This is a genomic window from Citrobacter sp. JGM124 (genome assembly GCF_018257795.1).
Taxonomy (GTDB): domain Bacteria; phylum Pseudomonadota; class Gammaproteobacteria; order Enterobacterales; family Enterobacteriaceae; genus JGM124.
On the sequence record NZ_JAERJD010000007.1, the window covers coordinates 115,344 to 230,686 of the forward strand.

The 115,343-nt window shown below is 48.6% G+C and carries 98 protein-coding genes, 3 pseudogenes and 1 other annotated feature (2 of these 102 cut by a window edge); of the genes and pseudogenes, 47 read left to right on the forward strand and 54 right to left on the reverse strand.

Annotated features, from left to right (window positions below):
• The 7 genes from JK154_RS11285 to tssK form a co-directional block, all read right to left on the reverse strand.
• On the reverse strand, positions 1-349 hold the 5' portion of the coding sequence (locus JK154_RS11285; protein WP_211992636.1) for a DUF3828 domain-containing protein. Its footprint begins 122 nt before the window's first position; only the first 349 of its 471 coding nucleotides appear in the window; it begins with the start codon at positions 347-349; its stop codon lies off the left edge, out of view.
• Between the two features lie 66 nt (positions 350-415).
• Positions 416-952, reverse strand: coding sequence for a DUF3828 domain-containing protein (locus JK154_RS11290; RefSeq protein ID WP_249215886.1), 537 nt, complete (start codon positions 950-952; stop codon positions 416-418).
• Positions 953-958: 6 nt separating this feature from the next.
• Positions 959-3,316, reverse strand: a complete 2,358-nt coding sequence (gene vgrG, locus JK154_RS11295; RefSeq protein WP_211992637.1) for a type VI secretion system Vgr family protein — start codon at positions 3,314-3,316, stop codon at positions 959-961.
• Positions 3,313-3,639, reverse strand: a complete 327-nt coding sequence (locus JK154_RS11300) for a hypothetical protein (protein ID WP_211992638.1) — start codon at positions 3,637-3,639, stop codon at positions 3,313-3,315. The genes vgrG and JK154_RS11300 overlap by 4 nt, the downstream gene beginning before the upstream one ends.
• A gap of 306 nt (positions 3,640-3,945) precedes the next feature.
• Complete coding sequence (locus JK154_RS11305) at positions 3,946-5,616, reverse strand: OmpA family protein (protein ID WP_211992639.1); 1,671 nt, start codon at positions 5,614-5,616, stop codon at positions 3,946-3,948.
• Entirely contained in the window at positions 5,616-6,305 is a 690-nt protein-coding gene (tssL, locus tag JK154_RS11310) for a type VI secretion system protein TssL, short form (protein WP_211992640.1), read from the reverse strand. Before tssL ends, JK154_RS11305 begins: the two co-directional genes overlap by 1 nt.
• Positions 6,302-7,651, reverse strand: a complete 1,350-nt coding sequence (tssK, locus tag JK154_RS11315) for a type VI secretion system baseplate subunit TssK (protein ID WP_211992641.1) — start codon at positions 7,649-7,651, stop codon at positions 6,302-6,304. Before tssK ends, tssL begins: the two co-directional genes overlap by 4 nt.
• 1,399 nt (positions 7,652-9,050) lie before the next feature.
• Between tssK and JK154_RS11320 the strand changes: the two genes are divergently transcribed.
• Together JK154_RS11320 and JK154_RS11325 are read left to right on the forward strand one after the other, a co-directional pair.
• Positions 9,051-9,965: an SPFH domain-containing protein gene (locus JK154_RS11320; RefSeq protein ID WP_211992642.1), complete on the forward strand. Its 915-nt coding sequence runs from the start codon at positions 9,051-9,053 to the stop codon at positions 9,963-9,965.
• Complete coding sequence (locus JK154_RS11325) at positions 9,962-10,408, forward strand: NfeD family protein (protein WP_211992643.1); 447 nt, start codon at positions 9,962-9,964, stop codon at positions 10,406-10,408. The genes JK154_RS11320 and JK154_RS11325 overlap by 4 nt, the downstream gene beginning before the upstream one ends.
• Here the strand turns inward: JK154_RS11325 and cueR are convergent.
• Complete coding sequence (gene cueR, locus JK154_RS11330) at positions 10,405-10,812, reverse strand: Cu(I)-responsive transcriptional regulator (protein ID WP_211992644.1); 408 nt, start codon at positions 10,810-10,812, stop codon at positions 10,405-10,407. The two genes, JK154_RS11325 and cueR, sit on opposite strands and share 4 nt — an antisense overlap.
• Before the next feature lie 201 nt (positions 10,813-11,013).
• Between cueR and copA the strand changes: the two genes are divergently transcribed.
• From copA to ybaK, 3 genes are all read left to right on the forward strand, one after another.
• Positions 11,014-13,524 (forward strand): copper-exporting P-type ATPase CopA, encoded by a 2,511-nt coding sequence (gene copA / locus JK154_RS11335; RefSeq protein WP_211992645.1) that lies wholly within the window; start codon positions 11,014-11,016, stop codon positions 13,522-13,524.
• A gap of 118 nt (positions 13,525-13,642) precedes the next feature.
• The gene (locus tag JK154_RS11340) at positions 13,643-14,449 is read left to right on the forward strand and encodes a TraB/GumN family protein (RefSeq protein WP_211992646.1); all 807 of its coding nucleotides are present in this window, start codon (positions 13,643-13,645) and stop codon (positions 14,447-14,449) included.
• Positions 14,450-14,508: 59 nt separating this feature from the next.
• A complete protein-coding gene (ybaK, locus tag JK154_RS11345; RefSeq protein ID WP_211992647.1) occupies positions 14,509-14,988 on the forward strand; it encodes a Cys-tRNA(Pro)/Cys-tRNA(Cys) deacylase YbaK in 480 nt (159 codons plus the stop codon).
• A 4-nt stretch (positions 14,989-14,992) separates the two neighbouring features.
• Here the strand turns inward: ybaK and ushA are convergent, their stop codons facing one another.
• Positions 14,993-16,645 carry a bifunctional UDP-sugar hydrolase/5'-nucleotidase UshA gene (ushA, locus tag JK154_RS11350; RefSeq protein WP_211992648.1) on the reverse strand — a complete coding sequence of 551 codons (1,653 nt, stop codon included), beginning with the start codon at positions 16,643-16,645 and terminating at the stop codon, positions 14,993-14,995.
• Between the two features lie 318 nt (positions 16,646-16,963).
• On the opposite strand from ushA, the gene JK154_RS11355 reads away from it, so the two are divergent.
• Both JK154_RS11355 and ybaL read left to right on the forward strand, forming a co-directional pair.
• Entirely contained in the window at positions 16,964-18,178 is a 1,215-nt protein-coding gene (locus JK154_RS11355; protein ID WP_211992649.1) for an MFS transporter, read from the forward strand.
• Positions 18,179-18,395: 217 nt separating this feature from the next.
• Positions 18,396-20,075 (forward strand): YbaL family putative K(+) efflux transporter, encoded by a 1,680-nt coding sequence (gene ybaL, locus JK154_RS11360; RefSeq protein WP_211992650.1) that lies wholly within the window; start codon positions 18,396-18,398, stop codon positions 20,073-20,075.
• 69 nt (positions 20,076-20,144) lie between these two features.
• Here the strand turns inward: ybaL and JK154_RS11365 are convergent, their stop codons facing one another.
• From JK154_RS11365 to JK154_RS11390, 6 genes are all read right to left on the reverse strand, one after another.
• On the reverse strand, positions 20,145-21,446 hold the full coding sequence (locus tag JK154_RS11365) for an inosine/guanosine kinase (RefSeq protein WP_211992651.1): 1,302 nt from the start codon (positions 21,444-21,446) through the stop codon (positions 20,145-20,147).
• A 63-nt stretch (positions 21,447-21,509) separates the two neighbouring features.
• Positions 21,510-22,472, reverse strand: a complete 963-nt coding sequence (gene hemH / locus JK154_RS11370) for a ferrochelatase (protein WP_211992652.1) — start codon at positions 22,470-22,472, stop codon at positions 21,510-21,512.
• Positions 22,473-22,605: 133 nt separating this feature from the next.
• Complete coding sequence (gene adk, locus JK154_RS11375; protein ID WP_211992653.1) at positions 22,606-23,250, reverse strand: adenylate kinase; 645 nt, start codon at positions 23,248-23,250, stop codon at positions 22,606-22,608.
• A gap of 315 nt (positions 23,251-23,565) precedes the next feature.
• A complete protein-coding gene (gene htpG / locus JK154_RS11380; protein ID WP_211992654.1) occupies positions 23,566-25,440 on the reverse strand; it encodes a molecular chaperone HtpG in 1,875 nt (624 codons plus the stop codon).
• A gap of 189 nt (positions 25,441-25,629) precedes the next feature.
• Positions 25,630-26,235 carry a recombination mediator RecR gene (gene recR, locus JK154_RS11385; protein ID WP_211992655.1) on the reverse strand — a complete coding sequence of 202 codons (606 nt, stop codon included), beginning with the start codon at positions 26,233-26,235 and terminating at the stop codon, positions 25,630-25,632.
• Positions 26,236-26,361: 126 nt separating this feature from the next.
• Complete coding sequence (locus tag JK154_RS11390) at positions 26,362-27,786, reverse strand: MFS transporter (protein ID WP_211992656.1); 1,425 nt, start codon at positions 27,784-27,786, stop codon at positions 26,362-26,364.
• A gap of 111 nt (positions 27,787-27,897) precedes the next feature.
• Between JK154_RS11390 and JK154_RS11395 the strand changes: the two genes are divergently transcribed.
• Complete coding sequence (locus JK154_RS11395) at positions 27,898-28,797, forward strand: helix-turn-helix transcriptional regulator (RefSeq protein WP_211992657.1); 900 nt, start codon at positions 27,898-27,900, stop codon at positions 28,795-28,797.
• A gap of 127 nt (positions 28,798-28,924) precedes the next feature.
• On the opposite strand, the gene JK154_RS11400 is transcribed toward JK154_RS11395, so the two are convergent.
• From JK154_RS11400 to apt, 3 genes are all read right to left on the reverse strand, one after another.
• Positions 28,925-29,254 (reverse strand): YbaB/EbfC family nucleoid-associated protein, encoded by a 330-nt coding sequence (locus tag JK154_RS11400; protein WP_211992658.1) that lies wholly within the window; start codon positions 29,252-29,254, stop codon positions 28,925-28,927.
• A gap of 87 nt (positions 29,255-29,341) precedes the next feature.
• Complete coding sequence (gene dnaX / locus JK154_RS11405; RefSeq protein WP_211992659.1) at positions 29,342-31,294, reverse strand: DNA polymerase III subunit gamma/tau; 1,953 nt, start codon at positions 31,292-31,294, stop codon at positions 29,342-29,344.
• Positions 29,948-30,012, reverse strand: a sequence feature (DnaX frameshifting element). (Overlaps the previous gene by 65 nt.)
• A 108-nt stretch (positions 31,295-31,402) precedes the next feature.
• A complete protein-coding gene (gene apt / locus JK154_RS11410; RefSeq protein ID WP_211992660.1) occupies positions 31,403-31,954 on the reverse strand; it encodes an adenine phosphoribosyltransferase in 552 nt (183 codons plus the stop codon).
• Between the two features lie 289 nt (positions 31,955-32,243).
• On the opposite strand from apt, the gene JK154_RS11415 reads away from it, so the two are divergent.
• Together JK154_RS11415 and rsmS are read left to right on the forward strand one after the other, a co-directional pair.
• Positions 32,244-32,780, forward strand: a complete 537-nt coding sequence (locus JK154_RS11415; protein ID WP_211992661.1) for a primosomal replication protein — start codon at positions 32,244-32,246, stop codon at positions 32,778-32,780.
• 22 nt (positions 32,781-32,802) lie between these two features.
• Positions 32,803-32,949: a pleiotropic regulatory protein RsmS gene (gene rsmS / locus JK154_RS11420; RefSeq protein WP_211992662.1), complete on the forward strand. Its 147-nt coding sequence runs from the start codon at positions 32,803-32,805 to the stop codon at positions 32,947-32,949.
• A gap of 20 nt (positions 32,950-32,969) precedes the next feature.
• On the opposite strand, the gene acrR is transcribed toward rsmS, so the two are convergent.
• Positions 32,970-33,626, reverse strand: a complete 657-nt coding sequence (gene acrR, locus JK154_RS11425; RefSeq protein WP_211992663.1) for a multidrug efflux transporter transcriptional repressor AcrR — start codon at positions 33,624-33,626, stop codon at positions 32,970-32,972.
• 145 nt (positions 33,627-33,771) lie between these two features.
• Here acrR and JK154_RS11430 point away from each other — a divergent pair, with 145 nt between their 5' ends.
• The 5 genes from JK154_RS11430 to JK154_RS11450 all read left to right on the forward strand — a co-directional run bounded on the left by JK154_RS11430 (position 33,772) and on the right by JK154_RS11450 (position 40,076).
• Entirely contained in the window at positions 33,772-34,929 is a 1,158-nt protein-coding gene (locus JK154_RS11430) for an efflux RND transporter periplasmic adaptor subunit (protein ID WP_211992664.1), read from the forward strand.
• A 64-nt stretch (positions 34,930-34,993) separates the two neighbouring features.
• The gene (acrB, locus tag JK154_RS11435; protein WP_211992665.1) at positions 34,994-38,140 is read left to right on the forward strand and encodes a multidrug efflux RND transporter permease subunit AcrB; all 3,147 of its coding nucleotides are present in this window, start codon (positions 34,994-34,996) and stop codon (positions 38,138-38,140) included.
• Between the two features lie 512 nt (positions 38,141-38,652).
• The gene (tomB, locus tag JK154_RS11440; protein ID WP_211992666.1) at positions 38,653-39,030 is read left to right on the forward strand and encodes an Hha toxicity modulator TomB; all 378 of its coding nucleotides are present in this window, start codon (positions 38,653-38,655) and stop codon (positions 39,028-39,030) included.
• A 29-nt stretch (positions 39,031-39,059) separates the two neighbouring features.
• The gene (locus JK154_RS11445; RefSeq protein ID WP_211992667.1) at positions 39,060-39,278 is read left to right on the forward strand and encodes an HHA domain-containing protein; all 219 of its coding nucleotides are present in this window, start codon (positions 39,060-39,062) and stop codon (positions 39,276-39,278) included.
• A 321-nt stretch (positions 39,279-39,599) separates the two neighbouring features.
• Positions 39,600-40,076 (forward strand): YlaC family protein, encoded by a 477-nt coding sequence (locus JK154_RS11450; RefSeq protein WP_211992668.1) that lies wholly within the window; start codon positions 39,600-39,602, stop codon positions 40,074-40,076.
• A gap of 3 nt (positions 40,077-40,079) precedes the next feature.
• Here the strand turns inward: JK154_RS11450 and ykgO are convergent, their stop codons facing one another.
• Both ykgO and JK154_RS11460 read right to left on the reverse strand, forming a co-directional pair.
• Entirely contained in the window at positions 40,080-40,220 is a 141-nt protein-coding gene (gene ykgO / locus JK154_RS11455; RefSeq protein WP_211992669.1) for a type B 50S ribosomal protein L36, read from the reverse strand.
• Between the two features lie 3 nt (positions 40,221-40,223).
• Positions 40,224-40,484 (reverse strand): type B 50S ribosomal protein L31, encoded by a 261-nt coding sequence (locus tag JK154_RS11460; protein WP_211992670.1) that lies wholly within the window; start codon positions 40,482-40,484, stop codon positions 40,224-40,226.
• Between the two features lie 587 nt (positions 40,485-41,071).
• On the opposite strand from JK154_RS11460, the gene JK154_RS11465 reads away from it, so the two are divergent.
• From JK154_RS11465 to JK154_RS11490, 6 genes are all read left to right on the forward strand, one after another.
• Entirely contained in the window at positions 41,072-42,112 is a 1,041-nt protein-coding gene (locus JK154_RS11465) for an isopenicillin N synthase family oxygenase (RefSeq protein ID WP_211992671.1), read from the forward strand.
• Between the two features lie 17 nt (positions 42,113-42,129).
• Positions 42,130-42,936: a MetQ/NlpA family ABC transporter substrate-binding protein gene (locus tag JK154_RS11470; protein ID WP_211992790.1), complete on the forward strand. Its 807-nt coding sequence runs from the start codon at positions 42,130-42,132 to the stop codon at positions 42,934-42,936.
• Positions 42,933-43,721, forward strand: a complete 789-nt coding sequence (locus JK154_RS11475) for an ATP-binding cassette domain-containing protein (RefSeq protein WP_211992672.1) — start codon at positions 42,933-42,935, stop codon at positions 43,719-43,721. Before JK154_RS11470 ends, JK154_RS11475 begins: the two co-directional genes overlap by 4 nt.
• Entirely contained in the window at positions 43,718-44,377 is a 660-nt protein-coding gene (locus tag JK154_RS11480; RefSeq protein ID WP_211992791.1) for a methionine ABC transporter permease, read from the forward strand. Before JK154_RS11475 ends, JK154_RS11480 begins: the two co-directional genes overlap by 4 nt.
• A gap of 243 nt (positions 44,378-44,620) precedes the next feature.
• Positions 44,621-45,871 (forward strand): MFS transporter, encoded by a 1,251-nt coding sequence (locus tag JK154_RS11485; RefSeq protein WP_211992673.1) that lies wholly within the window; start codon positions 44,621-44,623, stop codon positions 45,869-45,871.
• 5 nt (positions 45,872-45,876) lie between these two features.
• Positions 45,877-47,319: a glycoside hydrolase family 32 protein gene (locus JK154_RS11490; protein ID WP_211992674.1), complete on the forward strand. Its 1,443-nt coding sequence runs from the start codon at positions 45,877-45,879 to the stop codon at positions 47,317-47,319.
• Here the strand turns inward: JK154_RS11490 and JK154_RS11495 are convergent.
• Both JK154_RS11495 and JK154_RS11500 read right to left on the reverse strand, forming a co-directional pair.
• Entirely contained in the window at positions 47,314-48,309 is a 996-nt protein-coding gene (locus JK154_RS11495; RefSeq protein WP_211992675.1) for a LacI family DNA-binding transcriptional regulator, read from the reverse strand. The two genes, JK154_RS11490 and JK154_RS11495, sit on opposite strands and share 6 nt — an antisense overlap.
• Before the next feature lie 129 nt (positions 48,310-48,438).
• Entirely contained in the window at positions 48,439-49,518 is a 1,080-nt protein-coding gene (locus JK154_RS11500) for an oxidoreductase (protein ID WP_211992676.1), read from the reverse strand.
• A gap of 171 nt (positions 49,519-49,689) precedes the next feature.
• Between JK154_RS11500 and JK154_RS11505 the strand changes: the two genes are divergently transcribed.
• The 4 genes from JK154_RS11505 (at position 49,690) to JK154_RS11520 (ending at position 54,589) form a co-directional block, all read left to right on the forward strand.
• The gene (locus JK154_RS11505) at positions 49,690-51,195 is read left to right on the forward strand and encodes a sugar ABC transporter ATP-binding protein (RefSeq protein ID WP_211992677.1); all 1,506 of its coding nucleotides are present in this window, start codon (positions 49,690-49,692) and stop codon (positions 51,193-51,195) included.
• Positions 51,192-52,190 (forward strand): ABC transporter permease, encoded by a 999-nt coding sequence (locus tag JK154_RS11510; RefSeq protein ID WP_349291105.1) that lies wholly within the window; start codon positions 51,192-51,194, stop codon positions 52,188-52,190. The genes JK154_RS11505 and JK154_RS11510 overlap by 4 nt, the downstream gene beginning before the upstream one ends.
• Before the next feature lie 12 nt (positions 52,191-52,202).
• Positions 52,203-53,267 carry a sugar ABC transporter substrate-binding protein gene (locus JK154_RS11515; RefSeq protein ID WP_211992678.1) on the forward strand — a complete coding sequence of 355 codons (1,065 nt, stop codon included), beginning with the start codon at positions 52,203-52,205 and terminating at the stop codon, positions 53,265-53,267.
• Positions 53,268-53,350: 83 nt separating this feature from the next.
• Entirely contained in the window at positions 53,351-54,589 is a 1,239-nt protein-coding gene (locus JK154_RS11520; protein ID WP_211992679.1) for an LVIVD repeat-containing protein, read from the forward strand.
• 36 nt (positions 54,590-54,625) lie between these two features.
• On the opposite strand, the gene mtnK is transcribed toward JK154_RS11520, so the two are convergent.
• Positions 54,626-55,825 carry an S-methyl-5-thioribose kinase gene (gene mtnK, locus JK154_RS11525; RefSeq protein WP_211992680.1) on the reverse strand — a complete coding sequence of 400 codons (1,200 nt, stop codon included), beginning with the start codon at positions 55,823-55,825 and terminating at the stop codon, positions 54,626-54,628.
• Positions 55,826-55,931: 106 nt separating this feature from the next.
• Between mtnK and mtnA the strand changes: the two genes are divergently transcribed.
• Positions 55,932-56,954 (forward strand): S-methyl-5-thioribose-1-phosphate isomerase, encoded by a 1,023-nt coding sequence (gene mtnA, locus JK154_RS11530; protein ID WP_211992681.1) that lies wholly within the window; start codon positions 55,932-55,934, stop codon positions 56,952-56,954.
• Positions 56,955-57,279: 325 nt separating this feature from the next.
• Here mtnA and JK154_RS11535 read toward each other — a convergent pair whose 3' ends face one another.
• Together JK154_RS11535 and mtnC are read right to left on the reverse strand one after the other, a co-directional pair.
• A complete protein-coding gene (locus JK154_RS11535) occupies positions 57,280-57,822 on the reverse strand; it encodes an acireductone dioxygenase (RefSeq protein WP_211992682.1) in 543 nt (180 codons plus the stop codon).
• The gene (gene mtnC / locus JK154_RS11540; protein WP_211992683.1) at positions 57,819-58,502 is read right to left on the reverse strand and encodes an acireductone synthase; all 684 of its coding nucleotides are present in this window, start codon (positions 58,500-58,502) and stop codon (positions 57,819-57,821) included. The genes JK154_RS11535 and mtnC overlap by 4 nt, the downstream gene beginning before the upstream one ends.
• A 310-nt stretch (positions 58,503-58,812) precedes the next feature.
• On the opposite strand from mtnC, the gene JK154_RS11545 reads away from it, so the two are divergent.
• Positions 58,813-59,973, forward strand: a complete 1,161-nt coding sequence (locus tag JK154_RS11545) for a pyridoxal phosphate-dependent aminotransferase (protein ID WP_211992684.1) — start codon at positions 58,813-58,815, stop codon at positions 59,971-59,973.
• 31 nt (positions 59,974-60,004) lie between these two features.
• On the opposite strand, the gene JK154_RS11550 is transcribed toward JK154_RS11545, so the two are convergent.
• From JK154_RS11550 to upp, 3 genes are all read right to left on the reverse strand, one after another.
• Positions 60,005-60,706: a DnaA inactivator Hda gene (locus tag JK154_RS11550; protein ID WP_211992793.1), complete on the reverse strand. Its 702-nt coding sequence runs from the start codon at positions 60,704-60,706 to the stop codon at positions 60,005-60,007.
• A gap of 230 nt (positions 60,707-60,936) precedes the next feature.
• Complete coding sequence (gene uraA / locus JK154_RS11555; protein ID WP_211992685.1) at positions 60,937-62,223, reverse strand: uracil permease; 1,287 nt, start codon at positions 62,221-62,223, stop codon at positions 60,937-60,939.
• Positions 62,224-62,307: 84 nt separating this feature from the next.
• The gene (gene upp / locus JK154_RS11560; protein ID WP_211992686.1) at positions 62,308-62,934 is read right to left on the reverse strand and encodes a uracil phosphoribosyltransferase; all 627 of its coding nucleotides are present in this window, start codon (positions 62,932-62,934) and stop codon (positions 62,308-62,310) included.
• Between the two features lie 222 nt (positions 62,935-63,156).
• Between upp and purM the strand changes: the two genes are divergently transcribed.
• The 4 genes from purM (at position 63,157) to ppx (ending at position 68,690) form a co-directional block, all read left to right on the forward strand.
• The gene (gene purM / locus JK154_RS11565) at positions 63,157-64,194 is read left to right on the forward strand and encodes a phosphoribosylformylglycinamidine cyclo-ligase (RefSeq protein WP_211992687.1); all 1,038 of its coding nucleotides are present in this window, start codon (positions 63,157-63,159) and stop codon (positions 64,192-64,194) included.
• Positions 64,194-64,832: a phosphoribosylglycinamide formyltransferase gene (gene purN, locus JK154_RS11570; protein WP_211992688.1), complete on the forward strand. Its 639-nt coding sequence runs from the start codon at positions 64,194-64,196 to the stop codon at positions 64,830-64,832. Before purM ends, purN begins: the two co-directional genes overlap by 1 nt.
• Positions 64,833-65,084: 252 nt before the next feature.
• Positions 65,085-67,145, forward strand: a complete 2,061-nt coding sequence (gene ppk1, locus JK154_RS11575; protein WP_211992689.1) for a polyphosphate kinase 1 — start codon at positions 65,085-65,087, stop codon at positions 67,143-67,145.
• A 6-nt stretch (positions 67,146-67,151) separates the two neighbouring features.
• Positions 67,152-68,690 carry an exopolyphosphatase gene (gene ppx / locus JK154_RS11580; RefSeq protein WP_211992690.1) on the forward strand — a complete coding sequence of 513 codons (1,539 nt, stop codon included), beginning with the start codon at positions 67,152-67,154 and terminating at the stop codon, positions 68,688-68,690.
• 48 nt (positions 68,691-68,738) lie between these two features.
• Here ppx and JK154_RS11585 read toward each other — a convergent pair whose 3' ends face one another.
• Positions 68,739-70,994, reverse strand: a complete 2,256-nt coding sequence (locus JK154_RS11585; protein ID WP_211992691.1) for an EAL domain-containing protein — start codon at positions 70,992-70,994, stop codon at positions 68,739-68,741.
• Between the two features lie 314 nt (positions 70,995-71,308).
• Here JK154_RS11585 and JK154_RS11590 point away from each other — a divergent pair, with 314 nt between their 5' ends.
• Both JK154_RS11590 and JK154_RS11595 read left to right on the forward strand, forming a co-directional pair.
• Positions 71,309-71,509, forward strand: coding sequence for a YfgG family protein (locus JK154_RS11590; protein WP_211992692.1), 201 nt, complete (start codon positions 71,309-71,311; stop codon positions 71,507-71,509).
• Between the two features lie 388 nt (positions 71,510-71,897).
• On the forward strand, positions 71,898-72,758 hold the full coding sequence (locus tag JK154_RS11595) for a ChaN family lipoprotein (protein ID WP_211992693.1): 861 nt from the start codon (positions 71,898-71,900) through the stop codon (positions 72,756-72,758).
• A 149-nt stretch (positions 72,759-72,907) separates the two neighbouring features.
• On the opposite strand, the gene JK154_RS11600 is transcribed toward JK154_RS11595, so the two are convergent.
• Positions 72,908-73,585, reverse strand: a complete 678-nt coding sequence (locus tag JK154_RS11600) for an SDR family oxidoreductase (RefSeq protein WP_211992694.1) — start codon at positions 73,583-73,585, stop codon at positions 72,908-72,910.
• A gap of 306 nt (positions 73,586-73,891) precedes the next feature.
• Between JK154_RS11600 and JK154_RS11605 the strand changes: the two genes are divergently transcribed.
• The 3 genes from JK154_RS11605 (at position 73,892) to JK154_RS11615 (ending at position 76,521) form a co-directional block, all read left to right on the forward strand.
• Positions 73,892-75,055 carry an MFS transporter gene (locus JK154_RS11605; protein ID WP_211992695.1) on the forward strand — a complete coding sequence of 388 codons (1,164 nt, stop codon included), beginning with the start codon at positions 73,892-73,894 and terminating at the stop codon, positions 75,053-75,055.
• 170 nt (positions 75,056-75,225) lie between these two features.
• Positions 75,226-76,101, forward strand: coding sequence for a LysR family transcriptional regulator (locus JK154_RS11610; RefSeq protein ID WP_211992696.1), 876 nt, complete (start codon positions 75,226-75,228; stop codon positions 76,099-76,101).
• A gap of 141 nt (positions 76,102-76,242) precedes the next feature.
• Positions 76,243-76,521 (forward strand): antibiotic biosynthesis monooxygenase, encoded by a 279-nt coding sequence (locus JK154_RS11615; RefSeq protein ID WP_211992697.1) that lies wholly within the window; start codon positions 76,243-76,245, stop codon positions 76,519-76,521.
• Positions 76,522-76,697: 176 nt separating this feature from the next.
• On the opposite strand, the pseudogene JK154_RS17735 reads toward JK154_RS11615, so the two are convergent.
• Positions 76,698-77,076: pseudogene (locus tag JK154_RS17735) on the reverse strand (IS3 family transposase); the annotation flags it as partial.
• Between the two features lie 102 nt (positions 77,077-77,178).
• Here JK154_RS17735 and JK154_RS17740 point away from each other — a divergent pair.
• The 4 genes from JK154_RS17740 (at position 77,179) to JK154_RS11635 (ending at position 80,084) form a co-directional block, all read left to right on the forward strand.
• Positions 77,179-77,358, forward strand: coding sequence for a hypothetical protein (locus JK154_RS17740; RefSeq protein WP_249215887.1), 180 nt, complete (start codon positions 77,179-77,181; stop codon positions 77,356-77,358).
• The gene (locus JK154_RS11625) at positions 77,306-78,052 is read left to right on the forward strand and encodes an MBL fold metallo-hydrolase (RefSeq protein WP_349291106.1); all 747 of its coding nucleotides are present in this window, start codon (positions 77,306-77,308) and stop codon (positions 78,050-78,052) included. The genes JK154_RS17740 and JK154_RS11625 overlap by 53 nt, the downstream gene beginning before the upstream one ends.
• A gap of 128 nt (positions 78,053-78,180) precedes the next feature.
• Positions 78,181-79,002, forward strand: coding sequence for a helix-turn-helix transcriptional regulator (locus JK154_RS11630; RefSeq protein WP_211992698.1), 822 nt, complete (start codon positions 78,181-78,183; stop codon positions 79,000-79,002).
• 86 nt (positions 79,003-79,088) lie between these two features.
• Entirely contained in the window at positions 79,089-80,084 is a 996-nt protein-coding gene (locus tag JK154_RS11635) for an aldo/keto reductase (RefSeq protein ID WP_211992699.1), read from the forward strand.
• Positions 80,085-80,322: 238 nt separating this feature from the next.
• On the opposite strand, the gene JK154_RS11640 is transcribed toward JK154_RS11635, so the two are convergent.
• Both JK154_RS11640 and JK154_RS11645 read right to left on the reverse strand, forming a co-directional pair.
• A complete protein-coding gene (locus JK154_RS11640; RefSeq protein ID WP_211992700.1) occupies positions 80,323-80,469 on the reverse strand; it encodes a hypothetical protein in 147 nt (48 codons plus the stop codon).
• A 16-nt stretch (positions 80,470-80,485) separates the two neighbouring features.
• The gene (locus JK154_RS11645; RefSeq protein WP_211992701.1) at positions 80,486-81,067 is read right to left on the reverse strand and encodes a sugar O-acetyltransferase; all 582 of its coding nucleotides are present in this window, start codon (positions 81,065-81,067) and stop codon (positions 80,486-80,488) included.
• 187 nt (positions 81,068-81,254) lie between these two features.
• Between JK154_RS11645 and JK154_RS11650 the strand changes: the two genes are divergently transcribed.
• Positions 81,255-81,830, forward strand: a complete 576-nt coding sequence (locus JK154_RS11650; RefSeq protein ID WP_211992702.1) for a TetR family transcriptional regulator — start codon at positions 81,255-81,257, stop codon at positions 81,828-81,830.
• A gap of 670 nt (positions 81,831-82,500) precedes the next feature.
• The gene (locus tag JK154_RS11655) at positions 82,501-83,484 is read left to right on the forward strand and encodes an MDR family oxidoreductase (RefSeq protein WP_211992703.1); all 984 of its coding nucleotides are present in this window, start codon (positions 82,501-82,503) and stop codon (positions 83,482-83,484) included.
• 63 nt (positions 83,485-83,547) lie between these two features.
• Here JK154_RS11655 and JK154_RS11660 read toward each other — a convergent pair whose 3' ends face one another.
• The 4 genes and pseudogenes from JK154_RS11660 to guaB form a co-directional block, all read right to left on the reverse strand.
• Positions 83,548-84,204, reverse strand: coding sequence for a TetR/AcrR family transcriptional regulator (locus JK154_RS11660; protein WP_211992704.1), 657 nt, complete (start codon positions 84,202-84,204; stop codon positions 83,548-83,550).
• Positions 84,205-84,435: 231 nt separating this feature from the next.
• Positions 84,436-84,616, reverse strand: a pseudogene (locus JK154_RS17745) (integrase); the annotation flags it as partial.
• 236 nt (positions 84,617-84,852) lie between these two features.
• Positions 84,853-86,430: a glutamine-hydrolyzing GMP synthase gene (gene guaA / locus JK154_RS11665; RefSeq protein ID WP_211992705.1), complete on the reverse strand. Its 1,578-nt coding sequence runs from the start codon at positions 86,428-86,430 to the stop codon at positions 84,853-84,855.
• Between the two features lie 67 nt (positions 86,431-86,497).
• Complete coding sequence (guaB, locus tag JK154_RS11670) at positions 86,498-87,964, reverse strand: IMP dehydrogenase (protein ID WP_211992706.1); 1,467 nt, start codon at positions 87,962-87,964, stop codon at positions 86,498-86,500.
• 169 nt (positions 87,965-88,133) lie between these two features.
• Between guaB and xseA the strand changes: the two genes are divergently transcribed.
• Together xseA and JK154_RS11680 are read left to right on the forward strand one after the other, a co-directional pair.
• Positions 88,134-89,507, forward strand: a complete 1,374-nt coding sequence (xseA, locus tag JK154_RS11675) for an exodeoxyribonuclease VII large subunit (protein ID WP_211992707.1) — start codon at positions 88,134-88,136, stop codon at positions 89,505-89,507.
• A 333-nt stretch (positions 89,508-89,840) separates the two neighbouring features.
• Positions 89,841-90,668 (forward strand): hypothetical protein, encoded by an 828-nt coding sequence (locus JK154_RS11680; RefSeq protein ID WP_211992708.1) that lies wholly within the window; start codon positions 89,841-89,843, stop codon positions 90,666-90,668.
• Positions 90,669-90,787: 119 nt separating this feature from the next.
• On the opposite strand, the gene JK154_RS11685 is transcribed toward JK154_RS11680, so the two are convergent.
• Complete coding sequence (locus JK154_RS11685; RefSeq protein ID WP_211992709.1) at positions 90,788-91,009, reverse strand: zinc ribbon domain-containing protein; 222 nt, start codon at positions 91,007-91,009, stop codon at positions 90,788-90,790.
• A 314-nt stretch (positions 91,010-91,323) separates the two neighbouring features.
• Between JK154_RS11685 and JK154_RS11690 the strand changes: the two genes are divergently transcribed.
• Positions 91,324-92,526: an aspartyl protease family protein gene (locus JK154_RS11690; protein ID WP_211992710.1), complete on the forward strand. Its 1,203-nt coding sequence runs from the start codon at positions 91,324-91,326 to the stop codon at positions 92,524-92,526.
• A 257-nt stretch (positions 92,527-92,783) separates the two neighbouring features.
• Positions 92,784-93,943, forward strand: a pseudogene (locus JK154_RS11695) (IS3 family transposase).
• An 82-nt stretch (positions 93,944-94,025) separates the two neighbouring features.
• Here JK154_RS11695 and der read toward each other — a convergent pair.
• The 10 genes from der to JK154_RS11745 form a co-directional block, all read right to left on the reverse strand.
• Positions 94,026-95,516: a ribosome biogenesis GTPase Der gene (der, locus tag JK154_RS11700; RefSeq protein ID WP_211992711.1), complete on the reverse strand. Its 1,491-nt coding sequence runs from the start codon at positions 95,514-95,516 to the stop codon at positions 94,026-94,028.
• Positions 95,517-95,636: 120 nt separating this feature from the next.
• On the reverse strand, positions 95,637-96,818 hold the full coding sequence (gene bamB / locus JK154_RS11705) for an outer membrane protein assembly factor BamB (RefSeq protein ID WP_211992712.1): 1,182 nt from the start codon (positions 96,816-96,818) through the stop codon (positions 95,637-95,639).
• A gap of 10 nt (positions 96,819-96,828) precedes the next feature.
• Complete coding sequence (locus JK154_RS11710) at positions 96,829-97,449, reverse strand: YfgM family protein (RefSeq protein ID WP_211992713.1); 621 nt, start codon at positions 97,447-97,449, stop codon at positions 96,829-96,831.
• Positions 97,450-97,484: 35 nt separating this feature from the next.
• Entirely contained in the window at positions 97,485-98,759 is a 1,275-nt protein-coding gene (gene hisS / locus JK154_RS11715; protein WP_211992714.1) for a histidine--tRNA ligase, read from the reverse strand.
• 114 nt (positions 98,760-98,873) lie between these two features.
• Entirely contained in the window at positions 98,874-99,995 is a 1,122-nt protein-coding gene (ispG, locus tag JK154_RS11720; protein ID WP_211992715.1) for a flavodoxin-dependent (E)-4-hydroxy-3-methylbut-2-enyl-diphosphate synthase, read from the reverse strand.
• Between the two features lie 38 nt (positions 99,996-100,033).
• The gene (gene rodZ, locus JK154_RS11725; RefSeq protein WP_211992716.1) at positions 100,034-101,035 is read right to left on the reverse strand and encodes a cytoskeleton protein RodZ; all 1,002 of its coding nucleotides are present in this window, start codon (positions 101,033-101,035) and stop codon (positions 100,034-100,036) included.
• 426 nt (positions 101,036-101,461) lie between these two features.
• A complete protein-coding gene (locus tag JK154_RS11730; RefSeq protein ID WP_211992717.1) occupies positions 101,462-102,625 on the reverse strand; it encodes a bifunctional tRNA (adenosine(37)-C2)-methyltransferase TrmG/ribosomal RNA large subunit methyltransferase RlmN in 1,164 nt (387 codons plus the stop codon).
• A gap of 172 nt (positions 102,626-102,797) precedes the next feature.
• Positions 102,798-103,229 carry a nucleoside-diphosphate kinase gene (gene ndk, locus JK154_RS11735; RefSeq protein ID WP_211992718.1) on the reverse strand — a complete coding sequence of 144 codons (432 nt, stop codon included), beginning with the start codon at positions 103,227-103,229 and terminating at the stop codon, positions 102,798-102,800.
• A gap of 299 nt (positions 103,230-103,528) precedes the next feature.
• The gene (gene pbpC, locus JK154_RS11740) at positions 103,529-105,838 is read right to left on the reverse strand and encodes a peptidoglycan glycosyltransferase PbpC (RefSeq protein WP_211992719.1); all 2,310 of its coding nucleotides are present in this window, start codon (positions 105,836-105,838) and stop codon (positions 103,529-103,531) included.
• A 12-nt stretch (positions 105,839-105,850) separates the two neighbouring features.
• Complete coding sequence (locus JK154_RS11745; RefSeq protein ID WP_211992720.1) at positions 105,851-110,821, reverse strand: alpha-2-macroglobulin; 4,971 nt, start codon at positions 110,819-110,821, stop codon at positions 105,851-105,853.
• Positions 110,822-111,169: 348 nt separating this feature from the next.
• Here JK154_RS11745 and sseA point away from each other — a divergent pair, with 348 nt between their 5' ends.
• Positions 111,170-112,018: a 3-mercaptopyruvate sulfurtransferase gene (gene sseA / locus JK154_RS11750; RefSeq protein ID WP_211992721.1), complete on the forward strand. Its 849-nt coding sequence runs from the start codon at positions 111,170-111,172 to the stop codon at positions 112,016-112,018.
• Positions 112,019-112,096: 78 nt separating this feature from the next.
• Here the strand turns inward: sseA and sseB are convergent, their stop codons facing one another.
• The 5 genes from sseB to hscA all read right to left on the reverse strand — a co-directional run.
• Complete coding sequence (gene sseB / locus JK154_RS11755) at positions 112,097-112,873, reverse strand: enhanced serine sensitivity protein SseB (RefSeq protein WP_211992722.1); 777 nt, start codon at positions 112,871-112,873, stop codon at positions 112,097-112,099.
• A 66-nt stretch (positions 112,874-112,939) separates the two neighbouring features.
• On the reverse strand, positions 112,940-114,223 hold the full coding sequence (pepB, locus tag JK154_RS11760) for an aminopeptidase PepB (protein WP_211992723.1): 1,284 nt from the start codon (positions 114,221-114,223) through the stop codon (positions 112,940-112,942).
• Positions 114,224-114,387: 164 nt separating this feature from the next.
• Positions 114,388-114,588 carry a Fe-S cluster assembly protein IscX gene (iscX, locus tag JK154_RS11765; protein WP_211992724.1) on the reverse strand — a complete coding sequence of 67 codons (201 nt, stop codon included), beginning with the start codon at positions 114,586-114,588 and terminating at the stop codon, positions 114,388-114,390.
• An 11-nt stretch (positions 114,589-114,599) separates the two neighbouring features.
• Entirely contained in the window at positions 114,600-114,935 is a 336-nt protein-coding gene (fdx, locus tag JK154_RS11770) for an ISC system 2Fe-2S type ferredoxin (protein WP_211992725.1), read from the reverse strand.
• 1 nt (position 114,936) lies between these two features.
• Positions 114,937-115,343 carry the 3' portion of a Fe-S protein assembly chaperone HscA gene (gene hscA / locus JK154_RS11775; RefSeq protein WP_211992726.1) on the reverse strand. Its footprint extends 1,444 nt past the window's final position, so the window shows 407 of its 1,851 coding nt (coding positions 1,445-1,851); its start codon lies beyond the right edge, outside the window; it ends in the stop codon at positions 114,937-114,939.

Below are 115,343 nucleotides of genomic sequence, written 5' to 3' on the forward strand. Positions count from 1 at the left end.
TACCATACCCTAATGTTAGCTTCACCTGTGCGACTTTATCGTTCTCTGAAACAGTACTTACATTAATGCTGTCTTTCCATTCTTCACATATATCCTGAGCATCGACAAAATAATCAGCACCCGATTCATCATTATCCCGCAGACTTCTGAGATGTTCAGTTGTATATTCAAAAATAGCTTTCTGGGTTAATTTATCAGCTGATTCCATGTCAGGCATTTCAGACGCGACAAGGTAATCATGATAAAATTTTGCAACAATCCCTCCTGGGGTTGAACTGTTATTCGCTGAAGCCGAGGCTATATTGGTTACGCAGAATAAGCAGCAAGCAAAAATAATCTTCTTCAACATAAAAATTCCCCTTGGATATATTTTCATGAGCAGTTGGTGCGGGAATTTTAGAAAATTATCACACTCTTATTGTTCCGTTACGCTGATAATTTTCCATTTCCCATCAATTATTTTTAGCATAACCTTAATTTTAACTTTAGGCTCAGAGCCCGCCCCTAAAATAACGTTGACTGAAGAGTTATTCTCTTTCTGAGAAACATCAAAGGTGCTTATATTTGCTTTCCATGAAGGGTAAATATCTTGTGATTTTGTAAAGTAATCAACATCAGTATCAACCCAAACACCACACCAGTTACAAATATAACGCCCTTTAAACTGCTTGCACTCGCGCTTTTGTGAACATTTTTCATCGAATTCTTCTGCCGACACTGAATCATAATTACACATCATTGAGTCATTAATGCTTTTCATTAATTCATCAGAAACATATTGGCTGAGAAGTCGACTGTTGTCCGATGATTCTTCTTTCAAATATGACTTATAAAAATTGTACACGATGCTTTCTGGGCTTGTTTGCCCGGATGCCAGTGTAAAATTTGATAAACAAAGCCAAAATGCAAAAAAAAATACATTACGCATATGAGGAATTAATGGATTCATCATCAGCCCTTAGTCGTTAAAAGACTTACTGCTGATTTTATTTTCCTGAGTGATATCCGTCAGGCTGAAGTTTGGTGTTTCATTGGGGAGATTTGCGCCTGCGCCAGGCACCTGATATTCAGACGTTTTCATAATGAACTCACCCTCAGACCCATGCTCGATGCCATTCTTACTCAGTCTCAGGTAAGATCCGCCCCCATTTAGCGTCAGGGTTTCCGGGGTGCTGATAATGATTTCATCCTCACTGCTGGTCACTGTCAGCTGCTTTTCAGAAAACAGATCCATGGTATTGTGCTGGGCCTGGATCTCAATGTCACCCTGGTTGGCGACCAGTTTCGCCCCTTCTTTATGCACAAACAGACCGAGGGCTTTTTCTACCGTCACGGACAGATTGTTCATCGCACCGATATCAAGATGCTGTCCTGCATTGATCATGGTATTGCCGGTGCTACTGAGCTGAAGGTGTTCACCTGAGGTCAGTGCCACCCCCTGCGGCGCACTTCCCAGCAGGACTGCAGACTGGAGGTCTTTGATTTTGTCGGCCACGAGACGAATCTGGGTATTGATGTCACAGACCAGCGCTCCGGCAGCTTCAGCGGCGCTGTTCAGCGCCTGCATCTGACTGTTGGCCTGGTTAATCTGGTTAATGGCAGGGGCCATTTCCAGCACCGGGCCCTGGGCTTTGGGCTGAGTATCTGCCGTCAGGAACAGGCCTTTTGCGGCCCGTACTGCGCCATGCTCGTCGGTACGCAGTTCAAAACCGGCGCCACGTTTTTCACGCTGACTATTGACCAGGTGTCCCATATTCAGCTGCGTTTTGCCATATTCCGTCGCGAGTTTGATATGTTCTTCCTGCCGCTTATCCTCCATCCGCAACTTATTGTTTGCCGGCGTACGCCACAGGTTCCGGGTATGGTTGTCACGGGTGACAAGATCCGGATGTTCTGAGTCATGCAGAGCATAGGCGATATATGGCCTGTCGGGATCGCCGTTGTCAAAAACAATGGCCACTTCCGTCCCGTCGATAAGCGGGGAATGGAACCCGTAGGTATCACCGGCATAGGGTTTAGCCAGCCGCAGCCATAAAAAAGCATAACCCTGTTCAGGCCTGTTACGATCGAAATCCAGTTTCACACGGTAACGCCCTTCCGGGTCGAGCCAGGAATAGGTGTCACCTTGCTGTGTGCTCTCTACCCGGGCCGGGAGTGATCCGGATATCACCGGGCGATTGAGCAATGCCGGGCGATAACAGACCGTTTCGCTATAAGGAATGCCCTCAAATGCCAGAGTAAAACTACTTTTGCGTGAGCCGCTGGTGCGCACCCTGGTAATGACGATACCTTGTTTCACCACATCGGGTAACATGCCGTCAGTTTCCAGAACCTGCCCCGGGGCCAGATAGGGGCTGGAGGAATACCCGCTGACGTGATATTGCGTGTTCAAAATGCGCTCATGGCGCAGGCGGGCGAAGTATGCCCCGGTCTCTGTACTTTCAGTATCCCCCTCGGTCAGGAAGGGTTCTGCGTAATGATAGATTTCCCCGGTGGTGATCCCTTCCTGGCTGGAAATGCTTTCCGAACTGTCCTGAGGGGTCAGGGCTTCACGGTAGTTGTAGTCCCGGGTGGCTACACTTGCACTCACGACATGGTAGCCAGCCTGAATACCCCAGATGCTCTCCTGCCCACTGTCACTCATCCCCGCCTGGTGGCGTAATGGCAGGGTAATACCAAATTCATACTGCTGCTGGCTGTCCTGGAAAATTACCACGTCCTGTTCAAGCCGGCTGTCCATTTCATAACGCCAGTAAATGCCCACTTCCGCCAGCAGGCGCTGAATAAACTCAAGGTCAGTCTCTCGCCACTGGGTGATAAGCTCCCGGGATGGATATTCCCGGGAAAGCCGGAACTCAAAATCAGGTCCTTCCAGACCATGTTTACGCAATACCTGTTCGACGACGTCAGTAACCGACTGATTAAGGTAGATCTCGCTTCCTTTCGTATAGGCCAGAAGGGCGATACGCGGCGCGATCGTCAGCGCATAGTGGGTATCATCATTCGAGGTGGACATGCGGCGAAACGACGTCACTACACCAAATACCGTGCGGACTGGCAGCGCCGGTGTCCCGTCGAACATCGGGGTTTGAAAAGTGAATGATGCTGGTTTCAGCAGTAACTTATCGCAGGCAATATCCTGAGAGGAGCAGGTTACCGCCACGTCATATCGCCATGGCTGGCTAAGTGACTCCTCCGCGTTATAACGCAGAACATCCAGAAAATCGCTGCATTCATGCACATCAACCCGGTAGCGTGACTGGCCTGACAGCTGTTGCACCACATCGGTTGCTTTGTTGATCAGTGAACGACTCATAACCACTCTCCCTCTGCCTGACCATTATATGCCAGCACAATGCCCTGTTTTTCATTCCGGGTACGTTGCCGAAATGATGGCCTTTGTTTTGCCATCATATGGCCGAACCACGGTTGCGCCATAACCGGCAGGCGCTGCGGGTTAAGTAAACTATCCACGTTGTGCTCGCCAATACCTTCGCCCTGCTCCAGTAATGTTAATCGCCAGTGTTCCAATGGGGTTTCTGTATAAACACGGGGCTGACGCAAAGAGGTAACACCCGCCAGTAACCTGGCACTATAGGGGTTACGTCGTCGTAGCAGGACTGCTGAATGATGTTCCATGTCGTTCCCTCTCGTTCAGGCACTCTGCCGCCCCAGGCCGTCAACTGATGCCCATAAGGTTCATGCCGATAAATTGTGAAACTGCTCTGCAAAGCATACGCATGGCAAGCGCGGTGCCGAGCAAAATAAAAAGCAGACAGAAACGTCTGTCCGTCAGAGGCTTACACCGTGGTACGTTCATTCCGTATGTCGGAAGGAATGGTGTTACCGTCTTTGTAAGTCCAGATGATTTTTAGTGGCACAGTGCGATCCGGGTCTGGCCCACCATCGCCTTTCAGCCACAGATAAACGGGGGGACCGTGTCATTTATTGGGCTGAAACGTCATGCAACCCCTGTGACGTGTGTTTCTCGTCTGGCAGATGGCAGGCGTCAGCCTGCGGTACCAGACTGATCTCGACGCGGCGGTTGTGCGCCCGACCATCAGGCATGTCGTTTGATGCAATCGGTCTGCTGTCACCGTAACCCTGCACGGCAAAACAGCTTTCTGGTACGTCCCCGGTGTCACGCATCCAGTTACGGACGGCCTCAGCCCTTTGCAAAGACAGTGTCTGATTGAGCTGTTCGCTGCCGGTATTGTCCGTGTGGCCGCTGACCACAATCAGCCAGCCAGGTTTGGCTTTGATCCCCACCAGCGCGTTGATGAGTATTTTGGTTGACCCGTCTTTAAGTGCCGATTTGCCGGAATCAAACAGCGACATGCTGTCGAGACGTACAATTTTCGGTGCGGGTTTCAATTCAGGGGCGGGTTGAGGTGTCCAGGTATCGATAGCCTGCTGCAAAGTGAGCCACAGACGTTGCCCCGGGTAATAGCCCAGACTGTAACGCAAAGGCTCTCCCTGACGTTGCCAGCGTTCAAGCAGGAGCGCATCCTGTTTCAGGGCGGCCAGTGATTCTGCCTTAGGACGGTAATGGCTCATCGGGATCGCGTTCCAGCGCTGTAAATCGGTACTCACCTGACGGATAAGATCACGATTATTAAGTGCGGAAATGCCCAACGCGGTCAGGACACACAGCCACATCAGTAGGATCAGGCGACGGGTACGGGCGCCCCCCTGAACAGTCGATGCAAAAGGTGCCAGTAGCGGCAGAACAGCGTCCGGAAACAAGCTTGCCGGAACGGAATTCCTGAGCTGGCGGGGAAACTGTAAACAAGTGCGGGAATATAACCAATGAGCCCAGACTGATTGTGTTTCAGGAGGGACAGTACCAAGACGCATTGCCACAGAGAATGTTCGCGCAGGGGGGATTAACCGGTCAGGTTTATCCAGCTCCTCAATCAGGGTATGACGGATAAAGGAAAATGCCTGACTGATTGCTGGCAGTACCACGATATTGTCACCCACCTGCTGCCAGTCAATGAAAGCCTGAGGTGGGTCATTAACCGGGCAGACAATCGGCTTGTCACCCTGAACGATTACCCAGGGTGTTTCAGGCCCGGAAAACTCGGCACTCACCACCACTGGTAATGTGAAAGCCGTCATGGATTTTATCTGTTTACTTTGCTGACGAAGTGTTTTCAGCGTGGATCGCAGAACAGCCTCATCCTGATGCAGGTCTGGCAGGCAGCGGTACATGACCGAAAGCTGACCAATCTGTCGTGGGAACTGTATCTGTATACTGCGGACAATATCGGTTAGCTGGCTGACATCATCGGCCCGCAGCCACCACCCCTGGGCTGTTTTACGCAGAAGACGCCCCTGAAAAAGAAGATCCAGCTTGTCACCACACACCAGTACCACGGGCCCCTGGGTATCAAGTAACGGCAGACCAGCCGTGGAGAGGGGGGCATCGGATACAGGTTCCTCACGACGGCTGTGTTTAAAAACATACCAGCCTGCCAGAAGAAGCAGCAGCAGCAGAGTGGTCAGGCCTTTAAACACGTTTCCTGCTGGGATGAAATACCAGAGCAACCACAGTAACGTGGCAACGGCGGCTAAGGTGTGTAGGGATAACGGAATAATCACTGATCTACGCATTAGCCATGCAGCTCCGGTATTTGCGCTGACAACAGTGCCTGGAGCCACAGATGGCCCCCCCACCAGATAACACCAGTAAGAATGACAGCGAGGATTATCCAGAACCAGAGAGAACGCATCAGACTCCAGCGATGTTTCCCCATCCGGTGCACAACCAGAGACAAGCCTGCTTCTGGTGGAGAAACTCGCTCAGAAAGGGCTTTGACTATATCATCCCGCTGGGACTGGCTGACCGCTTTCAGGCTGTATACGCCCTTAAAGCCCAGGGCAATCACACGCTGATAGCACGTCAAAACAGCCGGGTTCGGTGAAGACTGACGCAGGACTTCGGCAATGCGATCCCATAGCGCTTCACCTGCCCTAAGTGAACCAAAAAATCGGGCCTGAAGTGGGGCTTTGCGCCAGGCCATCTGACCTTCGTCCACTCTCAGTTCTTCTCCTTCGTCGCTTTTCTCTGACTTACGGTTCATCACCGCCTCGTCCAGCAAAGCACATTGTGCGTAGGAAATATGCCCGATACTGGCCTCGTCATAACCGGCACGCGCCAGCGCTTCTTGTACGTTTTCAACCTGTTTAACGCACTTGTCATAAAGCGCAGTACCATTAAGTGTGACGGCACCTTTCTTTAGCATGGTGACGGTGAGCCAGGTCTCCGTCATCAACTGGTCAATATCAATATCCTGTTTCATGAGCGTAATACCGCAAACAGTTCAAGTTCCAGCGCGCCAAGTAACTCAGGCACATAGAACATACACACGCCCTGCTCCTGCATTTCATGCGCAGCGGGGCTTTCCATATCAAGCGCGAAGTACTGATTTTCCATACGAACTGGTAAAGCAGCCGGGACCCTGCTCACTGGGATCAACGGGATCCCTTTGAGAGCAACACCATAGATCTCACTGATATCATCAGGTGAACCTGCCTGGCAAAGTGCCGGAAACTTATCAGCGATCTGCCAGGCGGGAATATCTGAGCGCACAGAGAGATAGAGATCTGCTTCTTCACGCAGACGAATATCATGAAGGTTTGCCTTCCAGGTCTGCCTGTCCGGGCGAGACATTTCCAGAGCAATAACCCGGGATGGCAGACTTGCCTCCAGTAAACTCGTGATCAGATCAAACAACGGAGGAAACGCATTGGCTGGTTCAGCGTGATCATAATCCGGTATGGCATCCACATCATGGTCAAGGGAAAAAGTCAGCATGCTTCCTGCCAGGCGTGCGAGTTCAGCCCATACCTGTTCAGGCGGACGCGAAGGAAAACGTTCATATTCCATCAGCACCCGGGCATGAGAATTCAACGCATTCAGCAGCCAGAAAAGGGATACATCGGCAACGGCAAAATCGGCAAGTCTTTCGTTGCTTTCCCGACGCATGGTCATCAGACGCTGGCGTCGGGAACGTAACTGACGATTGAGTAACACCAGACGTTCGTGAAGAACCGGGCTTGCCGCAAATGACGCAACCGGAGGAATAAAAGAGGGATCCAGCCGCCACACATTATGCCCATCCCGGATTAGCCTTGCGACCGGGCAGATTTTCCAGGAATCATTGCTTTCATGAGCAAACCGGATGGTGAAATTGAATCGGGCAACAGCCACAGGTTCTGATTCAGGGCCAAAAATATCCTGCAATGTCACCCATTCTTCGCGATAGCGAAGCGGCCGGTCAGCGGTGACACCTTCCTGTTCAACGTTGATTACTCCTGGCTGCATATGGGGCAAGGCGATGACAACGGTTACCGCATCAAAACCAGCCAGCTGGCTGGTATCTAACTCACGTGGAGCCGGAGGCAGATCGCTCCTGTGCGCATCAATCAACGAACCATCTTCCAGCCACAGGCGTAGCTGCGTAATCTGGATCAGGCCAGACGAAAGAAGACTGTCATTAAATTCAATCTTTTCCACCCCCCAGGGGAATGCTGATGCCAGTGCTGATGCACCGGCGCAGCGAAAAGACTCCCATTCTGCCTGCTGCTGGAACAGCTGAGGGGACAGTAAAGCCCCCTCGTTCCACAGTGGACGATAAATTTTCATACCTGCCCTGCCTTATACCTTATGCATCTGAGATACCAAGGATAGATTGACGTCCATACCCTCGACCTTGAAGTGAGAGGGTTCATTTTGTCGATGTGTGAGACATATACGCCGCCAGCCGACGGTGTTTTTCAACTGTTGCACCTGCAGTCGGATTATGGGATTCGTTATTGACTGACATAAGCATAATTTTTATTTATTACATCAATTAATTCAGTTAGTTATAATAGAAATCAAAAAAAACAGTGCATGGATTTCGTTGCAAAGTTCATCGTTCAATGCGGGATTATTCAAGTTTTTTCTGGGACGTGGTATTTCACTCATTACTGCCGTTTGAGTGATATGGAAACATCTCAAGCTCTGCTCGTTACCTGCCACAGAAAAAGGGATGCAGCCGCCCCAGCAGGATGGTCGAGTTTTCCCTGACATCCTCTTTTTAGTGGTTCTCAGACACGCTACCGCCCTTCGCTGTTTCCCATTAAGGGGACCAAAGCGCATATGGCCGGGCGGGCAGATTGTGGTTTTCTTTGCTGAATGTCCTGCACAGAAACCTGCTCATATTGCTGTGCAGGAATCATGTCACCACACCGGATCAAGCCCACCCACTAATCAGGAAAGAGGGGCTATCCGGCAGAGTAGCGTTTAAATCACGGAGTAAACGGTGCGCGATAAGCATGGGTTTCAGCAGTGGTCTCTGCCGTGAGACCTGTTCCGGGATAAATCCTTCATGCACTGGAATACCTGGCTGGCGTGGTCTTCGCTACCGTCACCGGCAAGGTTTTTTAGCGTTCAGAGGGAAGTCCGGGGAATATTCGCAAAGCACGGTGTCAACGTTATCTTTATTCACGTTTTCACGCTCTGACAATGCCACAGACACTTGGTTGTGACTGCCCATCACCCGTTATTTAAGGGGGAGTTAGTTCGCTTGCCAGGGCCACCGTATACAGGCCTGGCTTTAGCTGAATGTATGCCTTTGACGTTTTGTTCTGTAAACGACCAGCTATATCAAACATCCCTCTGTTTCTCGCCGAGCATATCCTTCGCATTGCCGTTCTTCACATGCAGGGGTGAGACAATAATCGACATAACGTTTTATTTACAGTTTTTCAGACTAAAATAAGAAAAGCCTTAAGTTCTTTACTCTATATTCTCGTGATGCGTCGCAAAACTGACAGTGGCAGGGTTCGTTGCTTTGACAAAAAAGAAAGATATTTACGGCAATAAAGTGGAATAACACCGTTTTTAAAAAACAGGTTTGTGTCTTCAGATGGCGTCAGGCATAGCATCAATATTTGACCGAATTCAGTCACGGACTCTTTTCGCTGGTATCTGTCCTCCTGCTAAGGGATGATGGTCTCACCATCAAGGCATACACTGAATAAAACAATGGGAGGTTTTTATGTTAGCCGTGATACCTGTTTTCATCTTTGTCGCACTAATCATCGTCTTTGCCGGGGTAAAAATTGTTCCCCAGGGATTTCAATGGACGGTGGAACGCTTTGGCCGTTATACCAAAACGCTGATGCCAGGTTTAAATCTGGTAGTACCGTTTATGGACAGAATTGGCCGTAAAATTAATATGATGGAGCAGGTGCTCGACATCCCATCCCAGGAAGTTATCTCTAAAGATAACGCCAATGTTGCCATTGATGCGGTCTGTTTTATTCAGGTTATCGATGCGCCCCGGGCTGCCTACGAGGTAAGCAATCTGGAGCTGGCCATCATCAACCTCACCATGACGAATATCCGAACCGTACTGGGCTCCATGGAGCTGGATGAAATGCTCTCCCAGCGTGACAATATCAACACCCGTTTGCTGCATATTGTGGATGAAGCGACCAATCCCTGGGGGATTAAAATCACCCGTATCGAGATTCGTGATGTTCGCCCACCGGCAGAGCTGATTGATGCTATGAATGCCCAAATGAAAGCCGAAAGGACTAAACGCGCCTATATTCTGGAAGCAGAAGGGATTCGTCAGGCTGAAATTGTCAAAGCTGAGGGTGAAAAACAGTCAAAAATACTGAAAGCGGAAGGTGAACGTCAGTCTGCTTTTTTAGAAGCAGAAGCACGGGAACGTAGTGCCGAAGCAGAAGCCCGAGCCACACAAATGGTCTCTGAAGCGATTGCCAAAGGGGATATTCAGGCCATTAACTACTTTGTTGCCCAGAAATATACGGATGCCTTACAGAACATTGGCGCAGCAAATAACAGTAAAGTCGTCATGATGCCGCTGGATGCCACCAGCATTATGGGTTCTATTGCCGGTATCAGTGAGTTACTGGGGCAAAATAATACAGAGCGTAAAAAATGATTGCCCACCTTCTTGCCCATCCACATGTCTTCTGGCTGGTGTTAGGAGGACTGTTGCTCGTTGCTGAAATGCTGGGCACGGCGGGCTACCTGTTATGGAGTGGTCTCGCCGCCGTGGTTACTGGCCTGTTAAGTTGGGTACTTCCCCTGGGCTGGGAACTCCAGGGGGTATGCTTTGCTATTCTGACGCTAGTGGCTGTTTTTCTCTGGTGGCGCTGTCTTAATTCACGCAAAAAACCACCCCTGGGTGAGATCCTCAATCAGCGTGGTCAGCAACTCGTTGGTCGTCGGCTATGCCTGGATTCAGCGTTAGTGAATGGCCGTGGTAATGTGCGTATCGGCGACAGTAGCTGGCCTGTAGTGGCAGAAAGCGACCTGCCCGCTGGCAGCGAGATCATCGTCGTGGCCGTTGACGGTATTTTGTTAAAAATACGCTCAGTTTAGGGCGTTTGTTGGTGCTGACAGCCCGATAAGTTATCGATTATGGGGCAGTCTGCGCCTTCATCACCCGGGCAGGCTTCTGCCAGGGCCAATAATTGCTGGTGCATTTCTTGTAATGCCTGAATATGCAGCGCTATCTCGCCCACTTTTTTCAGTGTCCGGGCTTTAACATCGGCACTATGGCGGGAAGGGTTGTGGAACAGGTGCAGTAATTCCTGGCACTCTTCAAGGCTAAAGCCAATTTGTCGGGCTTTGCGTAAAAAAGTTAGCTCTTCAAGCTGTTTTTGATGGTAAGTACGGTAACCATTATCGGCCCGATATGCAGGGGTCACGAGTCCTTTCTGCTCATAAAAACGAATTGCTTTACTGGTCAGCCCGGTTTTTTTTGCCACATCGCTAATATTCATGTTTCCCCTTGACCTTACCCTTACTGGAAGGTTTAACCTTCACCATATAAAGTCGATACCTTAAATAGTTCAGGTTGCAACACGTGGGATATGACGGTTCTCAGCGAAAAACGCCACATCCTATAACTTCATCTATCATGGGTATAGCTGAACTTTAAATCAGGGTCAATCATACCCTTATTTTCCAACAGGAGACTGAATATGTCACAGATAATTGATCTCAATCTTGATGGTTTAACCTGCGGTCATTGTATTCAACGTGTTAAAGAGAGCCTTGAGAAACGTGGTGACGTTGAGCAGGCTGAGGTGACAAAAACCCATGCCCGAGTTACCGGCACGGCAACACCAGAGTCGCTTATTGAAACGGTAAAAGAAGCGGGATACGGCGCCGAGGTGGCTAGCCACCCAAAGGCTGATCCGCTGACAGAATCGTCAACTCCGTCGGAAGCACTGACAGCGGGTAGCTCTATTCTTCCGACACACAACAGTGAAAATGAAGATGATAGCCAGCAATTATTGATTGGTGGTATGAGCTGTGCCAGCTGTGTCTCCCGGGTACAAAATGCCTTGCAAAAAGTACCCGGAGTCAGCCAGGCACGGGTCAATCTGGCCGAGCGTAGTGCCCTGGTTATGGGCACTGCCAGCCCGGATTCCTTGGTGCAGGCGGTAGCCAGTGCTGGTTATAGCGCAGAGGTTATCGAGGATGACCAGGAACGACGTGAGCGTCAGCAAGAAACTGCCGACGCGGCCGTGAAGCGTTTCCGCTGGCAGGCCATCGTTGCACTGCTGGTAGGGATTCCGGTGATGGTATGGGGCATGATGGGCGACAATATGATGCTCTCAGACGGCAACCGCAACATTTGGCTCACGATTGGCGTCCTGACCCTGGCAGTCATGGTCTTTGCCGGGGGACATTTTTATCGTAGCGCATGGCGTAGCCTGATGAACGGTGCAGCCACCATGGATACCTTGGTCGCCCTGGGAACTGCCGCTGCCTGGCTCTATTCCATTACGGTCAATATCTGGCCTCAGTACTTTCCGATGGAAGCACGACACCTCTACTACGAGGCCAGTGCGATGATTATCGGTTTAATCAATCTCGGCCATATGCTGGAACAGCGCGCACGCCAGCGATCATCAAAAGCACTGGAACGCTTACTCGATCTGACACCGCCTAGTGCCAGGGTCGTCAGTGATGAAGGTGAAAAAACGATCCCTCTTGCGGAGGTGACGGCTGGCATGATCCTGCGCTTAACCACCGGTGATCGTGTCCCTGTTGATGGCAAAATAACCCAGGGTGAAGGCTGGTTTGATGAAGCGATGCTGACCGGGGAGCCGATCCCATTACAGAAAGCATCAGGTGATGCTATTCATGCCGGGACAGTAGTACAAGACGGTTCGGTGCTGTTTGAAGCCACGGCCATCGGTAGCCATACCACACTGTCTCGTATTATTCGTATGGTGCGCCAGGCGCAAAGTAGTAAACCGGAAATAGGCCAGCTGGCGGATAAAATTTCGGCCGTATTTGTGCCAGTGGTCGTGCTTATTGCCCTCTTAAGTGCTGCTGTATGGTACTTTTTTGGCCCGGCACCGCAAATTGTTTATACCCTGGTGGTCGCCACCACGGTGTTGATCATCGCCTGTCCTTGTGCCCTGGGTTTGGCAACCCCGATGTCGATTATCTCTGGGGTGGGCCGCGCGGCTGAATTCGGGGTTCTGGTGCGGGATGCGGATGCCTTACAACGGGCGAGCACACTGGACACTATCGTATTCGATAAAACAGGCACCCTCACCGAGGGTAAGCCCCAAGTCGTGGCGGTAAAAACAGCAACGGATGTGGATGAAGCCCACGTTTTAGCACTGGCAGCAGCACTTGAACAAGGCTCCAGTCATCCTTTAGCCCGGGCGATTATCGAAAAAGCGGCATCCGTACACTTGCCAGATGTCACCGGATTTCGCACCCTCAGGGGCTCAGGCGTGAGCGGCACTATTCAGGGTCAGCAGCTGTTGCTGGGTAATAAAGCCTTGTTAACAGAACAAGGTGTTGATACCGACACCTTTGATGCCACTATTGAAGAGTACGGGCATCAGGGAGTCACCCCGGTTCTGCTGGCAATAGACGGAAAGATTGCAGCATTGTTTGCTATCCGTGACCCCCTGCGTAGTGACAGTGTCAGTGCCTTGCAGCGCCTGCACCGCAATGGTTATCGTCTGGTGATGTTAACCGGCGACAATACCATTACCGCCAATGCGATTGCTAAAGAGGCTGGAATCGATGAAGTGATTGCAGGGGTGTTGCCTGAAGGCAAGGCTGAGGCGATTAAAGCCCTGCAAGGCAAAGGGCACCAGGTTGCCATGGTCGGAGACGGGATTAATGATGCCCCTGCGCTGGCACAGGCCGATGTGGGTATGGCCATGGGCGGTGGCAGTGATGTAGCGATTGAAACCGCCGCTATCACCTTAATGCGTCATAGCTTGACAGGCGTTGCTGATGCACTGGCAGTATCGAAAGCAACCCTGGGCAATATGAAACAAAACCTACTCGGGGCATTTGTTTATAACGCATTGGGGATCCCCATTGCCGCCGGGGTACTGTATCCCTGGACTGGTACACTACTCAATCCGGTGGTCGCGGGAGCCGCAATGGCACTCTCTTCCATTACTGTCGTCAGTAATGCCAACCGATTACTGCGTTTTAAACCTAAAGCGTAACACTATAGTGCCTGGCGAGGCTTTCCCCGCCAGGCCTCATCGCTCGCTTCCTGAGGGGAGATATTTGCACCATCTCATGTGCAATAGTAGCATGGCTTTTTTGCCAGGAAATCGCGACATGGGTTTATTTCAGCGTCTTAGCTCAATTTTTTCTCGCCTGACCGCAACCGCTTATCCCTGGCCTGCGATTGATATTAGCCTGCCGGGGCGGCAGCATTTACATTTGGTCGGTAGTATCCATATGGGAACCCAGGGTATGGCTCCCTTACCTGCTCGATTGCTAAAAAAGCTGCGAACGGCTGATGCATTGATTATCGAGGCTGATATTAGCAGTAATAGCTCCCCCTTCAGTGGGCTCGCACCTGAAGATGATCTCGCTACTCGCCTCAGTACTGAACGCTACCAACAGGTTCTGGCCCTCTGCACAGAATTCTCCATCCCCTTGTCAATGGTTGATCATGCCCCACAATGGCAAGTTGCTTTAATTCTGCAAGCCCACCAGGCACAAAAACTGGGGTTACGTGCCAATTATGGTATTGACTACCAGTTAATTGAGGCCGCGCGTCAGTACGATATCGAAATACAAGAACTGGAAGGCACAAAAAATCAGGTCGAGCTATTAACAACACTGCCGAACGGCGGCAGTACTCTGCTTGACGATACACTGACCCACTGGCACACGAATGCCCGTATGTTACAAGTTATGATCAGTTGGTGGCTGTCAACCACTCCCCCTCACGAAGAGACCAGCCTCCCTGATACCTTCAGTGGCGAGTTGCACCGTGTTCTGATCGCGCAACGAAATCAACAATGGTGTACCTTTTTACAACGGCTACCACCAGGACATTATGTGGTCGCCGTCGGGGCACTGCATCTGTTTGGTGAGGGAAACGTGCCCTCACTACTGAAAGCCCGGCAGCCTTAAACTGGCATGCTCTGCATCAGAGCGATATTGATAGATGATTAGAAATAAAGAAGGAAACCATGACACCAGCAGTAAAACTCCTTGAAAAGAACGGTATTCCCTTCACCCTGCATGCTTATGAGCACGATCCCCAGGAAACCAATTTTGGTGATGAAGTCGTACGCAAACTGGGGCTGAACGCTGAGCAGGTGTATAAAACCCTGCTGGTCGCCGTTAATGGGGACATGAAGAATCTCGCGGTTGCGGTAACACCGGTCGCCGGGCTACTGGACTTAAAAAAAGTAGCTAAAGCATTAGGCACAAAAAAGGTCGAGATGGCAGACCCAATGATTGCCCAGCGTGTGACAGGCTACCTGATCGGGGGGATCAGCCCGTTAGGGCAGAAGAAACGCCTGCCAACGGTGGTGGATGCCTCTGCACAAGCGTTCGCCAGCATCTTTATTTCCGGGGGAAAGCGTGGGTTAGATATAGAAATGGCAGCGAGCGACTTGACCACACTGCTTAATGCACAGTTCGCCGACATCGCTCGCCACGACTAAGGCATTATTGCCAGCTGACCTCACCTTTTGGCTGGTACTGTTCACTGTCCAGTGGTGAGTTTTCCTCGATATACTGTTTCAGCACTTCGGCATCAACAAAACCGGTGTTTACATATCCCGGTTTTCCGTCAATCACCGGGTACCCGTCACCGCCAGTAGCATTAAAATTCAGGGTTGCCATACGGTAGGTTTTTGTCGGATCAACGGGTTGCCCCTTAATTTTTAAATCCTGCAGTTTGCCATCCTTAGAGACAAAACTGACATTTGAGAATTGGGGGTATGCACCCGAGTCAGGCGTTTTCTGTGAGACTGCCGTCAAGTAATCCACCACCTCTTTGCCATTCATATCCACATAGACGACGGTATTGCCGAACGGCTGTACTTTCAGCACATCTTTATAAGTAATATCACCCGGTTCAATTGAGTCACGCACCCCGCCCCCACTCATTACCCCAAAATCAGCCTGAGTCCGTGCCATTTGAGCGGCCAGTAACAGGCGTCCCATATTGGTTTGCACAAAACGGACTTTACTGCGGTCACCTTCAAAATGACCAGTACTACTCCCCACCTTCCCCTTCAACGCGGCCTCGCCCTTATCCTGGAACGGCGTCAGCAGTGCCAGCATATGGCCATCCTCCGGGATCTCGGTGGTATAAAGTACAGGCTCACTTTTACCTTCTGGGGTGGTTATCTTATGCTTTAGATTAACTGGCATCAGCTGGTAGTTAACCAGCGTCATCTCCCCATTACGAAATTCATAATCAGCGCGCCCAACATATTTGCCCCACTCATGGGCCTGAACAATCCATGTGCCATTCTGGCGATCTGGCGTGCAGGGGGTGCCCGGCACATAGTCAGCCTGTTTTTGGTTTACAGCCCCCATACACACCGGGTTTTGCGAATGGCCCCCCACAATCATGGTCAAAGCCCCTTCTGGCAGACTGCGGGCCATTTCCACATCACCCGGAGCGTTAGAGCCGTGATGCCCATTGTCGTAATGCCCCATATGGGTTGCGGCAATAATCACATCCGGTTTTTCGGTTTTGTTAAGCACGTTAATTAACTTGCCGGCTTCCTCTGCAGGGGAACGAAACTCTATATCAGTGAAAAATGCCGGGTTACCAATTTTGGCCGTGTCATCGGTTGTCAGGCCAATAACCGCAATTTTAACGCCTTGTTGGTCAAATAAAGCATAAGGTTGAAACAAACGTTCGCCGGTACTTTTCTGGTAAATATTGGCAGACAATAGCGGGAAACCAGCCCATTTTTCCTGCTGGCGCAGTACGCTCATAGGCTTATCAAACTCATGATTGCCAATCGCCATCGCATCGTAGCCAATCATTTTCATACCACGGAAGTCAGGTTCAGCATCTTGCAAGTCAGATTCTGGCACCCCGGTGTTAATATCACCACCAGACAGCAGTAAGACAGTCCCGCCCTTTTCAGCAACTTCTTTACGCACGCTGTCTACTAAGGTTTTCTGCGCTGCCAGTCCATATTCCCCGTTGTCATTTTTCCAGAAACGACCGTGGTGATCGTTAGTATGAAGAATGGTGATATTGTAGGTTTTATCTTTTTCCCATGCTAACGCCTGAATACTGGTTAAGCCAAGCGCCGCCAGGAGCGCAATCGTTACTTTTTTCTTTAATAATGACATCGAAACATCTCCAGAGAAATATTGCCCTAATAAGCATTAGTCGCAAAAATATTAGCTCACGTACTATATCGTGATAGATTACTTTCAGTCGCAAAAAATGAGTAGAAAGGAGGGGCAAGGCATGTTTTATGAAGAATGTTCACATTGTGGCGTTATTTTATATCGGGGATATTTGCATATAACTTGCTGAAAGTTATATGTATAGAATATGTGGTTTTATTTAAATAAGGTTAGACAGGCATCAGGGGAAAGCCGCGAGTGATAAATCCTCTCTGCCACTTAATTACGTATAAAAACAATCAATATTGACAGGTCATAATGGCAAACTCTGACGACGTATATCCGGGAATACCGCCGGAGAAAAAAAGATCGCGCACCGCCTTTGGAATTCTAGGGGCGATAAGCTTCTCTCATTTACTGAACGATATGATTCAGTCCCTGATTCTGGCTATTTACCCGCTACTTCAGTCTGAGTTTTCACTCTCTTTTATGCAGATAGGCCTTATTACTCTGACCTTTCAGCTCAGTTCCTCATTATTTCAACCACTGGTCGGGCACTACACGGATAAACACCCCATGCCCTGGTCGCTGCCCGTTGGGATGTGTTTCACCCTCAGCGGGCTAATTCTGCTGGCACTGGCCGGAAACTTTACGTCGGTATTGCTGGCAGCTGCCTTAGTAGGAACCGGTTCCTCCATCTTTCATCCTGAATCATCGAGGGTGGCACGCATGGCATCCGGGGGTCGTCATGGCCTGGCACAATCTATTTTTCAAGTGGGTGGGAATTTTGGTAGCTCGTTGGGGCCACTACTGGCAGCGCTGGTTATTGCCCCTTACGGACAGGGAAATGTGGCCTGGTTTGGCCTGGCGGCGCTACTGGCTATCGTGGTACTGCTACAAATCAGTCGCTGGTATGCCGCCCAGCACCGGATCGCAAAAAGCCGCCCGCCAGTAAAGGTTGTCAGTCCTTTACCCCGGAATAAAATCATCCTGGCCATCTCTGTTTTGCTGTTGCTGATCTTTTCTAAATATTTTTATATGGCGAGTATTAGCAGTTACTATACTTTCTATTTAATCGATAAATTCAACGTGTCGATACAGAATGCTCAAATTCATCTGTTTGTGTTTTTATTCGCCGTTGCGGCGGGCACCATGATTGGGGGCCCGGTAGGGGATAAAATCGGGCGCAAATACGTGATTTGGGGATCAATTTTAGGGGTCGCCCCCTTTACTCTGTTATTACCTTACGCATCTCTCTACTGGACCGGGGTATTAACTGTCATTATCGGCTTTATTCTGGCTTCCGCATTTTCTGCCATTCTGGTGTATGCCCAGGAGTTATTACCTGGCCGTATCGGCATGGTTTCTGGACTCTTTTTTGGTTTTGCTTTTGGTATGGGCGGGTTAGGTGCGGCCATTTTAGGGGTCGTTGCTGACCATACCAGTATTGAATTAGTCTATAAAATCTGTGCATTTCTGCCATTATTAGGGATTGCGACTATATTCCTGCCTGATATCCGCCATAAAACCTGAATTTATCGGGCCAAAGTCATGCTTTGGCCATGCATTCACCCCATACAAACCGTAATTCTTCTGGTCATAACTAGGCTAAATGTCAGTCAGAGCGTTTTTTTTCTCGAAAAGTGTTTTTTATTTAAATTTGTAAAATTTTTAATAAACGTTTAGGTGTAAATTGTCATAAACTAACCGTAAGAATTTTGGATCATCGGCTAAACCAAGAGGAGACGGAATGCATCACGCCACACCGCTTATCACCACCATTGTTGGTGGACTTGTGCTTGCTTTTTTATTAGGAATGCTTGCTAACAAATTCCGAATCTCTCCGCTGGTCGGTTATCTATTAGCCGGTGTGCTGGCAGGCCCGTTTACACCTGGATTTGTTGCTGACACCAAGCTGGCACCTGAACTGGCAGAATTGGGCGTTATTCTGCTGATGTTCGGTGTCGGGTTGCATTTCTCTCTCAAAGATTTAATGGCAGTAAAGGCCATTGCTATTCCCGGCGCCATTGCACAGATCGCCGTTGCAACCTTGCTGGGAATAGCGCTCTCCGCGATGATGGGATGGTCTTTAATGACCGGTATCGTATTTGGTCTCTGTCTGTCTACCGCCAGTACTGTCGTACTGCTCAGGGCACTTGAAGAACGGCAATTGATAGAAAGCCAGCGAGGACAGATAGCGATTGGCTGGTTGATTGTTGAAGATCTGGTAATGGTTCTGACCCTGGTACTTTTACCGGCCATCGCCGGAATGCTGGAACAGGGTGACGTTGGTTTTGCCACGCTGGGTCTTGATATGGCCATCACTATTGGTAAGGTCGCCGCATTTATCGCCCTGATGATGCTGGTAGGCCGCCGTCTGGTGCCCTGGATTCTGGCTCGCAGTGCCGCGACAGGTTCACGAGAGCTGTTCACACTGTCTGTGCTGGCAATGGCACTAGGTATTGCCTTTGGTGCGGTTGAACTGTTCGATGTGTCCTTTGCCTTGGGCGCATTCTTTGCGGGTATGGTACTTAACGAATCGGAATTGAGCCACCGTGCAGCCCATGACACCTTGCCCCTGCGTGATGCTTTTGCCGTCCTGTTCTTTGTCTCCGTGGGGATGTTGTTTGACCCGTTAATCCTGATTGAAGAGCCGCTGGCCGTGCTGGGTACCTTAGCGATCATTATCTTTGGTAAATCCCTTGCTGCATTCATTTTGGTGCGAATGTTTGGTCACTCCCAGCGTACCGCCCTGACCATTGCCACCAGCCTGGCACAAATCGGTGAATTCGCCTTTATTCTTGCTGGACTGGGCATGATGCTGGGCCTGTTGCCACAAACAGGCCAAAACTTGGTTCTGGCAGGGGCTATTCTCTCTATCATGCTGAATCCGATTCTGTTTGCTATCCTGGAGCGTTACCTGGATAAAACAGCAACCCTGGATGAGCAGACCTTTGAAGAGGCAATTGAAGACGAAATACAGGTCCCCGTGGATATTTGCAACCATGCGGTACTGGTAGGTTTTGGGCGTGTTGGTCGCCTGCTGGGTGAGAAGTTAATTGCCCAGGGCACACCACTGGTAGTGATTGAGATGTCCCGCAATCGGGTTGATGAACTGCGCGAGCGCGGCATTAACGCCGTGCTGGGGAATGCGGCCAGCGAGGAGATAATGAACCTGGCACATCTGGATTGCGCTCGCTGGATGTTGCTGACCATTCCAAATGGTTACGAAGCGGGGGAGATAGTCACCTGCGCACGTGAAAAATGCCCGGATATCGAAATTATCGCCCGTGCCCATTATGATGATGAAGTGGACTATATTACCGAGCGAGGGGCCAACCATGTGGTTATGGGCGAACGTGAGATAGCCAATACCATGCTGAGTATGCTGCCCCTGCCAACGCATCAAGAACAAGCCCTGACGTCATAGTCAGAGGTTCTTGCCGTGATAAATCCATGTCCCCAAACCGGGGGACATGGATAACCACAGCGTCACACTTTAGCGATCCCAGTAAGACTCTTCCAGGCTGTCTTCTCGTTCTGGTAACCCACGAGTAAGCCGGGGAGCGTGTTGGTTCAGCACTTGAAAGCTGACACGGTTCGCATACTTACACACTTGAGCCAGTGAAGAGTAAGTGAGCCAGGTATGCTGATGTTTACTGGAATTGGGTACATTACTGCGATGGTAATTATTCGCCGTAATATCATGCAACAGCGCGGCTAATGCGCCATCCCCTGCCCCATTGGTGTTCATGATTTTTTCCGGGCCGCCCATGTAAGGCGCAATATGCGAGTAGATCCTCAATGACTGCTGGCAATCTTTCAGCCGCATGGCGCGGCTAAACTCGTACTGATTAAACTCCGCGATCTTCCCCGGTAACAATGGGTGCTGGGTGATACGTTTAGCACTTTCTTCCGTGTACCCAGCCATATAGAGCCCTACGGGGCCCGCCGTACAGAGCACTAAATCAACCCAGTCCAGCGCTTTATCCGCCGCCAGTAAGGGATCACTTTCACCGGTAAGGGCTTCGCCCTCTTCTTCGTTCATCGCCAGGATTGAGATATTTTCGCGCAGAAAGGTCTGCCACCATTCAGGATTTTCAGCAATGACATATTTCGTGCCGAGCGTCAGCACGACTGGAACATCATATTTTTTTGCCAGGCTGATAGCACGCATCGTCGCTTCTGCCATAGGCTCACCGGGTTTACAACGGACCAGATAAGAGGTCAGAACCAGGGCTGAAGCACCCGCGATCATCTCTTCAGGAATGCTCTCAGCCCGTAACTTATTCATATGCCCCGGACTGATGGCGAAGGTGCGTTCCCCTTGTTCACTGATTAGTGTAAAACAGCGACCAATTGCGCCTTCGACACCTTGAAGATAGTTCAGATCAGTACGGCTGGAGGTGTTACAAAGATAGCGATAGGCGTAACTGCCAATTTCAATATTGCTGCACATTACCCCCAATAATACAGAACGGTCATCTGCCAGTACTGAGTAGTTATGCAAGGTATTACCAATAGTTCCCCCCGCAAACTGATGGGTAATCAAATTATTACGGGTCAGCTCCTGGTATAAAAGATCCGCAGTATCATCTTCAATCACCAATGAATGACCAAGGCTAAGTCCATAACGTTGAATAAAATCATCGTCAACTTTAGCTTCAATATCCACCAGTGTCTGGTCGATACCCACCACCCAGGAAGAGCTATTCTCAGCTTCTGATACTTGTTTCAGTAATGGGTCACGAGCATTGACCGGGAAGTAGTGTTTGGATTTGCGTTTGCCTGGGAATTTCATGATGTTGTTTCAAGCTGACCAATAAGACGGAGAATGGTAGCATTCTCCGTCCCAGGATCCTATTTAGCGGTAACGTTCTGTCAGCGTTATCATCATTTTTATATGTTCCGGGGCATCGTTTAAGGCTGGAATGTACTCATATTTCTCACCACCGGCTTCGATAAAGACATCACGATTCTCTACCATCATCTCTTCGAGGGTTTCCAGACAGTCGGATGAAAAACCTGGGCACATGACCTGGATATGCTTAACCCCTTTTTCTGCCAGCATTTTTAGCGTTTCATCGGTATAAGGCATCAACCATGGTTCACGGCCAAAACGGGACTGATAACTCATCATCAGTTTTTCTGGTGGCAACCCGAGATAATTGAGTAAAGCGTGAGTCGTATCACGACAGCGCTGAGGGTAATCATCCCCTTCATCAGCAAATCGCTGAGGTATGCCGTGGTAGGAGAGTAGCAGAATATCCGGCTCTCCCTGTTCAGCAAACGCACGTTTAACCGTGCTGGCCAGCGCTTCGATATAACTGGGCTCCGTGGCATAGTCCCGAATCAAGGAAATAGCAGGAAGGTTACGAGACTTCGCAAATACCGTGCCCAGGGCATCCCAAACTGCCGCGACTGTCGAACAGGAATATTGTGGATAAAGTGGCAACACAATGATGTGATTTACCTGATGTGCCATTAATTCGTCGACCGCACTCTGCAGGGACGGCTCCCCATAGCTCATGCCTAAAGCAACAGGCGTGTCCGGGAGTTGCTCTGCGAGGGCTTTCTTCTGGCGCTGACTGTAGACCAACAGGGGAGACCCCTCGTCCATCCAAATGGATTTATAGAGCTTTGCTACCCGCCCGGAACGCAGGGGCAGAATAACGCCCCGCAATAACGGCCACCAGATAATACGGGGAACATCCACCACGCGACGGTCACTGAGAAATTGACGTAAATAACGTCTGACTGCCGCTGTGGTTGGCGCGCTGGGCGTGCCGAGATTGGCCAGTAAGATGCCTATTTTTTCCTGACTCATTACCATCCCTCAATTGATCAACAGCTTCTGATTGTAACCTAAATAGTCGGTTAGCCGAGGACTTACTGCCAACGATAAAATTCAGACAAAAAAATACCAGAGTTTCCCCTGGTATGTTTTCATCTCGTTATGATTAACCGAGAATTTTTTCCAGTTCAGTGCGAACAGCATCAACGGATTGCGTACCGTCAATTTTCGCGTACTGAGTATGACCCGCCTGGGCTTCTTGCTGATAGTAGCCAATCAATGGGGCCGTCAGTTGATGATACTCAACCAGACGCTTACGCACAGTCTCTTCCTGATCATCTTTACGTGTACTCAGCTCTTCGCCGGTCACGTCATCAAGGCCATCAACTTGTGGTGGATTGTGTTTCACATGGTAGACACGGCCTGAAGGCGCGTGCACGCGGCGGCCAACGATACGGTCAACAATAAGGTCATCCGGCACATCAAATTCGAGAACGAAATCAACGTTAATGCCCGCTTCTTTCATTGCATCCGCCTGCGGAATGGTACGTGGAAAACCATCCAGCAAGAAACCGTTACGGCAATCTTCCTGCGCAATGCGTTCTTTTACCAGAGCAATAACCAGTTCATCCGTTACCAGTTTGCCCGCATCCATGATGCTTTTGGCAATATTACCCAGTTCTGAACCAGATTTGACCGCGGCACGTAACATATCACCGGTAGAAATTTGCGGAATACCGTATTTCCCCATAATGAACTGAGCCTGAGTCCCCTTACCTGCACCCGGCGCGCCGAGCAGAATAATACGCATTGCGTAATTCTCCATACGTTTAAATATTTGTACCCATCACGTTTCAAATGCCCGGACAAATACCGTTACCTGAGCACGGTGAATTCACGGTTGCCTATGCATATCGTTGATGTTTGCTATCAATCCGGGAGCAATTTGAATGATTCAGGGTAAAGATAAAATTAGGAGCGAAAACCATACCACTAAAGGCGGTATAATCACAACAAAGGGAGCACCAGAGAGCCAGTTTAAGTGCGTGAATGCAGGTTAAATAGTAATGTTCTGGCGAAATATTCCTCCCCCTGGCGGAGGAGGAATAAAAAGTACTGTCAGGAATTAAGATACCAGCAGCTGGTTCATTCGACGAATAAACTGGTTAGGATCTTCCAGCTGTCCTCGTTCAGCCAGCAGGGCTTGATCCAGTAGCAGCTCTACCCACTGGCTAAATGCCGCGTCATCTTGGGTATCTGCAGTACGTTTCACTAATGGATGATCCGGATTCAGTTCAAAGATATATTTCACTTCCGGTACGTCCTGGCCCGCTGCTGCAAACAGTTTCGCCATCTGGGTACTCATGTCATCACTGTCAGTGGTCACAATCGCCGGCGTATCCGTCAACCGATGTGTTAAACGTACCTCTTTGACACGTTCACCCAGCAGAGTTTTCACACGGGAGACGAAAGGCTCCAGGGCTTTTTCTGCCTCTTTATCTTGCTCAGTTTCCTCGTCCGCCAGTTTTTCCAGCGATGCGTCGGTTTTACTGACTGACTGGAATGATTTACCGTCAAACTCAGTCAAATAGCTCATCATCCATTCGTCGATACGATCGGAAAGCAGCAGTACCTCAATACCTTTTTTACGTAACAGCTCCAAATGCGGGCTGCTCTTCGCGGCAGCATAGCTGTCTGCGGTGATGTAATAGATCTTCTCCTGCCCTTCTTTCATGCGTGCCACGTACTCTTCCAGTGATACAGTCTGTTCTGAAGAGTCAGTATGCGTGGTAGCAAAACGCAGTAGTTTAGCAATAGCTTGCTGGTTGCCGTTATCTTCCGCAGGGCCTTCTTTCAGTACCAGACCAAAGTTTTTCCAGAAGGTCTGGTACTTTTCATTATCCTCTTTTGCCAGTTTTTCCAGCATCTGTAACACACGTTTGGTTAACGCACTGCGCAGATTTTGTGTCACGCGACTGTCTTGTAAAATTTCACGTGAGACGTTAAGAGGCAGATCATTGGAGTCCACTAAGCCACGAACGAAACGCAGGTAATTAGGCATGAACTGCTCTGCGTCATCCATGATAAACACACGCTGTACATACAGTTTCAAGCCGTGTTTATGATCGCGGTTCCACATATCCCATGGCGCATGGGAGGGGATATACAGCAGGCTGGTATACTCCTGCTTCCCTTCGACACGGTTATGGCTCCAAATCAGTGGATCAGTAAAATCATGGGAAATATGCTTGTAAAATTCGTTGTACTCTTCGTCACTGACTTCTGACTTACTGCGTGTCCACAAAGCTTGCGCTTTGTTGATTTTTTCCCAGCTAATCACAGTTTCGCCATCATTCTCTTCCTGGTGTTCAATTTCTACCGGCAGAGCAATATGGTCGGAATATTTGCTGATGACAGACCGCAGACGCCAGTCATCAAGGAATTCATCTTCACCTTCGCGCAGGTGTAAGGTAATTTCGGTACCACGGTCCGCTTTAGTGATATCAGCAATGGTATAGTCACCCTCACCAGCAGACTCCCAGAATACCCCTTCATCCGCACTCGCACCGGCAGCACGGGTACGTACAGTGACTTTGTCGGCCACAATAAAGGCCGAGTAGAAGCCGACCCCGAACTGACCAATCAGCTGGCTGTCTTTAGCCTGATCGGAGCCGATAGATTCAAGGAAGGATTTGGTTCCTGATTTAGCGATGGTCCCCAGATTATCAATCACTTCATCACGGGTCATACCAATGCCGTTATCTGCAATCGTCAGAGTACGCTTATCTTTATCAAATGATACGCGTACATGTAACTCACCATCACCTTCGTACAGTGCGGTGTCTGACAGCGCACGAAAACGTAATTTATCGGCAGCATCGGAAGCGTTGGAGATCAGTTCACGCAGGAAAATCTCTTTATTTGAATAGAGAGAGTGGATCATCAGGTGCAGAAGCTGTTTTACTTCAGACTGAAAGCCGCGAGTCTCTTGTCCTTTCATGGTCATTGATACCTCAACAAATCGAATGGGGGTTGCACAAACGTTGAGGAAGATATGGTAACGATTTGTGCCATTTCAACCGTTGGCGAACAAAAAACCCTAATATTTCAGTCAGGCAGCAGATTAACGGCGTATTTTCCGGTGACAGGAAGTCAATCTGCGCCAAGAGGCGGGTTGCCGGTGAAAAAACTAAAACTGAATTTTATGACGCCCCAGCAAGGAATGAGAAAGGGTCGTCCCATCCACCATTTCAAGTTCCCCCCCCACCGGTACACCATGAGCAATGCGACTCGCCTCAACACCATGGTGCGCACAAAGTTCGGCAATATAGTGAGCGGTGGCCTCCCCTTCAACGGTGGGATTCGTTGCTAAAATAATTTCTTTAATTGTCTCACTGGCTAAACGCGCTTCCAGCCTGTCCAGGCCGATATCATTCGGCCCAATGCCATCAAGGGGGGAAAGGTGCCCCATCAGCACAAAATAGCGTCCAGAGAATTGACCAGTCTGCTCAATGGCATGAATATCCGCGGGGCTTTCTACCACACAAATCTGGCCATTTTCCTGACGACGAGGATTTGAACAAATGGCGCAGACTTCTTGCTCGGTAAAAGTACGACAGTCGGCACAGTGACCAATTTCTGACATGGCGCGGGTTAAAGCCTGTGCCAGGCGCATGCCCCCACTGCGATCACGTTGTAGCAGGGTAAAAGCCATACGCTGGGCAGATTTGGGCCCGACACCAGGCAGGCAACGTAACGATTCCATCAGAGCTGTAAGTAACGGGCTGGTTTGCATGGTTCAACTATCGTAAAACAAAGTGGCCCCTAGCGTATCATCTGCGTGATTACGATAGCAAAAGATTAACCCGCTTGATGTTCTTAGAGGACAACGGGGGGACTACCGTTGCCCTCACCATTCTGCCTACCTTAGCTGTGTTGTCATCCCTGACAGTGTCTGGCGACGGATCAGGGCAATCCCCCCTAGCATCAGCATCAAGAACACTTCCACTCCAAGGAAACCTACCATTGCCAGAGGATAGTTACCGCCGTTGTTATGCTGGAAATGCAAAAATAATGCCCCCAGTACTGCCGGCCCCAGCCCCACAGTCGCCTGCTGTAAGGTGCTCAGAATCGCACTGGCGGCTCCCGCATCATTGGCATTGATGTCACGCATCCCAACCCGATAAAAACTATTCACTATTAGTGCCTGCCCATAACCGATCAGCAACGTTCCAGGGGCAATGGCCAGCGCCCCCGCTTGTTCGCCAAGAGAGTAGAGCGTGATCATCAGTACGAGCAGCCCTGCAATCTGCACGCCAATTCCCGACAGCAAGATAGCACCCAGAGAATGGCGAGCAATCAGCCTTGGGGCAAACCAGGCGGACAGAAAATAGGATACCCCCAGGGCAATAAAGCTATTTCCGGACTGCCAGGGTGCCATGCCCATTCCAGACTGGAGAGTCAGTGCCATACAGAACATAAAGGCCGACCAGCAAGAGAAGAACAATAAAGCAATCCATAACCCAAAGCGAATACTGGCCAGTTTCAGCAATCTGGGGGGTAACAGGGGCTGGAGCCCGCGCTGTTGCTGGCGCAAGGCACCCAGACGCATCAAATAACCGAGTGGTAATATCGCGACCAACATTCCCTGAAGCAGACCAGGCCAGTGTAACTCAGGCCCTAAAGCGAGGGGAAACAGCAAACAGCAAAGCAGTGCAGCCAACAGAACAGTGCCTTGCCAGTCAATGCGCGAGGGGATATCACTGCGCGTTTCCGGAATACAGGACCGGCTAAATAATAAAATCAGCAGGCAGATCGGCACATTAATGAAGAAGGCATTACGCCAGCCTAACCCCCCAATATCGGCTGAAACCAGCCAGCCGCCGCCCATTTGACCAATGATAAAAGCAATCCCTCCAATCCCCCCATACAGGCTAATAGCCCGGGCATGTGCCGTACCTTTCAACGTCACATGTAATGTTGCGAGGATCTGCGGCACGATTAGGGCAGCTCCTGAACCTTGTAATATGCGGGCCGCCAGCAGTTCATTAACTGAACCGGAAATACCACACAGGAATGAAGCAATACCAAAAATAGCGACCCCCCATAACATGATGTAGCGACGCCCGTAGTTGTCCCCAAGTTTGCTGCCCACGGCCAGGCTGACAGCAAACGCCACACCATACAGTGCGACGATCAGTTCCAGTTGAGTCGCCGTGGTTCCCAGTGACTGAGTGATTGAGTCAAGAGCAACATTGGTTATCGAAGTATCGATCAGCGGTAACATTTGCCCCGTCAATAACAGAAAAAGGCCAGCACGGCCCGGTGATACAGGCGAGTGGGTCATAAAAAACTCCATTGCATAGTTCAGGATACCCACGTAGCATCCCCGATCACTTAACCGGGTACCAGTTCTTGGTTATACTGGTATTGTGACTGCTATCTTAGGAAATTTGCGATGAATATCACTCAATCAGAGCCCCATGGCAGGATGCTGGATGACAGTCGGCAATTATTAGCTTCTTTTCTTCGTACCCGCCGTGAGAGTCTTGATCCAGAACGCCTTGGATTGCCACGCAGTGGTCGGCGCCGGACTCCGGGGTTACGCCGGGAAGAGGTCGCCCAGCTGGCTGATATTGGCGTGACCTGGTATACCTGGCTTGAGCAAGGACGTGAAGTTAACCCATCAGCCAATGCCATGACGGCAATTGCCACCGCCCTGCAATGCTCCCCGGCGGAAGCACGTTACCTGTTTATTCTGGCAGGACTGCCGCCGTCAGACTCGCCAGAGGGAGCCTATTGTGAAGGCCTGAGTATTGCCTCACGTCGGACACTGGATGCTTTGATGCCCAATCCTGCCAGTATTCAGAAGCCCAATTTCGACATTCTCGGTTATAACCGCCATTTTTGTCATATGCTGGGCGTCGATTTAGATAAGGTACCGGTCGAGGAACGTAACTGTATTTATCAGTACCTGACCAATGAAACCTGGCGGAGCCGAATTGAGCACAATGAATCCCTGCTGCCTCGATTTGTCGGCTTATTTCGTGCCGGGATCACTGAGCACCGTGATGATCCCCGCTGGGAAACGTTGCTGGCGCAATTCTTTAGCGCTTCTTCTGAATTTAAAGCCTTATGGGATAAACGTTACGAAATACGCAGCATTGAAAATCATATAAAACAGTACGTTCACCCGCAAATTGGCAGTTTTGGTATGCAGCAAGTCAACTGGTTTTCTGCGCCACGTAACGGTTCACGCCTGCTGGTCTACTTCCCGATAGACGACGCGGGTGAACGTGCACTACAGTTCTTTACCGAGCAGGAAAGGGCTCACCCTACCCCACTGATAACAGGCTAACCACTAAGCAAACAGACCTGTTTCTCAAGTACTGTCTCTGTCAGGGGACACGATAAAAAAGAGAAAGCGGAAACATCGTTTCCGCTTTCAGGTAATTCGCTAAAGACAGAATGTCTTCTGGCAAGAATCAGAATGGCATTTTAAAGCCTGGTGGTAATTGCATACCACTGGAAACACCCGCCATTCTTTCTTTTTGTGCTTCACCGATACGACGGGCAGCATCATTAAATGCGGCAGCGACCAGGTCTTCTACCATCTCTTTGTCATCTTCCATCAGGCTTGGATCAATTTCCACGCGACGGCAGTTATGAGCACCATTAATGGTGACTTTAACCAGCCCGGCACCTGATTCTCCGGTGACTTCCATTTTGGCGATCTCTTCTTGAGCTTCAGCCATTTTTTCCTGCATCTGCTGGGCCTGCTTCATCAGGTTACCCAGACCGCCTTTTCCAAACATAATAATCTCTCTTTCGTCGGGCCATTGTTCGCATCATGCGAGTGTGGCTATCAGGGGTTTACACAATGCCGCCAGCAAAGCGACACATTAAACAGGGCGAATACTATCCTCATCCAGTACGGCATCAAAGAATCTTTTTATTATTTGAATATTATGGTCACTATTCAAAGAATCACGAGCCTGTTCCAGTTTCTCTTCATAGATAACCTGACGCCATTCCAGTGGGGTACGCTGCGTCATATCATCATCTTCAACAATCGTTAATTCAATGGACTCCCCCTGAAGCTGGGAAAGTGCTTCGGTGAGCACTTTATGGGCTCCAGGAGAATTCAAATGCCGCAGAGCAGGACGCAAATGTAAGCAAATCTGTGCCTCATTTTGCTCTTTCCAGGCATTTAACGTCAGTTGCTGTACCAGTTTTGGTAATTGTAGCTTATCAATTTCCGCCGACCAACTGTCACGTTGCGTCGCTTCCCATGCTAGCTTTTGCGCCAGTTCTGGGGTTTTTTCATGCTCAAGCGCTTTTTTTAGTGCTTTTGGGGTCGCCACTGGGCTGGTGACCTCTTCACTGACCACTTGTGATATCCAGCGATAAGCTTCTGGTTTTACCTCTGCTGCCGGGGCAGTAACGGTGGAAGCTGATGAGGCCTGGATACGATCAGCCACTGATGCCAGTCTTTCGGCCGCGGAAAGTTTCACCGGCCGCGCTACATTTTGCGCCGCCGGCTCACTCTTTTTTGGTTTATCGGCCCCTTGCTGCCGCTGCAGTTGATTACGTGCCTGCAATATCTGACTGGTACTGTTCGGTAATGGTGGTGCTTCGCGAGCCGGTGCCATTTGTGCCTGTTGTGATGCCACAGCCCCTGGCTGGCTTGTCATGGCTGACACTGGCGGAACCACTGGGCTGATCATCGAAGATGGCAGTGGATCGACTTCAGGCTCAGGTAATGGTTTCTGTGGGTGGAAAGCAAGAGCGCGTAATAGCGTCATTTCAACACCCATACGACGATCAGGTGCCCAGGCCAGCTCTTTGCGACCAATCAGCAGGGTCTGATAATAGAGTTGCAGATCCGTTGGTGGAATGGAGCGAGCCAGTTCACGCATTCGTGCTTCAATCGCGACCATGTCGTTGCCCAGTGCCGCAGGTGACAGCTGAATCATGGCAAGTCGGTGCAACAGAGAGGACATCTCTACCAGTAAACTTTCCCATTCAACACCGCGTGAAGCGGCATCATTGAGCAGTGACATCACCCGCTGGCCATCAGCCTGAACGACGGCTTCAATCAGACCAAGCGCCTGGCTGTCATCCAGAGTTCCAAGCATGGAACTGACCGCTGCGGCAGTCACCTCCCCATCACCGCTGGCGATGGCTTGATCTGTCAAGCTTAATGCATCGCGCAAGCTGCCGTCGGCTGCACGGGCCAGGAGCTGGATAGCACGGGTATCATGAGCGATATTTTCTTTATCGAGAATATATTCCAGTTGCTGACCAATTTGATCAACATCCAGTGCTTTAAGGTGAAATTGCAGACAGCGGGACAGTATTGTCACGGGCAGTTTCTGCGGATCTGTGGTCGCCAGCAAAAATTTCACATGCGCAGGTGGCTCTTCCAGCGTTTTTAGCAACGCATTAAAGCTGTGGCGCGAAAGCATGTGAACTTCATCAATCAGATAGACTTTAAAACGCCCCCTGGCGGGTGCGTACTGCACATTGTCCAGTAGGTCACGCGTATCTTCAACTTTTGTGCGTGATGCGGCATCTATCTCTATCAGGTCAACAAATCGCCCTTGTTCTATTTCGCGGCAATTATCACAGACCCCGCATGGGGTTGCCGTGATCCCTGTTTCACAGTTCAGACCTTTTGCAAGTAAGCGGGCAATCGAGGTTTTTCCAACCCCACGGGTACCGGAAAAAAGGTAGGCATGATGAATTCGGCCCAGCGTCAAACCATTCGCTAATGCGGTCAGGACATGTTGCTGGCCAACAACATCAGCAAAAGTTTGTGGGCGCCATTTACGGGCTAAGACCTGGTAGCTCATCTGGGATTCGGCTCTGATTCGCGGGAAAAGTGAGTCAAAAGAGCCATGCTATCACAAGCCTTACCCGATGGGCGAGCAAGGCTTGTCACTCTTTAACGGGATAAAAACTCAGTGGCCCGGGAATGGCACCAGGCTAAAGATTTTAAGGCCCATGTTCTCAAGGCGCTGCTCGCCCCCAAGATCAAAGAGATTAATCACAAAAGCGGCGTCAGTGACATCCCCACCCAAACGGCGAATCAGTTTGACGGTGGCTTCAATCGTACCGCCGGTTGCCAGCAAATCATCAACGACCAGCACCTTGTCGCCAGCTTGAATGGCATCACTATGGATTTCCAGCGTATCAGTGCCATATTCAAGCTCATAGCTTTCACTCAGTGTTGGACGTGGTAGTTTTTTAGGCTTGCGCACTGGAACAAATCCTACTCCGAGTCCCAGTGCCACGGGGGCACCAAACAGGAAGCCACGTGCTTCCGTACCCACAACTTTGGTGATACCAGCGTCTTTAAATTGTGAAACTAACAATTCAATACTGAGGGCGTAAGCTTTCGGATCTTCCAGTAAGCTGGTAACGTCACGGAACAAGATCCCGGGTTTAGGGTAATCCTGGACGCTTTTGATACTGTTTTTGAGATACTCAAGCTGCTGCAAGGTCGCGGTCATCGGTTTATGCCTGCTAAAAACATGATACTAATCAGGGTGCGTTTTCAGTTCACTGATTGAAACTGGTGGTAATTAAACCATCGCACCCGTGCCCAAAAACGCTCGAATTTACTTCCTGGCGGCAATAATTGCAACTTTGTTGGTAAGGCTAATTATTTTTACGCCTCCGCCATACACGTAAAAAAGTGCCAAAGAGACCAAACTTGGGTTAATTATAAAGCTAAACGCGCCCAAAATGCGTTTAATATTCCATTGAATATGATCGAAAATATCCTAGAGAGGTTGATGGGTGTATTCCACTTCACTGTTACAGATGTTGCGTACCCGTATTGAAGAACTTGCACAGGCCATTGAACCCGTGGCTGCACTGCGGGCCTCCCAGGCTCGCTTTGACAGAAAGTTATTCGCAACCCGTGGCACACAATTAAAAGATTATCTGCTGGAGGTTCAGGATAATATGAATCAGCTTCAGCACAGTGTTGAACAGTCAAGAACAGAGCTCGTTGCATTTCTGGCTGAAAAACTGGTCGAACAGCTAGCGGCACTGCAACGGGAGCTGGCAACCACGGACCTGCGTAAACGTGAGCGTCAGCAACCGGAAGCAGAGAATTTCTATCAGCAACTGGCTACCACTCAAGGCTATGAACGCCGCCTACAGGCGATGATTAATGACAGGGAAAGCCAGCACTCACAACAAACAACCCTCGCCGGACAGCAAAAATTACAGCGAGAAATCCTCGCTCTTGAAGGTCGATTACAACGTTGCCGTCAGGCACTGGCACGCATTGAACGCGCAATTGAACGTCAGGAACGGGGCCTGGTATAACGCACTTATATAAGGAAGAAGAATGTCACTGGACAATGCACCTGATGAAGTCAAACTGGCAGTGGATTTAATTATGCTGCTGGAACAACATGCAATCTCAACCGAGACCGTGCTAAAAGCCTTAGAGATAGTTCGACAGGATTTTTTACAAAAACAGGCGCAGGAATAACCCCCCTGGCCATTGCCCCGTTACTGTGGCGGCGGAGTTTTCACTGGTCGGCATAGCGTGGTGCTACACTGGAACGTTTCCAATAAAATATCAATATAATCAGGTGCATTTCCATAGAGGTCAAAGCTGTCTGGCGCAATTAGCCAGTTTTCAATTAAGCCTGTAATATAGCTACGTAACGTAATCACGGCATAAGAAAGGTTCAGCTGCGTGGGGAACGAGCCCGCATCAATGCAGCGTTGTAAACTTGCTTCAATACGCTCATTGCCTTCCATATAAAGCGTACGACGCGCCTGTCGTAACACGCTGAGTTCACCAACAAATTCGCACTTATGGAAAATAATTTCCGTCATCAGGCGTCGGCGCTCTTCTGAAACCGTTGCCTGTAGGATATAAATGAGTAACTCTCTGAGAACAGTGTGTGGATCATCCGGGTATTTTGCCTGATACTCAAGTTCAAGATCACCGATACTGGATTCTGTAAGTTTCCATATTTCGTTGAATAACTCTGATTTATTTTTGAAATGCCAATAAATTGCACCACGCGTGACACCCGCTGCATAGGCGATGTCAGCCAGTGAGGTTGCAGAGACACCGTGCTGAGAAAACAGAATTATCGCTACGTCAAGAATATGCTGACGAGTTTCAAGTGCTTGTGCTTTAGTTTTTCGTGCCATATGTCGGTGAATATGCGAGCGTCAGATTTACATACATTTGTGAATGTATGTACCATAGTATGACGTGAAGATAAATATATGTAGTGGGATTGTGGGCATTTGCTCCATTGAATTAACGTTGAATTCGGACACTTGAGGTTTACATATGAACAAAAACAGAGGGTTTACGCCTCTGGCGGCCGTTCTGATGCTTTCAGGCAGCTTAGTGCTTACAGGATGTAACGAGAAAGAAAACCAACAAAGTGCGCCGCCTGCACCTAATGTGGGTGTGGTGACTTTGAAAAGCGAACCTTTGCAAATAACCAATGAACTTCCCGGGCGTACCAGCGCTTATCGTATTGCGGAAGTGCGCCCACAGGTGAGCGGTATCATTCTTAAACGTAATTTCACCGAAGGTAGCGATGTCCAGGCTGGTGTTTCACTTTACCAGATCGATCCCGCCCCTTATCAGGCTGCTTACAATAGCGCCAATGGTGATCTGGTTAAAGCACAAGCCAATGCCAACATCATGCAGCTTACCGTCAAGCGCTATCAGAAATTACTGGGTACTCAATACATTAGTCAGCAGGATTACGATCAAGCTGTTGCTAATGCCCAGCAAGCTAATGCCGCCGTTGTAGCAGCCAAAGCAGCTCTTGAAAGTGCCCGTATCAACCTGGCTTACACAAAAATGACCTCCCCGATTAGTGGCCGTACAGGCATCTCTTCTGTAACTGAGGGGGCTCTGGTCACCAGTGGTCAGGCTAATGCGTTAGTAACGGTTCAGCAAATCGACCCTATTTACGTCGATGTCACTCAGTCCAGTGGGGAGTTTCTGCGTTTAAAGCAAGAACTGGCTGACGGCAAACTGAAGCAGGAAAATGGCCGGGCTAAAGTTAAGCTTGTGACTAATGATGGTACGGCTTACAAACAGGAAGGGACACTGGAATTCTCCGAAGTTACGGTTGATCAGTCCACAGGGTCTATTACCCTGCGTGCGGTATTCCCTAACCCGGACAAATCTCTACTGCCAGGTATGTTTGTACGTGCTGAACTGGAAGAAGGTGTCAATCCAACGGCTATTTTGGTTCCGCAACAGGGTGTTACCCGTACTCCACGCGGTGATGCGTCTGCGATGATTGTGGATAAAGAAAATAAAGTCGAGGTTCGTCAACTGACCACCGGGGCTGCAATTGGTAACAAATGGCTCGTCACTTCAGGGTTACAGGATGGCGATCGTGTCATTATTAGTGGCCTGCAGAAAGTAAAACCGGGTATTCAAGTTGATGCACAAGAAGTGACTGACAGCAATGAAGGTAAATAGCAGCCCCCGACCGGTGAGTAGTCTGGATAGTAGAAGTCTTAACTTAAACAGGAGCCGTTAAGGCATGGCTAAGTTTTTTATCGATCGCCCTATTTTTGCCTGGGTTATCGCCATAATTATGATGCTGGCTGGGTTGCTTGCGATTATGAAGCTTCCCGTCGCGCAATATCCAACCATTGCGCCCCCAGCAGTAACAATTTCGGCAACCTATCCCGGTGCGGATGCAAAAACGGTGCAGGATTCAGTCACACAGGTTATAGAGCAGAATATGAATGGCCTTGATGGCCTGATGTATATGTCCTCTGCCAGTGACTCTTCGGGCACCGTACAAATTACGTTAACCTTTAACGCAGATACCGATGCGGATATCGCACAGGTTCAAGTTCAGAATAAACTCCAGCTTGCCATGCCATTACTTCCTCAAGAAGTTCAGCAGCAGGGTGTGAGTGTCGAAAAGTCGTCCAGTAGCTTTTTAATGGTTCTTGGTATGATCAATACCGACGGCACCATGGCTCAGGAGGATATTTCTGATTACCTCAGCGCAACGGTTAAAGACCCTATTAGCCGTACTAGCGGTGTCGGTGATGTACAGCTGTTTGGTTCGCAGTACGCCATGCGTATCTGGCTTAACCCCCATGAGCTGAACACCTACAATCTGACCCCTCTTGATGTGGTGACTGCTCTTAAAGCGCAGAACGCCCAGGTCGCTGCGGGTCAGCTGGGTGGCACACCACCAGTCAAAGGTCAGGAACTTAACTCTTCGATTATCGCCCAGACGCGTCTGACATCAGCGGATGAATTCAGCAAAATTCTGCTGAAGGTTAACACTGATGGATCCCGTGTATTACTGCGAGATGTGGCGAAAGTTGAACTCGGTGCAGAAAGCTATGACGTAATAGCACGTTATAATGGTAAACCTGCATCAGGTTTAGGTATCAAGCTGGCAACGGGTGCCAACGCACTCGATACAGCCAAAGCGGTGCGCGATACAATAACCAAACTGGAACCTTTCTTCCCTTCCGGGCTAGAAGTGGTTTATCCCTATGATACAACCCCGTTCATTAAGATCTCTATTAATGAAGTGGTAAAAACACTGCTGGAAGCCATTTTACTGGTATTCCTGGTCATGTATCTGTTCTTGCAGAACTTCCGTGCAACACTGATTCCAACCATTGCAGTACCCGTGGTTATCCTCGGGACGTTTGCCATCCTTGCTATCTTTGGCTATACGATAAACACCCTCACGATGTTTGCATTGGTGCTGGCAATAGGTTTGCTGGTGGATGATGCCATCGTCGTCGTTGAAAACGTCGAGCGTGTGATGGCTGAAGAGGGGCTATCGCCCAAAGAAGCTGCCTATAAATCCATGGGACAGATTCAGGGCGCTCTGGTTGGTATCGCCTTGGTTCTGTCTGCGGTATTTATCCCAATGGCTTTCTTCGGTGGGTCTACTGGGGCTATCTATCGTCAGTTCTCGATAACTATCGTTTCCGCCATGGTCCTTTCGGTACTGGTCGCAATGATCCTGACCCCTGCACTCTGTGCAACGATGCTGAAACCTATTCAGCCGGGTCATGAGCATAAGAAAGGCTTCTTCGGCTGGTTTAACAATATGTTCGAGAAGAGCACACATCATTATACCGACAGTGTTGGCAGAATTTTGCGCGGCACAGGTCGTTATTTAGTGCTGTATGTGATTCTGGTTGCCGGCATGGCATTGATGTTCATTCGCTTGCCCAGCTCTTTCTTACCTGATGAAGATCAGGGTGTACTGTTGTCTATGGTACAGCTTCCTGCTGGTGCGACTCAGGAGCGAACCCAGAAAGTGCTGAATGAGGTGAACAACTACTATCTGACCAAAGAGAAAGACAATGTTAACTCAGTATTTACCGTTAACGGATTCGGCTTCTCTGGTCGTGGTCAGAACGTAGGCCTGGCATTTATCTCACTGAAAAACTGGGATGAGCGTCCTGGCGCCCAGAACAAAGTTCCGGCTATTGCGGCAAGAGCGAATGCGGCACTGTCGAAAATCAGGGATGCCATGGTCTTCGCCTTTAACCTGCCAGCGATTGTTGAGCTCGGTACGGCAACGGGCTTTGACTTTGAGCTAATTGATCAGGCTAACCTTGGCCATGAGCAATTAACCCAGGCACGTAATCAGTTGCTTGGCATGGCGGCTCAACACCCGGATATGTTAGTGGGTGTGCGTCCAAATGGTCTGGAAGATACGCCACAGTTCAAAATTGAAGTGGATCAGGAAAAAGCGCAAGCACTGGGCCTGTCTATTAGTGACATTAATACCACACTGAGTTCAGCCTGGGGCGGAAGTTATGTGAATGACTTTATCGACCGTGGCCGTGTGAAACGTGTTTATGTCATGGCTGATGCGCCTTACCGTATGTTGCCATCTGATATTGGTAAATGGTACGTACGCAGTTCATCGGGTCAGATGGTGCCATTCTCAGAATTTACTACTTCTCGCTGGGAATACGGTTCACCTCGACTGGAGCGTTATAACGGTCTGCCATCCATGGAAATTTTGGGCCAGGCTGCACCAGGTAAGAGTACAGGTGAAGCCATGTTGATGATGGAGGAGCTTTCTGCCAAGTTGCCAGCTGGTATCGGTTACGACTGGACGGGCATGTCGTATCAGGAACGTCTGTCGGGTAACCAGGCACCTGCCCTGTATGCCATTTCACTCATCGTCGTCTTCTTGTGTCTGGCTGCGTTGTATGAAAGCTGGTCAATACCCTTCTCCGTTATGCTGGTTGTTCCGCTCGGGGTATTTGGCGCCTTACTGGCGACCATGCTGCGTGGCCTGACCAATGACGTATACTTCCAGGTGGGTCTCCTTACAACCATTGGCCTGTCGGCGAAGAATGCGATACTTATCGTTGAATTCGCTAAAGACCTGATGGAAAAAGAAGGCAAAGGACTGGTGGAAGCAACGCTTGAAGCCGTTCGTATGCGTCTGCGTCCGATTCTGATGACATCACTGGCATTTATCCTCGGGATTATGCCGCTGGTGCTCAGTAACGGGGCAGGTAGTGGTGCACAGAACGCAGTAGGTACAGGGGTCATGGGGGGTATGGTTACTGCAACCGTCCTCGCCATCTTCTTTGTGCCGGTGTTCTTTGTGGTCGTTCGTCGTCGCTTTAGCCGTAAAAGCGAAGATATTGAACACGCGCATCCCGTTGAACATAAAAAGTAACTAACGACAAGGCCGTGGGTGTTATTCCACGGCCTTAACCTGTCTGTTATGAATAATGTTAATCTTATTCAGCTCTGGGATTAACGCTCTTAATATTTATCGCCAAGCCCAGCCTGTAATCAATTCTGTACATCCTTTAGGTAATAAAAAGTTATTACCCGATATTATTCAGAACATTCTCAATTATGTACCCGCCTTCTAATGATCAATTAATAATCAGCATGAAAAGCAACCAGCCCCGTGAGGCCGTCTTATCGGTAGCAGAAGTAGATGAAGCCGTTGATGATTCTTTGTAAATTTGAGTTAAAGTTAATATCAAAGAGTTAATTAAGGGGGTTGTTTTTTGTGCAATTGCCATTAGTTTTATTTTCTTTCTCTATTTCATGAAATTTTATCGTTATTGATTTATAATGTAGCTGCATGTAATAATCACGACCACAGTTCTTAACCTGTTTAGGTTTGTCACTCCAACGCATTACGTTTATTGTTGTTGTCGATAAAGGAGCTGTTATATGGATGAGTATTCACCAAAGCGACATGATATTGCACAATTGAAGTTCCTGTGCGAGAGTCTGCGGCATGACTGCTTGCTTAACCTCGACAGTAGCTACCATGGCTGGGTTAATGACCCAACATCGGTGATTCATCTGCAGTTAAATGAATTGATTGAACACATTGCTGCCTTCGTACTCAATTATAAAATTAAGTACATCGATGATAGCAAGCTTATTGAACTCGTTGATGAATATCTTGATGACAGCTTTATGCTGTTTAGTAACTACGGTATAAACGAAAAAAATCTTCAAAAATGGCAAGGTACAGGGCACCTTTTGTTCCAGCGTCTCATTAATATGGATCACGACGTGTCTGTAAATACTTCATTAGAATAAAATATTAATAAAATACTTAAGGCTAGTTTATGACAGAAAAAACTTTAACCAAAACTGATTATTTGATGCGCTTACGGCGGTGCCAAACAATTGACACGTTAGAACGTGTGATTGAAAAAAATAAATATGAATTATCTGATAATGAACTTACTGTGTTTTATTCCGCAGCTGACCATCGCCTTGCTGAACTGACGATGAATAAGCTTTACGATAAGATTCCCGCATCCGTATGGAAATTTGTTCGCTAGGTTTTCGTTTTTTGGTACGTTTACAGCACTCTATTTTTCTGCACCTCCATCCCACTGTCAGGCTATCAGGCCTAAAAAACTGGCTGTTTTTCCAAAAAACAACCTGTCAGAATGCGTTATCCGTGGCCTGGATTCAGGTCTGTGCCACAAGAGCGTGGAATGGCATTCGCTGTTAATATGCCTTAGTTTTACTTTGGCTAACGGTATCAACTGTTATGGTTTTTTTTAGCCTTTCTGTTACTTTTTTGTCAGACGCGAGATTCTTAAAATAGTGTTGTCGTATGTCTAACTTGAACAGATCTGAACATTAAAAGGCTTACCATGAATGAGATCCAACGCCTGCTGACCGATACCATCGAAGAATTAAACGTTACTGAAAAGCGTGATAACAGACCACGCTTTAGTATCAGTTTTATTCGTAAGCACCCAGGATTATTTATCGGTATGTATGTTGGGTTATTTGCAACGCTGTGGGTTATGCTGGCATCAGAAACGCTGGCTGGCTCTGCCTGGCTACTGATAGTCCTGTTTGCTATCCTCAACTTGTTTTTCTTTTTCGATGTACACCCGCGCTATCGTTACAGCGATATTGATGTACTCGATTTCCGAGTTTGCTATAACGGTGAGTGGTATAACACTCGTAATGTGCCCACTACACTGATTGAAAAGATCCTGCATTCCCCTCAGGTCAATGAAGAACAAAAATCATTACTGAATACTATGCTGAGCCGGAAAGGGGAACTGTCATTTTATGATGTATTCTCACTGACCAAACAGCAATCCATTGCTGCTCGCTGATCATCAACGCCGTTTTTTACGCCCCTGAACGGCCTTGAAGCGTGGGTTAGATTTACAGATCACATAAAGCCGCCCCTTACGTCTGACTATCTGACAATCGGGGTGGCGGTTTTTTGCACTCCGTAGCGAATTTAATACCTGCATGGTTTACCCCTTTTTATTTGAGAAAAAATTTCCAAAACGTTGCTGGAACCGTGCTGGCCCGCCTTCATTGACATAAACTTTCTGTTTACCGGTATAGTAAGGATGAGAAGCCGATGACACTTCAATCGTGACATAGGGATAACTCACGCCTTCAATTTCAATGACTCTGTCGGTTTTGATGGTCGAACCGATTTTAAAATACTCATTAACACTGGTGTCATGAAATACCACGGTCCGATAATCAGGATGAATGCCCTGCTGCATAACGCCTCTGAATGTTATGTTATAAAGTAACATTAATTTAAAGCCACTCAGTTAGAAAAGCAAGCTTGTTAGCATCAGCGGGATATGATTATTCGCAGTAGGAAAAGGCACTATTCGGCTCTTCAGCCCGTCACAGGATGACAGACTCACAGAAAAATACGCCCACCACCAAATAACGGGGATGATCGGCTCAATTAACTCGCGGTAATATTATTAATATAGTTAATTGATTTCTAATAAAAAAGTATTTTGTATTCCCTACTCCCCCACATCAATATGATGCATGCCCACTCCGCTACAGCTCTTTTTCTTATTTAAGCAAAAGCTTAGAACCCTCCAGGTGCATAGCTTAGAAGATAACAATATTGGTCGAACTTATACGGTTACGGCAAAGTAAATTCATCGCATTTATTCATAAATTAGAACCTATTCCTACAGATGCTGTTGTCGCCATACGTTTGGACTCAAGCAGCACACAGCCCTCTGATAGGCAGGTTATTCGCGGGGTATAACTATGAACCAACCTTGTTGCTGTACCGACGTAAATCCAACTGACTCAACTAATTTATTTATACTTGGAGTTCACCATGAGCAACAATCCAGACCTGGCGCTACCCATTCTTGACCTCTCCCAGCTGAAAGGCACCCCGACTGATCGCGCCGCCTTTCTGAGCCAGTTACGTTACGCAGCACGTGAAATTGGTTTTTTCTATCTGATTAACCACGGTATCAGCACTGAACTTCAGCAAGCAGTTCAACACCAGTCCCGCCAATTTTTTGCTCTGCCCGATGCACAAAAACAAACTGTTGCCATGATTCACTCACCTCACTTTCGTGGCTATAACCGTGCAGCCAGCGAATTAACACGTGGTCAGCCTGACTGGCGTGAACAATTCGATGTCGGCGCTGAACGTCAAACGCTGACGCTGTTTGAAAATGCCCCAGCCTGGCGCCGGTTACAAGGCCCTAACTTGTGGCCAGAATCTCTGCCTGAGTTGAAAACGACCGTTTTACAGTGGCAAAGCGAGATGACTGAAGTGGCACTGACCCTACTGAAAACCTTCGCTGAGGCTTTACACCTGCCGGAAAATGCCTTTGATCAACTCTATGGCTCCGAACCCAATGAACATATCAAACTCATTCGCTACCCCGGCCAGCAAGGTACTCAGAGCAATCAGGGGGTTGGTGCGCACAAAGATTCAGGTTTCCTGAGCTTCTTATTGCAAGATGATCAGAAAGGCTTGCAGGTTGAAGTTTCCCCAGGGAACTGGGTTGATGCCAGGCCTCTACCAGGCAGTTTTGTCGTCAACATCGGAGAGCTATTAGAACTGGCAACCAATGGATACCTGCGCGCAACTGTGCACCGAGTTGTCTCGCCACCCGCCAGTCAGGAACGACTCTCTATTGCCTTTTTCCTGGGAGCACAACTGGATGCCGTGGTTCCTGTTTATGCGTTACCAGAAGCCCTGTCACGTGAAGCCCAAGGGCCAGAAAGCGATCCCCAGAACCCACTATTGCGTGATGTTGGCTGGAACTACCTGAAGGGCCGCCTGCGTTCGCACCCGGATGTTGCAGAACGTTACTATCCAGAAGTGATTAAAAAAACCACTGAAAATACACTCGCTTAAGCATAAGGAATATTATGATGAAAAGAACTTCATTTACGTTAGCCAGTATCGCTCTGTCACTCTCCTTTGCTTTTGCGGCTCAGGCTGCTGATGCATTACGGGTTGCTGCAGACCCAGTGCCCCACTCAGAAATTCTTGCCTTTGTGCAGAAAGAAGACCCCGCCAATAAGCTAAAAGTCATTGAACTCAGTAACGGTATCAATGCCAATGAATTACTGGCTAACGGCGATGTTGATGCCAACTACTTCCAGCACTTACCTTATTTACGGGATCAGGAAAAAGCATTAGGTAAGAAGTTCGTCGTGGCGGCAACCGTGCATGTAGAACCTTTTGGTGTGTATTCAAGAAAATATAAATCACTCGATGAGATCCCCAATGGGGCCACGGTCGCTATTCCGAATAACGTGACCAACCTGAGTCGTGGCCTCTATTTGCTGCAGGATAAGGGACTGATTACCTTAAAACCTGAATTCAAGGATGCGGCTTCCCAACTGGCGACACCAAAGGATATTGCCAGCAATCCTAAAGGCCTGAAAATCATTGAAGTTGAGTCCCCGCAGATACCACGCTCTCTCGATGATGTTGATCTCGGGATTATTAATGGTAACTACGCCCTGGAAGCGGGTTTAGTGCCGGCCAAAGATGCACTGGCGCTCGAGAGTGCAACAAATAACCCTTACGCTAATCTGCTGGTGACAACGCCTGAGCTGGCAAATGATCCACGAATCAAGGCACTCGCCAAAGATTTAGAGTCGAAAGCAACTGCTGATTTTATTACCCGTCAGTATAACAACTCCGTCATCCCGGTTGCCCACAAGCCATGATTACCCTTGAGCGGCTGAGTAAAGTGTATGCTGGAGAAGGCCAACCGGCGCTTGATGATATTAGCCTGATCGTACCGAAAGGAGCTATCTATGGCATTCTGGGTCGCAGCGGCGCAGGAAAAAGTACACTGATCCGCTGTCTCAATTTACTGGAACGGCCCTCATCGGGCCGCATCATTATGAACGGCCAGGATATTACCACCTTTAATCAACGGGACTTACGTTTACACCGTCAGCGTACGGGAATGGTATTCCAGCACTTTAACCTGATCCATGCCCGTAATGTTGAAGACAATATTGCCGTGCCATTAGAAATCGCGGGGATGTCAGCTGACCGACGTCGCCTGCGTGTCATGGAGCTGCTGGATTTAGTTGGTCTGAGTGATAAAGCCCGGGCCTTTCCTTCCCAGCTTTCTGGTGGACAAAAACAGCGTGTGGGTATTGCCCGGGCACTTGCCGCCCACCCGGATATTCTACTATGTGATGAGGCCACCAGTGCACTCGATCCAGAAACAACGGCCTCGATACTGGCACTGCTGGGCGATATTAACCGCCAGCTTGGTCTGACTATTGTTCTGATTACTCACCAGCTGGAGGTAGTAAAAACCCTCTGTGATCATGCCGCATTACTGGAAAAAGGTAAGTTAGTTGAAAGTGGGTCACTGTCAGAAAGGCTCACTGACCCTTTTTCCCGGCTACGAAGTGCTTTGTTGCATAACAGCGAAGCTGAAAAAGCATTTTTACGCCGCCATGGCGTTGAAGAGAGGATCTTATGCGTCGCTTGAGTTGGGAAGATTTATGGCCGTTATTACTTGATGGGACAATGGATACCCTCTATATGGTCGCGCTGGCAGCACTGTTCACTATTGCCATTGGCTTACCTTTGGGGGTACTGCTCTTTATCACGCGTCGGGATGGTGTTCTGCCCGCAGTACGTTTAAACCGATTACTTGGAAGTATCATTAACGTGGGGCGTTCACTCCCTTTTATCGTGTTACTGATAGCCATGATCCCCTTTACCAGGATTATTGTTGGCACCACATTAGGGAGTACAGCAGCGATTGTTCCCATTACTATTGGTGCCTTTCCTTTTTTTGCTCGTATCGTGGAAAGTGCATTAGATGAAGTAGACAAAGGGCGTATTGAAGCCATTCTTTCAATGGGGGGGAACGCCTGGCATGTGATTAGCAAGGTTTTGTTACCGGAAGCCCTGCCCGCACTTCTCGCCGGAATGACGCTGACGGTAGTGATGCTGATTGGCTTCTCATCCATGGCGGGTGTGATAGGCGGTGGTGGCTTAGGGGATCTCGCTATTCGTTACGGTTATCAGCGCTTCAATGATCAGGTGATGATAGGCACCGTGGTTATTCTGGTCGCAATGGTACAGATAGTGCAAAGTTCGGGGGATCGTTTGGTCCGTCGCCTTGCCCATCGCCGTTAAGCATCACACCGGTGAAGGCCCGACATGGTATGTGTCGGGCCACACTATTTTCCCCGACAGCCCCCCTTTTTTGCTGCCTGAATGCCTCTTCCTTTGATTTTTCCATTTTTATATCGTCGATCACAATAAAAAAATGTTAACGATAACAAAGGTGATTTTAGTCACGTTTTTGATGGATTTTACTTCCCTCATCAAAAGTTAACGTTAACAATCGCATCAATAAATCTTCCGGGAGTGGCGACAATGGCTCTGACAATTCGTAAACAACATCATTATCTGGTTCTCAGTGGGTTGCTTTTCACCTTCTTCTGGACCTGGTCTTCCGCCTTTTCTTTGATCTCTCTCTGGTTGCATCAGAAGATAGGCCTTACTGGCGCTGAAACAGGTCTCATTTTTTCCATTATTTCCCTGACAGCCCTTTGTGCGCAGCCACTGTATGGCTTTATTCAAGACAAACTGGGGTTGAAAAAAACGCTACTCCGGGTGATTGGGTTTCTGCTACTCATTAGTGGCCCATACTTTATTTTTGTCTGTACGCCGTTGTTACGCTTTCACATTGTGCCCGGAGCGATAAGCATTGGCTTATATGTTGGTGCAACTTTCTTCGCTGGTATCGGCGCATTAGAGTGCTATACCGAACGTGTAAGTCGAATTGTTGGTTTTGAGTATGGCCGGGCAAGAATGTGGGGCTCTTTAGGCTGGGCTGGTGCGACGTTGCTGGCCGGGATCCTGTTTAACATTGACCCACAACTGAACTTCTGGATGGGTAGCTGTTCAGCATTGATCTTCATCATCTTGCTATGGTGGATGAAGGATGTACAAACCAATGCCATGAACGAACTAGAATATGGCAAAACCAGCTCCCTTTCTGTAAAAGATGCCTTAAGTTTATTAAAACTCCCCCGCTTCTGGGCGCTGGTCGTCTTTGTCTGTGGCGTCAGTGTTTATAATGTTTATGATCAGCAGTTCCCCATCTATTTTGCCTCACTGTTCAGTAATGTGAATCACGGTAATGAAATGTTTGGCTTTCTGAACTCCTTCCAGGTGTTCCTTGAAGCTATCGGCCTGTTTCTTGCGCCCTTCTTGGTGAATAAAATCGGTGCAAAACGCGGTTTATTACTCAGCGGCTTTATTATGGCATTCCGCATCTTTGGCTCAGGTATGGCTGTCGACACAGTGACCATTTCACTGATGAAACTACTGCATGCGGTGGAGCTGCCTATTTTGCTGATTGCGATGTTCAAATACATCACCACTCAGTTTGATCAACGTCTTTCAGCCACCCTCTATTTGGTTGGCTTCCAGTTTGTTACCTCTATCTGTGCCAGCGTCCTGTCCCCACTGGTAGGACGAGGCTATGACCAGCTTGGGTTCCCTGAAACCTACATGATTCTCTCTGGTTTGGTGCTGTTCTTTACGCTGCTTTCAAGCTTCTTACTTAATAGCGACACCCCCAAACAGCAGATGGCTCCTCTTAATTTACAAACCAGGTAATAACCATGACAAACCCAATTATTCAGGCTCAACAAGCCTTAGATGCCAATATCAAACTCCGTGGTAATGCCTTGTATCCGCACTACCATCTCACCCCACCTGCTGGCTGGATGAATGATCCCAATGGACTTATTTTTCATAACGGTCTTTACCATGCCTTCTATCAACATCACCCGTTTGATGCAAACTGGGGACCAATGCACTGGGGGCACGCCACCAGCCCGGACATGGTTCACTGGACAGCACAACCTATTGCCCTTGCACCAGGTGATGAGTGGGATATTGATGGCTGCTTTTCTGGCAGTGCCGTCGATGACAATGGCGTACTGTCGCTTATCTATACAGGGCATATCTGGCTGGATGGGGTCGGTAATGACCGCGCTATTCGTCAGGTACAGTGCCTGGCCACCAGCAAAGATGGTATCCATTTTGAAAAACAGGGTGTCATTCTGACCCCACCGCCAGGTATCATGCACTTCCGTGATCCTAAAGTATGGCAGCAGGATGGAGTCTGGTGGATGGTAATTGGCGCACGTGATATTGACGACTGTGGCAAGGTTCTTATCTACCGTGGTACTTCGCTACATGACTGGCAATTGGACAGAGTGCTGGCCCAGGCTGAACCGGGCATGGGATACATGTGGGAATGCCCGGATTTCTTTCCGCTGGGTGACGAATATCTGTTAATGTTTTCCCCACAAGGGGTTCAGGCTGATGGCTGGGAAAACCGTAACTTGTTTCAAAGCGGTTATTTACGCGGAAGCTGGCAACCCGGTGCTGATTTCACTGTCAGCCACCCGTTTGTAGAGATGGACCGGGGGCATGATTTCTATGCACCACAATCTTTTATCGCCGCCGACGGACGCCGCATTGTCATGGCATGGATGGATATGTGGGAATCACCGATGCCATCCAAACAAGAAGGCTGGGCAGGTTCTCTTACGCTTCCAAGGGAGCTGAGTATCACCCCCCAGGGCCAGTTACTGCAAAAACCCATTGCTGAACTCGCATCCCTGCGTACTGATCATTATACCGTCCCCCCGTATCTGCTCGATTCAGAATCGGCGTTATTACAGGAAAATGCCGATACCCTTGAGCTGACACTCAGCTGGGATTGTGCAGCCAGTCATGCTCAACGCTATGGCCTGCGTTTGGGGCATGGGCTGGAACTGTATATCGACTCGGCTGAAAAAAGATTAATACTCTCCCGCCATCATACAGATGCCGCCCTCAGTAGCGATCGTAGTGTATTGATTGACATTGAAAAAGTGCTGACATTGCAAATTTTCATCGACCGGAGTTCAATTGAAGTCTTTGTTAATCAGGGGGAATCCTGCATGACCAGCCGGCTCTACCTGCAGCCGGATGACCGGGAATTAACGCTGTTTGCCGAAAATGGCCAGGCGCTCTGCCAGGGTGGCCTGCTGTGGCAACTCAGTGGATTATAATGAAATACGTTTCAGTAAAGGGCAGGGTATACGGCTAATGCCACGACTCTGACGCCCTTCAATCACGTGCAATGCCGCCTGGCGACCCAATTCGTGATGTGGCAATTGCACGGTACTCAGGGGGGGTAAGAATAACTCCCCAACACCAATTAAGTTGTCATACCCCAGTACAGCAACCTGCTGGGGGATCTTCATCCCTTTAGCCAGTAACTGTTGGTATCCCACAAAAGCAATACGATCGTTGCCACACACCAGTACATCGAAATCTGGCTGCTCTTGGTGATAATGTGCCTCCAGCAGTGCGGCGAGATCCGTGTAGTGTGCATCCCCGATGGTCATATGATATTGCTGCACATCATCCAGGCTCAGGCCCGCCTCAAGCCAGGCTTTTTCAAAACCGTCACGCCGAGCTTTGCTGGCAAGCATTTCCACTGGTAGCCAAAAACAGAGCGGTCGTCGGTATCCCTGGGCAATTAAATAGCGTGTTGCCTGGTACTGTCCGTCAAAATCGTCAGGGATATAACAAGGCAACCCCGGGGTGTCGCTGACACAATTGGCCAGTACCACAGGTTTATCTTCAAGGGCTTGTGGCAGGGTAACGTGACGCAACCCCATGGTGGTAAAAATGATACCGTCCGGACGTTGAGATAACAGCTGTTTAACTGCACGTTCGCTGTCATCAACCGAAAGAATATTGATCAAAAAGCTATTCCACCCGGACTCTCTGGCCGTTTGCTCAATGGCCAACAGCATTTCGACTGAATAAGGGGTGGTTGCGGTGTCAAGAGCCAGAATCGCAATGGTAGAAGCAGTGACGCCCTGATTACGGATTTTACGCGCAGAATAGTCAGGCACATAATTCAGGGTATCAATAGCCTGTTGCACCCGCTCCCGTGTCGCTGGCTTGACATTCTGTGGATGATTAATGACCCGCGATACCGTCATTAACGATACCCCGGCCATTGTTGCCACGTCTTTCAGAGAAACCATATCACCCACGAGAATTGCTGGAAAACGTTGATAGTAACGTGTTTCTTACGCGTTTAACAATCAGAGTAAAAAAACAAATCGACGCATTCGCAAGAGATCACCCGTGGGTATCCAAGCCCACGGGTGATGCTATAAAGACTCTACCTTCTCAAAGGCTTTGAACAGAATATCCGGTGATAGCGCAACAGGCAGAGCATGGATAGACTCCCCCGGTTGCAGAGCCCGCGCAATGACTTTATCCAGCTGTTCACGGTGATGAATATCCACATCCAGTTCAGCGAGTTTAGTGGGCAGATTAAAACGTGCAAATGCCGCCGTTAACTGTTCCAGCACATCGTCTTGTCCCAGTAGCGCACTCTGCACCAAAATCCCGTACGCGACTTTTGTGCCATGCAGAAAACGGTCCGTCTGTGGCAATGTCGTCAGGCCATTATGTATGGCGTGGGCTGCGGCCACCCGGGTATAGCGCTCACCCAGGCCCCCGACCATCCCTCCTCCGGCAATGATAGCGTCAACCACATCAAGAAATGCCTGACTCAACAGCCCATTCTGGCTATCTTCCAGCGCTTGCTCGCTGCTTTCCAGCAACACATCACGGATACTCAAGGCCGCATTCAGGCCTAAACGTACAGTGAGTGGCAGGTGTTCAGGTTGCGGGCTTAACACCACAGCTTCGTACCATTTTGCCAGGGTGTCCCCGATACCTGCCAGTAGATATTCTGCGGGAGCTTTGAGAATAATATTCGGTTCAACTAAAACTAAATGATTGGCATCGTTGAATATTTCGTATCCCAGAGCCTGCCCGGCATCATTGTACCAGACCGACAACGGTGTCCAGGCTGCGCAGGTCGCTGCAATGGTGGGGATCGCCACCAGTGGTGTTTTTAGCCTGCGGGCAACAGCCTTGGCCGTATCAAGTAAAGTCCCGCCACCGATGCCAATAACCACCTGAGAAGAACCTGCTGAATCAAACAGTTGCTGGACATCCTTTTCACTGCAATGACCGCGAAACAAAATGTGTTTTGCCCCAGGCAAGGAAAACGCCTCAGGTAAAAAAGGGCGTGCTGCCGCCAGGGCTCTTTCACCGTAAATCCATACAGCATGGCTCAGTTGTTCTTCAGTATAAAACTCACTCAGGCGGGAAAGTGCCCCCGGATGGGAAAAGTAATTCGCGGGGCCGGTAACGACACGGATGGCGGTGCTGGGCATGATTCACTTCCTTTACGGTTGTCGTGGTAAAGATTTAGCACTAATATATGTCCAGACTTCTGGACGGCTAATATCATTTCGTTTTATCTTATGCTTTTTCACTCATTGCTCGCAACCCGTAAGGCCGTTAAAAATTTGAATCCGTTTATTAAAACTGAAGCAGGCCCCAGCATGAGTCCATCGAACCGTCTTGAGATGCGTGATATCTCTATTGCCTTCGGCGGCTTTAATGCCCTGACAAAAGTAGAATTTGCACTTAATGGTGGACAAATACATGCCCTGACCGGTGCTAACGGTGCCGGAAAATCAACATTGATGGCTGTGCTTTCCGGGGCCTATGACCATTATCAGGGACAGATCCTGATTAACGGTACCGAGGTTAACATTCGTACGCCACGTGATGCCAAACTTGTGGGTATTCATCTGGTTCAGCAGGAAGTTGATGTGGCATTAGTCCCGGGTCTTAGCGTGGCAGAAAATATCATGCTCGATAAGCTGGCAGAACCCGGGCATATCTATCACTGGGGTGATATTTACCGACAAGCACGTATCGCTCTGGCGCCTCTTGAAATCGATATTGATATCCGTAAACGTATTGAGCAATGCTCCCTGGCGGAAAAACAGCAAGTTTTGCTGGCACGGGCTCTCTCCCACCATTGCCGTTTTCTGATCCTTGATGAACCCACGGCCCCCCTCGATGGCCAGGAGAGTGCCCACCTGTTCCGGGTGGTCAAAAATCTTCAGCAACAGGGAATGGGGGTGGTGTTTATTTCCCACCGAATCCATGAACTCAAAGAAATCTGTGACCAGATGACAGTGTTGCGTGATGGTCACTTTATCTGTAGCGAGGCAATGGAAACGCTGAGTGGCGAAAACATTGTTGAAAAAATGCTGGGCCATCACCTGGAGGAAGTGTATCCCCCTGCCAGACCTGCCGTCGCGGACCTTCCATTACTCCGGGTTACCGGCCTTCATGACGACGCAATACTGCGCAATATCTCACTATGCTTACGCAAAGGTGAAATTCTCGGTATTGCCGGGCTGGCCGGGGCGGGGAAAACCGAATTATGCAAAGCGCTGTTTGGCGCAACCCCCAGTCAACTGCAAAGCGGTGAACTACGTGGGCAGGCCTGGCGCCCAAAAGATCCCGCCGACTCAGTAAGCCGCGGCGTGGTTCTGGTGCCTGAAGAACGTCGTAAAGAAGGCATTTTCATCGACGAGTCTATCACCATGAACCTGGCCGTCAGTGCTGATTTCCGCTTCTCACGCTTTGGCTTCTTTAACCACCATAAAGCCCATAGCTGGGCCCAGCAGATAATCAAACGATTAGGGATCCGCACCCTTGGACCGGCCCAAACCTTAAGGCGCCTTTCTGGGGGAAATCAGCAAAAGGTAGCAATTGGTAAATGGCTGTGTAATGACGCCGAGGTGCTGATTTTTGATGAACCCACCAAAGGTGTCGATATTAAAGCCAAAAGCGAACTCTTTGTATTAATCGACCAGCTTGCTCGTCAGGGAAAAGGGGTCATTTATGCCTCTGGTGAATTTTCTGAATTGGTTGGGTTATGTGACCGAATTTGTGTCCTGTGGGACGGAAAAATCGTTGCCGAGCTCGACGGGCATCAGGCAACAGAAGAGACCCTTTTACACTACTCCACTGGAGGAGCATCCGCGTGAGTCATACCCCCCCTTTGAAGGCCACACAGTCTGGCCGCCATCAGTTTTTTGAATTTCTCTATAAATGGGGGATGTTAATCACTGTTGTGGCACTGATTGCCCTGTTTGGTATCGCTTCCGATAGTTTTTTGGAAGTGAACAATATCATCAACATTCTACGCTCGATTGCGATAGTAACCGTCATTGCCATTGGCGTTTCCATTTCACTCACCGTGGGAGGATTTGACTTATCCGTTGGTTCCACTGCCTCGCTGGCCAATGCGTTAGTGATCTCCCTGTTCGTATGGCATGGTTTTGGCACGACTGGAGCCATTGTCATCACCCTGCTGCTATGTACCCTGGTGGGCCTGTTTAATGCCTTTTTGATTGTGGTGTTAAAGATCCCCGATATGCTCGCCACCCTGGCCAGCCTGTTTGTAATTCAGGGGGTGGCAATGACTTACAGCTACGGCGGTTCCATTACCGCCAACATGATGCTCCCTGATGGGGATATGGCAGAAGGCATTATTCCCGCCAGTTTTTCATCCCTCGGCCAGGTGCCAACCATTGTGATCATCATGCTGGTTGTCACGTTGGTGGCCCAACTGGGACTCTCGCTCACACGGTATGGTCGTCGTATGTACGCCATTGGCGGTAACCCACAGGCAGCGCGCTTGTCAGGTATTCGGACCACCCGCTATCGGGTCGCGGCCTATGTTTTGGCCTCATTACTGGCCGGGCTCGGCGGGATTTTACTGGCCTCACGTATTGGGTCCTCCCAAGTCAATGCCGGCAGTGGTTATCTGATGGATGCCGTAGCAGCAGCCTGGATTGGTTTCTCCCTGGCGGGTTCGGGCAAGCCAAACGCACTCGGCACTCTGGTGGGGGCCATTATTCTTGGTGTCCTGCAAAACGGTCTGGTCATGCTATCAGTCCCTTATTATGCCATGGACATTATTAAAGGCCTGGTGCTGGCAGCAGCCCTGGCTATCACCTATATCCAACAACGACGCTAACAGGACATCACCATGAAAAAATTTACTGCTTCATTACTGGCACTCAGCCTCATTGCCGCGCTTCCTGTCAAGGCCGCCGTTGTCGCCCCAGTACCGGAAAAAATCGCCCAACATGAGGGCCCCATCCGTATTGCGGTTATTCGTAACCTCGGTTCTGATGATAACACCACCCAATTTGTGGCAGGCGCGGTGCAGCAAGCTAAAAAACTGGGTTTTAAAGTCAGCACATTCCTGAGTAATGGTGATGATGCCCGCTTCCAGGACTTTATTAATCAGGCGATTAGCCAGAAATACGATGGGATCATTCTCTCCCAGGGACGAGCGCCTTACTCCACTGAATTGATTAAAAAGGCGATAGATGCAGGGATCGCGGTTTCCGTATTTGATACCTCCGTAGAGGGAGATATCCCGGGACTGACTGTCACCCAGCAGGATGATGCCTCACTAACAGACCTCTCTTTTGGTCAGCTGGTGAAAGACTTTAATGGCAAGGCCAACATTGTCAAACTCTGGGTCGCAGGTTTCCCGCCAATGGATCGTCGTCAGGCGGCTTACCAGAAACTGTTAAAAGCCAACCCAGGGATTGTTGAGCTGGAATCTATTGGTGCTGTCTCTTCGGATGTTCAGGGGGACACGGCTAACAAAGTCGGTGCCATCCTGGCGAAATACCCGAAAGGCAAAATTGATGCTATCTGGGGAACCTGGGATGCCTTTAGCCAGGGAGCCTATAAAGCCCTGCAAGAAAATGGCCGTAACGAGATTAAACTCTACAGCATTGATATCTCTAACCAGGATTTGCAGTTAATGCGTGAGGCTAATAGCCCCTGGAAAGTCAGCGTCGCAGTAGATCCGAAACTGATAGGGGCAACCAATGTACGTTTGCTGGCAAAGAAAATTGCCGGTGAAGAAACACCGCAAACTTATGATTTTAAAGCCGCGGTGATCCCACAAGCCTTACTGGTCAGCCAGCCTGAGGCGATAAATGTTGCCGGACTGGGGAACATTATTCCAGGCTGGGGCCAGACCGACGACTTTATTGCGCCCTGGTTTGCCACCCTTGAAGCAAAAAACAAGTAACACCATACGGGGTTCAATGCCCAATTTTGCTGGGGAAGATGCTGCATTGCTTCCCCTTTGTCAGTAATGAAGAGGAGTCTGTCATGGGATTACCCCAGCCGGAGTACAGTCGCAATATGCGGCTTATCGGTCACAGTGATCAGGGGGGAAGGCCAGATGGCGTGCAGGTCATGGTGCACCGAGGCTATGCCTATATTGGCCATATGGTTTCGCAAGGTTTTTCCATTGTTGATGTCCGTGATCCCAGGGATCCCAAAGCCGCAGGTTTTGTCCCTGCCCCACCTGGGACGTGGAATATTCACCTCCAGACTCATGATGATTTGTTGCTGGTCATCAATGCCCGGGATCTGTTTGCCGATACCCGGTTTGCCGATGAGAAGGTCTATTACACCCGCTCAGTTGGGGAAACGGTAAAGGATGTTACTGACAAAGGCTGGAGCGCCGGATTACGGATTTTTGATATTTCGACCCCGGATAAGCCACAAGAGATCAGTTTTCTGTCATTAAATGGCATTGGTATTCACCGCTGCTGGTATGTTGGCGGACGCTGGGCTTATGTTTCTGCCCTGATTGACGGATTCAGTGATTATATCTTTCTGACGATTGATCTGGCAGATCCCCGCCACCCCAAGGTGGCAGGTAACTGGTGGCTACCCGGTATGAATAGTGCCGCAGGTGAACAACCAGACTGGCCAGCTGGCCAGCGTTACGCGCTACATCATGCCATTATCAGTGGCGATACGGCTTATGCCAGCTGGCGGGACGGGGGGCTAACGCTGCTGGATGTGGCAGATCGCAGCCAGCCCAGGCTGATTAGCCACCGTAACTGGAGTCCTCCTTTTGGTGGGGGTACCCATACCGCACTGCCGTTACCCGACAGAGACCTGCTGGTGGTTCTGGATGAAGCAGTACTCGACAATCAGCAAGACGGGGAAAAACTGATCTGGTTGTTTGACATTCGAGATCCGGCAAACCCGGTGAGCATCGCCACTTTTCCCCAGCCTGATGAAATTGATTACGCCGCAAAAGGGGCACATTTTGGCCCGCATAATCTGCATGAAAACAGACCGGGCAGTTTTATTAGCTCAACCCTGATTTTTGCTACCTATCAGAATGCGGGTGTAAGGGCCTACGACATTTCAAACCCTTACCGTCCAGTCGAAACCGGGGCCCTCGTTCCCGCGGCACCAGAAAAAATGATGGATACTCGCCCCGGACGTCCAAAAATCATTCAGTCCTGCGATGTGTTCGTCGATGCTGGGGGTATTATCTACAGCACTGATTATAACGGTGGCTTATCCATTATTGAGTACCTGGGATAGCCCTGCAGGCCTTCTTAAACAGAAGGCCTGCCTCATTTAGCTTTTCTGCCGTACCCGGGCAATCAGTTCATCCACCGAGTCTATCTGTTCGGCAATTAAAATGAGGAAGCGCCCCAGTTCAATCGCCGCACCGACACACGCCAGGCGCATTTCTTTATCTTCAATACTTTCCAGGTCAGCAACATGGGATAAGCCAATGGTGCGACGAATCAGTTCAGTGCCACAAAAACCAACCGCATCAGTCCAGACTTTTTGCAAAAAGTGCGCCACATACCCTTCCGTTGCCAGGGCACTATCCCTTGTATTGTTCAGGGCCAGTGCGCTGAAACGCCCGGCAAAGGTAAGCCATAGCACGCGAATATCCTCTAAACGCTGCTCGCGATAACTGTCTGCATCTCGTGGGCCAAAATGCCCTGGTAACGCACAGTAGTTGAGTAGTAAGTTACCGACAGCGGTGCCAATATCAAAGCCAACAGGACCAACATAGCCAAACTCAGCATCAATCACTTTCAGGCTTCCCTCTGCCACAAAGATTGAGCCACTATGAATATCGCCATGCAGCAACGCTTCTGCCTGAGTTAAGAAGCGGTATTTAAGTTGTGCAACTGCCAGCTTTAACGCCTTGTCACTACGCAGGGCCACGACTTGTGGTTCAAGAGCCGCAGGATAGTTATTTCGCGCATGTGGCTGGTAGGGATCATTAAAGAATAACTCTTCAGTGATTTCACACATTTCTGGATTAATAAAACGAGCCACCTGAGCTTTTTTCTCATGAGGATGTAGCCAGAAGTCTGAGGTGTGGAACAGTGTCTGTGCCAGGTACTCACCTAGCTGTGTCGTGGCCTGTGGATAGTGCTGGCCGCGCACCAGTTCTCCCCGCCAGATACGATGATCAGAGAGGTCTTCCATCACCATAACCGCGAGGCTGGCATCATAATGCAGAATATTAACCGTATGCTGCGGGCTATGCTGATAGTGCGCGACCAAGGTTTGTGCTTCCAGGCGTGCGCGGTCTATGGTCAGGGGCCAGGTCTCACCCACGCAACGGACATAAGGCAATGCCTGTTTAACAATAATCCGGCTTACACCTTGGGGATCAAGAATTTTAAAGACTAAATTGAGATTACCATCCCCCACTTCTTGCGCGTCCACCAGCATGGTCGGATCGTCAAATCCACCAAATTGTTGGGCATAAGCCACTGCGTCTGCAGCAGTAAACGTGCGATATTGGGACATTGAGCAACCCTCTTATAGAAAAATTAAATAGCACTTTAGACGTCTATACATCTGGAAGGCATGTTGGCACAATATACCGCAGTAACGCAATATGGAATCAGCATCGATGCAAAATTTAAAAACCGCGAGTCTTGAGGTTAAGCAGAATCAACTGTGGATCCTTTGTCAGCAGTCCCTGCCCCAGCAACAGAATTGGCTACCCGCCCACACAGTGGAGCAGTTGGTTCATCACATTCATACCCTGAGCGTGCGCGGGGCACCGCTGATTGGCCTTTCAGCCAGTCTGTTACTGGCATTACTGGCTGAAAGTGGCCAGTCGCCTCAGCAACTGGCCATCGCCCTTGATACACTGCGAGCATCAAGGCCAACAGCGGTCAATTTGATGAATAACCTCGACCAAATGAAGCTGGCTCTGGCAGAACCAGACATTGTGAGCGCCCTCAGCAAGGAAGCCCTGCGACTGGTGGAAGAGGATAAACAGCTCTGTGAGCGTATTGCGAATGCAGGTGCCGCACTCGTCAAACCAGGCAGCCGATTACTCACCCATTGTAATACCGGGGGGCTGGCAACCGCCGGGGTAGGCACCGCACTTGGCGTTATTCAGCGTGCATTTTCCCAGGGGAAGGTCAACCATGTATGGGTGGGCGAGACCCGTCCATTGCTACAAGGGGGAAGATTAACGGCCTGGGAACTGGGTGAACTCGGTATCCCTTATCAGCTAATTTGTGACTCAATGGCAGCCAGCCTGATGGGGAAAAAACAGGTTGATGCCATTTGGGTGGGTGCTGACCGTATTGCTGCCAATGGCGATGTGGCCAATAAAATTGGCACCTATAGCCTTGCCGTACTGGCCCATCATCATCAGATCCCCTTTTATGTTGCGGCTCCCGGAACCACTCTGGATACTCATTGCCCATCAGGGGACGCGATCCCGATTGAACAACGTGCTGCTCGCGAGGTCATGGGCGTTGCGGGGAGTTTTGGTGAGGTTCAGTGGGCACCTGAGCATGCCAGGGTTTACAACCCGGCATTCGATGTCACTCCTGCTGAACTGATTAGCGGCTGGGTGCTGGATACGGGGGTCGTTACCCCTGCACAGGTTCAGGCCGGTGCCTTTCAGCCCAAGTGAGTAACCCGGGTTAAATGAAAAGCTCTGGTTGCCATAATGACTATAAACTGTACCCGAAAGCAGGGCACCCAGTGAAGTAATGCACTGTTTTTTATGGACTCATATTCTCCCGGCGTTAAGGCAGGTTCTTTCGTTTCTGAGTAAAAATGACGCGGGCTGTCGCTGGCGACATCCGCCATGCAAAATATAACAAAAACTGAAAGGCCTGAGTCCGGTAACCCACCTGCCCCAGGCACGGATGCCTGCCTGAGATAAACCGTCCAGTATGATTGGGACGTTCAGTAAGGCAGGTTGCTATTTAAAGAATCAAGATAATCACGGGCTGTCAGGGCAATTTAGGGTAGGCATCTGCAATGTTGTCACCGGTAAAACGGGCTATCCATCCTTCTGGATTATCAAAAATACGAATAGCCGTAAAATTGGGTTCAGACCCCATATCAAACCAGTGCGGTGTCCCCGCAGGAACCGAGATAAGGTCGTTCTTTTCACACAGAATCTGGTAAACCTTGCCATCCAGGTGCAGACAAAATAACCCGGCACCTTCAACAAAAAAACGCACCTCGTCTTCGCCATGAGTATGTTCCGCGAGAAATTTATTGCGAAACGCCTCTTTTTGCGGGTGATCAGCACGCATACTGATCACATCCCAACTCTGATAACCTTTTTCTGCCACCAGTTTATCAATCGCATGCTGGTAAGCATTAATCACCGTTTCCGGTTCTGGGTCTGCCCCCAAGTCCTGATTGGCTTCCCAGCGCTCAAAACGTACCTGTTTGGCATTCAGTTGCTCACGGATGGCTTCTGCATCAGTGCTGTGCCAGAGTGGCTCACGGGCTTGAGTCTCTGTAAAAATCGTTAATGCGCTCATGACGAAAGTGACTCCAGGTTAATGTTATCAAAACGGCTGACTTGCGGGTGGTGACTCACCGCATCAGGCTCGCCACGAATTAGCTGCAAGGTATGCCAGCCTGCCGCCTCAGCAGCGTCCAGCTCCTGGTGAATATCAGACAAGAACAGCAAGGTGTCCGTCGGCAACCCAATTTGTTCGGCAATACGCTGGTAAGACCGGACCTCACGTTTAGCGCCCACATGGGTATCAAAATAACCACTGAATAGCGCAGTAATGTCCCCCGCATCGCTATAACCCACTAACAGTTTTTGGGCGGCAACGGAACCTGAAGAGTAGATATACAGATCCAGACCTTGCTGTTTCCAGGACTGTAATACTGGCAAAACATCCGCATAAAGATGGCCGGTAAAATCCCCTTGCTCATAACCGTAACGCCAGATTAACCCTTGCAATGCTTTGAGGGAGGTTGATTTACGGTCCTCGTCCATAAAAGTAAACAACACGTCAATCAAGCGTTCAGCATCTGCCTGTGGTTCGTCTATCTCGGCACGCAGCTGATTTAAAATATCCTGAATGTCTTGCTGATTGTCACGGACAAAACTGGCCATTCTTTGCCGGGCATAGGGAAATAGCACATGATGAACAAAACGAATATCTGTGATAGTTCCTTCAATATCGGTCACGATAGCGCGAATCATACGGTCTCCGGCAGGCAATGCTGCGTTTCCAGGGGTAAATTGATTAAACCAACAAGGGTAGCGCTTGCTGATATAGGAATTATTGCCTCTTATAAGGAGCGATATTGTAAAACCAAAACCGAATTCGCTCGGCGTTTAGCCATCTAAACGGCTTTATTCATTCATCATAACACCCTGAAAAAATGAATTGAAGGGTAAAAATACAAGTAGTAAAAAAGGCAGCAGCATTCCTGGGAAAACCCCGATAACATCGTGTTATAGTTTTAATAACATTCAGATACCCCAGTATTCTCTGTAAGGTCGTTATACCATGAGTCAATCATCGTTCATTCCTGAGAGTAAATTACCGGCGCTCGGAACTACTATATTTACCCAAATGAGCCTGCTGGCCCAGCAGTACAAAGCAATTAACCTTTCCCAGGGCTTTCCTGATTTCGATGGTCCGGAATACCTGCAACAACGGCTGGCTTACCATGTTGGCCAGGGAGCAAACCAGTATGCCCCCATGACTGGCGTGCAACCCTTGCGTGACGCCATTGCCGAAAAAACCGCCGCACTGTATCAGTATCTGCCCGATGCAAATACTGAAATCACCGTCACTGCCGGGGCAACTGAAGCCCTGTATGCCGCCATTACCGCCTTGGTTCGTCCGGGTGATGAAGTTATCTGTTTTGACCCGAGTTATGACAGCTATGCCCCTGCGGTTGCCCTGTCCGGTGGAGTGATGAAACGCATCACTCTGCAGCCACCATTTTTTCGTGTTGACTGGCAAACCTTTGCGGACCACATAACCCCGCGCACCCGGATGGTGATTGTTAATACCCCCCATAACCCTTCAGCAACCGTATGGCAGAAAAGTGACTTTGACGCCCTGTGGCGGGCCATTAGTGAAAAAGAGATCTATGTCCTGAGTGATGAAGTGTATGAGCATATCTGTTTTGATCAACAAGGGCATGCCAGTGTCCTCGCCCATCCACAGCTTCGTGAACGGGCGATTGCGGTCTCCTCTTTTGGTAAAACATTTCATATGACGGGCTGGAAAGTGGGCTACTGTGTTGCCCCGGCGCCCCTCAGTGCAGAGTTACGCAAAGTTCATCAATACCTGACATTTTCAGTGAATACGCCAGCACAACTGGCGATAGCCGACATGTTGCGTGAACACCCAGCCCATTATCATGACTTGCCGGCATTCTATCGTGCCCGTCGGGATCGTTTTACTGGCGCGCTGGCTGACAGCCGTTTAAAAATACTGCCGTGTGAAGGGACTTATTTCCTGCTGGCAGACTACAGTGCTGTTTCTGACCTGGATGATGTGAGTTTCTGCCAGTGGTTAACCAAAGAGGTGGGCGTCGCGGCAATACCATTATCGGTATTTTGTGAAGACGAATTCCCACATAAACTGATTCGTTTATGTTTTGCTAAACAAGAAACCACACTGGATGCCGCAGCGGAAAGGCTCTGCAGGCTCTAATTTCAAACGCTCCCAGCTACTGGCTGGGATGTCAGAGCCCGAGGATATCTTTTACAAACGGAATAGTGAGTTTTCGCTGGGCAGTGATTGAGGCATGGTCAAGCTGATTTAAGGTCATAAACAGGGTTCGCATTTCCCTGTCCAGACGTTTAAGCAGAAACCGGCCCACATCTTCTGGTAACTCAAACCCACGCAGTTTAGCCCGGGCCTGCAAGGCCTGGAGCTTATCATTGTCTGAGAGTGGCTGTAACTTGTAGATTTGCCCCCAATCGAGGCGTGAAGCAAGATCAGGCAATTGCACGTTAAGCTGGCGGGGGGGGCGATCACCCGTTATCAACAGGCGAGTGTTTCCTGATTCAAGAATACGGTTGTAAAGATTAAATATAGCCATTTCCCAGGGTTCATCCCCGGCGATACATTCAATATTATCGATACATACCAGGGAGAGCTGTTCCATTCCGTCGAGCACTTCCGGGACAAACCACGTTCGTTTATCCAGTGGCACATAGCCCACGGCGTCCCCCCGTTGCGAAAGCTCCGCACAAGCAGCGTGCAGTAGGTGACTACGGCCGGCCCCTTCCCGGGACCAAAAATAGATATACCCACTGTGATCCTGGCGAAGCACCGCGTGGAGTGCAGCGAGTAAAGACGAGTTATCTCCCGGCCAGAAACTGGCAAAGGTTTCATCATCGGGCAAATAAAGTGGCAGTGAAAGCTGTGCCGGCGTATTCAGAAGTACCTCAACCATAACAGGCAGAAAATCGATCGCAGTCTATCATAGAATCCCCAAGTTTTAGAACCAGACAACAACATAGAGTGCATATTCTGCTTTTCAATGCCTGGATCTTGTACCGCTCTTCAACAGTACCGGGGAATTTAGCAATAAGTGCAAATAGATAAGGCCTGCAACAACGCAGGCCTTATCACGAAAAATACTGACAATAAGAACGTCAGAGCAGAGCGTTACAAAGGGGTATCACTGTCATGAGCGTCAAGCACCTCTTCTTCCGGGCAGACAAAGCTAATGACGTGAAACAACAGGCTGAGTAAAACGCCCACAATGGTTGCCAGCGCCATGCCTTTCAATTCTGCGGCCCCAATATTCACTTTAGCGCCACTGACTCCAATAATCAGAATGATAGAGGTCAGGATCAAGTTTTTAGCTTTGCTAAAATCGACTTTGGACTCAATAAGCACCCGAATACCTGATGCACCAATAACCCCGTACAGAAGTAAAGAAACACCGCCCATCACCGGTACAGGAATAACCTGAATGGCCGCCGCCAGTTTACCCACGCAAGAGAGCAAAATAGCAAAAATAGCCGCGCCCCCAATAACCCAAGTGGAATAAACACGAGTGATCGCCATTACCCCAATATTTTCACCGTAAGTGGTATTGGGTGTGGAGCCAAAGAAACCGGAGAAGATAGTCGATACCCCGTTAGCAAACATCGAACGATGCAGTCCAGGGTCACGCAGCAAGTCTTTCTTAACGATGTTTGCCGTCACAACCAAGTGCCCTATATGTTCAGCAATCACCACCAGTGCGGCGGGTAAGATAGTGAAAATAGCAAACCATTCAAAGCGGGGTGTATAAAAGGTAGGTAAAGCAAACCAGTGAGCTTCACGGATCGCGGTTGTATCAACAATCCCCATACCGAATGACAGTGCGTAGCCCACCAGAACACCGATAAGAATCGGAATAATAGCCATAAAACCACGGAAGAGTACCGACCCCAGCACAGTGACCCCGAGGGTCACCAACGAAACCAGGATCGTGGTACCGTCCGCTTTGGTACCATCCGCTGGCAATAAACCGGCCATATTGGCTGCCACACCCGCCAGTTCCAGGCCGATAACCGCAACAATGGCTCCCATTGCCGCGGGCGGAAACATCACCGTCAGCCAGCCGGTTCCCGCTTTTTTCACTATCAGGGAAACCACGCAGAACAGCACGCCACACATAATAAAGCCCCCTAAGGCGACTTCATAACCCAGTGGTAGTAGCAGTAACACTGGGGAAATAAAGGCAAAGCTTGATCCCAAATAAGCGGGGATTTTACCCTTACAGATAAACAGGTATAGCAAAGTACCGATACCGTTAAACAGCAGCACTGTCGCCGGATTTATGTGAAAGAGAATGGGAACCAGAACGGTGGCCCCAAACATCGCAAACAGATGCTGAAGACTCAACGGAATCGTTTGCAGCAATGGTGGTCGTTCACTTACCCCGATAGCGCGGCGGGCCATGATTATTTCCTCTGACAATGGTGATAACGGTGGGTGTTGTTATAAAAATCAAAAAAAAGCCGACTTCTCAGTCGGCTTATTAAACTATTTAGTACCAAATATTTTGTCGCCTGCATCACCGAGGCCAGGAATAATGTATCCGTGTTCGTTTAATCCCTGATCAATAGATGCGGTATAAAGCTCAACATCCGGGTGTGCTTTTTCCAGCGCTGCAATACCTTCTGGTGCCGCAACCAGTACCAGTACTTTAATACTGGTACAACCGGCATTTTTCAGTAGATCAATGGTGGCAATCATGGAGCCACCGGTCGCAAGCATGGGATCAACCACCAGGGCCATGCGCTCTTCTATATTAGAAACCAGCTTCTGGAAATAGGGAACAGGCTCCAGAGTTTCTTCATTACGGTAAATGCCCACCACACTGATACGTGCACTAGGCACATTTTCCAGTACACCTTCCATCATGCCAAGACCCGCACGCAGAATAGGCACGACGGTAATTTTTTTACCTTTAATTTGCTCTATCTCGACCGGGCCGTTCCAGCCATCAATCGTCACAGTTTCTGTTTCCAGTCCTGCAGTGGCTTCGTAAGTCAGCAAACTGCCAACTTCTGAGGCGAGTTCACGAAAGCGCTTAGTACTAATGTCATTCTCACGCATCAGGCCTAATTTATGTTTGACGAGCGGGTGTTTCACTTCCACGATCTTCATACTCTTTCTCCCCCGAGATAGTGACTGGCATAAAAAAAATCGCCGGATTATACCGCTTTTTTACGCTTGTGCTATAGGTATTGCACAAGCTTATAAGAATTCATACTGAATAACAGTGCTTGAATAATAATATGTCAGCGGTCAATAAGAGGCTCGCAAACGTTTGCTTGCACTGTTAGAATTGCCACGTTTTCATTTCATACCACCCACGGGGAACGCGCAGTGACCGATAAAACCTCTCTCAGCTATAAAGATGCCGGTGTAGACATTGATGCTGGTAATGCTCTGGTCGACAGAATTAAAGGCGTAGTCAAAAAAACACGTCGCCCTGAAGTGATGGGAGGCTTAGGGGGGTTTGGTGCGCTTTGTGCGTTACCACAAAAGTACCGTGAGCCTGTTCTGGTGTCCGGCACCGACGGGGTTGGTACCAAACTGCGTCTGGCAATGGACTTAAAACGCCATGATGCCATTGGTATCGACCTGGTGGCGATGTGCGTCAATGACCTCGTGGTTCAAGGGGCCGAGCCCCTCTTTTTCTTAGACTACTATGCTACCGGCAAGCTGGATGTGGACACCGCCTCCAGTGTGATTACAGGTATCGCAGAAGGTTGTCTGCAATCAGGTTGTGCCCTGGTTGGTGGTGAAACGGCTGAAATGCCGGGGATGTACCACGGGGAAGATTACGATGTCGCCGGTTTTTGTGTCGGTGTAGTTGAAAAATCAGAAATTATTGACGGGTCTAAAGTAGCCGATGGGGATGTTCTGATCGCTCTGGGTTCCAGTGGCCCGCATTCCAATGGTTACTCATTAGTGCGTAAAGTTCTGGAAGTCAGCGGTGCGAATCCGCTAACAACCCAGCTGGAAGGCAAAACTCTCGCAGATCACCTCCTGGAACCGACCCGTATTTACGTTAAAAACATTCTTGAACTCATTGAAAAGGTAGACGTGCATGCCATTGCCCATTTGACCGGCGGTGGTTTCTGGGAAAATATTCCGCGTGTTCTGCCAGACAATACTCAGGCGGTGATTAATGAGTCTTCCTGGCAGTGGCCTGCTGTGTTTAACTGGCTACAACAGGCGGGCAATATTAGCCGCCATGAAATGTATCGTACCTTTAACTGTGGTGTCGGGATGATTATCGCCCTGCCCCCGGAAGCGGCTGATAAAGCAGTAGAATTGATGCATGCAAAAGGTGAAAAAGCCTGGAAAATTGGTATTATCAAAGCCTCTGCTAGTGAAGATCGCGTGGTTATTGCGTAATGAAAAACATTGTGGTGCTGGTATCGGGTAGTGGCTCTAATTTACAGGCAATGATTGATGCTTGTGAACAACAAAAGATTAACGGCACCATTAATGCAGTCTTCAGCAATAAGGCCGATGCATTCGGCCTTGATCGTGCCAGGGAAGCCGGAATTCCGGCATTCTCTCTCCTGCCCCATGACTTCAGTAGTCGTGAAGCATTCGATGCACAGTTGATCCAAGAGATCGACGCCTGGAAACCTGATTTAGTGGTACTGGCGGGCTATATGCGAATTTTAAGCCCGCTGTTCGTGAACCATTATGCTGGCCGGCTGCTAAATATTCACCCGTCACTGCTACCCAAATACCCTGGTTTGCATACCCATCGCCAGGTTCTGGAAAACGGTGACTCGGAACATGGGACCACAGTGCATTTTGTCACTGAAGAGCTGGACGGTGGGCCGATTATTTTACAAGCCAAAATCCCGGTATTCCCGGAAGATGACGAGCGCGATATTATCGGGCGTATCCAGCATCAGGAACATGCGATTTATCCACTGGTGGTGAGCTGGTTTATCGAAGGGCGTTTGACAATGCAAGGTAACACGGCCTGGCTCGATAATGTTCAGTTACCAGCCCAGGGATATGCTGCCGACTAGATGGTGCCCGCTGTCGGTTATTTCCTTAAGGTAACAGACAGCATGATGGCGGCATGACGACATCATGCTTATTCACGTTTATGCCGCTAACTCTATCAAAAATCACTTTTTAATCTCCCTCTCATATTCTTGTCATGCATTTATAAGATACTTTTGTTATCTGGGTTGGACATTTTTTATGAAAGCTCGCCATAATAATACACGTGACAATGACAATAATTGCCATGTCTGCGTAAGAGAATGTGAGGACAAATGGGTCAGGATAAGTTGTATATCGAAAAAGAACTGAGCTGGTTAACCTTTAACGAGCGCGTTCTGCAGGAAGCGGCAGATAAAACCAATCCGCTTATTGAGCGCATGCGCTTTCTCGGCATCTATTCTAATAACCTGGACGAATTCTATAAAGTTCGCTTCGCCGAGTTAAAACGACAGATCCTGATTAACGAGGAGCAAGGGTTATCCTCTAATCAACGCCATTTACTGAATAAAATTCAGACTCGCGTACTGAAAGCCGATCAGGAGTTTGATGGCCTGTACAATGATCTGCTGCTGGAGATGGCCCGTAACCAAATCTTTCTTATCAACGAGCGTCAGTTATCACCCAATCAGCAGAACTGGCTACGCAGCTTTTTCAAACATCAATTACGCCCCCACATAACCCCGATTTTGGTCAACCGCGATACGGATTTGGTACAGTTTCTGAAGGATGACTACACCTATCTGGCGGTTGAAATTATGCGGGGTGAAAACATTCGTTATGCGTTGCTGGAAATTCCTTCAGACAAGGTTCCCCGGTTTGTTAATTTACCACCGGAAGCACCACGCAGACGCAAGCCAATGATTTTACTAGACAACATACTTCGTTACTGCCTGGATGATATCTTTAAAGGGTTCTTCGACTATGATGCGCTGAATGCCTATTCAATGAAGATGACCCGTGATGCTGAATACGATCTAGTGACTGAAATGGAGTCCAGCTTGCTTGAGCTGATGTCTTCAAGCCTGAAACAGCGGTTAACCGCAGAACCGGTGCGTTTTGTGTACCAACGGGACATGCCAAAAGCCCTGGTCGAAATGCTCTGCGAAAAACTGACCATTTCAAATTATGACTCGATCATTCCAGGTGGCCGTTATCATAATTTTAAAGATTTTATTGGCTTCCCTAATGTAGGCAAAGCGAATCTGGTCAACAAACCGCTGCCACGTTTACGCCATACTTGGTTTGATCACTTCCGTAATGGGTTTGACGCCATTCGTGAACGGGATGTTTTACTCTATTATCCGTACCACACGTTTGAGCACGTCCTTGAACTTTTACGCCAGGCTTCGTTTGACCCTAACGTATTAGCCATTAAAATTAATATTTACCGGGTTGCCAAAGACTCCCGTATTATTGAGTCAATGATCCACGCAGCCCACAATGGGAAGAAAGTCACCGTCGTGGTGGAACTGCAGGCACGTTTTGACGAAGAGGCCAATATTCACTGGGCTAAACGTCTGACGGAAGCTGGGGTACATGTTATTTTCTCCGCACCGGGTCTGAAAATCCACGCTAAACTGTTTCTTATCTCACGTATGGAAGGTGACGATATTGTGCGTTATGCCCATATTGGTACCGGTAATTTCAATGAGAAAACAGCGCGTATTTACACCGATTACTCGTTACTGACAGCAGATTCACGCATCACGAATGAAGTACGCCGGGTCTTTAACTTTATTGAAAACCCCTATCGCCCGGTGACCTTCGACCATTTGCTTGTTTCTCCGCAAAATTCGCGTCGTCTGCTTTATGATATGATCGACCGTGAAATTGTGAATGCACAGAGCGGGCAGCCTTCAGGGATTACCCTCAAGCTCAATAACCTGGTTGATAAAGGTTTGGTTGACAGACTTTATGCTGCTTCTGGCGCTGGAGTGAAAATCAATCTTTTGATTCGCGGGATGTGCTCGCTGATCCCTGAACTCGCAGGTGTCAGTGATAATATTCGTGTTATTAGCATTGTTGACCGTTACCTTGAGCACGACAGAGTCTATATTTTCGAGAACGGTGGGGATAAGAACGTCTTCCTTTCGTCTGCTGACTGGATGACGCGAAACATTGATTACCGTATAGAGGTCGCTGTCCCGATCCTTGATCCTCGACTGAAGCAGCAGATGCTGGATATTATAGATATTCTGTTTAGTGATACAGTGAAGGCACGGATCATCGATAAAGAACTCAGTAATCGCTATGTACCGCGCGGTAACCGCCGTAAAGTTCGTTCTCAATTAGCGATTTACGATTACCTTAAATCTCTGGAACAACCTGAATAACGCATTATGCCGCTATCAAACCAAACTCCACGCCCGCAGGAATTCGCTGCGGTCGATCTCGGTTCCAACAGTTTCCATATGGTCATTGCCCGTGTGGTTGATGGAGCAATGCAAATTATTGGTCGCCTTAAACAGCGCGTCCACCTGGCTGATGGCCTGGGGCCCGATGGCCTTTTAGATGAAGAGGCTATGGAACGCGGGCTTGCTTGCCTGGCTCTTTTTGCTGAACGTCTGCAAGGATTCAACCCCGATAATGTCTGTATTGTGGGTACCCACTCATTACGTGAAGCAACGAACGCCGAGGTATTTCTACGTCGTGCTGAAAAAGTCATCCCCTACCCCATTGAAATAATTCCCGGCAATGAAGAGGCACGCCTCATCTTTATGGGGGTTGAACACACCCAGCCTGAACGTGGCCGTAAGCTCGTGATTGATATTGGTGGTGGATCGACTGAACTGGTGATCGGTGAAGATTTTGAACCCCTGCTTGTAGAAAGTCGTCGTATGGGCTGTGTCAGCTTTGCGCAGCAGTTCTTCCCACAAGGTAATATTAGCGAAGCCGGCTTTAAGCGTGCCCGGATGACGGCTGTACAGAAATTAGAGAACCTTGCCTGGCAGTTTCGTCTCAAAGGCTGGAAAGTGGCACTTGGCGCGTCTGGCACCATTAAAGCGGCCCATGAAATGTTGGTCGAAATGGGCGAAAAAGACGGCATGATCACCGCCGAACGCCTGGATATGCTGCAGCGCGAAGTATTAAAGTTCAAAAATGTGTCAGCCCTGAGTCTGCCGGGGTTATCCGAAGAACGTAAATCAGTATTTGTTTCCGGTCTGGCTATTTTATGTGGCGTTTTTGATTCCCTGGCAATTCGCGAACTGCGTCTTTCCGATGGTGCGCTGCGGGAAGGCGTACTGTATGAAATGGAAGGTCGCTTTCGCCATCAGGATGTGCGGATCCGTACGGCACAAAGTCTGGCCGAACAGTACCATATTGACAGTGATCAGGCCAAACGCGTGCTGGAGACGGTTGAGCTACTGCATCAGCAGTGGGAAGCGCAGAATCCTAAGCTCGCTAATTTGCAGCTTACTGCACTACTAAAATGGGCCGCGATGCTTCACGAAGTGGGACTCAGCATTAACCATAGCGGTTTGCATCGTCATTCGGCCTATATCCTGCAGAATAGTAACCTGCCGGGATTCACTCAGGAACAGCAGTTGCTGATGGCAACCATGGTGCGTTTCCATCGCCGGGTCGTCAAGCTGGATGATTTACCCCGTCTGACGCTATTCAAAAAGAAGTATTTCCTGCCGCTGATTCAGATTTTGCGCCTTGCTGTACTGCTGAATAATCAACGCCAGTCTACTACCACGCCACCGACGCTGACCCTGGTCACCAGTGATAATAGCTGGACTCTGCGTTTTCCTCATGACTGGTTTAGCCAAAACACACTGGTTCAGCTGGATTTGGAAAGAGAGCAACAGTACTGGGAAAACGTTGTTGACTGGAAACTCAATATTGAAGAAGCGCCACACATTATGGATTTTTGATCAGCCTCTTGACGCTGGTTAGCCTTAACACTGGAAACCCACCCTAAGCTATAGCGGTGGGTTTTTATCATTGACCAAGTCTTCTAACGGCTGTGGGGAACTGATAAGAAATCCCTGAATATAGTCAATACCCAGTGCCGTCACCACCTCACGAATCGCTTCCGTTTCGACACATTCAGCGACAATTTGCATTTTCTTAATCCGGGCCAGCTGGCAGATAGAGCTCACCGCCTGATAGTCGAGGCTACTGCTAAGTATGTTACGAATAAATCGACCGTCTATTTTTAATATATCAGCACTGAGCTCCTTCAGAATGGCATAAGTACCGTACCCGGCACCAAAATTGTCAATCGCAATCCTGCATCCCATATGCTGCAACATATTGATAGTATTATTAGCTTGTTTAAGGCTGACGAGCGAGTCGCAGTCTGTTATTTCAAAAATTAGCTGCCAGGGCTCAATGTGATAACGGGTCAGCAGGCGTTTTACTTCCAACGGGAAATGGGCGCGACATACGGAAGCAGGCGTCAAGTTAATGGAAAACTGGCAACCTGGTAACGCTTTACTGTGTCTGGACATAAACATCAACACCGCATTTAATACCCAGCGATCAATACGCGACGACAAACCAAACTCCTGAGCAATCGGCATAAAGATATCTGGGGTCAACATCTCTTGATTATCCCCCAACATGCGGAGCAAAATTTCATAATGACTGTCGCCACGCATACCTTCAATGCGTTGTGCCATTAATACAAAGCGTCCATTATCCAGCGCATGCTGCAGACGATTCATCATCTCAACTTTGTGTTTGACCTCATTTTGCACCGGGTTAGAACCTTGCATTTGCAAATTTTCCGGGTGGAAAGTCGTCAGTGAACGCTCTGCCATGGTGCTCAATTCCCCTAACAACAAATAGAGATGGGAAACGGGATGACGAACATAACAATAACTCATGCCTACCTGCGGCTGGAGCGGTAACCCGTTCCAGACAAAACGAAACTGTCTCAGCCGTTGGTAAATGGCTTCAATTTTCGGTGGGTATAACTGATCGTGCTCTGCATCGCTGTCATGCTGTAAGCGCAGCGCTAAACTTGCCCCGGAAAGATGGTATACGGTCTCTTTTGCCATCAGTTCTTTACGCAAAAAGGCAGCCAATTGCTGCTTATACTGTATTCGCAATAATACACCATAGTTTCTCCCCAGTAATTCCAGGTCAGGGATGGTGATTAAGCTAATCACAGACCAGCGTTGCAGCCCGATATCCCTGCTCAATGCCCGTAAATTGGGCATCTGTAATACAGGATCGATATACGCCAGGCGGCGAGCCTTGTTATAAAAAATACGCTGCCGTGTTATTACTCCCGCCATCAGATAAATGGTGACCGAGAACACGCCATAGCAAGAGGAGACTATCGCTAAATGGAGTTCCATCCCCATATCCGGAGACTGATAATTATGGAATCTGTTGGAAAGAATGATGAGTAATAACGTCCATGCCTGAGTAATAAACAAAAAACCAAAACGCATGGCTCCCCATAACATCACAGGAAGAAGAAGAATCAACGTGTAATCGGTACTAAAAATAGTGCTAGTTTCGTTAATCGGGTTGAGCAATAACAGAGCCAATAAAACGACTAGCCCACCCCATAACATAATTTCACTGAATGTCACTCCCGGTTGTATCTGCGTTCGCATGCGAGACCAAAAGCTCTTGATAAACCGGGGGTTAACAATAATACGTAACAGATAGTAGAAAAAGGGTAACCCAATCATGCTACCAATCAGTACGGCCTGGTAGTTAATTAACGTGCGCACTGTCCATAACATATCGGGAAAGATCAAAAACTCAGTATCGTATATACCAAGTAATAATCCTGTTTCATAGAACAGTAAAAATAGTGTGCCATTGACCCAGACTAGCCAGAACATTCGAGCAGCGACTAAGTTTATCATGTCGAATCTCACGGCATGACGTCGTGGCACAAAAACGTGGTAACAGAACCAACTCACACCCAATGGCACCAGGCAATGTAGCGTGTAGACAGATGCCATTAATTCCCCTTTTAAAGGGACATAACGGATTAACAAAGCCAGCACAATGCCAGGAAAAGCCGCCCAGCCGAATAGCATGACAAAAGCCGTCATGAAAGCGAGGGGCATATAGAGCAGGAAGACACGCCCCCCATCGAGCAAAGTCTGGGTGTTAAGACTAACCACCAGGGGGAGGAAAAGGGCTGGCAGGATCAGCGGCAAGGCCCACCAGCGATTTTTTGAACGTTGATACCAAAGAATTAAACGCATATTGATTCGTCACCGCCTCCTTTCGTGAACGTATTCTCTGCCAGCTTTATCACCTGCTTGCGACTTCATCCATGATGCATTGATAAAAGGAAGCAAAATCTACCCACAGCATGTTATTACCACTGACTGAATATATCATACATAGTAAGGCTGGCTATTAAGCTCAACATGCTTCATCCACTTACGCTATTCTTTCTGTCTGACGACTTGCTGGGATTTATACTTGTGAGCAAATGAAAAATTGACCTAATATGTTCCCGGTGACTAAATACTTGGCCAGCCCAGGATACAAGCACACTCTAAGGCCTTTTGACTTGACACAGGGTACAACAATGGGAAACCGACACAAATTTAACAATCGCATGATGCGTATTATCCTGCTAATTAGCTTCTTGTTTCTATTTGGTCGTTTTGTCTACTCTTCTATTGGTGCCTGGTATCATCATCAGGATAAAAAAGAACAAAATCAGCCTGTTCAGCAAACCAGTTCCTCTGCCGAACGCATTATTGAGTAGATACTGTCGCACAATTCTTGCCGTCAGCTAAACCCCGTATGATGCCCACCGGGTATCTGAGCGCGTTCAATGTAACTTGTTATGGCTCAATTATGAATAACGACTTTGCTCCTCGGATCTCTTACTTTAGATCATTTCACAGACATATCCGCCGTGAATTGCAGTCAACCTGTCACAAGTGAACCTCAACACACGGATACAGAAAGACTTTATAGAGAAAGCCGGTCTTATCATCACGTTTTTAATTGGTTCGCCCTTTTTTGCCACGACTTGTCATCACACATTAAAATACCGACCAGGCTTGATATTGATAATCATTAGCATTAATGTTTCAGTACTGTAAAATTCATCCCTACTATTCACCTGACCATATAACTCAATCATTAAAATGAAAAAAAATAGGCAAATGATCACCGGATTACTGCTATGTGGCAGCCTGGTATTAACGGCTTGTCAGAATCAGGCCTCTTCTGAACCTGTAAATACATTAATTCCTGAAGGTTCGCAGATTCAAAATACTCGGACAGGGGCTTTAGTGACCCCACAGCAACTGCTTAATGTACTGAGCGATGCCCCGATGGTTATCGTCGGCGAAGAACATACCAATGTGGCCCATCATGATATTGAGCTCTGGCTCCTGCAACACCTTGAAAAAAAACGTCCTCAAGGCAGTATTTTGCTGGAAATGATTACCCAGGATCAGCAACCAGCCGTCGATGAAGTTAAGCAAATGCTGGCGGCGGGTAACAACCTGCAGGAATCCAGAATACAGGAAGATCTTCACTGGAATACCGGCTGGCCATGGTCAATGTATGGCAAAATCGTAATGACAGGACTGGGAAGCCATTCTGCCCTATTAAGCGCGAATATACCCCGCACTCGCATTTTAGACATTTACAAAGAACCGACTTTCCCGGCTGGGGAACAGAGCTCGCGAGCCGACGTGCATGATGCACTATCCCGTACTATTACCCAGATGCATGGGGGAGATATTCAGCCTAATCAGCTCCGGGCCATGTTAGCCATTCAGCAGCATCGTGATCGTTTTATGGCACAGCAGCTACTCAATGCCCGGCATCCGGGTATCCTGCTTGTCGGTGGTTACCATGCGGCTAAAGATGTGGGTGTCCCACTGCATATTCAGGATCTTAATGGCCCGCCCCCCGTTGTGTTAATGCTCACTACTCAGGGAACGCCTGTTAGTGCTGCACAGGCGGATTATGCCTGGTCTGTCCCGGCAGTTAAATAATAACAGCAATAACAAGGCCACCAAGCCTCTTGCCTGGTGGCCCATCAATAGTTCCCGGTTATGGCATCGCCTGTAAATTAAACGCTATTCCTGTATAGCCTACCCCTGGGTTAAAACCTGATGCCACTATTTAATACCGTCACTGCATCCTACCAGCTCAAGCCTTGCATATTGTAATCAACGAAATGATGTCCGCCTTTTCCTTTATAGCTTTCAAGGACTTTTACTAATCCCTGTACGCTATCTGCGACAGTCAAAGGTGCGCTGGTCCCCCCCAAGTCTGTCTGTACCCAGCCCGGGTGAAGGGAAAGAAGCGTCTGTCCACGGGACTCCATCCCAGGAAGGAGTGCTCGCGTGAGCATATTCAGTGCTGATTTACTTGCTGAATACAATGGCATATCCGCCTGGGGATTTTCATTCAGGCTTGCCAGTTTTGAACTGGTGAAAGCCAGAATACCTGTATTCGCTTTTAGAGCATGGAGGGTCGCCTCGGCAATTCTGATGGGCGAAAAAGTATTCGTCATAAACAGTGACAACAATTCGTCCACCGTTGCGGTATTGACGGACTGGTGTTCAGGACCATAGACCCCGGCATTGACCACAATGACATCAAATTGCTCTGGGGGGAGCATCTGGCCAAAGGTGATGCTTTGCTGGGTATTGTTGATATCAAGAGTGACCCATTTAATTTCTGGTGATTCTTCTGCACCAGCAAGCCCCCTGCGCGTGGCCGAAACAGCCCATCCCTGCTGTTGTAATCTTTTACTCAAACCAAGACCAATCCCCCGGGAAGCTCCTATGATCAATGCGTTACGTGGTTGACTCATCCTTTCCTCCGTTTATATGGGTTACCTTATTGACGCCCTTACTTTATGGCCTCAAGGATTAACCAGAATCCATTATTTGAGGGGCATATTATGGGGCGATGTATTAAGCATAAAGACAGGTTGTGTATGCCTGAAATGAATTTTTCTGTATTAATGACACAGTTTTTTTATGGGGTAAGGCCAGAAATGTTGTAATCGCTTTTCAATCCATAAAAAATTCTATGGCATCTATAGATTACATCATTTTTAATATAGCTTCGGTCTTCCTACACTCGCATCCAATCTGAAATGATGCGAGAAATGATCATGCCTTTTGTTGTTTATATCTTCACCCTGAGTGCCTTTGCCCTTGGCCTGGCGGAATTCGTACCTATCGGGCTCACTGATGTGATGGCATCAGGCCTTAATGTCACCGTTGAACAGGTCGGGTCGACCGTCACTGCCTATGCGCTCGGGGCCACCTTTTCTGCACCAATCCTGACGGCACTGACAGCGAACTGGTCCAGAAAAAATGTCATGCTCGTGACAACACTGGTCTTTACACTGGGAAGCTTTGTGGCGGCTTATGCCACCACACTCTCAGCAATGGTTATTGCCCGTTTTATAGCCGGCATCGGGCATGGGTTATTCCTGGCTGTCGCAGCAAGTACGGCAGCAACACTGGCCGGGAAAGGGAAAGAGGGGCGGGCTGTCGCGGTTGTCTTCGGTGGTTTCACTCTGGCAATGGCTATTGGTGTCCCGGTGAGCACCTGGCTTGGTGGTATAATGGCATGGCGGCCTGTACTGGCAATGATTGGCATATTTGGCGCGACAGGTCTCGTTGGTTTGCTGTTAGGGATGAAAGATCCGCTCCGCACTTCACAAAATAATCAGGCCGCTTCCGTCACAAAGCATATTTTAGCGTTACTGAATCCTGCCTTACTCAGTGCTGCGCTTGTTACTGTCCTGTCTTATGGTGGTTCTTTCACGGCATACACTTACATCGCGCCGATCCTGACACAACTGACTGGTCTGATGCCCACCAGTGTCGGTATTTTCATGCTCGCATACGGCGTTTTCGCGACCATCGGTAACATACTGGGTGGTAAGATAACAGACTCACTGGGCGTAAACCGGGCAAATATTCTGATAATCAGCGGCATTGTCATGATAACCCTGGGCATGTGGGTATTCTCTGGTTCAGCAATCATGATGGGCATTATGGTGGCTCTCCTCGGGATGTTCACCTTTGGAGCGGTACCCGCACTACAGGCAAGATTGATCCACGTAGCATCGGAGAAAGCACCAGATGCCACAGGAGTAGCATCCGGCCTTAATATCGCCGGTTTTAATTCAGGTATTGCTCTGGGTTCAGTGACAGGGGCTTTTACCATCAGCAGTGTCGGGATCATTTATACGGGCCTGGCGGGTGCGGTGCTGTCCATTCTGGGTCTGCTGCTGCTGCTTTCACAAAAAGCCAAGGATAAATAGCCGGGCAGGATAGCGATAAACAGAATGATCCCGCTATGTAGATAATCCTGTCACTGAAGCGCTATTCTCCGTTACACCTGCCGGTACAGGCCACAATTCACCGGTCAATAGTAGAATGTATGTGTATTCTGGTGACAGAATATGTAACGCTCTCCGGAGGAGATGACCATATGAGCCATTTGACGCATCTGAGAACATTTCTGGAAGTTTATCGTGTCCGATCCATCTCTCAGGCGGCGCTTAATTTGGCCATCACGCAGCCAACAGCCTCCTTACATATCCAGGCGATTGAGCTGTTTGTGGGTAAACCACTTTTTATTCGTCAGCCACGTGGGGTAACGTCAACAGCAGCAGCCGATGAACTGGCCCGATCCGTCGCACCGCATCTTGATAGTATCGAGATGAAACTGGCCACCTATCGGTTAGGGCAAGCTGAAGGGGGAACCGTCCATATTGTTGGCCCCTCTGATTTTATCCATAACCGGCTGGCTTCTTCCCTGGCAACGTTGATACCTGACGGTTTTAATTTTCGCCTGCACACAGGTAATAAGCAGCAGATCTATGCCTTACTTGATTCAGGAACCATGGATCTCGCGATTACTGCCTCCATGCCAGACGAACATCAGTATGCCTTTGCGCATTTGTTGACTGAACGCATGATGCTCGTGTTTGCCCCCTCCCTGACGAGAGCCATCGGTAAACTCACAAAGGAGTCATTAGGCCAGACTCCTCTTATCGCCTATGATGAAGACTTGCCCTTAGTCAGAAATCTCTGGTCATCTCTTTTTCAGGTATCACCAGACATTAAAGCTGCCTTTACCATACCCGATTTGCGTATTATTAAAGACATGGTAATCGATGGACATGGCTGGAGCGTCCTGCCAGATTACCATTGCCAGGATGCGTTATCTGACGGGCGGTTGCTTGCCGCCAATGCTGTTGCTGATGCCCCCACTAACCATCTCTATCTTGTCTGGCAAAAGAACGGAATGAAGAGTAAAGCTACTGCCTATACCAGAGATTATATTCTTACACTCTTTCGGTGATTGTATCTGTTTATCGCCACAGTACCCCATGTTGCCGTGGCAGCAGTGCCATTTAAATATCGCCACTCAAGCCCCCTTTTTTGGGTTAGTCTACTGGATGGTTTCTGTGTCTTAATATTTTCCTTTATCAACGAGGTTATTATGAGTATTTCTGTTATCGCTTTATTAACTGCTGAAGCTGAAGTGATTGAAAGTATCAAACCCGTCTTACAAGATCTGATAATCAAAAGCCGGGCTGAAAGCGGCTGTATCCGCTATGACGCTTTCATTGGTGACAATGGGGTGACTTTTGTAGAGGAGTGGGCATCCACTGACATTCTTAACACTCATGAAAAAACAGAGCATTTTCAGAAGCTTGTGCATGAGATAGGAAAAAATAATATGAATATTGAGATCAGTTTCGTCAAGCCATTGATCTAAATAATATGCACGGACGGGGTTGTTGTTAGCTTTATGCCAGATAACAATCGGTTGGGTTACCGGGTATAGTTTAACTTACAGATAGTTAGCACCCACTTATACTGACCGAAAGTGTTTTCGTAAGAAAAGGCTCTGGCTGGTACAAAAAAGCCCGCGGTGTGGAGTGTCCCCCATTTATTGACGGCCTGATTTCGGTACTGCACCGGACTCAGGCCGTTTAATTTTGCTCTGATTCCTTCGCTGTTGTAACCACAGACAGACTCACCCTCTGCTTTTTTCAACGGTTCCATATCTTCATATTCTGTGTTGTGCCAGCACTGGGTTTTCAGCAGACAACAAATTGTCTATGGCAGCGTTGTCCAGACAGTGACTCCCGGGAGACACCCTCTGCTTAACCCCGTGGGATAGCAAGCTTCCCTGACAACCTGCTATCTGATATTGCCAGCCCTGGACGGAATGAAGTACAGACCCATTATCTGAGTTCAGCCTCTGGCATGCATCATCGAGAGTTTTACCGCTCATGTTCATGCCGGGATGCGCATCCATCGACCAGGCAAAGTGAGCTGTTAACGAGTCATTATGAGCTAAAGATACTCGAGGAATACCTACAATTAATCCATTGGCCCGTAACCCTAAAGCAAATAATCGGAGACAGATATGACCAAGCCAATCTGGCAGGCACCCGCCATTAACCGTAAGAAAGTTGGCGATATGCTCGTGACAATACTGAGTGACGGTTACCTGGATGTTTCGTTTGAACTGCTTTCAGGCATTGACGGCTCCCGTGCAGAACAACTGCTTCAGAAACGCGGCAGCGCCGGCGCTGCCGCGTATTAATATTAATGTGTATGTTGTTCAGACGCCTGACCGTACCATCCTGATAGACAGTGGTGCGGGTGGTATCAATGGATGGGGTGGCCGGTTACAGGTTGCCCTTGCAGCGGCAGGCATTGATCCTCTGCAGATAGACACTATTCTTCTGACCCACGCGCATCCCGATCATATTGGCGGTCTGGCTGCGCCGTTGAAAACCCCCGTTTTTCGTAATGTCGAGCAACTGTTTGTACATAAAAAAGAGTTGGATTTCTGGCGTGACGAAACCATTGCTACTGGTGCTCCTGATGGCTTTAAGCCTTTCTTTGAACTGGCTAAAAATGCTTTTGATGCCTATGATGAAAGAATTGTTGCCTTCAGCAATGAAGACATCTTACCAGGAATTCAGAGCATCCCGCTCTTTGGCCATACCCCGGGGCATTCAGGGTACGTGCTGGGTAACGAAAAGGAAAACCTGTTGATCTGGGGTGATATTGTTCATTTCCCGCATATTCAGGTTGCCCAGCCAGAAGTGACCATTGCTTTCGACAGCGATCCAGCGGCGGCGGCTGAGGTGCGTAACCACGTACTCGACCGTGTATCCAGCGATCATATTGCCGTCAGCGGCATGCATTTTAATATGCCGGTCACCGGCTCAGTCAGGCGTGATGGCAACAGGTATGCGCTCGACTACGACATATGGTCACCGTCTGTCTGACAGCCCGCCCGGCGTAAAAACCGGGCAGCCAGTTCTTTGCACAAATGGTACAGCGCAAGTACCGATAAATGATTTATCTCCCTGACAGGGTATATTTCAAAGAAATCTGAACTGTACTGAGAGTAGTAATGTCAGACAATACCGTTAACGAACTGCTGGATGATCTGCTGGCGCTGACCCGCTTACGAGCCCCACTTCCCTGTGACTGCCTTCGTGCCGTTCAGACACATAGTGTAAGGCGCTTTGAAGCCGAAGGAGCCACGCTGTCTTTTCCCCTCCTTGGAACGTTTCGTTACCGTGAAAAGGATATCTGGAAGACAGTGCTGCCCGGCGAGATTCTCATTATCCCTAATGCCCGCAGGGTCGATATCGAATATTCGCCGAAAAAAGAGGAAGAGTTTGTCGCCCTGAGCGTCGTTCTGACCGATGAACAACTTGAAGCTGCACGGTTACTACTGGATGCGCCTCCACCAACCGATACCGGTGATATAACCTCGATGCCAGTGTCCGAATTGATAAGCCCCCTCAGTCGCTGGACCCGGGCGATGCGTGAGGGTAAGAAATCGCTCTCTATGCTTGCGATGGTCGAGATCGTTCTGATGCTTTATGCCGCTGGCCATCACACCCTTTTACGCGCTCGCGAACCCAGCATCGCTATGCGAATTAGCCGTATGGTATCCGCTGAACCAGCCCGGCGCTGGAGTGCTGCTGAAGTAGAGTCATCTCTGGGATTGTCGGGGCCAACGCTGCGCCGCCGCCTGGCCGCTGAATCCACCAGCCTGCGGACCATCATTGCTGACGCAAGAACCGCAGAGGCTCTGCGTCTGCTCATGACTTCTGCATTACCAGTAAAAACAGTTGCCGGGCGAGTTGGCTACAGTTCCGTTACCAGCTTCAGCAGGCGGTTTACCGAGCGATACGGTGTGGAACCATCAGGTTTTCGCCGATGACCCTGGCTGAATATGGCTCGTGCACATTCCGAAAAGAACTTCCCTGTTTTTTACGGATAACACCTTTTAAATTGTAGGAGTAATTCATGGAATATACGAAGTTAGGCTCTACGGGACTGGATATATCACGTCTTTGCCTGGGATGTATGACGTTCGGTCAGCCCGACGCAGGAGCTCATCCCTGGACGCTTGCTGAAGATGACGCACGCCCAATTTTCCGCCATGCCGTTGAAAATGGTATTAATTTTTTCGACACCGCTAACAGCTATTCTGCCGGTACGTCTGAAGAAATGGTCGGCAGATTCCTCAAGGAATTTACAAATCGTGATGAGGTCGTGCTGGCGACTAAAGTGTTTTTCCCGCCCGGTGCTCTGGGAAGTAAACCCACGCCTAATGGGCAGGGACTGTCACGCAAGGCTATCATGACGGAAATAGATAAAAGCCTGAAACGCCTGGGTACAGATTACGTGGATCTTTATCAGATCCACCGTTGGGACTATTCGACACCTATTGAAGAAACCATGGAAGCATTACATGCTGTTGTGACTGCCGGTAAAGCACGTTATATCGGCGCGTCATCCATGTATGCCTGGCAGTTTTCCAAAGCCCAGGAAGTGGCTCGTGCAAACGGTCTGACACAGTTTGTCAGTATGCAAAACTATCTGAACCTGCTTTATCGGGAAGAAGAGCGGGAAATGATCCCAATGTGTGTAGACCAGGGGGTAGGGCTTATTCCGTGGAGTCCGCTTGCCAGAGGTAAATTAGCCCGTCCGCTCGGTGAAAGTTCAAGTCGTAACGAAACCGACACAACCTCTAGGATGCTTTATACTGCAACCGAAGAAGCGGACAACAGAGTTATCAGCACGGTTGAAAAGATTGCAGCCGCCCGTGGTATACCAATGGCGCAGATCGGTCTGGCATGGGTACTCAACAAGCAGGGTGTGTCTGCACCTATCGTAGGGGCTTCCAGAACGGTTCAGCTGGATGATGCTATTCAGGCGTTGAAGATCAGGCTCACTGATGATGAGATAGCCGATCTCGAAAGAGAATATATCCCTCATGCCGTAACCGGACATAACTGACAACCATCCGACACGGAATCATCAGTAACGGGCAGGTAACCTGCCCGTTTCGCGCTACCGCGGTATAACGACATGATACAGTGCCCACTCTTCGTTATCTGAGACAGGCCCTGAATAGCTTCCCCCGGTACAAAGCATCATGCATAAAATTCAGTACCCAATATTAACTATCTGAGTTCCAGTAAAATATAAGGCCATTTTCGATTAAATGGCTTTATTATGGCGCGCATTAAATCTATTAGCCTGCACGGTAGCTGACAGTATTCCCTCGCAGTACACCACCCCATCCGGCAACCCGCTGCCAGCAAGGCTCTGACATTAAAAGTTCATCACATCCCTGCCTGCCTGCCTGCCAATAGAGATAGCAGACTGGATTCAGTAACATTGGACGGATCCAAGTTTTAACTGTAGCGCTGCCCGTCTTCTTCACTAATCGCTCTGATGATTCTGGCTGGATTTCCGGCGACAAGTACACCATCAGGCACATCTTTAATCACCACAGCCCCCGCACCGATCACGCTCCCCTTACCGATGCTGACACCAGGCAGAATATTGACCCCGGCACCGATCCAGACATCATCCCCGATGGTTACCGGAAGAGCATATTCCAGCCCCTGGTTTCTGCGCCGGGAGTCAAGGGGATGACCGGCGGTATAAATCCCGACGTTCGGAGCAATAAATACGTTATCACCGATCCTCACTTTTGCTCCGTCGAGAATCGTTAAATTCACATTGGCGTAAAAATTTTCACCAATTTCAATGTTATAGCCATAATCACAATAGAAAGGACCTTCAATGATGTAGTTTTTCCCATGCTTGCCGAGGAGGCTGGTGAGGATTTGCTCTCTTTTTTCCTTTTCCGTAAATGGCGTATGGTTAAAAGTAAAAAGTTTTAGCTTGGCATCATCTCGTTGCTTAAGTAAATCAACATCATAATTTGCATCGTACAATAATCCCGCTGCTGCTTTTTCCGCTTCTTTCATTTAAATCTTCCTCTGAGCTGCTCGAAGTAAAAGATTTCACGTGTTTGAAATAAAAATCATACTTTGTTTCTGAAACCCGGGAGTCCGCCACATCCAGATATCCGGACTATAGACAAAGCAGAACCTTTATATGTACGATTGTACATATAAAGTTATTAATGTATACCCTGCAAAAGAGGAGTGAATTGTGAATGAGGAAAATAAGAAGGATTCTGGTCGTCGAAAACGTCGCTACGATCCCACGCGGCGTGAACGGCTGATTACTGCCACACTTGAGGTTATCGAACAATATGGCGTGGCCGGAACATCCACCCGAAAGGTGGCTGAAATCGCTGATGTCTCTCTGGGCTCACTGACATATTACTTTGAGAGTATCAATCATCTTCTCGAAGAGGCTTTTACTCACCTGTCAACGAAGATAAGTAATGCGTTCAGTGAGCGGCTCAGTGCCGCCAGGACCAGAGAAGACGCGATTACAGCCGTGGTGGATATTATCGATCAGAATATCTGGAGCTCACCACAGACACTGACACTCAGCTTCGAGCTCTACTCGTTTGTTTCCAGAAATCCTCATTTGCAGTCACTTCCACAACGCTGGATGCAACAGAGTCGTCTGGCATTGGCGCAACATTTCACCCCCTCGACAGCAAGAGCGCTTGATGCACTGATTGAAGGTATCGGGATACATAATCGCTTTGATAAAGAACCAATGCCTCGCGTAGAAATTGAATCGTTGATCCGACAGATAGCCTCCCGAGGTTAATCTGTCAGTGACCACAGCGTTACCTTATTTCTGGTTTATCATCTGCACGCTTCAGACAAGTACGTGACAGGTTACGTTCGTCCCTGTCAGTACAAGAGGGGAAACCATTGCAAACGATCAGCCAGCGCTCTGCCATGTAACAGCAAGTGTTTCAGCGCCCCCGTACTGTTACAGGTAAATCGGGCTGCACAGGTGACCATTCTTATTTAACCAAAACGTCTGGGGATAAAACTCGAATCCTGAAACGCCCCCTGGTGGACGAGACCATTCACACCTTCAAGTGGTCAAATCAGTTTTTTGTCCCATGATACGGTCTTTGTTCCACGGTGACGTTTGCATGCTCAAACCTCCTGCAATGTGAGAGAGTTAAGTATGACCGCCCCTCATGAGCGGAAAGGAGACCAACCAGTAAAAGCCCGCCTGGGTTATTACATCTCAACTGGGTACTGAACACCCACCGGAGTCGCTGACTTTTCCCGTCGCACCCGTTAGCCCCGTTCCCGGCTTGATACTGATCAATAAAGACAGCTTTAATCCTGTAAAAAAAATAATAAGTATTGAACCCTGACGAAATACTGGCAATAGTAGCACCAATTATTAGACGATCGGTCAATATTATTTTGAACGATTTAATAACTGAACGGTATACGAACAGACAGACGAGGTGAAAGTGTTTAACTCTTTGTTAATTAATAAAACAGATGATTGTTACAGTGCGCAACTTGCTGAAATTGCCGAAAGTGAACTGCCTCAAGGGGATGTTGAGGTCAATGTTGACTATTCATCCATCAATTACAAAGACGCCCTGGCCATTACAGGCCGGGGGCCTATCGTCCGGCACTTTCCAATGGTGCCAGGCATTGATTTTGCCGGTACAGTGTCCGCTAGCTCACATCCGGAATATCAGGTCGGAGATAAGGTTCTCCTGACTGGCTGGGGTGTAGGGGAAAAACACTGGGGTGGGTTGTCCGAAAAAGCGCGGGTAAAAGGAGACTGGCTGACACACCTTCCGGCTGGCGCAAACAACAAACACGTAATGGCAATTGGTACAGCTGGCTTTACCGCGATGTTGTGTGTCGATGCACTATTGAATCATGGTGTTAAGCCTGAAGATGGTTCAGTTCTTGTAACCGGTGCCAGTGGAGGTGTCGGAAGTATTGCAGCTATGATCCTCGCATCAATGGGTTACCGCGTTACTGCGTCGACTGGTCGTCCGGATGAAGCCGCCTGGCTCTACAAAACGATCGGTGTAGATGAGATTATTCATCGTTCCGAACTTTCCTCCCCTGGAAAACCGTTACAGAAAGAACGTTGGGCTGCTGCCATTGATACGGTCGGCAGCCATACGCTCTGCAATGCCTGCGCAGGGGTGCGATATGGTAGCATTGTTGCGGCCTGCGGCATGGCTCAGGGTATGGATCTGATGGGTAATGTGGCCCCGTTTATCCTGCGTGGCATCACGCTGAAAGGGATTGACAGTGTCATGTTTGCGAAAGAAAAAAGAGCAGCAATCTGGCAGCAGGCGGTACAGTATTTACCAGAGTCCAGACTGGATAGCCTGACCACCGTTTATCCGCTCAGTGAGGCCATCAATGTGGCCGAAAAACTTCTGAGTGGCGGAATTCGCGGCCGGGCAGTAATTAAGTGCAGTTAATTATTTGGATTCAAGGTTCAGCCTGATCTGATTACTTATTATTAAGGGGCTACAGCCCCTTTTCTACTGTTCACCCGCCGCTTTATGAGGGGGCTGATAGTGTACTGACGTTTTGAAATAGCTCCAGAAGTCGTACACAGGTTTGGTTGAACAATAGAGTTTGGCACGCATGACTGCACCTTCCCAGCCACTCCAGAAAATGGCCGCCAGTTGTGTATCATTCATATCGGAACATATTTCGCCTGAAGATAACGCGTCGGACAGACAGACCGCAACAAGGGCCTGCCAGCGCTCAAGAATACTCTGTAGCAGGTTAATAAAGGATGCCGGAAGCCCCGGGCTCTCCTGCATCATATTACCAACCAGGCAGCCTCGGGTGAAATTGTACTTTTTAATCCCGTCGCAGGCATCATCGATGAAATGTTCCAGACGAACCATTGGTGTGCAGGATGATTCATGCAGATGTTTTTTAAGTTTATGCTCAAAGAAACTGTCATAAGAACTCAGAACGGTCTGAGCATATTCCTCTTTACTCTTGAAGTAGTAATAAAATGAACCTTTAGGGACACTGGCATTTTTGACAATTGCATCGACCCCTGTTGCAAGAAAACCATTCTGCGTCAGCAGTTCAAGCCCACTACGGATCAGGTCATTACGGGTATCTGCATATGTCCCCTCTGTTTTTCGCGGCCTTCCCCGTCCGCGACTTTCGCCGGCCATGGAGCATCTCCTACATTTTATTAACGCAAAAGAATAAGTGATTTTGCACGATAGCTTCAATCAGTTTATCCCCTGCGGTGAAGCAGTGGTCACCTCCGCCAAACAGGCAGTGGTATTGCCTGTAACTATAACGCCATGAAGACCACTTTCCTGAACTTGTTTATCGAATGCAATGAAGAATTACCAACGTCCGTTCCTGGCACGGAGCTGTCAGACCATGTTTGGATCTTTCTTGACCGCAGCACGAACCTGAGGCGTTGTTCCCACCTTTTTCATATAACGGGACATTAAAACCGATCTCAGCCGGGGTTAATATCCGGTCTCTTGGCTAAAATCGGGCGATACTTGCAGACCGTATCAGATCAGCGGGATTCTCGACCTTCTCCCCTCTTCTCATTGCCCATCGATATATCCGGCTATGTTGTAAAGCCTGTCTTTTCTTTGAACTTAAGATTTCGTCGCCAGGTACCAGTAAGCATGCTCTGACCAGTTATTCGTCCTTGATACCATGCCATATCAAAATACCAAAATCGTGCGTGACGTTATCAGATATTGTCTGGAGTGACTCAGTAAATAAAAAAGTCCGCGATTACGCGGACTTAAGTATGATTCAGTGCCTGTTAGTGCCAGACGTTTCCGGTTAGGAAATCATTCCCACTCAATAGTCGCAGGCGGTTTTCCTGAGATATCATAAACAACACGGGAAATCCCATTCACTTCGTTGATGATACGGTTTGATACGCGACCAAGGAAGTCATAAGGCAGATGTGCCCAGTGTGCCGTCATAAAGTCGATGGTTTCTACCGCACGCAGGGAGACGACCCAGTCATATTTACGGCCATCACCCATGACGCCCACAGATCGAACGGGCAGGAACACGGTGAAAGCCTGGCTCACTTTATTGTAGAGGTCAGCCTTGTGCAGCTCTTCAATAAAGATGGCATCAGCACGACGCAGCAGGTCACAGTACTCTTTTTTCACTTCACCCAATACCCGGACACCAAGGCCTGGCCCGGGGAATGGATGGCGGTAGAGCATGTCGTAAGGCAGACCAAGTTCCAGACCAATTTTCCGGACTTCATCTTTGAACAGCTCTTTTAATGGCTCAACCAGGCCCATTTTCATCTCTTTAGGCAAGCCACCCACATTGTGGTGAGATTTAATGACATGGGCTTTACCCGTCGCTGAAGCTGCTGATTCAATCACATCAGGGTAGATGGTGCCTTGTGCCAGCCATTTCACCTCTTCGAGACGCAGCGCTTCTTCATCAAAGACTTCAACAAAAACGCGACCGATAGTTTTACGCTTGGCTTCAGGATCATCAATACCAGCCAGTTGATTCAGGAAGCGATCTTCCGCCGCAACATGAACAATATTCAGGCCAAAATGGTCACCGAACATTTCCATCACTTGCTGGGCTTCATTCAGACGCAACAGGCCATTATCAACAAAAACACAGGTCAGGCGCTCACCAATGGCACGGTGCAGCAGCATGGCAGTGACCGACGAATCCACACCACCAGACAGGCCGAGAATAACGTTGTCATTACCCACTTGTTCACGGATGCGTTCAATCGCGTCTTCGATAATTTTTGCCGGTGTCCACAGGGCCTCACACTGGCAGATATCACGCACAAACCGCTCCAGCAGGCGTTGTCCCTGGCGGGTATGGGTCACTTCCGGGTGGAACTGCACGCCGTAGAAACGTTTCTCTTCATTTGCCATAATCGCAAATGGGCAGGTTTCGGTGCTGGCAACGGTGACAAAGTCAGCCGGAATAGCCGTGACCTTATCGCCGTGACTCATCCAAACGTCGAGCAGAGACTCACCGCTGGCGCTGACAGCATCTTCGATACCACGAATCAGCGCGCTGTCGGTTTTTATTTCAACCTGCGCATAGCCAAATTCACGATCGTCTGACCCCTGCACATGTCCGCCCAGTTGCATTGCCATGGTCTGCATACCATAACATACGCCCAGTACCGGGATACCTGCTTCAAAAACATACTGCGGGGCACGAGGACTGTTCTCTTCTGTGGTACTTTCCGGGCCACCGGAAAGAATGATACCGCTTGGGTTAAATTCACGAATTTGTTGTTCAGTGACATCCCATGCCCACAGTTCACAGTAAACACCTAATTCACGCACGCGACGAGCGACAAGCTGCGTGTACTGGGAGCCGAAATCGAGGATAAGGATACGATGTTTATGGATATTTTCCGACATTGACGCTAATTCCGAGGCAATAAAACAGAGAATATAATCGTCCGACCCCGAGGCCGGACGTGAGAAATCAGGAACCCATGCGGTAGTTCGGGGATTCTTTAGTGATTGTTACGTCATGTACGTGGCTTTCCTGAATGCCGGCACCACTAATACGCACAAACTCTGCCTGAGTACGCAGCGCGTCGATAGTACCACAGCCAGTCAGTCCCATACAGGAACGCAGGCCCCCCATCTGCTGGTGGACTATCTGTTTTAAATGACCTTTATAGGCCACACGCCCCTCAATACCTTCAGGAACCAGTTTGTCTGCTGCGTTATCAGTCTGGAAATAGCGATCTGAGGAACCTTTTGACATCGCCCCCAGAGATCCCATACCGCGATAAGACTTAAATGAGCGCCCCTGATAAAGTTCGATTTCACCGGGTGATTCTTCAGTTCCTGCCAGCATACCACCGACCATCACTGCCGATGCTCCCGCAGCAATCGCTTTCGCAATATCACCGGAGAAACGAATACCGCCATCCGCAATAACAGGAATGCCGGTACCTTCAAGCGCTTCTACCGCATCAGCGACGGCAGTAATTTGTGGAACCCCTACCCCAGTGACGATACGTGTAGTACAGATAGATCCCGGGCCGATACCGACCTTCACTGCACTGCAACCCGCCTCAGCTAAGGCACGAGCCCCGGCAGCAGTGGCAACGTTGCCACCGATAATCTGTAAATCAGGGTATTTAGCGCGAGTCTCACGAATACGCTGCAACACGCCTTCAGAATGACCATGGGAGGAGTCAATCAATAACACATCTACCCCAGCAGCCACCAGAGCATCAACACGCTCTTCGTTACCTGCCCCTGCACCTACAGCGGCACCGACACGCAAACGCCCTTGTTCGTCTTTACAGGCATTGGGCTTGCGTTCTGCTTTCTGGAAGTCTTTTACAGTGATCATGCCCCGCAGGTGGAAACCCGCGTCAACAACCAACGCTTTTTCAACACGCTTTTCGTGCATTTTTGCCAGCACGATATCGTGTGACTCTCCCTCTTTAACAGTCACCAGGCGCTCTTTTGGCGTCATATAAACGCTCACTGGCTGGTTCAAATCAGTGACAAAACGGACATCACGCCCGGTCACGATACCCACCAGTTCATTATCTTCAGTGACAACCGGGTAACCCGCAAATCCATTACGTTCAGTCAGCTCTTTAACTTCACGCAATGTTGTGGTTGGCAACACTGTCTGAGGGTCTGTGACGACACCACTCTCATGTTTTTTGACACGTCTGACTTCTTCAGCCTGACGCTCAATAGACATATTTTTGTGAATAAAGCCGAGTCCCCCTTCCTGTGCCAGGGCGATAGCCAGACGACCTTCAGTAACGGTGTCCATGGCTGCTGAAAGCATAGGAATATTCAGGCGGATAGTCTTGGTCAGATAGGTGCTTAAATCAGCAGTGTTGGGTAAAACGGTAGAATGGGCTGGAACAAGGAGAACATCATCAAATGTCAGAGCTTCTTTAGCGATACGTAGCATGGCAATATCTCAACCTGAGGGTGAATGAGAACAGATAAAATATTGCCGTGGCATTATACAGAACGTAAGCGATTGCATCCACTTTTTTTTACTAAAAACCTTGATAATCGTGTCATGCAGGGTAGTATCGATCCATTAAACTGCTGATTTAAAATTTGATCCAGGTCACATGTCGATACCAAATAACTCCGCCATTTTTACCGTTTCCCGCCTCAATCAGACCGTTCGGCTGCTGCTGGAAAAAGAGATGGGGCAAGTTTGGATCCGCGGTGAAATATCAAACTTCAGCCAACCGTCCTCCGGTCACTGGTACTTCACACTCAAAGACAATACTGCCCAAGTTCGTTGTGCAATGTTCCGCAACAGCAATAATCGGGTCACTTTTCGCCCGCAGAATGGGCAGCAGATCGTTGTTCGCGCCAATATGACACTCTACGAACCTCGGGGTGATTATCAGATAATCGTTGAAAGCATGCAGCCTGATGGTGCCGGGTTATTACAACAGCAATATGAGTTACTCAAACAGCGATTACAGGAGGAGGGATTATTTTCTTCTCTTCATAAGCAGGCACTGCCTGTCCCAGCCCGTCAGGTGGGGGTGATTACCTCCAAAACGGGTGCTGCCCTGCACGATGTACTTCAGGTGCTGGCACGCCGTGACCCTTCTCTGCCCGTGATTATCTATCCCACTGCGGTACAGGGTGCGGATGCCCCCATGCAGATTGTCCGTGCTATTGAGCTGGCTAATCTACGCCAGGAATGTGATGTACTGATCGTTGGCCGTGGTGGTGGCTCACTGGAGGATTTATGGAGTTTTAATGACGAGCGGGTTGCACGGGCTATTTTTGCCAGTACTATTCCTGTTGTCAGTGCTGTCGGGCATGAAACCGACATGACTATCGCTGATTTCGTTGCTGACTTGCGGGCCCCAACCCCCTCTGCTGCCGCTGAGATGATCAGCCGCAACCAAACAGAGCTCTTACGCCAGCTGCAGGCACAGCAACAACGTATGGAAATGGGTATGGACTATTATCTGGCTCAACGTACGCAGCAGATAACACGTTTACAGCATCGCCTACAGCAACAACACCCACAATTGCGTCTGGCACGCCAACAGAATTCACTGGATCGCCTGCGTCAGCGCTTAATTTCTGCCACAGAAAACCATATTCGCCGTGGAACTCAGCAACAGCACCACCTGGCCAGCCGTCTGAATCAACAACAGCCTGAAACACGTATTCATCGTGCTCAGTCACAACTTAAGCAACTGGACTATCGGCTGGAACAGCTAATCACTGCACGACTCAGTGACGCTAAACAGAGATTCGGCAGTACCGTCGCGCAGTTTGAAGGAGTCAGTCCGTTAGGAACGCTGGCTCGTGGTTATACCGTCACGACAGGGAGCGACGGGCAAGTGTTAAAACAGACCCATCAGGTAAAATCGGGTGATACCCTCACAACCCGCCTGAATGATGGCTGGGTGGAAAGCGAAGTATTGATAACTATCCCGCTTAGTCAGTCCCGCAAGCGCAAATCTGTCTGACCAGATAAATCCTTACCGTGCCACGAGCCGTTTTTGTATGATTCGTGGCCAGCACCGGGGCTGCATTATATAATCAGTAAAATCTGTGAAAATAACATATGAATTTATTTCCCAGTTATAATAGTCAGTTCATTAAATATAGTTTTAAAAAATCTTAAACAAGCGTCAATGCCACTCCAAATATAGAAATTAATATAATAAAAAACTCCAAATCCAGATTACATAAAAATATAAATACATTCCCGACCTTCTGGTGATTCGTTTTTAGAAATCACTTATTCTTTTATTAGCGTATAAATACCGTTCAAAAAATCAATTAGGAAATACGGTGAAATGATTAACCCCATACTTTATTCAGCAGAAAACAGAACACCTCCATTATTAAAAAAATCTTTACTTATAAAATCATCTTTTAATATTAAAGAAAATATAATAGGTTTATTTAACTGCCCTGTCATAATTCATCGTAAGATAGCATCTAATCTTAATGCCAGGGATTATGCCAGTCTGCGTGCAACCTGCACTGTATTTAGAGATAATTTATACTCATTTGAGCAGTTACAAAATACATTAGCCAATGGAGACTGTAAGGGATCGTTCAAAGTAACAAGCGAGGCCATGCTTGAAGATAACCAATGCCGTCATTTAAAAGAAAAAATACATAATGACCTGTATGTTTTTCAGGCACTGAACTCTCTTGAAGTCAAGTATTTGTCCAGAAACAAAAGAATTTATTACCTTAACTTCAAAACAAATCTAAATATTAATGAACAAAAAAAAGATGTTTTTTTGGATATAACAAGGTTTATTCAGGGATACACTGGATGTAAATTCTTTTTCTATGATGTAGAACTGGACAGAACAAGGTATTTATTATCTTTTAACATAGGTCTGGATATGAAAATCATCGACTATCATGCAGAAGACAAATTCCCTGCGAAGTTACTTTTCGAGGCATTTCAAATATCCTTTGACAGAACAAAGGCATCACACAAATATATAATAGCCAGCTATGCAGCAAGTTTGATACAAATATGGAACACCCATCCCCCGCGAAATACCGATGAATCAACTATTGATGAAATAAAGTTATGCTATAAAAAACTTATCGCAGTAGGCAATCTGGCAAAAAGTATCGCCAAAGAAAAAAACGTCTTCTAAAGAATTTAGTATTACGATTTTTATCTTAACAATGACTGATAAATAACTACAGTGATAGTGTCATCGCCACAGGAGATGACACTATACATAAACCTGATGATACAATGGCTGGGGTATCACTACGTTACTGTCGGCACAAACACAACCCGTTTTTTAGAGATAAGCCCATGCCCATTACGACAAAAATAGTCGACGGCACCACAGGCTTTAAGGACCTCTAACGCCTGGCCACAATCCGGGCAGTCTGCCTCCAGGGTAAAATTCTGATGACAATGCTCGCAATGTACTCCCGTGTCAGTCTGAGTGACATCTCCATGACAAATCGGACAGGTAACAGACATTAAGACCTCCTGAACATATAGATATAAAACTCTTCACTTTTATAGTATCAACATTTTTTAAAATAAAAAGAACATACTCTGTGAAAATTTTACTCGCTGATGGGAAAGGTATAAGGTAGCCAGGCGTTTATCCGGGTTGCCCCCCCACCCCATTAAACATATATCAAAATGAATACCGGCGTTATATCTCAATATAAATGAGCGAATATTGGATGCTTATTCAATATTCGTTCTCTATCCTGGTACTGACCGATACTCTATTAATACGGCATCAACTATTAATAATTATTAATCATTTACCAAGTAGGTAACCAATGTATATCCTGGCTAAAAAAAATAAAACAGTTCTGCTCATACTCAGTCTAATAGGGATAAGTGCCTGTCACCAGTCCATCTCTGACAAAAACAATAATGCTCACCCAGCATCACAGGAAATTATTCTCGATGTCGGAATAAATAAAAACCTTATCATTCCTGTCACTATCAAAAACAAAAAATATAATTTCCTGGTTGACACAGGCTCAAGTGTTAATATTATTAATGAAAGGATAGCCAGTGAAATATCACAACCTTATCCCTATTCCGAACTCCCTGCTAATTACAAACGAAACTTCGAACTTATAAGTTCCGCAAGTGGCCCTTTTACACTCAACAGAAATAGATTTTTAAAACCAACACACTATTCCATAGGAACACATGAGATTCAGGATGATGAAGTTTGGATATCAATGGATCTTTCTTTACTTGCTGAAGCCACAGGTGTTGATATTGATGGTATTATCGGTATTCCCGTATTCAGACGATATTCATGGCAAGTGAATAATGCTACACACCGCCTGACGATCACAAAAAATGCACCGTCCTCTTTTTCATATCATGAATGTCTGGGTTATAGCGATCATCAGAACAGCATGCCAGAAATATTCTTTAATTATAATCATATTTCTGATATGGGCTTCCTCATTGATACAGGCAGTGATCTCAGCACACTACCTCAGGATGCAATTAATTATTTAAAAAATAATCACAAAGAAGATTTACAGGCTATTGATGATAGTATTAGTGCAGGTGCCAATGGTCTATTGCATAACACTAAATTTATATTTCATAATTTAACATTCGATTCATTGCCACTGGGTGAATTCATTGTCAGTGAAAATAAAAACCAGCAGTTTTCTGTTGGCATGGATTTTCTTTCTCGCTTTGAGCAATATGCTTTTATTCCGACACGAATGATGTTTTGCTACAATGCCACAAACCTGGAGAAAAAGAACATTAAACCGGTGCGTGCAATATCCATCCGTTATATTAATCAGCAAATTGAAGTATTCTATAATTCTGATGATGATATCGCCTCTGAAGGTCTAATGAATAAAGACATTATACTAAAAGCGAATGATAAATATTACCCACCAGAGAAGATTGATAATGTACGAGACCTGTTATCAAACACCCCACGAGGAGAACTGAAACTCACCATTCAGCGTAACTCAGAAAAGATAGAATTATCACTTTAATATTTATAATAAAAAGTCCGCTTTATTAGCGGACTTTTTATTATAAAGGGATTGAATACACGCCCCCAGAGGCTTATTTTTCTTTTTTAATGTGGAGAGTAAATAAGAGGATTACTTATTGTTTTTAAATCATTTTAAAAGCCACATAATCATTTTGTGTACACGAAAAGCAAACGTGCGCACATGTAGTGGCACACTGAATTTGGCCACCTGGATAGAGGTGATATCATCACCTAACAGTCACAACAGGTGACATTATGACCGGACGTAACAGACGTAATTTTAGCCCCGAGTTTCGCCTCGAAGCTGCCCAGCTTGTACTCGATCAGCACTACATCGTTGCCGCCGCTGCCACTGCAATGAATGTCGGCAAATCCACGATGGACAAATGGGTTCGACAACTGAAAGAAGAGCGAGCGGGAAAATCACCCACTGCTTCACCCATGACACCTGAGCAGATTGAAATACGCGAGCTAAAGAAGAGACTTCAACGCGTTGAAATGGAAAGGGATATATTAAAAAGGCTACCGCGCTCTTGATGTCAGACTCTCTGAACAATTCTCATTAGTTGAGAAACTCAGGGCGCGGTTTCCTGTTGCCGTTGTCTGCAACGTGTTGGGGGTTCATCGCAGCAGTTATAAATACTGGCGGCAGCCCAGGAAGCCTGACGCCACGAGAGTGGTATTACTGAGCCTTGTGCGTGAGGTTTATCGCGAAGCAGGAGCGCGGAGCATTGCCGCGATGGTCACCACCAAAGGTATAAAACTGAGCCGCTGGCAGGCAACAAAGCTGATGAAAGTGCTCAATATTATCAGCTGTCAGCAACCTGGCCATCGTTATAAGAAGGCGTCTAAGGAATACATTGAGATCTCAATTATCTGGATCGCCAGTTTGCCGTTACCGAGCCTAATCAGGCCTGGTGCGGTGATGTGACTTATATCTGGACGGGAAAACGCTGGGCTTATCTGGCTGCTGTACTCGATTTGTTTTCCCGTAAACCGGTTGGCTGGGCGATGTCATTTTTCCCTGATTCAGCACTGACAGGTAAAGCCCTGTCGATGGCCTGGGAGTCACGGGGAAAACCAGCTAATTTACTGTATCACTCGGATCAAGGCAGTCACTATACCAGCAGGAATTTCAGTCAGTTACTGTGGAAATATCAGATAAGCAAAGTCTGAGTCACCGGGAAAATTGCTGGGATAACAGCCCAATGGAACAGTTCTTCAGAAGCCTGAAAACAGAGTGGGTACCGGATAATGGCTACGCGAATTTTAGCGAAGCCAACACGGCAATAACGAATTACATCACAGGATATTACAGCCAGCTTAGACCCCATCAATATAGTGGTAGTTTGACGCCGAATGAATCAGAACGATTGTTCTGGAAAAACTCTAAAGCCGTGGCCAGTTTTTGTTGACCACTACACCCATAATAACAAAAAAGCCCGTGGTTAGCGGGCTTCGGTATTTTTCTGCTATTCAGTGAATGGTACTGATAGCTTATTTGCTTTTCTTAATATGACTGATCAAACGCTTACGTTTACGCAACTGGTTAGGCGTTAACAAGTTACGCTTGTTAGCAAAGGGGTTGTCCCCCTCTTTAAACTGAATCCGGATAGGCGTACCCATGACTTCCAGTGATTTACGGAAGTAATTCATCAAATAGCGTTTATAAGAATCAGGAAGGTCTTTAACCTGGTTACCATGAATAACCACGATTGGTGGGTTATATCCCCCTGCATGGGCATATTTGAGTTTAACCCGCCGGCCACGTACCAGTGGTGGTTGATGGTCTTCTGTGGCCATGTTCATAATACGTGTTAATAAAGCCGTACTGACACGACGGGTAGAACTGTCATAAGCTTCACGTACTGAATCAAACAGATTACCAACACCACTACCATACAAAGCAGAAATAAAATGGACACGGGCAAAGTCAATGAACCCGAGACGGAAGTCGAGCGTCTCTTTAACCTGCTCTTTGATCTCCTGACTCAAACCATCCCATTTATTAACCACAATAACCAGTGAACGTCCGCTATTCAGGATAAAGCCTAATAACGACAGATCCTGATCTGAGATACCTTCACGAGCATCAATAACCAATAATACAACGTTGGCATCTTCGATGGCTTGCAAGGTTTTAATCACCGAAAATTTTTCTACCGTTTCGGTAATTTTGCCCCGCTTACGAACCCCGGCGGTATCAATAAGAACGTACTCACGCTCGTCACGTTCCATTGGAATGTAGATACTGTCACGCGTCGTGCCTGGCATATCGTAGACAACCACACGATCTTCACCAAGAATACGGTTTGTCAGTGTAGATTTACCGACATTAGGGCGACCGACAATAGCCAGTTTGATTGGCAGATCTTGTGGATTAAAGGGTTCTTCTTCCTCTTCTTCCAGAATATCTTCATCGATTATGCCATTTTTGGCATTAAACGCAGCCCAATAAGCGGCGTCTTCGTCCACTTCTTCCTGGGGGACAACATCGTCCATCCATGGAACCAGAACATGTTCCAGTAACGTAGTGACACCACGGCCATGGGAAGCAGCAATAGCATGAATTTCCCCCAACCCCAGTGAATAGAAATCGATAACAGCCTGGTCAGGATCAAGACCATCCGTCTTGTTCGCGACCAGGAAAGTGGCTTTCTGGCGTGCGCGTAAGTGCTTGGCAATCGCCTCGTCAGCAGGCATCAGTCCTGCACGGGCATCCACCATAAACAAGACGACATCAGCCTCTTCGATAGCCAGCAGCGATTGTTCCGCCATACGCGTTTCCACGCCATCTTCTGTGCCATCAATACCACCGGTATCAATACAGATAAATTCACGGCCTTCTATTTCTGCACGACCATACTTGCGATCGCGAGTCAGCCCTGGAAAATCTGCTACCAAGGCGTCACGAGTACGCGTTAAGCGGTTAAACAGAGTAGATTTACCGACATTAGGGCGCCCAACCAGCGCGACCACAGGTACCATTATAAAAGCCTCATTACACAAAACAGATGATCAAACAGTATCAATAGACTGTTTGCAAAAAAACCAAAACGGCTCCCTGGTAAGGGAACCGTTTCAAACCTATATGTTTATCCGACAGATTTAACGCTCAATGGCGTATAAAGTACCGTCTTTTGCCTGGATAAGCAGTTTGTCACTGGCAACAACAGGTTGAGTCTGAAAACCGGAGCTGTCGACTTTTTGTTGAGCAACAAAGCGACCGTCACTGGTATTAACCCAGTGCATGTAGCCTTCACTATCGCCAACGACCAAGTAACCATCATACAGAACCGGATAAGTCAGTCCACGGTGTAACAGATCACTCTGCGTCCAGACCGTGACCCCGCCATCGGTAGTCAGCGACAGAATACGATCGTTCTGATCAACCAGATAAATGTGGTTATTGTCGATAATAAAATCAAGCACAGAGCCTAATTCACGCTGCCACAAAATCTGGCCTGAACGTAAATCCAGCGCGGCAAAATTGCCATTATAAGCTAACGCATACACCACACCATTAACGACAACCGGTGTCGTATCCACATCGCTCAAACGGTCGATTTCAGTGGTACCCGCTGCTTTAGAGATGCGTTGTTGCCAGATTAACTGACCTTGTTGCATCAGTACTGCGCTAACCCGGCCATTATCCCCACCGACCACTGCCGCACCAAAGGCTACTGCTGGCGCTGACTCACCACGTAGTGATAAAGCAGGCATATCAAGGTTAACAGTCCATTTAATAACACCACTGGTTTCATCCAGTGCCTGCAGCTGTCCGTTACCTGTGTGAATAAGTACTAACCCATCACTGACAACCGGGCGAGAAAGAGCTTCACCCGCGACTGTCGTCTCCCAGGCTACGCTGCCGTCATTGGTATCCAAGGCATATACCTTCGCCTTTTCAGTACCGACAAAAATATGACCACCTTCGACCGTCAGGCCGCCAGAGAGTAATGCGGGAAGATTACTGGAAAAAAATCCCGTTTTCTCTGCCAGTGAAACCTGCCAAATTTCTTTGCCATCGGCGGCATTTAATGCCTTAACCAGGCCACGACGATCTGCGGCATAGATTCTATCACCCTGCCATGTAGGGTGGAGATTTGAGTAAAAATCACCGATTCCATTACCGACAGAAGTCTGCCAGATTTTGTTCGGGGTAAACTGATTTTCAACTGTTGGCAGCGGAGACATTTTTACCACGTCTTCTTCGCCGCCAAACAGGGAACAGCCGCTGAGCAACGTCAGGGAAATCAGCCCTGGTACGAGTAGTTTACGCAATTGCATCGGTTCCCTCTTAGCTGGACAAATTGTTGATTTTGATCTGGAGCATTTCGATCAGCGCCGGTGATGACTTTGTCAGCAAACCCTGACTCCAGGCATCACGTGCACCTTGTTTGTCGCCTTTACTGAGTAATGCTTCACCACGTAAATCAGCAACCAGTGCCGCCCAGCTTTCCCCTTTAATGTTATCAAGGGTTTTCAGCGCTGCATCGGATTGTTTTTGCTGAATCTGAACACGTGCCAGGCGCAGATCAATCAGCGCCTGCAAATTCACATCTTTTGTATTCCCAAGGCCACTTTCTAGCTGTGTAGCCGCTTTTTCTAGCTCATTTTTATCTGCATACTGTTGAGCCAGTTCAAGAGATGCCAGTGATCCGTAGATACCTTTGTTTTCACCAGCAAATGCTTGTAATGCTTCCAGTGTCTCTGGCTTATCGGCCTGAACCTTACTGCTAATAGTTTGATAAGCCAACGAGGCAGCACTGGCATTTTCCGCCTGATGATTACCCCAGAAACGCCAGCCAACTAATGCACCAATCCCCAGAACAACACCCACGATCAGCGCTTTACCATTCTCGGCAAAAAAGCGCTTTACCGCTTCAACCTGGTCGTTTTCGTTCTCAAATACTTCCACGCAGCCTTTCTCCTTAACGAGTAATTACCTGGTGATTAGCCCAGTATCGCCACCAATCGAGCATCAACATCTTGTTGTGAAATGGTTTGCTGCTCGCCTGTGCGAAGATCCTTAACCACAACCTCACCCTTAGCAACCTCATCCTCACCCAGCACCAGGGCCACACGAGCACCCCATTTATCAGCACGAGTGAGCTGCTTTTTAAAGTTACCACCGCCGTAGTTCGTCATGAGCTTAACGGAAGGTAGCTGCTCACGCAGCTTTTCAGCCAGCAGCATAGCTGCCACCTGCGTTCCCTGACCGGATGAGACCAGGTAAATATCGACAACAGATTCTGCTTTAAATTCCGGATTGATTTCCTGAACCAGTAAAACAAGGCGTTCAAGCCCCATTGCAAAACCAACGGCTGGCGTACCACGGCCACCAAGTTGTTCCACCAGGCCATCATAACGCCCACCCGCACACACGGTTCCCTGAGACCCTAAATGGGTCGTGACCCACTCAAACACCGTGCGATTATAGTAGTCCAGGCCGCGAACCAGGCGCTGGTTAACAGTGTAACGAATACCTGCGGCATCAAGATACTGGCACAATCCGGAAAAATGTTCCCGAGATTCGTCATCCAGATAGTCTCCCAGCTGCGGAGCATCGTTTAACAGCAGCTGAACATCCGGGTTTTTCGAGTCCAGTACTCGGAGTGGATTACTGTACATCCGGCGTTTACAGTCTTCGTCCAGTTTTTCCTGATGGAGCTCAAGGAACGCAACCAGTGCGTCACGGTAACGAGCACGGGCATCCAGCGAACCAATAGAGTTCAGTTCCAGAGCAACGTATTCACTGATACCCAGTGCGCGCCACCAGCGTGCAGTCAGCATGATAAGCTCTGCATCAATATCCGGGCCATTAAGACCAAATACCTCAACGCCTAGCTGATTAAACTGACGGTAACGTCCTTTCTGGGGACGTTCGTGGCGGAACATAGGGCCCATATACCACAAGCGTTGTTCCTGATTGTACAGCAGACCATGTTCGATCCCCGCACGTACACAACCTGCAGTGCCTTCTGGACGCAGCGTCAGACTATCGCCATTGCGGTCATCAAAGGTGTACATCTCTTTTTCAACGACATCGGTCACTTCACCGATAGCACGTTTGAAAAGTGCGGTCTGCTCTACAATCGGTAAACGAATTTCGCTGTAACCATAATTTGCCAGTACTTGCTTAAGGCGTCCTTCAATACGCTGCCAGAGGGCGGTATCAGCAGGTAAATAATCGTTCATACCGCGAATGGCTTGAATATTTTTTGCCACGTTTTTTCTCTATTTATCTACAAAAAATGAACCCGCTTTCAGGCGATTTAACCGGGTAACTTGTCCCACGAGCTCAATCATACACGGGAAGCCCGGTGCTTCCCATGCTTCGTATTATTTTTCCAGCTGTTGAATCTGAATACGCTGTGTTTCATCTAACATACTGGCTTTGGCACGAATACGCGCTTCAAGCTGCGTAATCATATCGTCATTGTCCATACGTTGTTTTTGACGCACGCCGTCCTCATAGAAGCCACTTTTTTTATTGCCCCCTGTGACCCCCAGCGTGGAAACCAGCGCTTCACCTGGGCCATTAACCACACAGCCGATGATCGAAACGTCCATTGGCGTGATGATATCTTCAAGACGCTGTTCAAGCGCATTGACGGTGCCAATAACATCAAATTCCTGACGTGAGCAGGTCGGGCAAGCAATAAAGTTGATCCCACGTGAGCGGATGCGAAGTGATTTCAAAATGTCGAAACCGACTTTGATCTCTTCCACTGGATCGGCCGCCAGAGAAATACGCAACGTGTCGCCGATCCCTTCTGAGAGCAATAAGCCTAAACCAATGGCTGACTTTACCGCCCCCGCCCGCGCACCACCAGCCTCAGTGATCCCTAAATGAAGTGGCTGATTGATCTGTTTTGCCAGTAAGCGGTACGACTCCACAGCCAAAAATACGTCTGACGCTTTTACACTCACTTTGAATTGATCAAAGTTCAGACGATCAAGATGATCAACATGGCGCATCGCTGACTCAAGCAGGGCCTGCGGGGTTGGCTCGCCATACTTTTCCTGCAAGTCTTTCTCTAAAGAACCGGCATTGACACCAATACGAATCGGAATGTTTTTGTCTCGGGCACAATCGACCACACTACGAATACGTGCTTCGCTGCCGATATTACCAGGGTTGATGCGCAGGCAGTCAACCCCATATTCCGCAACTTTTAAAGCAATTCGGTAATCAAAGTGAATGTCAGCAACCAAGGGAATATTGACTTGCTGTTTGATGATCTTAAAGGCTTCAGCGGCGTCCATGGTAGGGACGGATACGCGAACAATATCCGCGCCAACACGTTCTAACGCTTTGATTTGATTAACCGTCGCTTCCACATCAGTGGTGCGCGTATTAGTCATAGACTGCACGGCTATCGGTGCACCATCGCCAATCGGGACATTCCCGACATAAATTCGGGTCGATTTCCGGCGTTGGATGGGTGCGGCATTATGCATGATAAATCTCCACAATTACGCATCATAAACGGTGATGCTTATTCAGCACTCACCGTCAGACGAGCAACCTGGTTAGTTCGAATAAAACGACTCAGATCAACAGGATTACCCTGGAATTTGATCTCTACTGCTGCTGGCGCCCCGATCTTTAATTTGTAGGATGGGTGACCAGCTAAATCAAGTGTTTCACCTTTACGCTTTAAGCCGCTAAATAACTTCTTGCCTGCGGCATCGGTGACTTCCAACCAACAGTCACTGCTAAATACCATATTCAGGGCATCTGCAGAGCTTGCAGCGGGGGTGACGTCAGCCTGGGTTGTTGGTAAGGAAGCCTCCGGCGCTGCAGTACTCCCTGGAGATTGCAGATTATCAACTGAAGTTTGACTTTGGGAGACGGCAGCATCTGATTGCGGTGGCACATTACTGGCTGCGGTATTTTCCCCTGGCGCTATGCTATTGGTCGAGGCTGTCACTTCGGGCTGCACCGGCACCGACGGTGCCGACGCCGTAGTTTCACGATCCGGCGCCAGGTTATCCCCATTATTGAGATCCAGAATATGCTCATCCTGAGTAGCTGAAAGCTCACTGGAAGATTGATCATCCATGCGGGTGATCTCAGCTTGCTGTGCTTTATGATTTTGCCACCACCAGGCTCCGGTCAGCCCGAGGACGATAAGCAAAATCAGCCAAGTGAAACTCATCAACCAGCCATCGCGCTTCTTACGACGTTTACCCAGTGAATAGCTTTGCATCGCTTCCACTTTACTGTCCCGGATAGGGGTCTGTTTTGCCATCATAGGCAGCAGTTCTTCTTCCGGGATACGAACCAGGCGGGCATAAGAGCGAATGTAACCACGCAGGAAGGTCGACGCTAAATCCTCAGGAGTGTTGTTCTCCTCGATATTCCGTACTGTGGAAACTTTAAGACACAGGCGTTCAGCTACGGCTTGCTGGCTAAGGCCCATTTGCTCGCGGGCAAGACGCAAACGTTCGCCCGTCGTTTGTGCTGCATTTGACTCTTGAGTGGCTTCAGTATTCATTAGCTACGATTACGGGTGCTGTTCAATTAAATAATTAGGCACAAGTCTGTTACACAACGTTTTTATCACGTCAGGTTAACTCGTACCGCGAAAAATCCGCTACCTGAAGAAAGATGCTCAACAATAAAACCCTGCAAAAAATAGGCAGTCTCTTACCTATTTAGCTCTCTTTATAAACCATTTAACGCCGTGAGGAGTCAATGCTGGTTGTTTATCATTAGTCACTCGCCTAACGTTACTAAATTCAGGCAACTAGACACTTGTAGCATCGCTACATACTGCCTTAAAGCAAACAGAAACGCACCGTAATTATTCACGGTATTCACGTCTTGTTACGTGACACAGGTTAGCCCCCCTTGAGTGGTGGCTAACCTGATGGATATACACTTCGTTCGGGCCTGTAAACTGATACAAGGCCCCATGCTATCAAACCGCTTTAACAGCGATAGCCTCACCCTGCATACGCTTACGTAAAGTACGCTTCGTGCGGTCAATCACTTCACCAGCCAGCTGGCCACAGGCTGCATCAATGTCGTCCCCGCGAGTTTTGCGCACGATGGTGGTAAAACCATAGCTCATCAGCACTTTCGAGAAACGATCGATACGGCTGTTGGAACTACGCCCATAAGGGGCTCCTGGGAACGGGTTCCATGGAATCAAGTTTATCTTACATGGCGTATCTTTCAGGCATTCTGCCAATTGGTGTGCATGCTCTGTGCCATCATTAACATGATCTAATAAAACATACTCTATCGTGACGCGTCCCTGATTAGCATTAGACTTTTCCAGATAGCGACGTACTGCGCTCAGGAAGGTCTCGATATTGTACTTTTTGTTGATGGGCATGATTTCATCACGAATCGCATCGGTAGGAGCGTGAAGCGAAATCGCCAATGCCACATCGATCATATCGCCCAGTTTATCCAGGGCAGGAACCACACCAGAAGTGGAAAGCGTCACACGACGTTTGGACAACCCAAAACCAAAGTCATCCAGCATGATTTCCATCGCAGGGACCACGTTATTGAGGTTCAGCAGAGGTTCCCCCATCCCCATCATCACAACGTTGGTGATAGGGCGTATACCGGTTTTTTTCTGGGCACCAATAATTTTGGCTGCACGCCACACCTGGCCGATTATCTCTGAGACTCGCAGGTTACGGTTAAAGCCTTGCTGTGCTGTTGAGCAAAATTTGCACTCCAGGGCACAGCCTACTTGGGAAGATACACACAAGGTTGCACGATCAGCCTCTGGAATATAAACCGTTTCCACCAGTTGATCTGCGATCTTAATCGCCCATTTAATGGTGCCGTCCGAAGAACGCTGTTCTTCCGCTACCTCAGGGGCACGGATCACGGCAACTTCTTTCAACTTAGTGCGCAGCACTTTGTTGATGTCGGTCATCTCATCAAAATCATCGCTGCAGTAGTGATACATCCACTTCATGACTTGATCAGCACGGAATGGTTTTTCACCCAGCCCGGCAAAAAACTCGCGCATTTGCTGACGATTCAAGTCAAGTAGATTAATTTTTTCAGGTTGGCTAACGGCACAAACAGATGAAGTTTCAGGCACATTCATTTCAGACATAATTTTTCCGGCCTCGTTATTACACGTTATGGCCCCAGGTGGGTTAAAAAAGACGCCCCGGTGAGCAGGCTCTTCCGGGGCGTTGTATTGTACAAATTCTCTGGCACGTATGCCATGACTGAAAGCGAACAATATAAAATAAAATGTAAGCTCGCTTAACAGTTATTCTAACTTAACGAGTACGTGGGCATACTTCATTTTCAGCAAAGAAGTAAGCAATTTCACGGGCTGCTGACTCAACAGAGTCCGAACCATGAGTACCGTTTTCAGTAAAGCTGTCAGCATAGTCTGCACGTAAAGTGCCTGCCAGTGCATTTTCCGGGTTAGTTGCTCCCAGCAAATCACGATGACGCTGGACAGCATTTTCGCCTTCCAGAACACTGACAACGATTGGACCAGAGGTCATAAATTCAACCAGACCATCAAAGAAAGGTCTGCCTTCGTGTTCAGCATAGAAGCCACGAGCCTGCTCCACACTCAGATGCAGCATTTTTGTTCCAACAATTTTGAAACCAGCAGATTCAAAGCGGAAGTAGATGTTACCAATAACGTTTTTTGCTACCGCATTGGGTTTGATGATGGAGAATGTGCGTTCAATAGCCATGATTACCTCTGTCAATGTGCTTTTAATTACCGGTTACTTATCACAGTTAAACCCCAATCAGAAAAATTCAAGTGCTGTCTGTACCGATGAAAGTTCACCCGCCTGAACGGGCTGACTCAAACCGAATAGCACCTTAGCTCATCTACCTGCAATTCAATTAGTTGACGTAGTTCCAGTGTGAGTGGGCGCAGATTATAATGAGCAACTTTGCTGTTGCCTATGGATAGAGATAACATTTTTTTAAAAAAAACCGTTCAGTGATAACAATATTGCCCTAATCAGCCATTTTCCAGAGCAAACTACTGCAAATCAAAATGAACGGTGGCAGTTTGTCCCCCGTCATCCAGCACCAGAATTTGATAGTGACCTGCATGGCTTAATTCCAGTGCAAGCGTTGAATCATGGCTGTCAACAACCGCCCCATTGACGAACCAAAAATGCTTTCCCTGCCCTCCCTGGGAAAAGATTTTAACGGCTAACTGCTGCTGGCCCGGTAAGCGTTTTAACGTTTCTCCATTACGGACACCAAAGAGTAATAACGGGGTCAGCGCCGGTACCTGTCTCGGAGGGCATATCGCTGAAGCCGGTGGCAAACGCTGGGCTCGTTGCTCGGATGGTGTCAGCCACGGCTCAAGCGCTAATGGCCATAGCATCACCTGCCGTGGGTGTGCATCCGGGCAATCGGGCGCCACGCTGTCCCCATGCTTATCGCCCCATATCCGCTGTTGTATTCCTTGAATGCCCTCCTGGCCGGGAGCCTGGAGAGTGGGCGGCTGGCTTTTGTCTAATAACCAGGTCATCAGGCGACGACGACAATTACTGTCACCCGGGGGGAGCGATTGCCCCCCCGGCCAGCATATTTCGGCGGGAGTAACACTGTCAGGGCGTAAATCAACCGGCATCCGCAGCTGCTGCACTCTTGACGTTGCCTGGAGAACATTGTTGACTTGATTAAGCAACGGTAGTGCACTTCTTTGCCCAAATTGCCCGGCAGTGGGTGTACCATCAGGCCGCCCTACCCAGACCCCTATTATATAGCGCGCATTGAGACCTATCGCCCATGCATCCCGATAACCATAGCTGGTACCGGTTTTCCAGGCTAAAGGAACCACTGGAGACAAGTCACCATCCGGCACAGGCTGAGATTGCCCCGCCAGGATACGACGTATTATCCAGGCGGCTCCCGGAGACATTAATTGACGCTCACGTAATTCGTCTGTCGCGAGTAAACGCAAATCGGCAGCTTTGCCATGACGGGCAAAAGCACTATAGGCCGCCACCAGCTTATCCAGCCTCGCCCCACCGCCCCCAAGAATTAATGAGAGATTTGGCTCACTGCCGGGTGGCAGGTAAAGATTCAAACCAATATTGCGTAATTCAGCCGCAAAACGTTTCGGGCCATAAGCCTCCAGTACCTGCACGGCGGGTAAATTTAAGGATCGTACTAATGCATCGCTCATACTGACAGGCCCATTAAAGCCAGTGTCAAAATTCCCGGGCCGATAATCGCTAAAATGACGTGGCACGTCCTGAAGTAATGAAGCGGGGTGAATCAGCCCATCATCCAGTGCCATACCAAAAAGAAAGGGCTTGAGTACGGAGCCCGGCGACCGAACCGCGGTGATCATATCCACATGCCCGAAACGGCTGCTGTCATTGATATCCGCTGAACCAATCCAGGCCTGAACATCCATAGTACTGTGATCAACAACCAGAATTGCCAGTGACGTGCGGGCGGGCAATCCCGCTTTCCAGTTCAGTGCCAGTGTTTCTAGCTGGCGTTGTAATGGGGCATCAATAGTCGTGGTGATCAACGAGCTCTGATGCTGGCTGGCAAGGTAACGGGATAACAATGGTGCCTGCTGTGGCACCTGCCTTGGGGCCAGCCAGACGGGTTCTTCCAGTGATTCGTCAACCTGCTGCGCAGGCCACAATCCTTGGTTTTTCATCCGTAGCAATACCTTGTCCCGTGCCTGCTGTGCCCGTTCTGGCCAACGATCAGGTCGTAAACGGCTGGGGGCCTGGGGTAAAACCGCCAGCAGCGCTGCTTCAGAATAACTGAGGTCTGACGGGGCCTTACCGAGGTAAGCCCAACTGGCGGCACCAATCCCCTGCAAGGTTCCTCCAAAAGGAGCCAGATTAAGATACAGAGTCAGAATCTCTTTCTTTGAATAATGCCATTCCAGCTGAAATGCACGCCAGATCTGGCGTATTTTTCCGCTCATGGTGCGGGGGTGTGGCTCCAGTAAACGGGCAACTTGCATTGTCAGCGTGCTGCCGCCTGAAATAATTTCCCCATTGCGAATAAACTGCCAGCCAGCACGAAGTAATGAAAAAGGGTTAACCCCCGGGTGATACCAGAACCCACGATCCTCGTAATTTATTAAAGCGTCCAGGTATAAAGGAGATACCTGTTCAGGAATCACTGGATAGCGCCACACCCCTTCTTTATCAGCAAAACGCCACAGGGGGGTGCCATCCTTTGCCACTACCACACGAGCCGGGCTGGTGTCATTAACGGGTACCGGCCAGCAACGATCCGCCAGCCAGAGTAAAAAAAAGGGCAGCGCTATAAGCCCAAACCAGAATCGATAACGCTGCTTTTTCATCCCCAGGATTCCCTAAGGTACAATGGTCAAACTTGCCGGGGTTGCCCCTGTTGCCCGCCACTGGGGAACATACATAGACTCAACCTGGGGCATGGGCACCCGATAGGTGCCAGGGGTCACTGCACGTGCCAGATAGAGCAAGGTAGCATGCTCTTTTCGCGGCAGGGACAAGGCTGCCACAAATCTGTCATCACGAAATTCCATGTGCTGTATATCCTGCTGCTGCATTTGTTCAACCCATTGACTTAACTGGCTTCCTGGCGCGTTATCGCTAAACTGAGCACTGCTGTTGGCCAGGTTCTGATTTTCCAGTTCAAACCCTGCAGGTAACATATCAACCACCAGCGCATCAGGCACATCTCTGTCTGCCCAGACACTCAGTTTGACGATTACCAGCTCACCACTCCTGAGGGACGACAGAGAACGGTTGTTACCATCACTGTCAAGGAATTGCCTCTCTATATGCAGAACATTGGCCTGAGGCTGAGGCATCTGTTGCAAATAACCTGAACTGTCCACACGCAGATAAAGAGGCTGCTCTCCACGGTTCTGAACCGACAGATGCGCTAACGGGTCTGCCGTCAAATTTAGTGTTTTCGGCTGAGTACCGGTTACGGGCTGATCTGACAATGAAGTCAGTGCCTGCCAGTTATCCTGTTTATTGTGCAGATTACGCCCCGCCAGGAACAAAGCATTGGTCTCTTGTGTTGAAAGCCAGCGCTCCCCCCATGCCCGATTAGAGAGCTGGAGTAATAGCTGATTCTGTTGTTCCGGTAACAAGGCATACTCCTCGAGCAAACTGAGCATAGCAGCCAAATCCCTGAGATCACTGCCATAATCACCCAACCAAACCCGATCATCACGACGAGGCGTGGCTAAACCCAGCTCGAGGGCTTTCTGACTACGTGGATCATCTCCCATAAGTTTGAGCGCCACACCTAATTGCACTAGCGGTAAACCGTTTTCACTTTGGCCATGGCGAGCCCATAGCTCTCTTAAAGCCCCCAGGGGGGCTTTCTGCTGGCGGGCCAGTACTAACCCGGCATAAGCCTGAACAGCAAACCGGCTGGCTGCCACTTGATTACCATAACGAATATCAATCAGGCTGGGGTCAGTGAGATACTGTAACAAACGCTTATTGGCTTTATTCAGTACGTCTGTATTCACGTGATAGCCTTGTTCGGCCGCACGTACCAGGAAGTCTGTGGCATAAGCCGTTAACCAATATTCTTCCGGGCCGGATTTATCCCACAGGCCAAATCCGCCTTTATCATTTTGCATATCAAGCAGCCGCCCAATCCCTGTCTCTACCGCCTCATGGCGCAGACTATCACTGATACCTTTGATACCAAGCTGAGTCAGTGATAGTTGATTCGTATAGAGCGAGGGATAAAGCCCGCTAACAGTTTGCTCAAGACAGCCATAAGGATAGGCATTGAGCTCACGAATATAGCGTGAGAGGTTTAACGGTGGCTGGCCACTTATTAACAGTTGCCCTTCAATAGTTTCAGGTACTAAGCCCGAAATAAGTTCCGGGGGGAAAGTCCAGACCTCATCCGTTGCCAGAACAACACCACTGTTCGACGTTGTGGCAGGAAATGCGGGGCGAATACCTATTTTCCAGTTTTTGGTCAGGCGCTGATCACCCGGTAGCGCCGGGCCACTGACAACAAGATTCAGTTCACCTGTCCCCCATCCTTCTTTCGCGGTTACTGGAATAAATAACGTTTTACGCTCCCCGGGACTCAGCACAAGTGATGATTGAGGCTGAGTAGCATCAAGTCTCAGCAGCCCGGCTGCGGCAAGGTGAACCTGAATATTCTGCACGACATCGGTCATGTTGCTCACATCCAGTGCCAGCCGGGACTGATCTCCCCCCGCCATAAACCGCGGTGCTGCCAGTTCTGTAATTAATGGGGCTGCAACCAGGGTGTGGCTTTCTCCGCTACCAAACTTATCGTCACTCCAGGCTTGAGCCATAATTTTTAGCTCACCGTTGAAATCCCCAACAGGCAGGCTTACTGTCCCCTCTCCATGCTCATCAAGAGTGACCGGCACAGCCTGCTGTGCCACAATATTGACGTGATTCACCGGCTTCTTACCACCACGGCTCAATTCATCACCTTCGTCCCCGTCACCACCAAAACTCAACGATGCCAGTCGGCCTGAACCTTCAATCACCTGACCATAGATATCATAAATATCCGCACCGTAGCGCTTGCGGCCAAAGAAGGCATCCCAGGGTGATGGGGTTTTATAGTCAGTAATATTCAGCACGCCAATATCAACGGCGGATAACAGCACCTTGATCTGTTGAGGTAATGCTCCTTCAGTCGTGCTGGCCTTAACCTTGACATGGAGATCCTGGTTCGGCGTCATTTTATCCGGGCTGTTGAGAGTGAGCTGTAACCGGTGGTGTTCTTCAGACAATGGTAAATGTAAGACACCTACCGCCCTTTTTAGGGTTGCAGAACGGGAAGGATCCCCCGGACGCACCACCAATGCACTGATATATAAATCCTGCCGTTTCCAGCGACTGTCGATGGGAATATCAAGCATCATGCCCCCTTCAGGGACATCAATAGCCTGCCACCATAATGGACCTTCACTGGATTCGATCAGCGCATAGCCTTGCCCTGCTGCTGGTGCATTAATGCTAAGATGCACAGTATCCCCGGGGTTATACGCAGGTTTGTCCAGTTTTAATGTCACTTGATCCGGTCGCTTACCACCATCTGTTCCACTGTTATCCTGCCAGTCATATCCAGCCCAGAAACGCACACTACTGGTTATGCCATGTTGTGGATCTTCCACTTCAAGACGATAAGCCCCCCATTCCACAGGGAATGAGACGCTTCCCGTCTCGCCTTCTGCCAGATTAAGCGGTTGCTCCGCCTGGACCAGCTCTTTCTGGTCATATTGTGACTGCCAGCCATCGCTCTCGCTCCAGCTCCAGTAATAATCGCGGCGTTCTTGAATCAATTTAACATTCAAGTCATTAACCGCATGTTTATTGCCGGCGGGGTCCCCATAGACAATATCAAACCCCGCCAGACTGTTTTCATCCACAATGGGACGAGTCTGGGTGGTATTGGTACGATAGTCGTAAACTTCTTTGCTGTTAAACTGCGGGCGAATACCTGGTAATTGACTGGCGGGCCAGACAATCTGCTCCGCCCGTCGGGTGACCGGGCGCCCCCCCGACTCCAGCAAACTTGCCTGTAATATCACCCGCAGAGGCGAATGGGTTTCCTGCCACTGGCTTGCTGTGCTAATAGTGCCATGCCCTTGTTCATTGAGAGTCAGTTCAACCTCATCAAGGTTGCGATACAAGTTCTTTTCATTAATATCACCAAACTGAAAACCTGGCAGTTTTGCTACCGCGTCACGCAATGGTCGGACAAAGAGCTGGCCCTGGAGAGAGTTACCAGCAGCAGGTGCGCCATAGAGATAACGGCCACTCACCTCAAACTCAACATCATCTTCAGGTGTCACAGGGGAACTCTGGGTCGTTAACTCCAGCGCCATACGTTCGGGCATGAAATCTTCAACCTGAAACGACCAGTTACGCGGCTGATTGTCTCCGGTATTGGCACGAATCTGCCAGCGCCCGGTACTGACATTATCCCCCAGCCGATAAGTAAATTGATAAAGGCCATTCTGTGGTTGCCAGGTCTGAGTGTAACTCACCTGCCCGTCAGGTTTTATTACCTCCAGTTTCACAGGTTGTTCAGGTAAAGGCTTACCTTCCCGGTCTCGCATTAAGCCATTAAGGATGACGGTTTCACCAGGGCGGTAGAGATCTCTTGGCCCAAACAGAAAAAGCTGCTTGTCATGATCCTGCTCACCCGAAATATTGAATTCAGCCAGGTCCAGTGCAGGGCGGCGTAAATCTAACAAAGTGGTCTGACCGCCCTGGTGTGCCAACAGCACTCCATCGTTGCCTGAATGATTAAAACTGGCATGGCCATCAGCATCACTCACCGTATGACCAACAGGTGAGCCCTTACTATCCATTAAAGTTAATTCGACTTCAGGCAGTACCTGACCCTCTTCCAGACTCTGGGTATAAATATCGAGGCGGTCATTATAACGGTGAGCTGACAAACCAATATCACTGAGCGTGAACAGTGTTGCCGGGTTGGTATAAGCATAGCTCCCAGCTTTACTCATCACTGCCAGATAGACTCCGGGCTGTTGTAATGGTTTGATGGCGGAGAGAGGAAGTAGCAATTTTTCACTCTTGTTACGCTCAGGATTGAGATCAAAACGCCCGGTGTAAACCAGATCATCCATATCCAATATTTCATCTGATTCCCAGCTACTGAGTGAGCTACGGTAACGCCATTCATGGATAAATTTGCTCAGTGAGCGCTCATTTACACGATAGAAGTTTACATCTATCTTATCGACATTCAGAGCCATTACTGGCAGCCCGGAAATAACTTTACTGGGCAAAAGTGACCCGGTACTGGCGAAACCAACGCTGGGTTGAATATCCCTGGTGGTGAGCGATTCGCTTTTTGACTGACTAAGCTGAGTATGGTTCAGCGCCAGCAATCCTTCATCAACGGCGATATTAAGCTCACGATTGGGCTCAAGGTGGCGCAGATAGACTGTTTTCAGGTTGGGTGACAGTTCCCAGGCGCCGTCCAGCGCCCCTTCTGATTTATCCGTCACTTTTAATACACGGCGAAAATCCTGGTCTGGGTCAAGTGGCACAGAGAAGGTTAATGACAGGGCGTTCGCGCCATCAAGCTGAACCTCAGAAACATCCAGAAGGGTAAAAGGTTTACCCTGGGACTGCTGGCGCAATTTATCAAGCTGCTCAACACTCAGCTTATTACTGACAGAGGCTGGCTGTTCAGTACGTGTCGCTTGTGGCGTATCTTGTGCCTGCTTTTTAGTCTCATCGTCACAACCTGTCAGGCTGATCACGCTACCGAGTAATAGCATCAAGCTGATGAATGCGTTCTGTTTCATGATTTATCCTTGATTCCCTGTCACAATAACGACGTTGGCTTTATCTGAACCGGGGATATGTTACCCACCTTCGTTGTTAACTGCATTCATTAGTCTACTATCCGAACACAATGTAAAGTATCCCGGGTAAATTGGGGGCATTAATATAAGAAGTGCCGCAAATTAACGATTACTTCATAAAGTAACAGGCACAGGAATGACTAATGGCGCGCTAATCGGAGGTCAGCCTTACAGAATAAATCGTGGCATTTTAAGCGTTATCTCTCACTCAGCTGTTGGGCCACTTGTCGAATCACCTAAAAAAAACGACAATCAATCTTTACTTGATGAAACAGAGGCCAACCTACTATGTCCACCTCTTTCTTCGTCGCAAGCGACTGGCTTGCAGAACATATTAATGACGGTAATGTTCAAATCCTTGATGCACGCATGGCTCCCCCCTCGGGGCCAGATGCATCCCGTGACATTCCTGCAGAATACCTTGCCGGGCATATTCCTGGAGCAATTCTGTTCGATATAGAAGCCCTTTCTGACCACAGTAGTCCTCTGCCACATATGATGCCACGCCCTGAAGCCTTCGCGGTTGCGATGCGCGAGAGGGGTATTGATAATGATAAACATCTGGTGGTTTATGATGACGGCAATCTCTTTTCTGCACCCAGAGCCTGGTGGATGCTAAAAAACTTTGGGGTGGAAAAGATCTCCATTCTGGCTGGTGGGTTACAACGCTGGACGGGTGAAGATTATGCCCTTGAACAAGGTGAACCCACCGTTACCGAAAGTGAGTTTACCGTCAGTTTTCACCCTGAAGTCATTAAACGCCTCACCGAGGTATTATTAGTCAGTCATGAAGGCACGGCCCAGCTGGTGGATGCCCGCCCTGCGGCCCGTTTTAATGGTGAGATGGACGAACCTCGTCCGGGGCTGAAACGTGGTCATATTCCAGGTGCGCTTAATATTCCCTGGACCCGTGTCGTAGAAGATGGGCAGCTCAAAACGGTTGATGAACTCACTGACATTTTCCATCAGCAAGGTATCGATTTTAACCGCCCGATTATTGTCAGTTGTGGTTCCGGTGTTACTGCCGCCGTCATCGTACTGGCGCTGGCAACACTTAATGCGAATGATGTTTCCCTTTATGATGGGTCATGGAGTGAATGGGGCTCACGCTCAGATTTACCCATTGAACCTGCTTAAGACACCGTATTAAAAACAGCACAGGTCAGGCGAATTCTTTGCCTGACCTGTGTGCTAATCAAACTAAAACAAGAATAGTCAGATAATACGGTTATTCTTAAAATCGCGCAGAAAACTGCCCCAACGACGTTCATAAAATGGGGTAATATGCGCAATCATAAAGTGGCTGACGCCTTTTTCACCTTCAACAACCTGGCAAATATCAATCGGATCATCACCTGATAAGGTGTCTGTTGCCACACTGCCAGTCTGGCGAATAATCGCCTCAATATCGTTATCAGCCTCAATCCCAATCAGCAGATTTGGGTGTTCTTCCGACTGTTCTTTAATCGAGCAGAGGAAAGCACGCTTAACGTTTTTGAGGTTTTTAAACAGCGTTGTTAACGAATCAACCATTTGAGCTGGCGGCTCAACTACCTCTGACAGCAATAACGAAACACCCCCTTCCAGAACTTCCTGTTGTGTTAATGCGTCACCTTCATGACTCAGGAGGTGGCTAATTTCACTCGGGGTAAACTCTTTACCTGTCGGCAGTCTGGCATTTAAAAATAGGGTATTGCCAAGAGTGATTTCAAATAAGGTTCGTACTGGCATGACGACAAAAGACTGCTCCTCAGTGACTGCGCGCTGCAATGCCTCCAGTGAGGTGAAAAAAGGGATCACTGAGGTAAGATCTTCCTTTTCCCAGTGCTGTAGCTCGACCGCACTACTGGCATCTATCGCTTCGCCCGTCACCCCTTTCCCTGGTACCCAAACCGTAGATTCCATTAATACCCGAAAAAAGGCAGGACGGTGGGCCGCTTCCGTGGCAGCTTGTTCCAGCAGCGTTTCCAGTTCATTTTTTGATTCTGACATGATATTTCCGAGAGCTGCATTCCTGGCTATGGGGAGCCATGCCCCCCAAGACCACAGAAAAGATAATTAACTCAGTAATAAATTAGCAATGGTACGGACACCTAAACCGGTCGCACCGGCAGACCACTGATCAATCGCGCTTTTACGGTAAGTTGCAGAACAATCAATATGCAACCAGCCCTGACGGTAGTTTTCCACAAAGTGAGAGAGGAAACCTGCCGCAGTACTTGCCCCGGCAGTATACCCAGCCCCGGCAACATTGTTTAATTCGGCAAAATTTGAAGGCAACTGGTTGCGGTGAAATTCAGCCAGAGGCAAACGCCAGAATGGTTCAAATTCTTGTTCAGCACTGGCTAACAAACGCCCCGCCAGCTCATCGTCAAAGCTGAACAGAGCATGGTAATCATTTCCCAGCGCGGTTTTAGCTGCGCCGGTCAGGGTGGCACAGTCAATAATCAATTCAGGGTTTTGAGCAGAGGCATCAATCAAGCCATCAGCCAGAACCAGGCGACCTTCCGCATCAGTATTCATGATTTCAACGGTTTTACCGTTGCGATAAGTAATGATATCCCCGAGTTTAAACGCATTACCGCTCACCATATTATCTGCACAGCAGAGGTATAACTTAACGCGTTTGTTTAAACCACGAGTAATCGCAAAGGCCAGTGCTCCGGTAACCGTCGCTGCACCGCCCATGTCAGATTTCATTGAGTCCATAAATGCACTCTGTTTCAGGCTATAACCACCGCTATCAAAGGTGATGCCTTTCCCCACCAGACAGGCATACACTTCAGCATCCGGGTTGCCCGTTGGGTTATAGTCTAATGCCAGCAGCACAGGGGCACGATCGGATCCACGCCCAACAGTATGGAGCCCCATATAGTTCTGTTCGCGCAGATCTTCCCCTTTGGTTATCCGGTAGGAAATATGATCGCAAGCCACTTCGCACAGCAGATCAACCGCTCGTGAAGCCAGACGCCCCGGACTCAAATCTTCTGCCGGCGTATTGATGGTATGACGCACCCAATCGATAATTTGAATACGGTTATTCAGTTCAGTTTGCTCTTGCTCGTTCAACACCGCCCAGTCAACTTTACCGGTATTTTTCGGTGCCCTATAGCCTTGCCAGAATGCCCAGCTTTTTTCTACATCCCAGCCTTCGCCTGCTAACAGAACGTGTTTAATACCTTGTGTGTCAATTTTACGTGCTGCACGCTGAATTCTGCCCAGGCTGTCGCCACCTGCAACATGGAGTGTAATACCTTCATCGTTAATACTGTACAGTGCTTTATCACCCCAGCGCGCATCCGCAGGCTGAGTGGAAAGTGTAATTTTCATGGCATCGGTCATTTTCTTATCCTTCTCGTTCAGCATTGCCAATAAAAAAGGGCCGCCACAGGCAGCCCGTTATTGACAGTTCAGAGGTAAAATCAAATTCCCTCTTTATGATTAAGGGCATAAATGAACCCGCGGGCTTCCGGGATTGTTTATGGCCTTAACAGAATACAAGGCTTTTATTGCGCTTCGTCTAACCAGACTAACAAAATTGCTTCCAGTACTTTTTCGTTAGATGCCTCAGGGTTATCGTCAAACTCTTCCAGTTCACAAACCCACTGGTGCATATCGGTGAAGCGAACAGTGGTCGGATCAATATCCGGGCGACTGTCATACAGCGCTTCACCAATTTCACGGCTATCGGTCCATTTTAATCCCATATCCGCCTCGGCTAGTGTTCACGTGCATGATTGATAGTGTAACGTGGCATTTCAACCACTAAGTCTTCATCTGTTACACGGGCCTGGCAACTTAAGCGGCTATCTGGCTCAAGACCCCAGGCTTTATCCAGCATGTCGTCTTCTTCTTCGCTACTTTCCGCAAGTGAATCAAAACCTTCACGGACGATACAGTGGCAAGTGGTACAAGCACAGGATTTTTCACACGCGTGCTCAATTTCGATCCCGTTACGCAGAGCAACGTCGAGAATAGTTTCACCTTGCTGCGCTTCGAGTACTGCGCCATCCGGACAGAGATCCTGATGAGGCAGAAAAACAATCTTTGGCATATTAAACCTCGTCCACAGAATGACCGGTCAACGCGGTACGGATAGAGAGATCCATACGACGTGCCGCAAATTCCTGGGTTTGTTTGTCTACGTTTTTGATTTCATTTTCAATTGCGTTGGCATCATCGGACTGAGTCGCGGTGACCAATGCCGCCATCGCAGCGTCAATAACTGAGCGTTCAGTCTCGTTTAACAACACAGCATCTGCTTTCAGCGCACTCTGCAGGCTTTCCAGCACGCGAGCAGCCTCCACTTTTTGTTCTGCCAGCATACGTGCTTTGACATCATGCTCGGCATAGCTCATCGAGTCCTGAATCATGGTGGCAATTTCACCATCACTCAGACCATAAGAGGGTTTAACCTGAATAGACGCTTCTACCCCGGTAGATTTTTCCATGGCAGTGACAC

Coding starts and splice junctions, on each gene's coding strand:
- JK154_RS11450 (WP_211992668.1), top strand. CDS start 39,600: ATGAATGAGATCCAACGCCTGCTGACCGATACCATCGAAGAATTAAAC.
- JK154_RS11340 (WP_211992646.1), top strand. CDS start 13,643: ATGGGTTTATTTCAGCGTCTTAGCTCAATTTTTTCTCGCCTGACCGCA.
- JK154_RS11400 (WP_211992658.1), bottom strand. CDS start 29,254: ATGTTTGGAAAAGGCGGTCTGGGTAACCTGATGAAGCAGGCCCAGCAG.
- sseA (WP_211992721.1), top strand. CDS start 111,170: ATGTCCACCTCTTTCTTCGTCGCAAGCGACTGGCTTGCAGAACATATT.
- upp (WP_211992686.1), bottom strand. CDS start 62,934: ATGAAGATCGTGGAAGTGAAACACCCGCTCGTCAAACATAAATTAGGC.
- ybaK (WP_211992647.1), top strand. CDS start 14,509: ATGACACCAGCAGTAAAACTCCTTGAAAAGAACGGTATTCCCTTCACC.
- tssL (WP_211992640.1), bottom strand. CDS start 6,305: ATGAAACAGGATATTGATATTGACCAGTTGATGACGGAGACCTGGCTC.
- guaB (WP_211992706.1), bottom strand. CDS start 87,964: ATGCTACGTATCGCTAAAGAAGCTCTGACATTTGATGATGTTCTCCTT.
- ndk (WP_211992718.1), bottom strand. CDS start 103,229: ATGGCTATTGAACGCACATTCTCCATCATCAAACCCAATGCGGTAGCA.
- JK154_RS11535 (WP_211992682.1), bottom strand. CDS start 57,822: ATGAGCGCATTAACGATTTTTACAGAGACTCAAGCCCGTGAGCCACTC.
- copA (WP_211992645.1), top strand. CDS start 11,014: ATGTCACAGATAATTGATCTCAATCTTGATGGTTTAACCTGCGGTCAT.
- JK154_RS11660 (WP_211992704.1), bottom strand. CDS start 84,204: ATGGCCGGCGAAAGTCGCGGACGGGGAAGGCCGCGAAAAACAGAGGGG.
- JK154_RS11430 (WP_211992664.1), top strand. CDS start 33,772: ATGAACAAAAACAGAGGGTTTACGCCTCTGGCGGCCGTTCTGATGCTT.
- purN (WP_211992688.1), top strand. CDS start 64,194: ATGAAAAACATTGTGGTGCTGGTATCGGGTAGTGGCTCTAATTTACAG.
- pbpC (WP_211992719.1), bottom strand. CDS start 105,838: ATGAAAAAGCAGCGTTATCGATTCTGGTTTGGGCTTATAGCGCTGCCC.
- fdx (WP_211992725.1), bottom strand. CDS start 114,935: ATGCCAAAGATTGTTTTTCTGCCTCATCAGGATCTCTGTCCGGATGGC.
- JK154_RS11745 (WP_211992720.1), bottom strand. CDS start 110,821: ATGAAACAGAACGCATTCATCAGCTTGATGCTATTACTCGGTAGCGTG.
- JK154_RS11320 (WP_211992642.1), top strand. CDS start 9,051: ATGTTAGCCGTGATACCTGTTTTCATCTTTGTCGCACTAATCATCGTC.
- xseA (WP_211992707.1), top strand. CDS start 88,134: ATGTCGATACCAAATAACTCCGCCATTTTTACCGTTTCCCGCCTCAAT.
- JK154_RS11465 (WP_211992671.1), top strand. CDS start 41,072: ATGAGCAACAATCCAGACCTGGCGCTACCCATTCTTGACCTCTCCCAG.
- ppk1 (WP_211992689.1), top strand. CDS start 65,085: ATGGGTCAGGATAAGTTGTATATCGAAAAAGAACTGAGCTGGTTAACC.
- JK154_RS11605 (WP_211992695.1), top strand. CDS start 73,892: ATGCCTTTTGTTGTTTATATCTTCACCCTGAGTGCCTTTGCCCTTGGC.
- JK154_RS11610 (WP_211992696.1), top strand. CDS start 75,226: ATGAGCCATTTGACGCATCTGAGAACATTTCTGGAAGTTTATCGTGTC.
- JK154_RS11445 (WP_211992667.1), top strand. CDS start 39,060: ATGACAGAAAAAACTTTAACCAAAACTGATTATTTGATGCGCTTACGG.
- mtnA (WP_211992681.1), top strand. CDS start 55,932: ATGCAAAATTTAAAAACCGCGAGTCTTGAGGTTAAGCAGAATCAACTG.
- hemH (WP_211992652.1), bottom strand. CDS start 22,472: ATGAGTCAGGAAAAAATAGGCATCTTACTGGCCAATCTCGGCACGCCC.
- dnaX (WP_211992659.1), bottom strand. CDS start 31,294: ATGAGCTACCAGGTCTTAGCCCGTAAATGGCGCCCACAAACTTTTGCT.
- JK154_RS11470 (WP_211992790.1), top strand. CDS start 42,130: ATGAAAAGAACTTCATTTACGTTAGCCAGTATCGCTCTGTCACTCTCC.
- JK154_RS11545 (WP_211992684.1), top strand. CDS start 58,813: ATGAGTCAATCATCGTTCATTCCTGAGAGTAAATTACCGGCGCTCGGA.
- recR (WP_211992655.1), bottom strand. CDS start 26,235: ATGCAAACCAGCCCGTTACTTACAGCTCTGATGGAATCGTTACGTTGC.
- JK154_RS11685 (WP_211992709.1), bottom strand. CDS start 91,009: ATGTCTGTTACCTGTCCGATTTGTCATGGAGATGTCACTCAGACTGAC.
- iscX (WP_211992724.1), bottom strand. CDS start 114,588: ATGGGATTAAAATGGACCGATAGCCGTGAAATTGGTGAAGCGCTGTAT.
- mtnK (WP_211992680.1), bottom strand. CDS start 55,825: ATGTCCCAATATCGCACGTTTACTGCTGCAGACGCAGTGGCTTATGCC.
- bamB (WP_211992712.1), bottom strand. CDS start 96,818: ATGCAATTGCGTAAACTACTCGTACCAGGGCTGATTTCCCTGACGTTG.
- guaA (WP_211992705.1), bottom strand. CDS start 86,430: ATGTCGGAAAATATCCATAAACATCGTATCCTTATCCTCGATTTCGGC.
- JK154_RS11495 (WP_211992675.1), bottom strand. CDS start 48,309: ATGGTTTCTCTGAAAGACGTGGCAACAATGGCCGGGGTATCGTTAATG.
- JK154_RS11505 (WP_211992677.1), top strand. CDS start 49,690: ATGAGTCCATCGAACCGTCTTGAGATGCGTGATATCTCTATTGCCTTC.
- ykgO (WP_211992669.1), bottom strand. CDS start 40,220: ATGCAGGTATTAAATTCGCTACGGAGTGCAAAAAACCGCCACCCCGAT.
- apt (WP_211992660.1), bottom strand. CDS start 31,954: ATGACCGCGACCTTGCAGCAGCTTGAGTATCTCAAAAACAGTATCAAA.
- rsmS (WP_211992662.1), top strand. CDS start 32,803: ATGTCACTGGACAATGCACCTGATGAAGTCAAACTGGCAGTGGATTTA.
- tomB (WP_211992666.1), top strand. CDS start 38,653: ATGGATGAGTATTCACCAAAGCGACATGATATTGCACAATTGAAGTTC.
- vgrG (WP_211992637.1), bottom strand. CDS start 3,316: ATGAGTCGTTCACTGATCAACAAAGCAACCGATGTGGTGCAACAGCTG.
- JK154_RS11615 (WP_211992697.1), top strand. CDS start 76,243: ATGAGTATTTCTGTTATCGCTTTATTAACTGCTGAAGCTGAAGTGATT.
- JK154_RS11595 (WP_211992693.1), top strand. CDS start 71,898: ATGAAAAAAAATAGGCAAATGATCACCGGATTACTGCTATGTGGCAGC.
- JK154_RS11635 (WP_211992699.1), top strand. CDS start 79,089: ATGGAATATACGAAGTTAGGCTCTACGGGACTGGATATATCACGTCTT.
- JK154_RS17740 (WP_249215887.1), top strand. CDS start 77,179: ATGACCAAGCCAATCTGGCAGGCACCCGCCATTAACCGTAAGAAAGTT.
- rodZ (WP_211992716.1), bottom strand. CDS start 101,035: ATGAATACTGAAGCCACTCAAGAGTCAAATGCAGCACAAACGACGGGC.
- cueR (WP_211992644.1), bottom strand. CDS start 10,812: ATGAATATTAGCGATGTGGCAAAAAAAACCGGGCTGACCAGTAAAGCA.
- JK154_RS11355 (WP_211992649.1), top strand. CDS start 16,964: ATGGCAAACTCTGACGACGTATATCCGGGAATACCGCCGGAGAAAAAA.
- ppx (WP_211992690.1), top strand. CDS start 67,152: ATGCCGCTATCAAACCAAACTCCACGCCCGCAGGAATTCGCTGCGGTC.
- JK154_RS11305 (WP_211992639.1), bottom strand. CDS start 5,616: ATGCGTAGATCAGTGATTATTCCGTTATCCCTACACACCTTAGCCGCC.
- acrB (WP_211992665.1), top strand. CDS start 34,994: ATGGCTAAGTTTTTTATCGATCGCCCTATTTTTGCCTGGGTTATCGCC.
- sseB (WP_211992722.1), bottom strand. CDS start 112,873: ATGTCAGAATCAAAAAATGAACTGGAAACGCTGCTGGAACAAGCTGCC.
- tssK (WP_211992641.1), bottom strand. CDS start 7,651: ATGAAAATTTATCGTCCACTGTGGAACGAGGGGGCTTTACTGTCCCCT.
- ispG (WP_211992715.1), bottom strand. CDS start 99,995: ATGCATAATGCCGCACCCATCCAACGCCGGAAATCGACCCGAATTTAT.
- ushA (WP_211992648.1), bottom strand. CDS start 16,645: ATGTCATTATTAAAGAAAAAAGTAACGATTGCGCTCCTGGCGGCGCTT.
- JK154_RS11485 (WP_211992673.1), top strand. CDS start 44,621: ATGGCTCTGACAATTCGTAAACAACATCATTATCTGGTTCTCAGTGGG.
- JK154_RS11460 (WP_211992670.1), bottom strand. CDS start 40,484: ATGCAGCAGGGCATTCATCCTGATTATCGGACCGTGGTATTTCATGAC.
- JK154_RS11390 (WP_211992656.1), bottom strand. CDS start 27,786: ATGACCCACTCGCCTGTATCACCGGGCCGTGCTGGCCTTTTTCTGTTA.
- JK154_RS11585 (WP_211992691.1), bottom strand. CDS start 70,994: ATGCGTTTAATTCTTTGGTATCAACGTTCAAAAAATCGCTGGTGGGCC.
- JK154_RS11520 (WP_211992679.1), top strand. CDS start 53,351: ATGGGATTACCCCAGCCGGAGTACAGTCGCAATATGCGGCTTATCGGT.
- uraA (WP_211992685.1), bottom strand. CDS start 62,223: ATGGCCCGCCGCGCTATCGGGGTAAGTGAACGACCACCATTGCTGCAA.
- JK154_RS11600 (WP_211992694.1), bottom strand. CDS start 73,585: ATGAGTCAACCACGTAACGCATTGATCATAGGAGCTTCCCGGGGGATT.
- JK154_RS11630 (WP_211992698.1), top strand. CDS start 78,181: ATGTCAGACAATACCGTTAACGAACTGCTGGATGATCTGCTGGCGCTG.
- htpG (WP_211992654.1), bottom strand. CDS start 25,440: ATGAAAGGACAAGAGACTCGCGGCTTTCAGTCTGAAGTAAAACAGCTT.
- JK154_RS11290 (WP_249215886.1), bottom strand. CDS start 952: ATGATGAATCCATTAATTCCTCATATGCGTAATGTATTTTTTTTTGCA.
- adk (WP_211992653.1), bottom strand. CDS start 23,250: ATGCGTATTATTCTGCTCGGCGCGCCGGGTGCAGGTAAGGGGACTCAG.
- JK154_RS11395 (WP_211992657.1), top strand. CDS start 27,898: ATGAATATCACTCAATCAGAGCCCCATGGCAGGATGCTGGATGACAGT.
- JK154_RS11475 (WP_211992672.1), top strand. CDS start 42,933: ATGATTACCCTTGAGCGGCTGAGTAAAGTGTATGCTGGAGAAGGCCAA.
- JK154_RS11490 (WP_211992674.1), top strand. CDS start 45,877: ATGACAAACCCAATTATTCAGGCTCAACAAGCCTTAGATGCCAATATC.
- JK154_RS11730 (WP_211992717.1), bottom strand. CDS start 102,625: ATGTCTGAAATGAATGTGCCTGAAACTTCATCTGTTTGTGCCGTTAGC.
- JK154_RS11365 (WP_211992651.1), bottom strand. CDS start 21,446: ATGAAATTCCCAGGCAAACGCAAATCCAAACACTACTTCCCGGTCAAT.
- acrR (WP_211992663.1), bottom strand. CDS start 33,626: ATGGCACGAAAAACTAAAGCACAAGCACTTGAAACTCGTCAGCATATT.
- JK154_RS11325 (WP_211992643.1), top strand. CDS start 9,962: ATGATTGCCCACCTTCTTGCCCATCCACATGTCTTCTGGCTGGTGTTA.
- pepB (WP_211992723.1), bottom strand. CDS start 114,223: ATGACCGATGCCATGAAAATTACACTTTCCACTCAGCCTGCGGATGCG.
- JK154_RS11500 (WP_211992676.1), bottom strand. CDS start 49,518: ATGCCCAGCACCGCCATCCGTGTCGTTACCGGCCCCGCGAATTACTTT.
- JK154_RS11680 (WP_211992708.1), top strand. CDS start 89,841: ATGATTAACCCCATACTTTATTCAGCAGAAAACAGAACACCTCCATTA.
- ybaL (WP_211992650.1), top strand. CDS start 18,396: ATGCATCACGCCACACCGCTTATCACCACCATTGTTGGTGGACTTGTG.
- JK154_RS11645 (WP_211992701.1), bottom strand. CDS start 81,067: ATGAAAGAAGCGGAAAAAGCAGCAGCGGGATTATTGTACGATGCAAAT.
- mtnC (WP_211992683.1), bottom strand. CDS start 58,502: ATGATTCGCGCTATCGTGACCGATATTGAAGGAACTATCACAGATATT.
- JK154_RS11515 (WP_211992678.1), top strand. CDS start 52,203: ATGAAAAAATTTACTGCTTCATTACTGGCACTCAGCCTCATTGCCGCG.
- JK154_RS11300 (WP_211992638.1), bottom strand. CDS start 3,639: ATGGAACATCATTCAGCAGTCCTGCTACGACGACGTAACCCCTATAGT.
- der (WP_211992711.1), bottom strand. CDS start 95,516: ATGGTACCTGTGGTCGCGCTGGTTGGGCGCCCTAATGTCGGTAAATCT.
- JK154_RS11690 (WP_211992710.1), top strand. CDS start 91,324: ATGTATATCCTGGCTAAAAAAAATAAAACAGTTCTGCTCATACTCAGT.
- JK154_RS11640 (WP_211992700.1), bottom strand. CDS start 80,469: ATGTTACTGAATCCAGTCTGCTATCTCTATTGGCAGGCAGGCAGGCAG.